Annotated in this window: 113 protein-coding genes, 2 tRNA genes and 5 pseudogenes (1 of these 120 cut by a window edge); 65 read left to right on the top strand and 55 right to left on the bottom strand. The window is 41.9% G+C overall.

Going from position 1 to position 115343, the window contains the following annotated elements; translation table 11 throughout:
• The first annotated feature begins 233 nt into the window (after positions 1-233).
• From IPP77_07055 to IPP77_07035, 5 genes and pseudogenes are all read left to right on the top strand, one after another.
• Entirely contained in the window at positions 234-1043 is an 810-nt protein-coding gene (locus IPP77_07055) for a MotA/TolQ/ExbB proton channel family protein (protein ID MBL0309422.1), read from the top strand.
• 26 nt (positions 1044-1069) lie between these two features.
• The gene (locus tag IPP77_07050; GenBank protein MBL0309421.1) at positions 1070-1726 is read left to right on the top strand and encodes a biopolymer transporter ExbD; all 657 of its coding nucleotides are present in this window, start codon (positions 1070-1072) and stop codon (positions 1724-1726) included.
• 32 nt (positions 1727-1758) lie between these two features.
• Positions 1759-2334 carry a biopolymer transporter ExbD gene (locus IPP77_07045; GenBank protein MBL0309420.1) on the top strand — a complete coding sequence of 192 codons (576 nt, stop codon included), beginning with the start codon at positions 1759-1761 and terminating at the stop codon, positions 2332-2334.
• Between the two features lie 51 nt (positions 2335-2385).
• Complete coding sequence (locus IPP77_07040) at positions 2386-3180, top strand: energy transducer TonB (protein ID MBL0309419.1); 795 nt, start codon at positions 2386-2388, stop codon at positions 3178-3180.
• Between the two features lie 421 nt (positions 3181-3601).
• Positions 3602-5526 (top strand): annotated as a pseudogene (locus IPP77_07035) (NAD-dependent epimerase/dehydratase family protein).
• A gap of 12 nt (positions 5527-5538) precedes the next feature.
• Here IPP77_07035 and IPP77_07030 read toward each other — a convergent pair.
• The 3 genes from IPP77_07030 to pyrF are packed head-to-tail and all read right to left on the bottom strand — an operon-like array spanning position 5539 to position 7929.
• Complete coding sequence (locus tag IPP77_07030; GenBank protein ID MBL0309418.1) at positions 5539-6261, bottom strand: class I SAM-dependent methyltransferase; 723 nt, start codon at positions 6259-6261, stop codon at positions 5539-5541.
• Positions 6262-6315: 54 nt separating this feature from the next.
• Entirely contained in the window at positions 6316-7062 is a 747-nt protein-coding gene (locus IPP77_07025) for a hypothetical protein (GenBank protein MBL0309417.1), read from the bottom strand.
• A gap of 42 nt (positions 7063-7104) precedes the next feature.
• Positions 7105-7929: an orotidine-5'-phosphate decarboxylase gene (gene pyrF / locus IPP77_07020; GenBank protein MBL0309416.1), complete on the bottom strand. Its 825-nt coding sequence runs from the start codon at positions 7927-7929 to the stop codon at positions 7105-7107.
• Between the two features lie 125 nt (positions 7930-8054).
• On the opposite strand from pyrF, the gene IPP77_07015 reads away from it, so the two are divergent.
• The gene (locus tag IPP77_07015; protein ID MBL0309415.1) at positions 8055-10463 is read left to right on the top strand and encodes a choice-of-anchor B family protein; all 2409 of its coding nucleotides are present in this window, start codon (positions 8055-8057) and stop codon (positions 10461-10463) included.
• Between the two features lie 77 nt (positions 10464-10540).
• Complete coding sequence (locus tag IPP77_07010; GenBank protein ID MBL0309414.1) at positions 10541-11242, top strand: hypothetical protein; 702 nt, start codon at positions 10541-10543, stop codon at positions 11240-11242.
• A 122-nt stretch (positions 11243-11364) separates the two neighbouring features.
• Here the strand turns inward: IPP77_07010 and IPP77_07005 are convergent, their stop codons facing one another.
• The 3 genes from IPP77_07005 to IPP77_06995 all read right to left on the bottom strand — a co-directional run bounded on the left by IPP77_07005 (position 11365) and on the right by IPP77_06995 (position 13680).
• Complete coding sequence (locus tag IPP77_07005; protein MBL0309413.1) at positions 11365-12450, bottom strand: T9SS type A sorting domain-containing protein; 1086 nt, start codon at positions 12448-12450, stop codon at positions 11365-11367.
• 43 nt (positions 12451-12493) lie between these two features.
• Positions 12494-12961, bottom strand: a complete 468-nt coding sequence (locus IPP77_07000; protein ID MBL0309412.1) for a hypothetical protein — start codon at positions 12959-12961, stop codon at positions 12494-12496.
• Between the two features lie 65 nt (positions 12962-13026).
• Positions 13027-13680 (bottom strand): ABC transporter ATP-binding protein, encoded by a 654-nt coding sequence (locus IPP77_06995; GenBank protein MBL0309411.1) that lies wholly within the window; start codon positions 13678-13680, stop codon positions 13027-13029.
• A gap of 159 nt (positions 13681-13839) precedes the next feature.
• Between IPP77_06995 and IPP77_06990 the strand changes: the two genes are divergently transcribed.
• Positions 13840-14478 carry a hypothetical protein gene (locus IPP77_06990; protein ID MBL0309410.1) on the top strand — a complete coding sequence of 213 codons (639 nt, stop codon included), beginning with the start codon at positions 13840-13842 and terminating at the stop codon, positions 14476-14478.
• A gap of 6 nt (positions 14479-14484) precedes the next feature.
• Here the strand turns inward: IPP77_06990 and kdsB are convergent, their stop codons facing one another.
• The gene (kdsB, locus tag IPP77_06985) at positions 14485-15279 is read right to left on the bottom strand and encodes a 3-deoxy-manno-octulosonate cytidylyltransferase (protein ID MBL0309409.1); all 795 of its coding nucleotides are present in this window, start codon (positions 15277-15279) and stop codon (positions 14485-14487) included.
• 10 nt (positions 15280-15289) lie between these two features.
• Positions 15290-16588 (bottom strand): nodulation protein NfeD, encoded by a 1299-nt coding sequence (locus tag IPP77_06980; GenBank protein MBL0309408.1) that lies wholly within the window; start codon positions 16586-16588, stop codon positions 15290-15292.
• 93 nt (positions 16589-16681) lie between these two features.
• Between IPP77_06980 and IPP77_06975 the strand changes: the two genes are divergently transcribed.
• Together IPP77_06975 and sppA are read left to right on the top strand one after the other, a co-directional pair.
• On the top strand, positions 16682-17368 hold the full coding sequence (locus IPP77_06975) for a LysM peptidoglycan-binding domain-containing protein (protein MBL0309407.1): 687 nt from the start codon (positions 16682-16684) through the stop codon (positions 17366-17368).
• Positions 17369-17486: 118 nt separating this feature from the next.
• Positions 17487-19235, top strand: a complete 1749-nt coding sequence (gene sppA / locus IPP77_06970; protein ID MBL0309406.1) for a signal peptide peptidase SppA — start codon at positions 17487-17489, stop codon at positions 19233-19235.
• Positions 19236-19736: 501 nt separating this feature from the next.
• On the opposite strand, the gene IPP77_06965 is transcribed toward sppA, so the two are convergent.
• Complete coding sequence (locus tag IPP77_06965; protein MBL0309405.1) at positions 19737-20402, bottom strand: YggS family pyridoxal phosphate-dependent enzyme; 666 nt, start codon at positions 20400-20402, stop codon at positions 19737-19739.
• Positions 20403-20436: 34 nt separating this feature from the next.
• On the opposite strand from IPP77_06965, the gene IPP77_06960 reads away from it, so the two are divergent.
• The 8 genes from IPP77_06960 to IPP77_06925 all read left to right on the top strand — a co-directional run bounded on the left by IPP77_06960 (position 20437) and on the right by IPP77_06925 (position 27119).
• Positions 20437-20778: a DUF4296 domain-containing protein gene (locus IPP77_06960; protein MBL0309404.1), complete on the top strand. Its 342-nt coding sequence runs from the start codon at positions 20437-20439 to the stop codon at positions 20776-20778.
• Between the two features lie 52 nt (positions 20779-20830).
• Positions 20831-21529, top strand: coding sequence for a CoA transferase subunit A (locus IPP77_06955; GenBank protein ID MBL0309403.1), 699 nt, complete (start codon positions 20831-20833; stop codon positions 21527-21529).
• 24 nt (positions 21530-21553) lie between these two features.
• Complete coding sequence (locus tag IPP77_06950) at positions 21554-22210, top strand: CoA transferase subunit B (GenBank protein ID MBL0309402.1); 657 nt, start codon at positions 21554-21556, stop codon at positions 22208-22210.
• A 32-nt stretch (positions 22211-22242) separates the two neighbouring features.
• Positions 22243-23790, top strand: a complete 1548-nt coding sequence (locus IPP77_06945; GenBank protein MBL0309401.1) for a hypothetical protein — start codon at positions 22243-22245, stop codon at positions 23788-23790.
• Positions 23771-24598, top strand: coding sequence for an aminotransferase class IV (locus IPP77_06940; protein MBL0309400.1), 828 nt, complete (start codon positions 23771-23773; stop codon positions 24596-24598). Before IPP77_06945 ends, IPP77_06940 begins: the two co-directional genes overlap by 20 nt.
• A gap of 234 nt (positions 24599-24832) precedes the next feature.
• On the top strand, positions 24833-25951 hold the full coding sequence (locus IPP77_06935; protein MBL0309399.1) for a PorP/SprF family type IX secretion system membrane protein: 1119 nt from the start codon (positions 24833-24835) through the stop codon (positions 25949-25951).
• Between the two features lie 128 nt (positions 25952-26079).
• Positions 26080-26220 carry a hypothetical protein gene (locus IPP77_06930; protein MBL0309398.1) on the top strand — a complete coding sequence of 47 codons (141 nt, stop codon included), beginning with the start codon at positions 26080-26082 and terminating at the stop codon, positions 26218-26220.
• A 326-nt stretch (positions 26221-26546) separates the two neighbouring features.
• Entirely contained in the window at positions 26547-27119 is a 573-nt protein-coding gene (locus IPP77_06925) for a DUF4294 domain-containing protein (GenBank protein ID MBL0309397.1), read from the top strand.
• Positions 27120-27145: 26 nt separating this feature from the next.
• Here IPP77_06925 and IPP77_06920 read toward each other — a convergent pair whose 3' ends face one another.
• Positions 27146-27457 carry a hypothetical protein gene (locus IPP77_06920; GenBank protein ID MBL0309396.1) on the bottom strand — a complete coding sequence of 104 codons (312 nt, stop codon included), beginning with the start codon at positions 27455-27457 and terminating at the stop codon, positions 27146-27148.
• A 172-nt stretch (positions 27458-27629) separates the two neighbouring features.
• Here IPP77_06920 and IPP77_06915 point away from each other — a divergent pair, with 172 nt between their 5' ends.
• The 4 genes from IPP77_06915 to IPP77_06900 all read left to right on the top strand — a co-directional run bounded on the left by IPP77_06915 (position 27630) and on the right by IPP77_06900 (position 30052).
• A complete protein-coding gene (locus IPP77_06915) occupies positions 27630-28793 on the top strand; it encodes a cysteine desulfurase (protein ID MBL0309395.1) in 1164 nt (387 codons plus the stop codon).
• Between the two features lie 39 nt (positions 28794-28832).
• Positions 28833-29261, top strand: coding sequence for a mechanosensitive ion channel family protein (locus tag IPP77_06910; GenBank protein MBL0309394.1), 429 nt, complete (start codon positions 28833-28835; stop codon positions 29259-29261).
• The gene (locus IPP77_06905; GenBank protein ID MBL0309393.1) at positions 29243-29686 is read left to right on the top strand and encodes a mechanosensitive ion channel family protein; all 444 of its coding nucleotides are present in this window, start codon (positions 29243-29245) and stop codon (positions 29684-29686) included. Before IPP77_06910 ends, IPP77_06905 begins: the two co-directional genes overlap by 19 nt.
• Before the next feature lie 174 nt (positions 29687-29860).
• Positions 29861-30052 carry a cold shock domain-containing protein gene (locus IPP77_06900; protein ID MBL0309392.1) on the top strand — a complete coding sequence of 64 codons (192 nt, stop codon included), beginning with the start codon at positions 29861-29863 and terminating at the stop codon, positions 30050-30052.
• 560 nt (positions 30053-30612) lie between these two features.
• Here IPP77_06900 and IPP77_06895 read toward each other — a convergent pair.
• Entirely contained in the window at positions 30613-31077 is a 465-nt protein-coding gene (locus tag IPP77_06895; GenBank protein ID MBL0309391.1) for a hypothetical protein, read from the bottom strand.
• Positions 31078-31393: 316 nt separating this feature from the next.
• On the opposite strand from IPP77_06895, the gene IPP77_06890 reads away from it, so the two are divergent.
• Positions 31394-32950: a PglZ domain-containing protein gene (locus IPP77_06890; protein MBL0309390.1), complete on the top strand. Its 1557-nt coding sequence runs from the start codon at positions 31394-31396 to the stop codon at positions 32948-32950.
• A gap of 188 nt (positions 32951-33138) precedes the next feature.
• Here the strand turns inward: IPP77_06890 and IPP77_06885 are convergent, their stop codons facing one another.
• Entirely contained in the window at positions 33139-34758 is a 1620-nt protein-coding gene (locus IPP77_06885; protein ID MBL0309389.1) for a PAS domain-containing protein, read from the bottom strand.
• Positions 34759-35389: 631 nt separating this feature from the next.
• Here IPP77_06885 and rpmI point away from each other — a divergent pair.
• Both rpmI and rplT read left to right on the top strand, forming a co-directional pair.
• On the top strand, positions 35390-35587 hold the full coding sequence (rpmI, locus tag IPP77_06880) for a 50S ribosomal protein L35 (protein ID MBL0309388.1): 198 nt from the start codon (positions 35390-35392) through the stop codon (positions 35585-35587).
• A gap of 40 nt (positions 35588-35627) precedes the next feature.
• Positions 35628-35972 carry a 50S ribosomal protein L20 gene (gene rplT, locus IPP77_06875; protein ID MBL0309387.1) on the top strand — a complete coding sequence of 115 codons (345 nt, stop codon included), beginning with the start codon at positions 35628-35630 and terminating at the stop codon, positions 35970-35972.
• Between the two features lie 63 nt (positions 35973-36035).
• On the opposite strand, the gene IPP77_06870 is transcribed toward rplT, so the two are convergent.
• The 5 genes from IPP77_06870 to IPP77_06850 form a co-directional block, all read right to left on the bottom strand.
• Positions 36036-36791: a response regulator gene (locus IPP77_06870; GenBank protein MBL0309386.1), complete on the bottom strand. Its 756-nt coding sequence runs from the start codon at positions 36789-36791 to the stop codon at positions 36036-36038.
• 15 nt (positions 36792-36806) lie between these two features.
• On the bottom strand, positions 36807-37256 hold the full coding sequence (locus IPP77_06865) for a response regulator (protein ID MBL0309385.1): 450 nt from the start codon (positions 37254-37256) through the stop codon (positions 36807-36809).
• Between the two features lie 8 nt (positions 37257-37264).
• Positions 37265-38299 (bottom strand): GHKL domain-containing protein, encoded by a 1035-nt coding sequence (locus IPP77_06860; GenBank protein MBL0309384.1) that lies wholly within the window; start codon positions 38297-38299, stop codon positions 37265-37267.
• A gap of 127 nt (positions 38300-38426) precedes the next feature.
• On the bottom strand, positions 38427-39620 hold the full coding sequence (locus tag IPP77_06855; protein MBL0309383.1) for a hypothetical protein: 1194 nt from the start codon (positions 39618-39620) through the stop codon (positions 38427-38429).
• A gap of 199 nt (positions 39621-39819) precedes the next feature.
• Positions 39820-41124: a PCMD domain-containing protein gene (locus IPP77_06850; GenBank protein ID MBL0309382.1), complete on the bottom strand. Its 1305-nt coding sequence runs from the start codon at positions 41122-41124 to the stop codon at positions 39820-39822.
• Between the two features lie 350 nt (positions 41125-41474).
• On the opposite strand from IPP77_06850, the gene proC reads away from it, so the two are divergent.
• Positions 41475-42275: a pyrroline-5-carboxylate reductase gene (proC, locus tag IPP77_06845; protein ID MBL0309381.1), complete on the top strand. Its 801-nt coding sequence runs from the start codon at positions 41475-41477 to the stop codon at positions 42273-42275.
• Positions 42276-42709: 434 nt separating this feature from the next.
• Positions 42710-42928 carry a hypothetical protein gene (locus IPP77_06840; GenBank protein MBL0309380.1) on the top strand — a complete coding sequence of 73 codons (219 nt, stop codon included), beginning with the start codon at positions 42710-42712 and terminating at the stop codon, positions 42926-42928.
• On the opposite strand, the gene IPP77_06835 is transcribed toward IPP77_06840, so the two are convergent.
• The 6 genes from IPP77_06835 to IPP77_06810 form a co-directional block, all read right to left on the bottom strand.
• Positions 42920-43240, bottom strand: a complete 321-nt coding sequence (locus tag IPP77_06835) for a hypothetical protein (GenBank protein MBL0309379.1) — start codon at positions 43238-43240, stop codon at positions 42920-42922. The genes IPP77_06840 and IPP77_06835 overlap by 9 nt on opposite strands.
• 550 nt (positions 43241-43790) lie before the next feature.
• Positions 43791-45434, bottom strand: coding sequence for a glycosyltransferase family 39 protein (locus tag IPP77_06830; protein MBL0309378.1), 1644 nt, complete (start codon positions 45432-45434; stop codon positions 43791-43793).
• On the bottom strand, positions 45431-46036 hold the full coding sequence (locus IPP77_06825; GenBank protein ID MBL0309377.1) for a phosphatase PAP2 family protein: 606 nt from the start codon (positions 46034-46036) through the stop codon (positions 45431-45433). The genes IPP77_06830 and IPP77_06825 overlap by 4 nt, the downstream gene beginning before the upstream one ends.
• A 53-nt stretch (positions 46037-46089) precedes the next feature.
• Positions 46090-46665 (bottom strand): LptF/LptG family permease, encoded by a 576-nt coding sequence (locus IPP77_06820; GenBank protein MBL0309376.1) that lies wholly within the window; start codon positions 46663-46665, stop codon positions 46090-46092.
• Between the two features lie 9 nt (positions 46666-46674).
• Positions 46675-47526, bottom strand: coding sequence for an LptF/LptG family permease (locus tag IPP77_06815; protein MBL0309375.1), 852 nt, complete (start codon positions 47524-47526; stop codon positions 46675-46677).
• A 95-nt stretch (positions 47527-47621) separates the two neighbouring features.
• Positions 47622-48002, bottom strand: coding sequence for an ATPase (locus tag IPP77_06810; protein MBL0309374.1), 381 nt, complete (start codon positions 48000-48002; stop codon positions 47622-47624).
• Between the two features lie 172 nt (positions 48003-48174).
• Here IPP77_06810 and lgt point away from each other — a divergent pair, with 172 nt between their 5' ends.
• The 4 genes and pseudogenes from lgt to IPP77_06790 all read left to right on the top strand — a co-directional run bounded on the left by lgt (position 48175) and on the right by IPP77_06790 (position 53012).
• Positions 48175-48972 carry a prolipoprotein diacylglyceryl transferase gene (gene lgt / locus IPP77_06805; protein MBL0309373.1) on the top strand — a complete coding sequence of 266 codons (798 nt, stop codon included), beginning with the start codon at positions 48175-48177 and terminating at the stop codon, positions 48970-48972.
• A gap of 35 nt (positions 48973-49007) precedes the next feature.
• Positions 49008-49727 carry a TerB family tellurite resistance protein gene (locus IPP77_06800; protein MBL0309372.1) on the top strand — a complete coding sequence of 240 codons (720 nt, stop codon included), beginning with the start codon at positions 49008-49010 and terminating at the stop codon, positions 49725-49727.
• A 197-nt stretch (positions 49728-49924) separates the two neighbouring features.
• Positions 49925-52514 (top strand): annotated as a pseudogene (locus tag IPP77_06795) (AAA family ATPase).
• A 24-nt stretch (positions 52515-52538) separates the two neighbouring features.
• Positions 52539-53012: an NUDIX hydrolase gene (locus IPP77_06790; GenBank protein MBL0309371.1), complete on the top strand. Its 474-nt coding sequence runs from the start codon at positions 52539-52541 to the stop codon at positions 53010-53012.
• Between the two features lie 122 nt (positions 53013-53134).
• On the opposite strand, the gene IPP77_06785 is transcribed toward IPP77_06790, so the two are convergent.
• From IPP77_06785 to IPP77_06775, 3 genes are all read right to left on the bottom strand, one after another.
• Positions 53135-53344: a DNA-binding protein gene (locus IPP77_06785; GenBank protein MBL0309370.1), complete on the bottom strand. Its 210-nt coding sequence runs from the start codon at positions 53342-53344 to the stop codon at positions 53135-53137.
• 62 nt (positions 53345-53406) lie between these two features.
• Complete coding sequence (locus IPP77_06780) at positions 53407-53745, bottom strand: PLDc N-terminal domain-containing protein (protein MBL0309369.1); 339 nt, start codon at positions 53743-53745, stop codon at positions 53407-53409.
• A 111-nt stretch (positions 53746-53856) separates the two neighbouring features.
• Positions 53857-54492 carry a fibronectin type III domain-containing protein gene (locus IPP77_06775; protein MBL0309368.1) on the bottom strand — a complete coding sequence of 212 codons (636 nt, stop codon included), beginning with the start codon at positions 54490-54492 and terminating at the stop codon, positions 53857-53859.
• 697 nt (positions 54493-55189) lie between these two features.
• Between IPP77_06775 and IPP77_06770 the strand changes: the two genes are divergently transcribed.
• From IPP77_06770 to IPP77_06755, 4 genes are all read left to right on the top strand, one after another.
• Positions 55190-55456, top strand: coding sequence for a hypothetical protein (locus IPP77_06770; protein ID MBL0309367.1), 267 nt, complete (start codon positions 55190-55192; stop codon positions 55454-55456).
• Positions 55398-55952 carry a hypothetical protein gene (locus IPP77_06765; GenBank protein ID MBL0309366.1) on the top strand — a complete coding sequence of 185 codons (555 nt, stop codon included), beginning with the start codon at positions 55398-55400 and terminating at the stop codon, positions 55950-55952. Before IPP77_06770 ends, IPP77_06765 begins: the two co-directional genes overlap by 59 nt.
• A gap of 35 nt (positions 55953-55987) precedes the next feature.
• On the top strand, positions 55988-56155 hold the full coding sequence (locus tag IPP77_06760; protein ID MBL0309365.1) for a hypothetical protein: 168 nt from the start codon (positions 55988-55990) through the stop codon (positions 56153-56155).
• 229 nt (positions 56156-56384) lie between these two features.
• A complete protein-coding gene (locus tag IPP77_06755; GenBank protein ID MBL0309364.1) occupies positions 56385-56852 on the top strand; it encodes a toxin-antitoxin system YwqK family antitoxin in 468 nt (155 codons plus the stop codon).
• A 122-nt stretch (positions 56853-56974) separates the two neighbouring features.
• Here the strand turns inward: IPP77_06755 and IPP77_06750 are convergent, their stop codons facing one another.
• The 13 genes and pseudogenes from IPP77_06750 to IPP77_06690 form a co-directional block, all read right to left on the bottom strand.
• The gene (locus tag IPP77_06750) at positions 56975-57445 is read right to left on the bottom strand and encodes a hypothetical protein (protein MBL0309363.1); all 471 of its coding nucleotides are present in this window, start codon (positions 57443-57445) and stop codon (positions 56975-56977) included.
• A gap of 21 nt (positions 57446-57466) precedes the next feature.
• Positions 57467-58441 carry a GTP 3',8-cyclase MoaA gene (gene moaA / locus IPP77_06745; GenBank protein MBL0309362.1) on the bottom strand — a complete coding sequence of 325 codons (975 nt, stop codon included), beginning with the start codon at positions 58439-58441 and terminating at the stop codon, positions 57467-57469.
• A gap of 27 nt (positions 58442-58468) precedes the next feature.
• A complete protein-coding gene (locus IPP77_06740; protein MBL0309361.1) occupies positions 58469-59137 on the bottom strand; it encodes a hemerythrin domain-containing protein in 669 nt (222 codons plus the stop codon).
• A 97-nt stretch (positions 59138-59234) separates the two neighbouring features.
• Positions 59235-60329, bottom strand: coding sequence for a tellurite resistance/C4-dicarboxylate transporter family protein (locus IPP77_06735; protein ID MBL0309360.1), 1095 nt, complete (start codon positions 60327-60329; stop codon positions 59235-59237).
• A gap of 31 nt (positions 60330-60360) precedes the next feature.
• On the bottom strand, positions 60361-61872 hold the full coding sequence (locus IPP77_06730; GenBank protein ID MBL0309359.1) for a NarK/NasA family nitrate transporter: 1512 nt from the start codon (positions 61870-61872) through the stop codon (positions 60361-60363).
• An 11-nt stretch (positions 61873-61883) separates the two neighbouring features.
• Positions 61884-62516: a carbonic anhydrase gene (locus tag IPP77_06725; GenBank protein ID MBL0309358.1), complete on the bottom strand. Its 633-nt coding sequence runs from the start codon at positions 62514-62516 to the stop codon at positions 61884-61886.
• A 182-nt stretch (positions 62517-62698) separates the two neighbouring features.
• Positions 62699-63031, bottom strand: coding sequence for a hypothetical protein (locus IPP77_06720; GenBank protein MBL0309357.1), 333 nt, complete (start codon positions 63029-63031; stop codon positions 62699-62701).
• A 24-nt stretch (positions 63032-63055) separates the two neighbouring features.
• Positions 63056-63778, bottom strand: a complete 723-nt coding sequence (narI, locus tag IPP77_06715; protein MBL0309356.1) for a respiratory nitrate reductase subunit gamma — start codon at positions 63776-63778, stop codon at positions 63056-63058.
• A 2-nt stretch (positions 63779-63780) separates the two neighbouring features.
• A complete protein-coding gene (locus IPP77_06710) occupies positions 63781-64509 on the bottom strand; it encodes a hypothetical protein (protein ID MBL0309355.1) in 729 nt (242 codons plus the stop codon).
• Positions 64503-65999, bottom strand: coding sequence for a nitrate reductase subunit beta (gene narH, locus IPP77_06705; GenBank protein MBL0309354.1), 1497 nt, complete (start codon positions 65997-65999; stop codon positions 64503-64505). The genes IPP77_06710 and narH overlap by 7 nt, the downstream gene beginning before the upstream one ends.
• Before the next feature lie 26 nt (positions 66000-66025).
• Positions 66026-69648, bottom strand: a pseudogene (locus IPP77_06700) (nitrate reductase subunit alpha).
• Positions 69649-69690: 42 nt separating this feature from the next.
• Positions 69691-70644 (bottom strand): c-type cytochrome, encoded by a 954-nt coding sequence (locus IPP77_06695; protein MBL0309353.1) that lies wholly within the window; start codon positions 70642-70644, stop codon positions 69691-69693.
• 611 nt (positions 70645-71255) lie between these two features.
• Positions 71256-71480, bottom strand: a complete 225-nt coding sequence (locus IPP77_06690; GenBank protein ID MBL0309352.1) for a hypothetical protein — start codon at positions 71478-71480, stop codon at positions 71256-71258.
• A gap of 340 nt (positions 71481-71820) precedes the next feature.
• Between IPP77_06690 and IPP77_06685 the strand changes: the two genes are divergently transcribed.
• Positions 71821-72234 carry a DoxX family protein gene (locus IPP77_06685; GenBank protein ID MBL0309351.1) on the top strand — a complete coding sequence of 138 codons (414 nt, stop codon included), beginning with the start codon at positions 71821-71823 and terminating at the stop codon, positions 72232-72234.
• Positions 72235-72378: 144 nt separating this feature from the next.
• On the opposite strand, the gene queD is transcribed toward IPP77_06685, so the two are convergent.
• The 3 genes from queD to IPP77_06670 form a co-directional block, all read right to left on the bottom strand.
• Positions 72379-72735, bottom strand: a complete 357-nt coding sequence (gene queD / locus IPP77_06680; protein MBL0309350.1) for a 6-carboxytetrahydropterin synthase QueD — start codon at positions 72733-72735, stop codon at positions 72379-72381.
• Positions 72735-73430 (bottom strand): Crp/Fnr family transcriptional regulator, encoded by a 696-nt coding sequence (locus tag IPP77_06675; GenBank protein MBL0309349.1) that lies wholly within the window; start codon positions 73428-73430, stop codon positions 72735-72737. Before IPP77_06675 ends, queD begins: the two co-directional genes overlap by 1 nt.
• Positions 73431-73625: 195 nt before the next feature.
• Positions 73626-74210 (bottom strand): hemerythrin domain-containing protein, encoded by a 585-nt coding sequence (locus tag IPP77_06670; protein ID MBL0309348.1) that lies wholly within the window; start codon positions 74208-74210, stop codon positions 73626-73628.
• A 464-nt stretch (positions 74211-74674) separates the two neighbouring features.
• On the opposite strand from IPP77_06670, the gene IPP77_06665 reads away from it, so the two are divergent.
• Positions 74675-75103 (top strand): transposase, encoded by a 429-nt coding sequence (locus IPP77_06665; protein ID MBL0309347.1) that lies wholly within the window; start codon positions 74675-74677, stop codon positions 75101-75103.
• Positions 75104-75280: a hypothetical protein gene (locus tag IPP77_06660; GenBank protein MBL0309346.1), complete on the top strand. Its 177-nt coding sequence runs from the start codon at positions 75104-75106 to the stop codon at positions 75278-75280.
• A gap of 494 nt (positions 75281-75774) precedes the next feature.
• On the opposite strand, the gene IPP77_06655 is transcribed toward IPP77_06660, so the two are convergent.
• Positions 75775-75846 (bottom strand) — tRNA-Met (locus IPP77_06655).
• Positions 75847-75918: 72 nt separating this feature from the next.
• Between IPP77_06655 and era the strand changes: the two are divergent.
• The 3 genes and pseudogenes from era (at position 75919) to IPP77_06640 (ending at position 78417) form a co-directional block, all read left to right on the top strand.
• A pseudogene (gene era / locus IPP77_06650) lies at positions 75919-76807 on the top strand (GTPase Era).
• A gap of 29 nt (positions 76808-76836) precedes the next feature.
• Positions 76837-78138, top strand: a complete 1302-nt coding sequence (gene der / locus IPP77_06645; protein ID MBL0309345.1) for a ribosome biogenesis GTPase Der — start codon at positions 76837-76839, stop codon at positions 78136-78138.
• A gap of 84 nt (positions 78139-78222) precedes the next feature.
• Positions 78223-78417 carry a hypothetical protein gene (locus IPP77_06640; protein MBL0309344.1) on the top strand — a complete coding sequence of 65 codons (195 nt, stop codon included), beginning with the start codon at positions 78223-78225 and terminating at the stop codon, positions 78415-78417.
• A gap of 75 nt (positions 78418-78492) precedes the next feature.
• Here the strand turns inward: IPP77_06640 and IPP77_06635 are convergent, their stop codons facing one another.
• Positions 78493-80124: a S41 family peptidase gene (locus IPP77_06635; protein MBL0309343.1), complete on the bottom strand. Its 1632-nt coding sequence runs from the start codon at positions 80122-80124 to the stop codon at positions 78493-78495.
• A gap of 159 nt (positions 80125-80283) precedes the next feature.
• Positions 80284-80790: a hypothetical protein gene (locus IPP77_06630; GenBank protein MBL0309342.1), complete on the bottom strand. Its 507-nt coding sequence runs from the start codon at positions 80788-80790 to the stop codon at positions 80284-80286.
• 177 nt (positions 80791-80967) lie between these two features.
• Here IPP77_06630 and IPP77_06625 point away from each other — a divergent pair, with 177 nt between their 5' ends.
• Positions 80968-82611, top strand: coding sequence for a hypothetical protein (locus tag IPP77_06625; protein MBL0309341.1), 1644 nt, complete (start codon positions 80968-80970; stop codon positions 82609-82611).
• A gap of 228 nt (positions 82612-82839) precedes the next feature.
• On the opposite strand, the gene IPP77_06620 is transcribed toward IPP77_06625, so the two are convergent.
• The 3 genes from IPP77_06620 to IPP77_06610 form a co-directional block, all read right to left on the bottom strand.
• Positions 82840-82995 carry a hypothetical protein gene (locus tag IPP77_06620; protein MBL0309340.1) on the bottom strand — a complete coding sequence of 52 codons (156 nt, stop codon included), beginning with the start codon at positions 82993-82995 and terminating at the stop codon, positions 82840-82842.
• Positions 82996-83163: 168 nt separating this feature from the next.
• Entirely contained in the window at positions 83164-83319 is a 156-nt protein-coding gene (locus IPP77_06615) for a hypothetical protein (GenBank protein ID MBL0309339.1), read from the bottom strand.
• Positions 83320-83463: 144 nt separating this feature from the next.
• Positions 83464-83643: a hypothetical protein gene (locus tag IPP77_06610; protein MBL0309338.1), complete on the bottom strand. Its 180-nt coding sequence runs from the start codon at positions 83641-83643 to the stop codon at positions 83464-83466.
• 474 nt (positions 83644-84117) lie between these two features.
• On the opposite strand from IPP77_06610, the gene IPP77_06605 reads away from it, so the two are divergent.
• The 3 genes from IPP77_06605 (at position 84118) to IPP77_06595 (ending at position 87256) form a co-directional block, all read left to right on the top strand.
• Complete coding sequence (locus tag IPP77_06605; GenBank protein ID MBL0309337.1) at positions 84118-85062, top strand: carboxypeptidase regulatory-like domain-containing protein; 945 nt, start codon at positions 84118-84120, stop codon at positions 85060-85062.
• Positions 85063-85435: 373 nt separating this feature from the next.
• Positions 85436-87037: a transglycosylase SLT domain-containing protein gene (locus tag IPP77_06600; protein ID MBL0309336.1), complete on the top strand. Its 1602-nt coding sequence runs from the start codon at positions 85436-85438 to the stop codon at positions 87035-87037.
• A gap of 146 nt (positions 87038-87183) precedes the next feature.
• Positions 87184-87256: transfer RNA gene (locus tag IPP77_06595), tRNA-Lys, on the top strand.
• Positions 87257-87434: 178 nt separating this feature from the next.
• Here IPP77_06595 and IPP77_06590 read toward each other — a convergent pair.
• The gene (locus IPP77_06590; protein ID MBL0309335.1) at positions 87435-92102 is read right to left on the bottom strand and encodes a PKD domain-containing protein; all 4668 of its coding nucleotides are present in this window, start codon (positions 92100-92102) and stop codon (positions 87435-87437) included.
• 422 nt (positions 92103-92524) lie between these two features.
• Positions 92525-92893 carry a winged helix-turn-helix transcriptional regulator gene (locus tag IPP77_06585; GenBank protein ID MBL0309334.1) on the bottom strand — a complete coding sequence of 123 codons (369 nt, stop codon included), beginning with the start codon at positions 92891-92893 and terminating at the stop codon, positions 92525-92527.
• 889 nt (positions 92894-93782) lie between these two features.
• Between IPP77_06585 and IPP77_06580 the strand changes: the two genes are divergently transcribed.
• The 4 genes and pseudogenes from IPP77_06580 (at position 93783) to IPP77_06565 (ending at position 97843) form a co-directional block, all read left to right on the top strand.
• Positions 93783-94874, top strand: a complete 1092-nt coding sequence (locus IPP77_06580) for a hypothetical protein (protein ID MBL0309333.1) — start codon at positions 93783-93785, stop codon at positions 94872-94874.
• The gene (locus tag IPP77_06575) at positions 94871-95086 is read left to right on the top strand and encodes a hypothetical protein (GenBank protein ID MBL0309332.1); all 216 of its coding nucleotides are present in this window, start codon (positions 94871-94873) and stop codon (positions 95084-95086) included. Before IPP77_06580 ends, IPP77_06575 begins: the two co-directional genes overlap by 4 nt.
• 82 nt (positions 95087-95168) lie before the next feature.
• A pseudogene (locus tag IPP77_06570) lies at positions 95169-96606 on the top strand (Glu/Leu/Phe/Val dehydrogenase).
• Positions 96607-96691: 85 nt separating this feature from the next.
• Positions 96692-97843, top strand: a complete 1152-nt coding sequence (locus tag IPP77_06565) for an acyl-CoA dehydrogenase family protein (protein MBL0309331.1) — start codon at positions 96692-96694, stop codon at positions 97841-97843.
• Between the two features lie 91 nt (positions 97844-97934).
• Here IPP77_06565 and IPP77_06560 read toward each other — a convergent pair whose 3' ends face one another.
• Positions 97935-98144, bottom strand: a complete 210-nt coding sequence (locus tag IPP77_06560; GenBank protein MBL0309330.1) for a hypothetical protein — start codon at positions 98142-98144, stop codon at positions 97935-97937.
• 132 nt (positions 98145-98276) lie between these two features.
• Positions 98277-98714 (bottom strand): GNAT family N-acetyltransferase, encoded by a 438-nt coding sequence (locus IPP77_06555; protein ID MBL0309329.1) that lies wholly within the window; start codon positions 98712-98714, stop codon positions 98277-98279.
• A gap of 85 nt (positions 98715-98799) precedes the next feature.
• Between IPP77_06555 and IPP77_06550 the strand changes: the two genes are divergently transcribed.
• Both IPP77_06550 and IPP77_06545 read left to right on the top strand, forming a co-directional pair.
• Entirely contained in the window at positions 98800-99012 is a 213-nt protein-coding gene (locus IPP77_06550) for a hypothetical protein (protein ID MBL0309328.1), read from the top strand.
• On the top strand, positions 99009-99146 hold the full coding sequence (locus tag IPP77_06545; protein MBL0309327.1) for a hypothetical protein: 138 nt from the start codon (positions 99009-99011) through the stop codon (positions 99144-99146). Before IPP77_06550 ends, IPP77_06545 begins: the two co-directional genes overlap by 4 nt.
• Positions 99147-99313: 167 nt before the next feature.
• On the opposite strand, the gene IPP77_06540 is transcribed toward IPP77_06545, so the two are convergent.
• Together IPP77_06540 and IPP77_06535 are read right to left on the bottom strand one after the other, a co-directional pair.
• Positions 99314-100351 (bottom strand): o-succinylbenzoate synthase, encoded by a 1038-nt coding sequence (locus IPP77_06540; GenBank protein ID MBL0309326.1) that lies wholly within the window; start codon positions 100349-100351, stop codon positions 99314-99316.
• Between the two features lie 97 nt (positions 100352-100448).
• A complete protein-coding gene (locus IPP77_06535) occupies positions 100449-101219 on the bottom strand; it encodes a C40 family peptidase (protein ID MBL0309325.1) in 771 nt (256 codons plus the stop codon).
• Between the two features lie 331 nt (positions 101220-101550).
• On the opposite strand from IPP77_06535, the gene IPP77_06530 reads away from it, so the two are divergent.
• Together IPP77_06530 and IPP77_06525 are read left to right on the top strand one after the other, a co-directional pair.
• Positions 101551-102606 (top strand): PorP/SprF family type IX secretion system membrane protein, encoded by a 1056-nt coding sequence (locus IPP77_06530; GenBank protein ID MBL0309324.1) that lies wholly within the window; start codon positions 101551-101553, stop codon positions 102604-102606.
• Between the two features lie 163 nt (positions 102607-102769).
• Complete coding sequence (locus tag IPP77_06525) at positions 102770-103342, top strand: uracil-DNA glycosylase family protein (GenBank protein MBL0309323.1); 573 nt, start codon at positions 102770-102772, stop codon at positions 103340-103342.
• Positions 103343-103425: 83 nt separating this feature from the next.
• On the opposite strand, the gene IPP77_06520 is transcribed toward IPP77_06525, so the two are convergent.
• Positions 103426-104436, bottom strand: a complete 1011-nt coding sequence (locus IPP77_06520; GenBank protein ID MBL0309322.1) for a hypothetical protein — start codon at positions 104434-104436, stop codon at positions 103426-103428.
• Positions 104437-105246: 810 nt separating this feature from the next.
• On the opposite strand from IPP77_06520, the gene IPP77_06515 reads away from it, so the two are divergent.
• The 12 genes from IPP77_06515 to IPP77_06460 all read left to right on the top strand — a co-directional run.
• Positions 105247-106539, top strand: coding sequence for a hypothetical protein (locus tag IPP77_06515; protein ID MBL0309321.1), 1293 nt, complete (start codon positions 105247-105249; stop codon positions 106537-106539).
• 43 nt (positions 106540-106582) lie between these two features.
• Complete coding sequence (locus IPP77_06510) at positions 106583-107767, top strand: molybdopterin molybdotransferase MoeA (GenBank protein ID MBL0309320.1); 1185 nt, start codon at positions 106583-106585, stop codon at positions 107765-107767.
• An 18-nt stretch (positions 107768-107785) separates the two neighbouring features.
• The gene (locus IPP77_06505) at positions 107786-108169 is read left to right on the top strand and encodes a LysR family transcriptional regulator (GenBank protein ID MBL0309319.1); all 384 of its coding nucleotides are present in this window, start codon (positions 107786-107788) and stop codon (positions 108167-108169) included.
• Positions 108170-108229: 60 nt separating this feature from the next.
• The gene (locus tag IPP77_06500; GenBank protein MBL0309318.1) at positions 108230-108979 is read left to right on the top strand and encodes a sulfite exporter TauE/SafE family protein; all 750 of its coding nucleotides are present in this window, start codon (positions 108230-108232) and stop codon (positions 108977-108979) included.
• 47 nt (positions 108980-109026) lie between these two features.
• Positions 109027-109566: a molybdenum cofactor guanylyltransferase gene (locus IPP77_06495; protein MBL0309317.1), complete on the top strand. Its 540-nt coding sequence runs from the start codon at positions 109027-109029 to the stop codon at positions 109564-109566.
• Entirely contained in the window at positions 109550-109783 is a 234-nt protein-coding gene (locus tag IPP77_06490; GenBank protein MBL0309316.1) for a MoaD/ThiS family protein, read from the top strand. The genes IPP77_06495 and IPP77_06490 overlap by 17 nt, the downstream gene beginning before the upstream one ends.
• Before the next feature lie 3 nt (positions 109784-109786).
• On the top strand, positions 109787-110923 hold the full coding sequence (gene moeB, locus IPP77_06485; protein MBL0309315.1) for a molybdopterin-synthase adenylyltransferase MoeB: 1137 nt from the start codon (positions 109787-109789) through the stop codon (positions 110921-110923).
• A complete protein-coding gene (locus tag IPP77_06480; GenBank protein ID MBL0309314.1) occupies positions 110920-111366 on the top strand; it encodes a molybdenum cofactor biosynthesis protein MoaE in 447 nt (148 codons plus the stop codon). The genes moeB and IPP77_06480 overlap by 4 nt, the downstream gene beginning before the upstream one ends.
• A 3-nt stretch (positions 111367-111369) precedes the next feature.
• Positions 111370-112281, top strand: coding sequence for a bifunctional molybdenum cofactor biosynthesis protein MoaC/MoaB (locus IPP77_06475; GenBank protein ID MBL0309313.1), 912 nt, complete (start codon positions 111370-111372; stop codon positions 112279-112281).
• A gap of 18 nt (positions 112282-112299) precedes the next feature.
• Positions 112300-112686 carry a hypothetical protein gene (locus IPP77_06470; protein ID MBL0309312.1) on the top strand — a complete coding sequence of 129 codons (387 nt, stop codon included), beginning with the start codon at positions 112300-112302 and terminating at the stop codon, positions 112684-112686.
• A gap of 236 nt (positions 112687-112922) precedes the next feature.
• The gene (locus IPP77_06465) at positions 112923-113423 is read left to right on the top strand and encodes a hypothetical protein (GenBank protein ID MBL0309311.1); all 501 of its coding nucleotides are present in this window, start codon (positions 112923-112925) and stop codon (positions 113421-113423) included.
• A 512-nt stretch (positions 113424-113935) separates the two neighbouring features.
• On the top strand, positions 113936-115343 hold the 5' portion of the coding sequence (locus IPP77_06460; GenBank protein MBL0309310.1) for a T9SS type A sorting domain-containing protein. It continues 1100 nt past the right edge of the window; 1408 of the gene's 2508 nt are visible here — the first part of the coding sequence; the start codon lies at positions 113936-113938; the stop codon falls past the right edge of the window.

The following is a 115343-nucleotide window of genomic DNA, read 5'->3' as shown; positions in this document are numbered from 1 at the left end:
TCAAATAACAGAAACCGGCAAATTAAATTGATAGTAAAAGACCGTCAGGCAGTATTCTTGCTTCCTATAGACTGTAATATTCTAAGACAATCACCGTTTATTTACCACATTCATAGAGAATAAGAAGGAGTGTTAATATATTTCTCCATTTTGTAAAGACGAAAAAGAAGATATTTTTACCGCCTCTTTTGAAAATTATTAACCAAAAATTTAATCATAAAAACAAGAACAACATGAGTCAGGCAAAAGCAACAACTCAGAAAAAAACAGGATTCGACTGGACCATTTTGGTTATACCAGTAGCATTGGTTGTTTCTGAACTAATCTTCCATTTAGTATTTGGCGATCGGAAACATTTTATTGATGACATGAAAAAAGAACCGATTCCGGGTGATTTTTTTGGTATTATATATAAAGGGGGATTCATCGTTCCTTTTCTAATGACTATGTTTATTACTGTTGCGGCTTTCTCTATAGAAAGATTCATGACCATTCGCAAAGCCAAAGGCAATGGCTCTTTGCAAACTTTCCTTCAAAAAATAAAATCCTTATTGCACGGCAATGATATCCAAGGCGCTATCGCAGAGTGCAATCGCCAAAAGGGGTCTGTTGCTAATGTGGTGGTTCAAGGATTGCATAAATATCAGGAAATGGATAAAGACAATTCTTTCACCACCGAGCAAAAGGTGTCTAATATTCAACAAGAAATCGAGGAGTCCACTTCTTTGGAGTTGCCGAGTTTGGAAGAAAACCTTCCAATCATAGCGACCATCGCTTCGGTGGCTACATTGGTAGCTCTCTTGGGAACTGTTATCGGGATGATTAAGGCCTTCGCGGCCTTGGCTACTTCCGGAAGCCCTGACCCTGCCGCTCTTTCTGCGGGTATTTCCGAGGCATTGATCAATACAGCGATTGGAATCGGAACTTCTGCTTTGGCTATCATTATGTACAACATCTTTACCGGAATGATTGATAAATTGACTTACGGTATTGATGAAATCGGATACTCCATTGCGCAAACTTTCTCTGCTACCCGCAAATAATTTAAGCAATCTTTAAAGCTGCATAAATGCCAAAAGTCAAGGTACCTAGAAAAAGCACTATAGTGGATATGACCGCCATGTGTGACGTGTCATTTTTGCTGCTTACTTTCTTTATTCTTACGGCAAAGTTTAAACCTCAGTCACTGGTAGCAGTGGATGTGCCTGTTGCGCGATCCACCAAAACATTTTCAGAAGCCGTAACCATCACAATCAGCAAAGAAGGGAAGACATACGTTGGGGTGAAAGAAACCGTTACACGCTATTCCATGCTGGAACAAATGATTGAAAAGTTTGGCGATAAATACCCAGCCCTTAAAACCCTGACTGAAAATCAAAAGAGATTTTTTTCATTGGTAGATATGTGGGGTACACCTATAGCCGATATGCCACGGGTATTAAGTATGGATGGCTCGGCTTTTAAACATTATCAAGAAAAAGAAATGCCCGGCGTTCCTAAAGATTCATTAGACAATCAGTTGGTAGATTGGGTTCAAGCAGCGCGTTATGCCACCGATGGAAATATAAAAATCGCAATAAAAAGTGATAAAAACACTTCCGTTGGTCCAGTGAAAGAAGTAATTAAGGGACTAACCTCCAGAGATATTCATCGGTTTTTATTGGTGACTACTTTGTCTGGTGATGAGGCTGCTGCCCCAGAAGAAGATTTAGATAAAGTTCAGTAATTATTTGTTGCTCAAATAAAGAATAAGCAGTTATGGCACAAATGGAAACCGGCGGAGGAGGCGGTAAGCACAAAGACGGAGTTCGATCCAAGAAAATGTCCACTCGGGTAGATTTGACCCCGATGGTGGATTTGGCGTTTCTTTTGATCACCTTCTTTATGCTGACTACTACCTTGAATAAACCCAAGGCGATGCAACTGAATATGCCGAAGAAGACTGATATTGAAGACAAAACAGAGGTCGGCGATTGTCAGGTAATGAATGTTATTCTTGATACTTTGGATAGGGTTTGGTATTATGAAGGATTACAGGTTGCCGGTTTGAAACAAACCACTTTTTCAGGTGACGATGGAATCAGGAAGGAAATCATTAAAATGCTGAAGAAAGTTCCTGCCGAATGTCCGCTTACCAGTAAAGGAAATAAGCGCGATGCTATCATCTTGATTAAAATGATGCAAGGTGCCCGGTATAAAAACATGGTGGACATTTTGGATGAGATGGATATTACGGATTGTAAAATATACGCCATTCAGGAACCGGATCCGATAGAAATTGAAGCCGTGGAAAACGGAGGTACTGTTAAGGATTTTGCCAAAGAGGCACAATAGTTTTATGAAAAATAATTTTTCCTGCATCATAATAGTACAAAGAAGAAGAGCATGGAAGGCATAAAGAATTATCTGCAATGGACGATGGACGACATCGTCTTCGACAACCGCAATAAAGATTACGGGGCTTATCAGCTCAGACAATTAACCAAAAAGAATATTCGCATTGGCTTGATTGTGGCTGTGATTGGATTTGTTTTGTTTATCCTACTTTCTCAAATGGACTGGGGGTTTCTAATTCCTGAAAAAAAGGAAGTTTTGGTTGAAACATCGGTCAGCCTTGCTGAGCCGCCATCTTTAGATAAAACTCCTCCACCTCCTCCCCCACCGCCGCCGCCGCCGCCTACACGCCCTACGATTAAATTCGTAGAAATGGTAGTTAAAAAGCAGGAAGACGTTCATGAGGAAGACGAGCCGGTAAAGATTGAAGAGATTAAAGAACAGGTCATTGCCGAGAAAACACAGGAAGGCGATATCAATGCTAAAAATGTGATTGAAGAACCTGCGATTGATGCAGCGCCGGCAGCTCCTCAAATCTTTACGTTCGTTGAACAAAATCCTGAATTCCCTGGTGGAGATGCCGAGTTGATTCGGTTCCTTCAAAAGAATATTCAATATCCGCAAATGGAGCGCGATAATGATATTCAAGGCAAGGTGCTGCTGCGCTTTGTGGTGATGGAAGATGGTTCAGTGTCTGATGTAAATGTATTGCGCGGCGTTAGCCCCGGATTAGATAAGGAAGCTACCCGTGTAGTGAAACTCTTACCGAAATTTAAACCCGGAAAACAACAAGGAAAAGCGGTGAGAGTTTATTTCAACCTGCCGGTGGTATTCAAATTGCAATAAGAGAATCCAAAGCATAAATTTTAAAAATCCTAAGCGCAATGCTTGGGATTTTTTGTTTGTAATGGTTTGAATGAATTAGCAAAACCAATTTCCCGAAGCAATACAGCAGGAATAATGGCTTACAGACGTACTCCCCAAAATCTCTAAGAGGCTATTTGGATTTCTGTGTAAAAAAATGTGTATCGCACAGAGTCACGGAGCATCACGGAGAAAATACCTCTGTGTTCTCCGTGCCTCCGTGCGACATATCAAATTCATAACAAATTCGGTTGTTCAAATCCAAACAGCTTCTAACAGCTCCTTCAAAGTTACGGCATGTTCCCCAAATCTCTGAAGGCTCTGGAGCAATACCACCAAAAACCTCATCCTGAAAAGATAAGGTCTTTTGTTCTCACCGGTTTTTATCCATATTTACGGCATCATGTTATTAGCGGAGAAAATACAGGAAGAAGTTCTGAAATTGGAAGGCCCCATCGTCATTTTTGTGCCGCTGGTTTTATGGGAGCAAATCTTATCCGCACTATTCTTCCCTACCGGCAAGATGTGTATGCAGTAACGAGTAAACCATTTGTCCCTTGGCGCTTGGATGATGTTGAGTATCGCAACATTCTGCATTGCAATATCATCAAGAAAGATCAAGTTGAAAATCTGTTTAAAGAATATCATTTCAAAACCATCTTTGATTTGGCGGCTTATGGAGCTTATAGCAAACAAGACGAAGTAGATTTGATTTATGAAACCAATTTCATAGGGCTACTTAACCTGTTGGAAATTTCTTCGCAGTTCAGCATTAAGGCGTTTGTTCATGCCGGTAGTTCTTCTGAATATGGGTTGAATGCTGCTGCGCCAAAAGAAGAAGCGGCGCAACCCAATTCCCACTATGCAGTGACCAAAGCGGGAGCGGCGCACATGATTAAGTTTTATGGCACCATCAAAGAAATGCCGGTGGCAAATCTTCGATACTATTCCATTTATGGTCCTTATGAAGAACCGGACCGTTTGGTGCCTACGCTGATTAATAAAGCGATGAAGGGAGGATATCCGCCCTTGGTGCAGCCCGATATTTCGCGCGACTTTGTGTTTATAGACGATGCGCTTTATGCTACCCTTCGTTCTGCCAATAAAATCAATAAAATTCAAGGGGCTTCACTCAATATTGCCAGCGGAAGGAAAACAACTATTCGAGATATATCTGCCACCATCAAAGAGCTATTTCAACTGCCCGGCGAACCGGAATGGGGCGATATGCCGAACCGTAAATGGGATTTGAAAGAATGGTTTGGTGATGCTTCCTTAGCCAGGGAACTCATAGGATGGGAAAATGAAACGCCACTGAAAGAAGGCTTACAGAAAACGTATGAATGGCAGAAGGATTACTCCAAGCCCTTGTATGAAAAGAAGCTGCATCAGGATCAAATCCGGCACAAACTCTCAGCAGTGATTGCTTGTTATAAGGATGTACAGGCCATTCCATTCATGTACGAACGGTTGACCAAGACTTTTCAGAAAATGGCCGTAGATTATGAAATCATTTTTGTGAATGATGCCTCACCGGATAATACCAACGATGTATTGCAAGCGTTGGTGGAAAAAGATGATCATGTCATCGCGATTGAACATTCGAGGAACTTTGGTTCACAGTCTGCTTTTCTTTCCGGCATGGAAATATCTACCGGCGACGGAGTGATTCTGTTGGATGGAGATCTTCAAGACCCACCGGAATTGATCGAGCAGTTTTATCAAGAGTGGAAAAATGGTTTTGATGTGGTCTATGGCAGAAGGGTAGCCCGTGAAGGCGATCAAGTGCTGGCCTCTTTCTATAAAATGTTCTATCGTCTGTTTCGCAGCGTCAGCTATATTCCGATGCCGGTAGATGCCGGTGATTTTAGTTTGATGGATAGAAAGGTGGTGGATGAATTAGTCAAGCTGCCTGAAACTGACCAGTTTCTGCGTGGTCTGCGCGCTTGGGTGGGCTTCAGACAGACCGGTATTGATTATGTCAGACCCGAAAGAATGTTTGGCGTAACGACCAACAACATGAGAAAGAACATAGCATGGGCTAGGAAGGCGATATTCAGCTTTAGTTTTGTTCCGCTCGAACTGCTTACCTATCTGGGTTGGACACTAACGGTGGTTTCTTTCTTTGCCATTATTCTACAAATAGCACTTTATTTCATACTCCCAGATACGCCACATGGAGTTACTACGATTATCGTTCTTGTTCTCTTTTTTGGTGGATTAAATATGCTTGCCATTTCTATTTTAGGCGAATATCAATCCAAAATTCTGGAGGAAAGCAAACGCAGGCCGAAGTTTATCCGGCGCAATGTGTTCAGGAAGCGGTAGAGATAAGGAAAGCTATTTCTCTCCCAGAATTATAGTCTGGGCACCAAAGTATTTCCCCAACAAAGGAATTTTTTCCAAAAGAGGCTGAAAGAAGTGAATCACTTTGGCTGGAAAAGTAGGGAAGAAGAAAGGTACAAAGCCAATGTAGGAAAGGTGCTTTACCTTAAAGCCGTTTTCTGTACATATCTTTTTCAGAAAAGTGGAAGAGAAAGATTGCTCTTCGTGTTGAATGTGATATTCACTATTTTTCTCAATCCACTTCAGAATGGGATTGTTGCCATTCGGCTCGATGATTAAAACCCGGTTGCTCATCATGCCTGCGTACTTAATTGAATCTGATTGAGTAGGTAAGTGATGAATTACTCCTCTGAAAATAGCTAAGTCAAATTTCTTGTCTGGAAATGTACTGGGGTCGAGGATATTGCCGACAAAAAATTTGCAGGAGGGGAAACGATCTTCAGCCGCTTTAATCGCTACGGATGCCGGATCGAAACCCGTAAACTCGATATCCGGCATTCGCTCTTTTAGTTCCGCAGTGTAAGTGCCATCCCCGCTGCCTATGTCCAAAACGGTTTTGATGTTACCAATCTTACGAATTATTTCTTCGGTTATATCGGTTTGCCTGAGGTTGGCTACAAAAGAAGAATACTTAGCGTTATGGGTATAACGATAGCCGCCGTTGTCTAATACATCTTTATTAAACTCATCAACATTTTGTTTTACTGTCTGGCTCATTTTCAGTTGATCTTATGAAAATTGAAGAGATTGTTGGTTGGTTGTATTATCCTTTTACCGGGGAGGATTAGGGCCGGTATTAAGGGGGCTGGCAGGAGCAGCTTGCGAATTGTCGTGCTTATCCAAACTCTCTAAGTTCCCTTTTGCCAATGCAAATTCAGGATATATTTCAAGTGCCTTAATAAAATTGGATTTAGCAGCATCCGGCTGGTTTAACTCCATAGCACAAATGCCACGGATGTTCAGTGCAGCAGCGTTCATAGGTACCTCTTGTGCGCCCGACTGAGTTCGAATGGTTACCTTCTGTTTTGTTGTTTCGGGGCTTGACAATATTTGTTCCAATGAGGCAACACATTCTCCGAAACGCTTCAATTGGTACTGCAAGGTAGCAGCCTGATAAAGAAAGAACAAAGATTTGGTGTCTTTATACAGCTTTTCGTATTCAGCAAGTGATTCCTTCAGCATACCTAAATTTTGCTTGGAAGAGGCCACTAACTCACGAATTCCGGTTTTTTCAGGATTTGTTTTCAAAATTTCCTCACCCAAAAGATAAGACTGGGGGTATCTCTCCTGACCAAAGTAAAGCAACGCTAAAGAGTCATTCAATTCCAACTGAGTTGGCTTGAGAGCGATCATATTATACATAGCTACCGTAGCGGTCTGTAGGTCATACCGTTTCATTGCCTGATGATAGATTTTTTGTTGTGTCTCAAATGCATCACTAGAAGAGTTTTTCTGAGCAAATGCTATTTGTAAAGAGCAAGCAATAAAACCAACTAGAAGAAAGTATGTTTTTTTCACTGTGTATGTTTTTTTGAAGGTGCCAAAAGTAGCAGAATTTCTCTATGCCTTTAGTCTGCGTATATAGCCAGACATTTCGTCTTTAATCGCCAGCGAAGCCTTTCTGGCTGCAGAAGCAAAATCATTTTCTCTGGAAGCATAAATGATATTGCGCGAAGAGTTGATTAACAGCCCACAAGTTGGATTCATTCCGTTCCGGCAAATGGCATCTAAGTCACCTCCTTGTGCGCCCACCCCGGGAACGAGAAAGAAATTTTGCGGGGCCAAACTTCGGATATGTTTTAACTCTTCCGGATGCGTAGCACCCACCACAAACATAAGTTGTTCCGGATTAGCCCAGCTCTGTGCCTTTGTAATAACCTGCTCATAGAGTTTTGCGCCATTGGTATCCAAGAATTGGAAGTCGCGGCTTCCTTTATTAGATGTTAGCCCTAAAAGTATAACCCACTTATCTTTATACTCCAAAAACGGAGTGACTGAATCTTCGCCCATGTAGGGAGCCACAGTTACGGAATCAAACTGTAGCCATTCAAAAAAAGTCTTGGCATACATTTTTGAAGTATTACCTATATCGCCTCGCTTTGCATCGGCAATGGTGAACACTTCATTTTTGAAGCCCGAAAGGTATTCCATTGTTTTCTCCAAACTCTCCCAGCCTTTCAGTCCCATACTTTCATAAAAAGCAAGATTAGGCTTGTAGGCAACCGCAATATCATGAGTTGCATCAATGATGGCTTTGTTGAACTCGAAAACAGGATCAGCGTATGAGCGAAGGTGCTGTGGAATTAGATTTATGTCCGTATCCAGACCTACACAGAGGAATGATTCTTTTTTCAAAATTAGATTATAAAGTTCTTGGCGGGTCATCGGCGCGAATGTAAGGAAAGCATAGTGTATTCATGATTGGTTAAATGGATCAGGGAGGTGAATGTTTATTGCTTTAACCAGCTAACCAGCCAATTTCCCTATTTTTATGCTTACAATTTCTCTGAATGACCAGAACAAAACTGCGACACTTTGCCTTTGCCACCTCACTTCTAGTATTAACAAGCCTTTCTTTATTGGCACAAAAAAATCTCTCGCTACTTGGGCATCTTACCTACTCGACCGGTGTAAAATGCAGCAACCTGACGAGCTATGTAGATTCAGGTGGAAGAGAGTATGCCCTTGTCGGAAACACGGAGGGGCTATCTATTGTACGTATTGACACTCCTACAAACCCAAAACAGATATTCCTGATTCCGGGGGCAACAGGAACTAACGCTATGTGGCGGGAGGTTCGAGAGTATAAAGGGTATGCTTATGTTACAACGGAACAAGCGAGTGGCCTGATGGTTGTAGATCTTCGATATCTTCCGGATAGCGTTCGGTATCATACCGTCAAGCCGGGGAATATGACCACATCACATAGTATATTTATTGATGAGAAGGGAATTGCTTATATCAATGGAACTGATAAAGGGCAACTTTTTCTCAAATTAGATTCCAATTTATGGAGTCCTCCTTTGATTGGTTCCTTTCAGAATAATTACGTTCATGATAATTATGCAAGAAATGATACCATGTGGAATGCCTGCGTCAATAACGGGTTTATTAAAGTAGTGGATGTAAGAAATAAAAGCACCAGTAACCAAGCAGCAAATACTCTTGCCGTATGGAATACACCACAAAATTTTGCGCATAATTGTTGGCTGAGTGATGACAGCAAGTATCTCTTTACAACAGATGAAAAGCCTTCGTCTTATCTGACTTGTTATGATGTTTCAAATTTAGGTAGCGTGAGAGAAACGGCTCGTTCTAAATCTGTTGATGCCGGAACAGCTATAATGCACAATACTTACTTCAAGAATAATTATGCTGTATCTTCTTATTACACCTACGGCATCGCCATATTCGACGTATTGCGAAAGAACAATTTGGTCGAGGTCGCCCATTATGATACTTCGCCTACTACCGGTAGCAGTTTTAACGGTGCTTGGGGCGTTTGGCCATTTCTCCCTTCCGGCAATATCATTGTTTCAGATATTGAAAACGGCTTATGGATACTCAAGCCAGAATATAAAAGAGCTTGTTATGTTGAAGGAATTGTAAAAGACTCTTTGTGCGGCACCTTGTTGAATGATGTAACCGTCGAAATTGTTGGGACGAGTGCCAGCGTTAAATCTAATTTGCAAGGAATATTCGCTATGGGAACTCCAGATACTGGAACTTATACCATTCGCTTTTCCAAGTCTGGCTACCAAACCAGGGACTCCTCAAATGTGGCGTTGCGCAACGGAAGCCTTAAGGTTATCAATATAAATTTGATTCCAATCAACACTTCGCGCCTAACGGTCCTTACAACAGATTCAGCAACTTCCGATTCACTTCCGTTTGTTCGGGTATTGATTCAGGATACATTAGGCGCCACTTATCAAGAGGTGGCAACCAATAATTTCGCTCAATATAATTTCTGTGATTTTTTACAAGGCAAGTATAATTTCTATGCCGGAAGGTGGGGCAGGCAGACGGTATATGTCCAGGCAGTAGATTCTACTTCTATAGATACCGTTTTGCTGCCTACTTCCAAAGGGTATTATGATGATTTCATCATGGATTACGGTTGGACTACTCAAACCACCGCATCATCAGGTGCTTGGAAAAGAGGAAAGCCAATTGGCACGACCTATTTTCTTAATACCGCTAATCCGGGGGCTGACGTATCAGGTGATTTTGGAAACCAATGCTATGTAACCGGTAATAACGGGGGTGATTCTGGTGATGATGATGTGGATGACGGATATACCATACTTCGTTCTCCACTTTTTGCCATACGAGATTATGATGATCCGCACATAACCTATTCCAGATGGTTTTATAACGATGGCGGTTCTACCACCCCAAACGACTCTTTGGTCATTACGCTGACCAACGGTATTGATTCTGTTACCTTAGATGTAGAGACTACGTCTAGAAGCCAGTGGGTGGATAAAGACTTTCGGGTCAAGGATTATCTGGCTCCGACATCCAACATGCGCATTGCGTTTAAAGCAGAAGACAGGAGTCCGGGACACTTGGTAGAAGCGGGACTTGATGTCTTTTCAGTTTATGATATAGTAGATACCACTAAAGGCGACACTGCGACTGTATCTGTTTCATCTACGTCTGGAGACAAAGTACTGCTTCACGTATATCCAAACCCCTTCCAAGACAAAGTGAATATCTCGATTACCGACTTCCCCTTTGAAAATGGGACTCTAGAAATAGAAGACGCACTAGGTCGGAGGATTCACCAATCTTTAATTCAAGCAAAAAATTCACTTGTACGATTAGATATCCGCCTCGCTTCCGGGATTTATTTAGTTAAATTATTAAAACAGGGACAATTGATCCAATCACAGAAGATTGTTCGTACCGAATAGCTAGATAACTCTTTTTATAATCAGCCATTATCATTTTATTAATTTTTTGTGGAAATTTGCGTCCGAAATTTTCAACGTTGAAAAAAACAATTCACTCTTTTACCTCTGTATGGAAGGAACATCTGGCAGGAACTCTGTTTTCCTTCTTTTTTGTCCTGTCCTTCATAGAGCTATTGATAGCTTCCAAATATTGCAAACACTATATTGGAGTCTTTGCCAGTCGGGGCGGATTGTCATTGGCTGATCCGCTATTGGCACTTTTTGCACCTCGTGATTTCTCACTCATTATTTTCATACTTTTCCATGGGATACTGATTACGGCCATCATTGCACTTCTGAATAAACCCAAAGATTTGGCTGTTGCTTTTCAGGCTTATGCTATGCTCATGATTTTCAGGACCATTACTATTTACCTTATTCCGCTACAAGCACCCGCCGATATGATTTTTCTTTCAGACCCACTGGCGAACCTCTATATGCACAACGATGGCAATGGAGCAGTGGTCAACGATCTATTCTTCTCCGGTCATGTTTCTTCCAGTTTTCTTTTTTTCATGGTGACTAAAAACAAACTGCTCAAACGAATGATACTGATGTGTACGATTATTATTGCCATTCTTATTATCTGGCAGAAGGTACATTACACGGTAGATGTCGTTTTTGCTCCCCTCTTTTCTATCATGGCACTTTACCTAAGCAACCTGTTCGCCCAAAAGGTTTTTTCCTTTTCCCCATTTCCTATGGAGTGGAGTATAAGGAGAGAAAGAATAGAACCTTGAACATACAGAGTTTCTGCACCTTTCTAAAGTCTATTTACACTAAAAATTCATTATCTCCCTATAAATTAAAAAGGCCGCGCATTTCAAACGCGGCCTTTTTAATTCAATGATATTTCAGAATCTTATTCCTTGATAAACTGCCGAACGGCGTTATTAAGTTTCACCACATATAGTCCTTTAGCAAGATGGGACACATCTATGTCAGACTTCTTAGTATGGACAAGAGACTGATGAACTAGACGACCTGTAGCATCAAATACTTGCAATTCACAACCTAAGCATTCCTTCCCAATTACCACCTGCAACTTTCCTTCAGAAACCGGGTTAGGATACAATTCAAAATGAATATCATTTGCTAAATCATGAATCGCCGTGGCGATAGGTGTCGAGGTGGCTTTGCATCCGTATATATCGGTAATTTCCACGGTATAGGAACCCGGTTGAGAGGCAATTAATAATTGTGAGGTACCTCCCGGAGTAATCGCCACATTATTTCTATACCACTGGTAGCTGACCGCATTAAATACTACCAAAGTGTCACCGGTTCTGGTGATAGAAACAGATGGCTGAGGACGAACAGTGACCGGAAGGTTACTTGATTGAGCTGTACAGCCGTTATTATCCGTTACCTGAACGTTATAGTTACCGGCATTTCTAGCAAACACACACTGCGTGGTAGCATTATTTCCGTTCGCGTTCCACAGATAAGAAGCGTAAGTAGATGTCACGCAAATCTGTGTTGAATCACTAGCGCAAATAGTATCTTTAGAAGTGGTGATGACCGGAGTAGCTGCACTACCTGTTGGAGTAAGAGTAATAGTAGCCACCACAGAATCTGTACCTACGCCAACTCCCGGAATTGAGTCACGAAGAATGACGTTGTTTATAGCTACAGATGGATCTGAACCTGCTCCGTCATCATCGTTAGTCCAATTGAAGCGAACTCTAAAGTTTGAAAGGCTCAAGCAATTTGCCGGAAGTACATAACTACGACGAGCCCATATCGCTGCACCGCTGCCACCGCAAGAACTAGGCGACTTGAGAGAAGCATCCAACTGCGTATAATTAGTTCCTCCATCTATGCTGTAGAATGCAGAAGCATTATCCGACAAACCACTACCCATACTCATAAAATCAAAAGATAATACCAAATTATGGCTACCTGAACTGACAGGAGTCGTGTTTATATTTGCCGACTGTGAAGCCATATTCGTTTGAGGACAATACAAAAAACCACATAAGCCTCCTGCATCATAAGCAGCCCCCCCCTACAAACTGAGCCACGCTGGTGACAAACATTGTCTTGTCTGAACCATTTTTTGTTCCACAACTTCCGGGAGCAGTTCCGTTTTCAGCTCCTGAAATAACCCAATAATTATAGTCTGCCCCGTTACTTCCGGTGGAGGTGTTAAGTGTCCAAGTTTGAGCACCATCAAAGGTTTCCTTATACAAAGTATCGCTTTTTGCAGTACCTCCTCCTCCAGATGAATAGACAGTAACTGTATAAGTCCCCGCCGCCAGGTTGGAAATAGAGGAAGTGATAGCGCCAGTACTCCATTTGTAAGTATAGTTACTTCCCCCGGTTGGAGCCACCGCTGCTGTCCCATCGCTGGAAGAACAAGTCGGATCCGTTTTGGTTGGGTTAGCTGCAAGTTGGGCAGAAATATTTCCAATAGACATAAAAGAAACTAAAGCTGTGAGAAGTAAAATCTTCTTCATTTTAATTTTGTTTTGGTTAAAAATATCGAGTGGCAAATCTATTCAAATAATCCTACCGCCCCACTCTACCGGACAATCATACCGTCCTTCATAGTAATTGTCCTATCAGCCATTCGAGCCAATTCTTCGTTATGGGTAACGATGATGAACGTTTGATTCAATTTATCTCTGAGCTCAAAAAATAGGCGATGAAGTTCGCCGGCATGTTGCGTGTCCAGATTTCCCGATGGTTCATCTGCCATTACCAATACAGGGTCATTAATAAGTGAGCGTGCCACCGCCACTCGTTGTTGCTCTCCTCCCGATAATTCGCCAGGCTTATGATGTAATCTATTTGAAAGATTAAGCAGAGAGAGCAATTCCTTAGCCTTTTTTTCGGCGATATTTCTTGCTGTTCCACCGATGAAAGCCGGAATACAAACATTCTCTAAAGCCGTAAACTCAGGTAAAAGATGATGGAATTGAAAAATAAACCCGATGGATTTGTTCCGGAAGGATGAAATAGATTTTTCGTTTAGAGACACTACATCCTTTCCTTCAATTTCCACGTTCCCTTTATCCGGTTTGTCCAAGGTACCGATTATATGGAGCAGCGTGGACTTGCCAGCGCCTGAAGGCCCAACCAGAGAAACAATCTCGCCTTTTTGAACGGAAATAGATACCCCCCGAAGAACTTCAAGAGACCCATATTGCTTGTAAATATCTTTTGCCTCCAGAATCATTGGGCGAAAGTAAAATTGAATTCCAATATCCTAAAACACACCCTCAAATAAGATGTTTTCAAACTAATTTTGAATATTCCAGCTTTATTTTTATATCTTTGCATCCGTTTCTCTCTGGATACATATCCGGTATTTGTACACAAAAAACACAGATTTATGAGTACTTCGTTTGGAATTCTTCCTATTAAAATGGACAAACACCTCACCTTCGGAAATGTTGTGGAGGCCGCAGAAAAGACAATGAATGATTTCCTGCAATCTTATGAAATAACTACCAAAGTTACTTTTTCAATTGAGCTTCGTGACAATGATGAGAACTATGAAAACAAAGTAAGTCCAGACGATAAATTCATTTGGAAAGACACGGAACATGCTTGGTTTACAATTGATCAGGTAAAAACAGGGGGCATTGAAGCCTATTGCAACCAATTAAGTGAAACACTAGATTACTGGCCCGAGTATGTAGAAGAAAAATGTGGTGAGTTGATTGATGAAAAACTGGCTGAGACCATCAAAAAATATAACATCAAATATTACGTGAATCGCTCTCCAGGTCAAACTCCCTTAATCCAGATTGGTTATGGACATATTGCCGCAGCAATTGCTAAGATGTCCGAAGGGATTATTTATTCGGTCAATGGATGGGATCCCTCTATGATGCCTACGGATGCCGATAAATTTGCCGGCTTTTATTTCCGTCCGGAAAAGACGGAGCATGAGCCAAGCAGGATTTGGTCAGAAAAGTGTTTGAACAAAATTCGTCCTCCTAAGAAAAGGATGCAACTTCAGTTCTAATCTTTGTTACCTCCTGAAACTCTTCAGGCTTTGTAAATCTTCGGGAGTATCAATACTTAAAGCATCATGGGTGGTGAGTGCGCATTGAATATGGTAGCCGTTCTCTATCCAGCGCAACTGCTCTAAGGACTCTGCCTTTTCCAGATAAGATTCAGACAGTTTCACAATTTCAAGCAGAATATCTCTGCGGTAGCCGTAAATACCGATATGCTTGTAAAATGTACTGGTAGCTTCTCCACTTTCTTCTGCGCCCTGAAAGTTCAATTTGGAATGGAATCCTTGAACGGTAAAATGAGGATGATTCCGGATAAAAGGTATAACACTCCGGCTAAAATATATACCCTCCATTTGCTTATTTAATACCACCTTAACTCTGGATGGATTTTGCAACTCTTCATTTAGAGGTTGGGTTTTAATCAGCGTACCGATTTGAGGCATGCCATCAGTATCGGCATCTGTGAATAAGCCTGCTACTAAATCAATCTGTTCAGGATGAATGAAAGGTTCATCGCCCTGAATATTGATAACAACATCTGCCTCAGATTCCGCAGCGATTTCAGCACAACGTTCGGTGCCGTTCCTGTGATCCGGTGAAGTCATCATCACTTTCCCTCCAAAACGCTCGACCTCCATCTTTATTCTCTCATCGTCTGTCGCTACAATCAGTTCAGATAAGGAAGTCGCCAATTTTGCCTGTTCATACACCCTTCGTATCATAGACTTGCCTTCAATGTCCGTCAGCGGCTTGCCTGGAAAACGGGTAGAGGCAAATCGAGCCGGAATGATACCAATTATCTTCATACTAGAACCTTTATGCATGGTCAACTATCAAATAGCTAGCTTGCACACGAATTACCTTAATGCCTGTACCCTTAGCAATGAAATCACCATCAGAGATAGAATCGTAACGTTCGCCGTCTATCTCAATCTTTCCCGCAGGACGAAGGTCGGTAACAGAAACACCTCTATTCCCCACTAACTTTTGTAGCGCATTATCTTTTATTGAATAACCATCTGCTGTTTTCATCTCAGCAACATCCGCCATCCGTCGAAAGAGACCGGAATTAAAAATCTGATGACCAAATAGAAGCAATAATACAAGCGGCGCCGCCATTGCCAAAGTAACGGTCAGAAATGCAGTGGCCAAAGAAGCACCCGGAACCAATGAAAAATCGAAATCAATATTCCGAACCATGGCCAATGTTAAGGCCGCTACGGTCAATAAGATTCCTGAAATACCCGCCACACCAAAGCCCGGCAATACAAATATTTCAACAATAATCAACGCCACACCGGCAACAAAAACAATGATTTCCCAATTTGCCGCCAGCCCTTCCAAATAGAGGGGAGCGAAATATAGCATAGCCCCCATCGCGGATACTGCAATAGGGATGAAAGTGCCCGGTGCTTTAAATTCAAAATATATTCCCCCAAAAATAATAAGCAGCAATACACCGGAAACCGCCGGATTCACCAGCCACAGTATAATACTTTCGGCCATTGAGCTTTCGTGTTTCTCTATTATATATGGTCCTCCTTTCAGTTTAGAAATAATCTGCTCAGGGTCTGAAACTTCCCCATTACAATATCCATAACGCATAGCTTCTTTCACACTCAACGTGATGATCTTCCCTTTCTCTTTTATTGAATCAATCACCAGATTCTCATCACTCATCCCTTCAGCTATCAATGGATTCCTACCAGTCTCTTCGGCGGTGGCGCGCATCTTTTTACGCATATAGCTTTGATACTTTTCCGGCATCAACTCTCCCGCTTGATTCACTACCGAAGCGGCTCCAATGGTAGAACCCGGACTCATATATATTGAATCGCAGGCTATCGAAATTAAGGCTCCAGCCGATGCCGCATTATTGCGGACAAACACAATGGTTGGGATTTTTGTCTTCAACAACATAGTTCTGATTTCATCCGCAGCATCCACTAGTCCGCCATAGGTATCCATGTCAATCAATAGATAAGCCGCATTTCTCTTTTCAGCCTCTTCAATGGCCGACTTGGTCAATCGGCTGACGGACGGTGTGATTTCCTGATGTATTTCGTAACTATAGATGATTTTATTCTGCCCATAAGTGTTTAATATACTGCACAAGCAGAGGGCAATTATTGTTAAGACAGGAAGGGTTCGATACATGTTTCTAAAGTATGGAAGTAAATTTGCGCCTTAAAAGTAAGTATTTTAATAGTGAAGCAGTTTTTATTCATCCTTTTACTGGCGGTTATTTCGGTCGTGTCTGTTGCGCAGCCATGCGAGCAGCGCCATAAGGTGAAGCGAGGAGAGACTCTATACTCCATCAGCAAAGAATATGGGTTAAAGCCAGAGGATTTGGTCAAAGTCAATCCCTCCATCGAAAAGAAAATGAAGGTTCGGTTGGGACAAAAAATCACCATCCCTTGCCCTCCAAAGGTATTGGCTCCGGTTGTCTTTAAAAGGGACACTATGCCAATCATCGAAAAGGTAACCGTCAATCCATCTGATGCCACAACTCACACCGGAAGTGTCACTCCTAAAGCAGCTACTTCGATAAAACTAAAAACCGCTTCAGGAAATTCTCTGGAGTATCCTTCCATTTACGGCCAATATGCTTCGGGAGGATTTAAGCTAAAGAAAAACCGGGGCGCTGCTAATTTTATTGATGACTACACTTCCGGCAATCCCTATTTGGCCTTTTATAATGATGCAGAAACCGGTTCTATTGTACGGGTGGTGAACCCCATGAACAAGAAAACAACTTATGTAAAGGTAGTTGGCAAACTTCCTATTTCTGACACCAGTCGGGAAATCATCATCAAGCTAAGTAACAAAGCAGCAAACGATCTCGGAGCGGTGGATAATAAATTTCTAGTTGAAGTCTTCGGCTATCAGCAATAATGATTTTTATTACTCGCAGGGTGAATCGTTCTTATTCCGCAAAATTCCTACAGTTCCTGTATTATTGCAGCCTTAAAATTTACTTCAGGTCATTTCGTCAAACAACTAAATATATTTTATGAAACAGTTCTTCAAATTCGTTTTTGCCACCATCACCGGTTTGATTTTGTTCTTCGTTTTGAGTGTGTTTCTGCTCTTGGGACTTGCTGCCGCTGCCGGCAAGGAGAAAACAGCCAAAGTCAAATCCAACTCAATTATTAAACTGGATTTGGGATACTCCATTCCCGAACAAACTAGCGAAGACCCCTTTGCCTCTTTTGATTTCACTACCATGAAATCAAAAAAGGCGTTGGGCTTGACCGATATCCGTGAGTCTATTAAGAAAGCGGAAACCGATGAAAACATCAAAGGCATTTATCTTGAAATGGGCGTTACCGATAATGGCTTGGCTACATTGGAAGCCATTCGCCAATCGCTGTTGGAATTCAGGAAGAGCGGAAAATTTGTTTATGCCTATGGCGATATGGTTTCGCAGAAATCATATTATCTGGCATCTGCCGCCGATAAAGTATATCTCAATCCAAACGGTCTGATTGAGTTGAAAGGATTCGGTAGGGAGATTATGTATTACAAAGGGATGTTTGACAAACTGGGGGTAGAAGTTCAGGACTTTCACTGCGGAGCATTTAAAAGCGCCATTGAACCTTATGTGCGCACCAACATGAGTGAACCCAACCGGCAACAACTTTCCATAATTTATCAAGATGTGTATGACTATTTTCTAAAAAACATTGCTCGCGAAAGAAAGATAGATACCGCTGAATTGAACAACATCATCAACAACATTTTGGCAGAAACTCCTGAAAAGGATATAGAATTTAAGCTGATTGACGATGCACTCTACTACGATCAGGTAGAGGATAAAATTCGCGAGAAACTGGGCACCGACAAAAAGAAGGATGTTGAATTTATCGAAATAGGAAAATATGCTTCTACGCTTGAAAAAGATTTTAAATCCTCCAACAAAATTGCTGTGGTATATGCCGAAGGCACTATTGTAGATGGCGAAGGGCAAACCGGTGAAGTAGGCGGCGATAAATTTGCCAAACTCATTTCAAAACTTCGCAAGGATGAAAAAGTAAAGGCCATTGTTTTGCGCGTCAATTCACCGGGAGGCAGTGCTTTGGCCAGCGATATTATGTGGAGAGAATTGGTTCTGGCTAAAAAAGAAAAGCCTTTGGTGGTGTCTTATGGCGATGTCGCGGCCTCCGGCGGATATTATATTTCCTGCATGGGCGATCGTATTTTTGCACAGCCAAATACTATTACCGGTTCGATTGGGGTTTTTGGATTGATTCCAAATGCAAAGAAGTTTTTCAATGATAAATTGGGAATTACGTTTGATGAAGTAAAGGTGACTAAACACGGGGTACTGGGCGGTATCACTAAACCTGTTGATGCTGAAGAAGGGGCATTTCTGCAAAGAAACGTGGAGAAAACCTATCGCGAATTTAAAGAGCGCGTAGCCGAAGGAAGAAAGAAAGACACTGCCTATATCGAAAGTATTGCTCAGGGCAGAGTTTGGACCGGACAGCAGGGCATCGCCAACGGACTGGTAGATGAAATTGGTGGTTTGGACGAAGCCATTGCTTATGCTGCCAAACAAGCCAACTTGAAAGATTACCGCACCAAAGCCTATCCAGAAGAAAAGACCTTGGCCGAAAAACTGGCCGAAGGATTTTCGGAAATGAAAACCAACGCCATCCGCGAACAGTTGGGCGAGCAATATGCCGTTTATCAAACGATGGAAATGTTGAAGAAAACCCGCGGCATTCAGGCGCGTATGGTTTATGACTTGGGTTTATAAAAAGTCGTAACTGCTTTTGGGGGAGGAATTGTTTTGAAAAAGACAGTTCCTCCCCTTTCTGTTTTATAAAATGGCCCAAACGGGCTTTTTACAGCTATTTTTCAAGAATATCAAGCTATTCCGGCACTTTGCAGGAGCGCCTTAATAGATATATGTACGCGCTATAACTCTGATAGCCTACCTTAATAGATATATGAGAGTGGGGGGGACTTCCCCAAGCACCTTAATAGATATTCACAAACGCCGGCAATTTCCCCAGCCACCTTAATAGATATTTATGAACGTCGGGAAAGTCCCGGAGGCAATAATGATATACAGATTAGCATCGGGGATATTCCCAATTGTTAAAATTGATATGGATTTGAAGCTGGAAACAAATTGGGGATATTGTCAAAAAAGAAGGAGGGTATCTTTTTAGCCAGAAAACAACAAAAGAAGTGCTGCTGGCGAAAGGGTCTCTATATATAGGTCAAATCATTTTTTGACAAAAAAAGCAGTTGTTCAGTTCCTTTCTCCAAAAATCAAACTCCCTACGCGAACCAGCGTAGCACCATGCTTGAGCGCCAAGGGGTAATCAGAGGTCATGCCCATAGAGAGTTCTTTGAAACTGACAGAGGTAGGGAAATATCTTTCGCGCACCTGTTCGAAGATGTTTTTCAGGGAGGCAAATTCCTGCTCTATCTTGTCCGCAACATCCGTATTCGTGGCCATGCCCATAAAACCACAAATGCGGATATGATCCATCTTCTTAAACTCGTCGGAATCGAGCAGTTGATATAGAACTTCTTCACTCAAACCGAATTTTGTTTCTTCATCCGAAATCGAAATCTGCAACAGGCAGTCTATCACCCGTCCGCACCTTTCAGCCTGCCGGTCTATTTCTGCCAAGAGTTTCAGACTATCCACTGAATGGATGAGCGAAACGAAGGAGGCTATATATTTTACCTTATTGGTTTGCAGATGGCCGATGAGGTGCCATCCAATGTCTTTGGGCAGGACTTCGTATTTACTGGCCATTTCTTGCACTTTGTTTTCGCCAAACATTCTTTGTCCTGCTTGATAGAGCGTTTGTATATCTTCAACCGGTTTGGTTTTTGATACAGCAATCAGTCGGGCACCAGATGCCCGGACTTCTTTTGTTAACTGATGGAAATTGTCGAGGTTCATTAGGAGAGTAATTATATTTTTGAAGCAAATCTATATGAACCGTCTGATTCTTTTCGCTTTTATTTGGATGATGGGTTGTCGGTCAGAAATGCCCACCATACCAGCGACGGTAATACCGATGGATCAAATGGTTCAAATTATGTCTGATATTCACATCGTGGATGCCGTAGCAGCCGAGAAAGCTCAGGGCGGAATGAATGAAGAGAACTTGACGAAACAATATATGGTACAGATATTTAAAAACCGAGGCGTGACGGCAGAAAAATTTTTAAGCAGTTTTCGGTTTTATGAAAACCATCCGGCGCTGTTTGACAAAATCTATGGAGAGGCGTTGGAAGAAATGAGTCGTCGCGAAGCAAAATTGAGTAAAGAATAATTATGGTCAGACGACATCGGTCGTCTAACCGCTTATAAAGAAAACAATAAAAATCATGAATAAAATAGTTGCAAACGCCGATGAGGCAGTGAAAGACATACCGGATAACGCGGTGCTGATGCTGGGTGGTTTTGGATTGAGCGGAATACCGGAGAACTGCATTTTGGCACTGGTTCGCAAGGGGGTGAAGGGGCTTACTTTTATTTCAAACAACGCCGGAGTAGATGATTTCGGTATCGGTCTGATGTTGAAGACTCGGCAGGTAAAGAAAATGATTTCGTCTTATGTAGGCGAGAACGCCGAATTTGAACGACAGTTACTTTCCGGCGAGTTGGAAGTAGAACTCGTTCCTCAGGGAACGCTTGCTACCCGTTGCATGATGGCGGGTTATGGCATACCGGCTTTTTTTACTCCGGCTGGTGTAGGCACGGAGGTCGCGGAAGGAAAAGAAACACGAATGTTTGATGGAAAAGAATATTTGATGGAACATGCTTTTAAATCAGACTTCGCGATTGTAAAGGCATGGAAGGGCGACGCTACCGGCAATCTGATTTATCGCGGTACCTCGCGCAACTTCAATCCATTGATGGCGATGGCGGGAAAGATTACTATTGCCGAAGTAGAAGAAATGGTACCGGTAGGCACCCTGAACCCCAACGAAATTCATACACCGGGTATATATGTGCAGCGTATTTTTCAGGGACAGAACTATGAAAAGCGAATTGAACAGCGAACGATTACAAAATCCTGATTATAAAAGATAAACGAATAAGAAATGGCATTAGATAAATATCAGATTGCACAACGCATAGCAAGAGAATTGGAGGATGGCTATTATGTGAACCTCGGCATCGGCATTCCAACGCTGGTGGCAAATTATATTCCCAAGGGACTGAACGTAACGCTTCAATCAGAAAACGGATTACTCGGTATGGGGCCGTTTCCAACCGATGATAAAGTAGATGCAGATTTCATTAATGCCGGAAAGCAAACAATTACGACGCTACCCGGTTCTGCTCTATTTGATTCGGCCATGAGTTTTGGAATGATCCGTTCTCAGCGAATTGATTTGACGGTGTTGGGAGCAATGGAAGTTTCGGAGAACGGTGATATTGCGAATTGGAAGATTCCCGGAAAAATGGTGAAAGGCATGGGTGGCGCAATGGACTTAGTGGCTTCGGCTAAAAATATTATTGTGGCGATGATGCAGACCAATCCGAAGGGAGAGTCGAAATTACTGAAGGAATGTACCTTACCGCTCACCGGCAGACGGTGCATCAAAAAGGTGATTACCGATTTAGGTTATTATGAAATTAAAGACGGGGCATTTCACCTTATGGAAATTGCACCGGGCATCACTACAGATGAAATCAAAGCAAAAACCTCTGGCAAACTGATTATCAGCCCCGCTTTGAAAGAGATGATCGTTTAAAAATATAATCAGTTGACGGAGATACAGATAAGATGATTGCCAATCTTCGACTCAATTCCAATGCAACTTTAAAGATTCTTTTTGCGCTTTTAGTCTGGAGCTTACTCATCCTTCGCTTTGGTTATCGCTTCGGCACCGGAGATCAGGTAGAAGTGCTGCCATACACCCTTTGGCTTCAAGATTCCTCGCTCTATCCTCATGATTTTGTCATTCAAGCCTTAGCTTCTTCTGTTCCGAATGAACGAACGGCCATCGCTTACCTCCTATTGCCCTTTGTCAATCATCTGGAAGTAGCTTGTTTAATTTTTCATTGTCTTTTCACGGTGATACTGATACTTGGCTTAATGAAGCTGGCTGAAATGTTTATTCAAAACAAATACTTTGCTTGGCTATCCATTCCGGCTGCTTTGATTGTTTTCAACGACTTCGCTCTGGGAAATTTGGAGTTATATAACCACTGTCTGCAAGCGAGCTTGATTGCCGTGGCCATTATTGGTTGGGCTATTCTCTATTTTTTTCAAGGTAAGTACCTACACTTCATCAGCCTCATGTCTATTGCTTCTATTATGCACGGTTTAGAAGGATTGGATGTCATGTTAGTATTGGGAATCATACTGCTGATTCTAATTTACCAGAAAAAGATTTCACTATCTAAATTCTTCCTTCTCTGTGGCATATATTTAGGAACAGCGGGTATTTATCTGTTGGCTCTCTTTTTCGCAAAGCAAGGAAATACGGATATTAGTAATACAGAATTGTTTGAAATCCTTTTCAGGTTTCGACATCCGCACCATTTTATATTCTTGTCATTCCCAAAATTTAAAATGGTGGTTTTTTTCTTACTAACACTCTTTTCGATGTGGTATTTCCGAAATCGTTCGCCAATATTATTTCGGTTTATGCTAATCGGCTTCATAGGGATACTCCTATATGCTATTTCAGTTGATGGATTTCAGAATATATTTATTGCCAATTTTCAATTATATCGGATCACCACCTGGATGAAGTTCTTTGGAGTAGTGGCAGTCGTGGCTTGGATAGAAAGGTTTGTTAGTTTCGTTTCTCTTTCTCATCTGTTTGTTTCATTTGGAAAATCATTTCTTCTTATCAGTATAACCGATTGTTGGATAGTGATACTTAGCTTCAATCAAATGCTTCCTTATAAAGTACCGTTTGAATTATTCAGCCTCAAAGAGAACAATGAAATGATTTCTATTTGTCAGGAGATAAAGAATGTCACACCCAAAGACGCCCTATTTATTCAACCGTTTGACAACTCAGAACTGAAATATTATGCGGAGCGTTCCAGCTACGTAGAGTTCAAGGCGAATGTTCATGACAAGAAATACGTTCGTGAGTGGTATAAACGTATTCAATTAGTTTATGGTCTTGATATAGAAGATTCTCAAAAGGGGTTTGGGCTAAAGAAAATTGCAGATGATAATTTTGCTTTGGATAGCGACCGCCTTAAAGCACTAAAATTGGAAGGTGTCACCCACATGCTTGTTGAGAAAGGCTATCACCCCCCTATTGGAGAATTAATTGTATCTAATAATTCCTATGCAGTATATCAATTATAACGGAAACATCCACCCAGAAAGCGAACACCTTCTACCGGTTACGAATCGGGCATTCAGATATGGCGATGGCTTTTTTGAAAGTATGGCCATGTTTAATAAGAAAATCCCCTTGCTTGATTACCATTGGAGTAGAATAGATTTCACTGCTGAGGTGTTTTTTGCTTTATTGCCTTTTCGTTTAACCGTAGAAAAGTTTTCTGGACATCTACTCGATTTATGTTCCGTAAATGAAGTTTCGTCCAATGCTCGTATTCGCTTGCAATTCTATCGCAAAGGCACCGGGATGTATATTTCTGATCAGGATGAATTGGGGTATGTCATCTCGATGGATCCTATGGATAATTCACAATTTCAAGTCGGATCCGGGCTGAAAGCCGGCATCCGAGAAGACTGTTATAAGGCGGTTTCGATGATTAGTGATTTGAAAAATTCCAGCGCCCTGATGTATTTATTGGCCGCGCAATTGACGAAAAAAGAAGGTTGGGAGGAGTGTATTTTAACCAATCAATATGGTCAGGTATGCGAAGCCCTCCATTCAAATATATTTCTGGTAAAAGGAGAAAAAATGTTTACTCCTGATTTGGACGCTGGTTGTGTGAACGGGGTATTGAGAACTTACCTGATTTCTATTCTGGAGGATACGGTAGAAGAACGGGCGATAGATGTAGAGGAACTGTTTACCGCAGATGAAATCCTATTAACAAATGCTGTCCGAGGGGTGCAATGGGTGAAAGAGTTTAACGGTAAAGTTTATAAGAATAAGAAGGCACTAGAACTGACGACATTATTGAATAAGAATCTTCTATAGGATTAAAAAGGGCTTTTTCATGTTTCTGAGTATAGCATTCATGAAACTGCATAAGAGCGTATCATGCCAAAATCAGACGTAGGTAACGGAAAGAATATAATAAGCATAACTTTTTTTACCGAGAACCGTATAACCACTGAGGAACCCGTAATCAGCTAATTGGAACCATTAACCTTTCATTTTGCTGAAGGCAAAATGTTTTCTTAATTTCCTTTTTGAAATAGTTACTTTGAGATGAACCGATACTTGCGAATTCTTTTTTTAACCATGCCGCTTTCGTTGCTGACATTGTTTGTGGTAGCGCAAGACCCTACCTTTTCGCAGTTTGACCCCAATCAAATTTATTACAATCCGGCCTACTCAGGATATAAGAAACAAACACGCTTTGCCGTTACTTATCGAAATCTTTGGCCAAATGTCCCCGGCAAACGATTTCCTGGACCGCTTTCTACTTACTCCATTACAGGTGATTCATACTTTTCAATACGCAATAAATTTAATGCCGGTGCCGGGGCTTTTGTAATGCAGGATGTTGAAGGGCAAGGATTCCTGACAACCACATCTGTCGGTGTTATCTATGCACAACACTTGCCTAATATTCGCGCTCGTAAGGATGAAATGGACCGATTTAATATCTATTTAGGATTTAAGGCTTATTACAACCATATCCGAGTAGATTGGAGTCATTTTGTTTTCTCCGACCAACTCAGCCCGGATTATGGCATCACCGGACCATCATCCTTCACCCAAGATGGTATCTCATCAAGAAATTATTTTGATTTGGATGCGGGATTATTGATTCGAAATAATTTTCAAGCCAAAGGAATATGGTACAACGAATTAGGTTTCGCAATGTCTCATATTTTAGCTCCTTCTATTTCTATTACCGGTGCAAATAATGACGGAGCGCGACTACCGAGAAAATATATCGCAACCTACCGCAGTAGTATTGCAATAAAGGAGAAACAATTCTTTATCGGGCCTTCTGTATTGTTTGAAAACCAAGGGAAGTTTTACGCGATGAATGTCGGTATTGATTTCTCCTTGAAACTCAAAAAGAATCAAGAGATAATGCCAATTGGTGTGGGAATTTATAACAGGTTTTCGGTCATTACGGTGAATACCGAAACGAATAAACAAAAAGTAAATACAAGCGCTATTATCGTAAGCCTTACACACCGGGGCACTTTTGCCCAGGGGGAAAATCCGGTTGGCTATTTCGCCGGGTTCTCTGTTGATTTGCCTTATATGGGATTAGGAATGCAAACCGCAGGGGCCTATGAACTCACTCTTGGGATTTCAATACCCAATCGGAAGGCAGATATTATGAAGTGCGCTTTTGAAACCTACTGATCTTAAATAATGCCAGTGAGCGGCAGTTTTTTAACTTTCAACCAGTTGACTCTAAAAAAAATAACAGCGAATATTTGGTTTGTATAATTATTTTACTTTATTTTGAAAAGTCATCAAAAAAAAACTCTATGGCAAAAGCAAAATTTACAACGCACAAGCAAGCAGTCTATTTAAACAAGGAAACCGGACGCTTTGCTTCAGCAAGGTATGCTAAGCAGTATCCCAAAAAAGTAACGAAGAAATTCGTTACGATAAAGCACAAGGTTTAATTGTCTCCAGCAGACAGTTTCCTGTCTTTATCGCTCTATCCTATTCAGTTCTAACCGAAGCACGGTTTAGTCGTGCCTATTGGGTTCGAATAGGGTTTGTTGCCTCATTAAAGCTAATCGCTTATTTTTTGAGCCCGCCATATTTAAAATACATGGCGGGCTTTTAGTTGTTTAGTGTTGCGTTGTCCCAAATTATGTAAAGATTATTATTCGGAACGTATGATTGAAAACAATTTGGTAATTTTGGATAAGGCATTAAAGGTTCGTTTGCTTTGAGCAGGGTTATGAGCGTCTATAGGTATAATATTACTTCCTTCCTTTTGTTAGTGTCTCTATTTTATTTCCAAGATAGTAATGCTCAAACCAGTTTAACTTTCGCCAATAAGGATTCATCCGGCTCGTACATATACGACTCTGGCTATTTCACCTCAGATTCTACCCCTGTTGTCAATCTGCAAGAAGTCAATATTGTATCCTTCAAAACCGCCGAAGAATGGTCGCAGTACTACAAGTATAAAAGCCGCATATTGAAAGTGCTTCCTTATATTAAAATCGCAAAACAGCTTTATTCGGAAATGAAAGAAGAAAAGCAGGATATGAAGCATCGCCAGTATCGGCATTACAAAAGAGATCTAGAAAAGGAAATGCGAGGTAAATTTGAAAATGAACTTAAAGACCTGACTATTGGCCAGGGCGAAATGCTTTTCAAACTTCTTAATCGCGAAACCGGAAACAATTCATTTGTCATTATTAAAGAATTGAAAGGGCCGTTGAACGCTTGGTTCTATCAAATAGTGGCCAAGCACTGGGGCTATAACCTGAAAGATAAATATGACCCTCAAAAAGAAAAGATGATAGAACTGATCATCAGAGAGCTTGGGGTAGCTTACAATGTCTGATTACTCCTGACAATATTCAAATTTATTTATTTCAGCACACAGGGCGCTCTTCCGCCATGATCAAAATAGTCCGGATAAGCTTTTTTGCCTGAATTATCAATGCAAAAATTGAAGGTATAAGTTGGGGAGCGGCTTGCACATGTAGCACCAATAGAAACTTCATAATCAATCGCTGCCAAATAATCTTCGCGAGTTGGGTTCGTATAATCGTCGGTGCAATGAATGTTGGTGATGGTGTTTACAAGGGTAGTATCGTATGTCCGAATCACATTATTCGTAGTATCTGACAGGGTGACTAATGTGGAATCAAGCCGCGAACATTCTGTACATTCATTCATACACGTAAAACATTTTCTACAGGAAGAAAAGGTAATCAATACAAGCAACGTGGAGAACAGTATTAGAGAAGTTTTCATCAGATGGATAATTATCTTGTAAATATAGAAAGGTGTTTCATGCAAACAAGAGGCGAAAATCCTCAAATCGCTTAGATTTGTGCAAAATTCCAGAATGAAAGTTTACTTAGATAATGCGGCCACTACGCCTATGGACAAAGATGTATTAGAAGAGATGTTGCCCTACATGACCGATTTTTTTGGCAATCCATCTTCTATCCATGCATACGGTCGAAAAACCAAAGCAGCCATAGAAAAATCGAGAAAAATTATCGCGAAGTATTTAAATGCATCTACCGCCGAGGTATTCTTTACGGGCAGCGGGACAGAAAGCTGTAATATGATTATTAAATGTGCCGTACGCGATTTGGGGGTTCAGCGAGTTATTTCATCCAAAATCGAACATCATTGTGTACTTCATTCGGTTGAGGCCGTAGGGAGAGAGGGGGTGGAAATAGTTTACGTAAAACTTGATGGGCAAGGAAGAGTTGATTATAAAAATCTGGACGTCCTACTTGCAGCCTCCGGAGACAAAAAGACACTGGTCAGCCTAATGCATGCAAACAATGAAATAGGAACGCTGCTTGACCTTCTAAAAGTATCAGAACTCTGTCAACAGCACAACGCTTTCTTTCATTCCGACACGGTGCAGACCATAGGTTATAACCCCTTCGATTTACAACAACTCAAGATTCATTTTCTAACCGGTTCCGCACATAAATTTCACGGCCCCAAGGGGGGTTTTGTTTACATCAATAATGGAGTAAACATGCATCCCTTCATGGATGGTGGTTCACAAGAACGCAATATGCGTGCCGGCACAGAAAATGTATATGGAATTGTTGGCCTAGGCAAAGCATTGGAAATATGTATAAACCAAATGGAAAATTATCGTTCTCACATACAAGGTTTGAAAGAATATATGAAAACGAACCTGATGAATGCCATTCCAAACATCGGTTTTAATGGCGATACCAGCGAGGAAGGGAGCAATTATAAGGTACTAAATGTTTCGCTTCCGGTTTCCGGAAAATCAGAACTGATGCTTTTCAACCTAGATATGTCGGGAATAGCCGCCAGCGGAGGCAGTGCCTGTTCCTCCGGTTCAGAAAAGTCTTCTCATGTGTTAGAAGCTATTGGGGCCGATCCGCAACGAAAATCTATCCGTTTTTCATTCAGCAAATACAATACGAAAGAAGAAATTGATTACACCGTTCAGATGTTGAAAAAACTGATGCAAACCGAAAAGGCACAGACCACCCATTCAACGGCTCCATGATTTATTGTTCGCTAATCAATTCCTACTGATATTTTCTCCATGCTTTTGTCTTTCAAAATTGATTTCAGCAAAATAGAATCCTTCATCGGCCCTATATTGGTAATTGCTATTGCCTTCCTTCTTGGGCGGGTGCTGGACATTTTAATTCGTCGCTATATCCGACGCAGTGCCAAGATCATGAAGGTGGATCCCACCAACTATTCATTTTTACAGAATGCGGTTAGCATGATTGTATTGGTTGGTGCCGTCTTCTTTATATTCTGGAATATACCTGCCCTACACACCGTTGGAAAAACACTATTCGCCAGTGCGGGTATCTTGGCTGCCATCCTTGGCTTTGCCGCACAGGAGGCCGTGAGCAACATCATCAGTGGAATCTTTTTGGTTATTTATAAACCATTCAGCGTAGGAGATAATATCAAATTGCTTTCAAACGATCAAGTGGGGTGGTGGAGGACATTACCCTGAGACATACTATCCTGAAGAGTATTGAAAACCGCAGAATTGTTATTCCCAACTCCGTTATCAGCCGAGAACAAATTCTCAATTCAAGTATCAAAGATGAACGAATACAATTTCATCTGGAAGTAGTCATTACCTATCAAAGCGACCATAATCTTGCAATGGCCATTATGCGGGAAGAAGCAATGAAGCATCCCTTATTTATAGACGGCAGGAATATCCGCTTGAAAATGGAGAAGGCCGAAATATTACCCGTAAAGGTGGTAGGCTTGGAATCTTATGGCATTCGTTTGAGAGCTTGGGTTTGGGCCAAAAACAATAACGACGCCTTCGATGCTAAGTGCGACTTGATGAAAACATTGAAAGAACGTTTTCGCGAAACCCGCATCGAGTTTGCTACAGATATAGCTGCCTTGCGGCGAACTCCATAGGGGCTAAATATGTTGAACCCTTGCGGAAACCCTGCTACCTGTCCTTTATAATGGAGCGACGTTCAGAAAAAAATATCCCTTTCTTATATATATAGTTACCTTTGCGGCGCAATTGCACGTTTGTTGTTGGTGTCGTTGCATATTCATTATAACAGCGCTAAAACAATTTTTTTTATGAATCAAGGAACAGTAAAGTTTTTTAACAACGACAAAGGATTCGGTTTCATTAAAGATGACAATTCATCTACCGAGTATTTTGTACACAGCTCAGGTTTGATTAATCAAGTCTCTGAAGGCGACAAAGTCACTTTCGAGTTGCAACAAGGAAAAAAAGGATTAAATGCCGTGAACGTGAAGTTCGCATAATCACCCTTTCATTCAAAATTTAAAGAACCCTTTCGCCTGGCGGAGGGGTTCTTTTTTTTTGAGAAAAGTTGAAATAGCTACGAACCTATTAAGTCACGAGCTACGAGCCTTGAGCCGCGAGAAAAAAGCCCCGTCGATACTATCGGAACGGGGCTTTTGAGTTTAATAAACTACAAAAGTCTTAAAGACTTTTGTAGTTTGGAACTCCTACTCCTTCACAAACTTCTTGTTATTGACAAAGTACATGCCGCTGGGCAGGTGTAGCGTGTTGGTATCGTTCACTTTTCAATTATTTTGGAGAACTCAAACACCAACACGGGCGAAGAGCATACAAACGAAAAGCCCCGCCCCACTTTTTGGCAGGACAGGGCTTTTGATTTTATGTAGCCACAGGCTACATTCTTGATAGGTCGTAGGCAAATAGCCTACGCCCAGTTAGGGTCGAAACCCAAGGCCGCGCCATGAACGCCCAAGCCATCGGCAAACTGGCGTAGTTGGTTGGAAAATTCCCATTTTTCTTGTTTAACATAATCATCTTTCATAGGTTTGGTTTTTTTGGTTTAAATAATTGAAATTAAGGAGAGACTGGAGGAAGAAAATTGCCCAATGACCCCTGTTTGGGTATGGTTTTTAATTAAAAGCGGGCCAAACGACAAAAAAGGGCGACGGTTTTTCCATTTATCCGCACGGTTGGATGTATTAACCGTACAGTTTATTGAATTATCCGTACGGTTAAATGAGTTATCCGCACGGCTGGATGTATTATCCGTACGGTTTATTGAATTATCCGCATGGATAAATGAGTAAAGCTTGCGGTTAGATGATTTATCCGCACCAGTAAATGATTTATCCGTACGGTTTTTTGAATAAACCGCAGACTTACACATTGTGATTTCGTACAGGTAGTTAAGCGTTAAACTACTTAAACCAGCACCAGCCGTTACCGGTGTTTCGGAGGGAGAGAAAGAATGTTTGTTTGTCGAAAAAAGCATCTGTGCAAATGAATTTTCTATGGAACTATACATCGAATATAGCGGCAGTTTTCAATCGAACAAATGATTTCAAAGAAATTTTGAGGCTTTTGTATTTGGTACAATAATTATTGGGCGATGGTATGGCTGATGACTGAACGGTTTTCAAAATTAAGTAAACAGATCTAATGCTGTTATCTAACACCAAATTCAGCTTTATCATTCATTAACAAGCCCTTCATGCAATATTTACTGCCATTTAGCTTTATCATTGTCAGCGGGTTCGCTTTGGCAGTTGACGGTTGGTTTAAAACCTTTTCTGATAAGAACATGACTCACTATAAATCATAAACTAAAAAAAGAAAAAAGAATGGCAGCGATAACAATACTATGGGCAGATGATGAAATTGATTTGTTGAAACCCAGCATCATGTTTCTGGAAGGAAAGGGTTACAGCGTGGTGCCGGTAACCAATGGGCAGGATGCCATAGACCGGGTGAGCAAACGCGGCATTGATGTGGTGTTTCTGGACGAGAGTATGCCGGGGCTAACCGGGCTGGAGACCCTTCAACGAATCAAGGCCATTGATAATCATGTGCCGGTGGTGATGATTACCAAGAACGAGGAAGATAATCTGATGGAAGAAGCGATTGGTTCGCAGATAGCCGACTATCTTATCAAGCCGGTGAAGCCGCAACAAATTCTTTCCTCCCTCAAAAAAATCATTGACAATTCCAGATTGATTTCTGAAAAAACCACCTCCTCCTATCAACAGGAGTTTCAGAAATTATTTATGGCCATGCAGGAAAAAATGGATGTGCATCAATGGGCAGAATTATACCGCAAATTGATTTACTGGGAAATAGAGTTGAATAAATCTGACTCGAGTATGGTGGAAGTGTTCAACGCACAAAAGCAGGAAGCGAACCATGAGTTCACGAAGTTTGTCACTACTAACTATAAAACATGGGTGAATGGAACGCCGGGCGCCACCGTACCAGTAATGTCGCACACGTTGCTGTCGCAAAAGCTTCTGCCCATGTTGAAGGAAGATAAACCCACTTTTATTATTCTGATTGACAACCTGCGTTTTGACCAATGGAAGTCTATTCAACCACTGGTGATGGAATATTTTAAGGTGGAAGAAGAAGATTCGTTTTATTCAATCCTGCCGACTGCAACACAATACAGCCGCAACTCTATTTTTTCGGGCATGTTGCCTTTGCAGATTCAGGAAAAATATCCCGATCTATGGAAATATGATGATGAGGAAGGAAGTAAGAACCAAAATGAGGGCAAGTTTTTGGAAGATTATTTGAAAAGAACTTTTCATGAACCGATAAAGAGCCAGTATGTAAAAATCACCAATCACCGCGACGGAGAATTACTGGAAAGTAACATCACCAATTATCTGAACAACAAGCTAACTGCCATCGTCTATAATTTTGTGGATATGCTTAGCCATGCGCGCACGGAAATGGAGGTATTAAAAGAGTTGGCCAGCGATGAAGCGGCCTATCGTTCGCTTTCGGTTTCGTGGTTTGATCATTCGCCCTTGCTAAACGCGATGAAGAAACTGGCAGAAAAAGACGTGAATATTTTGTTGACTACCGATCATGGAACGGTGCGCGTACAAGATCCTTCAAAGTGTATCGGCGACCGGGAAACGACGGCAAACATTCGATACAAGACCGGCAAGAACCTGAATTATGACGAACGAGATGTTTTCGTGGTGAAGAAACCCGCAGAGATGGGCTTGCCCCAATCTAATCTCAGTTCATCCTATATTTTTGCCAAGGAGAATAAGTATCTCATATACCCTAACAACTACAATCACTTTGCAAATTATTATAAAAACACTTTTCAGCACGGCGGAATTTCTTTAGAAGAAATTATTATTCCGGTCATAAAGCTGCGGTCTAAGTAAAGCAGAACGGATGAATGGTTATCCGGTAGCCGCTATCGGGAAATCCTTAAAGGGGTCAATGTAGTATGATTCGGAGACACCAACACTCACTGCGGATTTAGCAAGGCTGAAGAAGAAAGTGGAGCCTTGTCGGCTTCGCTTTCCCCAGATTCTTCCGCCATAGCTTTCTACAATCTTTTTACAGATGGCTAACCTACCCCGGTTCCTTCATAGGTATCCGAGTTGTGCAAGCGGCGGAAAATTTCAAAGACCTGCTTTTTATAAGCCTCGGGAATTCCAATGCCATTGTCTTTCACACTGACAATATATTCCTGATCGGTTGTTTCACAAGCAATAGTTACTTCTGGCGCTTCGGATTCATTGTATTTGATGGCGTTCTCAATCAGGTTAGCAAATAACATTCCCGCATGAGACGGTGCCAGTTTTAGGGTAGGCAACTGCTTGAGCTGTACCACCGCATTTTTTTGTCGCACGACCGCTCCTATTTGATTGATTGTATCATTGGCTAACTTCATCAAGTCGGTTACTTCTACCGGCTTCTCCGTACTATCGGCCACGGAGTATTGATAAATATCGCTGATCAACTGGTTCAGTTGCTTCACTGACTTGATAGTACTGGCAATCATAGATAAGGAATCCTCATCCAGTTTACCCTTATTTTTTCTCTCCAGTAATTGCAAATAGGACGCTACTACTCTCAACGGAGTTTTTAAATCATGCGAAGTAGCATTGACAAAATGCTGTAGGTCCGAATTTTTTCTTTCTAACTCAACCGCATAGTCAGCAATTTTTCTCTCTGCCTCCTTTATGTTGGATATGTCCAGTGAGTATCCAATCAAACAGAGCAATTCTTTGTTATCGTCGCTATAGATTGGAGCAGTGCCCTTAAGTGAATGTCTTACTTTCCCAGAACGATCCAGAACTGTTTCCTCTAATTGTATCTCACATTCTTTTTCCAGCGCTTCATGAAGAACGCGAGTTCTTTCTTCTGCTGCTCTTATATCCAGATTATATTCTTTAAAATAATCCATGTCTGTTTTACCCATCATCCATTTTCTCAATGACATATCCTTTACGGCTGAACTATTGAGGTAAGTATATTTTAGTTCTTTATCAAAGGAGGCAATGGCAATAGGAATTTGTTCCAACATACATTCATACAGCCTTTTTTGACCGATAAGTTCCCGCTCTTTGTGTTTTACTTCCTCTTCGTAATCAGCATTTTTATTATAAATAAGATATAGGAGCGTCACTAATGACAACAATTTGATGGGCGAAGTAACCTTGTAAATAGCTATCTGTTCTTCATAGGAAAGTGCATACGATTCAAAGCCAGGAATAAACAAATGATACAAACCAAATGGAGCTACGCTTAGAAACATGCCCCAAAAGATCAACTTCTTATTGTTGGTTTCAAACAAATACAGAGGCATCATTGCTGATAGCAGCAAGAAGTCAATCAACTGAGTCTGGCTGCCAAGAAAAACACCCATTAGCACCATGCTATAATTAATTACCAAGATGGCAGTCATTTTCCCTGCATTCAATTTACCCATACGGATAATTAAATGCACCCCAATAAGTCCAAGAATTAAAATAAAAGTGAGCCAGGCTGAACGTTCCAGTCCATTAGCGATATGAGAGGTAACACTAATGAGTTGTACAAACATCAAAATCAACCATGCCCGATTGATATGGATGATATTCTTTCGCTCCCAATCTGTCTTGGCAGCAAAGATTCCAGCGTAAGATATATTATCCCAAAACCTCTTGATTAGTGCCATAATCCTTATGTATACGTTATACATAGGTGTTAGTTACAGCAAAAACTCTGAAGAAAAATCCAGATACATTCAGATTAATGCACATCAGATATTGCCAATGGCGAAAAATAGAATCAAAATATTCTATTTTTCGCCCCGGTTTCAACGAAAACAACAACTAGATATATGAAATTGACGAAAATTTTACTTTGGGCTTCCTTGTTTTTTATACTTTCTTCTTGTACAAAAAAAATATACTGATCCAGAAGATTACGTAGGAAGCTGGACTAATAACCTTTCAGAAATAACACTGAATAGCGATAGCACCTATATCCTAAAGAACCTTGGAATCTCAGAAACCTCTGGCACATTTCATACAGGGACAAATTCTCTTATTTTTTCGGACCAATCAGGTGCGTGTTCTGATTCTGCAATTGGAAGCTATGACTGGCGGTATTCCGTAGAGAGCATCACCGGAACATTTTATCCTACACTTTCTCTAACATTGCTGGAAGATACCTGCGGGTCACGTGCTGCACTGGTGCCTGGCAAATACCAGAAACAATAACCATTAGGAATTGGGTGATTATCCCATAGTCAAACTTTCTAAAACTTCTTTTGGTTATCTTGAAAGTATCAATATATTTGCCGTCCCAAAAAATAAGATAAAAAGGTTATGCCTAAACAAAAAACAAACTCCGGAGCCAAGAAAAGGTTCAAGGTAACTGGATCAGGGAAGATTAAGCGTTCGAAGGCATTTAAGCGCCATCTGCTGGGTAGCAAGAGTAAGAAAAGAAAAGAAGAACTTGCTAAATCTGCCATCGTTCATAAAAGCGATATGCCTAGAGTGAAGTTGATGCTTGGTTTATCCTAATTTTTACTCCAAAATTTGCAAATAACAAAATAGAAAGAAGATGCCACGTTCAACCAATGCCGTCGCTTCGCGGAAAAGAAGAAAGAAGATACTCGATAAGGCTAAAGGATATTTCCTCAGCCGTAGTAAGGTTTATACCGTTGCCAAAAACGCGGTAGAAAAAGCGGGTGTTTACTCTTATGTAGGTCGCAAACTCAAGAAGAGGGACTATCGCGGAATTTGGATTACCCGTATCAATGCTGCCGTTCGAGAAGAGGGTTTGACTTACTCTCGTTTCATTAACAAACTGGCTTCAGCCAACATTGAATTGAATCGTAAAGTCCTTGCGGATTTGGCTCTGAATAATCCAGAAGCCTTCAAAGCAATTGTTGCCCAGGTAAAATAAGCCTAGCTTTTTAGTCCTTTCATAAAACAAAGTCGGTCGTCCCTAAGGGCGACCGACTTTGTTTTATTTACTCTCCTGCAAAATGCAGCAAATTTTTTCATTTCTGTATTCATAAAGCACCCGATAGATTTTCCCATTTTTTGAATGTCGGAAAATCTCTTCTCCAGAGGTTTTTGATACCATTACTTCAGCAAGTTTGGCCATTATCCTATTTAGGTCATCTGGGTGAATATTCTCACCGAAATCTTCCATTTTCCCATTTTGCTTTTTGGGATTATAATCCATCATTTCAATAGTAAAACGCGACCGATAAATAGTTTGAGTACGCGGATCTATTTCACTATAACCAACTTTTAGCAGGCGCTGAATAGAATCCAGCCGCCAATTTTCAGCATCTAGTTCTTTAGATACATGATCAATTTCCTTGTTCAACTTAAACCGCTCAAACGCGAAGAGAATGGATGACACCAGCACCTTCCCATCAAACTTACCCTTCACTAAAAAATCCTGTGCCCCGAATCGAACGGTTTGAAGACCCACATACTCATCCGTAAGGCCAGTGAGCACAATAATCAGATTGCCCGGATATTTGGAAAGCATGGTTTTAATTGTATCCATTCCAAAACTGTCCGGTAGATTCATATCACTTAGAATCAAATCAAATTTCTCCTTAGATAAAAAATCTAGCGCCCCTTGAAGGTTTGTGGCATGAGAAACTTTAAAGCTCGGAGTAGTGGATTCCTCTAAATAAAATTTTATTAAGAAGGCATCGCCTTCGTTGTCTTCAAGAAGCAATACTTTAAGTTCTTCTGTAGTCATAGTTAAGGGTATTATTTAAGCTGCGGGAAGTTTAGCGGCACGAAACCAGAATGCCTCTATCAGTTGAATGACCTTTGAAAATTCATCGAAATCTATAGGCTTGATAATGTAACAATTTGCATATAACTGGTAAGCACGGGTAATATCATGTTTTGCATCAGATGTTGTCAGTACAATTACGGGTATTTCTTTCAGTGACTCATCAGCCTTTATTTCTTTCAATACCTCCAGCCCGTTCTTTTTGGGCAGATTCAAATCAAGCAGTATGATAAGGGGTGTTGTAGCATCACTATAACCCTTTCTCTTTAAAAGAAAATCAAGTGCCGCTTCTCCATCCATCACCACATCCAGAGTGATTTCTAAACTACTTTCTTTCAAAGCCTCCTTAGTCAGTCTAATATCTGCCGGATTATCTTCCACCAACAAGATGTGGTATTTGTTCTTTCTGCTTTGTAAAAATTCCATTGGGTAGATTATTTATTCAAAGTAAAATTAAAAACACTCCCTTTCCCAACCTCAGATTCCACCCAGATTTCACCGCCATGTCTTTCCAATATTCTTTTCCCCACCGCTAGGCCAATTCCGGTTCCTTCATAGTCTCCCTTCTGGTGAAGCCTTTGGAAAATAACAAAAATTCGACTGTAAAACTTTTCTTCTATCCCGATACCATTATCACCCAATGAAATTAGGTAATCAGTCTCTCTTTCTTTTACAGATATGTTGATTTCAGGCTTCCGATCGCTAGGTACAAATTTCAGTGCATTGTCCAAAAGCTCCTGAAAAAGTCGGGTTAGTTGTGCTGTATCTCCTTTTACTTTGGGAAGCTGCTGCGAAGTAATCACAGCGCCCTTCTCCTCTATCTTTTTCATCAAATGTATCTGAGCAGATTGCAGCACCTGATTCAAATCTGTTTCAACAAAAGGTTGCCCCTTTGTGGTGATCCGTGAAAACTCCAATAAATCCTGTATCAATGATTGCATGGTGGCGACTCCCTCCAAAACAAACTTCATAAACTCGCCAACCGCTTGGGTATCTCCCTTTTTAATACTTTTCTCCATCAGTTGTATAAAACTTCCTGTAGAGCGAAGCGGTGCTTGTAAATCATGAGAAACAACATAAAGAATTTGCTCCAGTTCCTCTTTTGCGCGGGTAGTTTCCTTAGTTTTTTTATCCAACTCTTGCTTCAGATCGCTTTCTTCGATAACTTCTGACAGAACAAATACATAACCCAGCATTTCGTTTTTCAATTGAATTTTGGTGCGTGAAACAACCAGATTATACAATTGCGGATTCCGCATACTCACCCGAACATTTTCTTCCTTTTCAATCATTGAAGCAAGAACTTCGTGTACTATGCTCGCTGCGTTTGCTCCACTCATCTGCACAAAGGCCGGATTAGAATAAATCAGTTGCTGTTGAGAATCTGTAATAAATATAGCCTCAGAATAATTTTGAAAAAATTCAGGGTAAGGCAGTTCGTCTAAATGGTTCAAAGTTGGTGTACTCACAGGGGATGAAAATAGAAAATAGATGGCAAAACAAAAGACAAGAAATAAAGCCGCTCCTGCTTATAAAAAAAGAAAAGTCCGGGCTAGGAAGCCCAGACTTATAAAAGTAACGAACAAGCTATGAAGGTTACTTCATCGGAGAGACCTTTTCAATCATGATTCCGTTGGCAGAAACCGCCAGAGACGGGTTGCTTTGGCCAGGCAGTTGATTGAACATATCTTTATAAGTATTACCAAGAATAGTATAGCCACCGGTGTTAAGGTCATACATCAAATCATTCATCATATTCACATTGTTCCCGGAGCCTACATTTTTGTAGTATGCCTGATTCTCTTGCACCTTTCCGTTTATAGTCAATTTCACACGGTTGAAGTTAATGATTTGATTATCCGTGTTGCCTGATAAATGGATGCCATACGCTTCTCCATTACCACCCACCGCTATAGAGTTGTTGCTAATTTGAGCAGGGTGAGTAGCCTGGGCTTGGCAGTTGTGCATAGCTAATCCATAAGTTCCGTTGGCAGCGTTAATGATATTGTTACTCAGTATCACATTGTTATTCACGTTGTCGAGATTAATTGCTTTAAAGCCAACATAGCTGGAAAGTGTACTGAAAACATTGTTAGTGATGACAGGAGCATCTTCATTGGTCAAAGCCAAACCACTTTCAAATTGATTAAAAAACAGGGTGCCAGTAATACGCGTTTTGCTATCCTGCATCTCTTCATTCACCCCTCCTTTATAGATACCGCAACTTCCGTTATTGATTTCGCAATCTTCAAAGGCGATATCTGTCTTTGGTGAGTTGGCAGCAAAATATACGGTGGCGTTATTGGCACCCGGACGAGCTACCTCCACTCCTTCAAAAATCACGTTCTTAAAGCGAAGGTTCGAGGCGTTCCCATCAACGCGAACACAATTTCCATACACCGCAGCTTTGTGGTCTATGGTCAGGTTCTCAAATGAAAGAAAAGAACTGCCGTTCAAATTCACAGTAGCATCTCCGGTTGAATAATCAATTACTACATCGGTATTATTTCCTGAGCGCGATTCAAAGGTGATTGGGTTTGATGCAGAGGCTCCGGGTATAGAAGAAATCAAAACCCGCTCTTTATAGATACCCTTCTCAATACTGAAAGATACCGGTCCTGAAACCCCACCGCACTTCAATGCTTCCGCAGCCTCTTTGATCGAACTGTAATCAGCCGATTCGCTGCCGCCAATAGTAAACTTCCCATAAAGTGATGGACAGTCGCCAGCCGAAGAAAGAAGTCCGCTTGTCAAGAAGATGCTTAGTGTAAGAATGTTTAACTTTTTCATAATGCTCTTATTTTTTTCGTTTTGTATGCAGTCAATATATGTTTGGTTCAAGGCTTTGTCAAGAAGATTTGATTAAAAAAGTCGCTGTTTCATGCCTAAAGTCTTTGTTTCCAACAAACGGCATATTGTATTTGACCTTAAACCATAAAAAAAGCACCGGAGAGGTTCCGATGCTTCATTATGAACTGAAAAAAGATTGCTACCTATTCACTGCAAACCTGCCTCGGGAGATTATCTGATTAGAGGCATTCGTGATTTGAAAGAGATACATACCAGTAAAAAAACCAGCAGTTGAAACCCTCGTATTATTCTGATCTAAAGAATAAACTCCGATGCTTTTACCCAATGCATCAAATATCTCTGCCTGCATACCCGGCTTCGATTCCAGTTGAATATTCAGATATTGATTCACCGGATTGGGAAACAGTTTGACCGCAACCTGGTTTGCTTCGCTGATACCTACAGGCGCTTTAACATTAATCCAAACATAAGCAGCAGCGTTATTTGTGCCGTCGCTTGCCTGATAATAGATCGTATCATAACCCACAAAATTTGCAGCCGGGGTGTAAAGTATCTGGTTAGCCTGAACCGTTGCTGTTCCATTCTTGGCATTGGCAAGAATCGTAACTGTTAAACTCGGATCATCGCAATCTTCGTCATTTGCAAGAACATTAATTGTCTTAGCAGTGTTTTTAATAGTGGTGTCTCGGTCATTGCGTGCCAAGGGGGTGAACTGGTACCCAGACCCTATCACATCATAATAGATGCTATCTACTATCAATTCACTTCCCCGAACCAAATCAGAAACACCGCTCAGCAATCCCGCTGTTTTAGGGATGCTCGATGAAAGCAAAATCACCAAGGTATCCGGTTGTTCGCAATTATGATATTCAAAAGGAATGTCAAATGCTGCGTACTGCCCATTCGTAGAAATCGTGCTTTTATAAATAGCATCCGCCACGGCTGTGGTTCCTTTTCGCAGCGTCGCCCAAATCATGCAGGTATCGTTTGCGCTAGTGTTTGGGTTCAAAATAGGCGCATACTTATAATATCCTTTCAAGCTGGTCAGCCTCTGGGTGAATGGTTGACCGGCACCGGCTATAGACATCGGCGTAATATTCAATCCGCCAATGAGCGAAGATAACTCAACCGTAAAGTAACCGTTGATAGCAAAACCCGGAACCGTTAGTTGACTACTGAATACACGGGCGATGGTGTCCGTAATAATTTTTATTGCACTGCTACCGTGGTAGGCATCCGAAGACTGCGTAACAAACAAATGGCCGCCCAAAGCAGACATACCGGTGATGGAGTTGGAGGTAGTCCATTCAGAGGGGTCGTTATAGCTGAACGTTTCAGCAGGCAGATAGGGAGCAATACCCGCAAAGTGTATCGTGTCTGTCGCCCAATTCTCGAAACTGTTGTTCACCACTTGAGCAGAACTTGTCCATGAGTGCAGTGCTAACACAGCTACTACGGTTAATTGTAAAAATCTTTTCATCATCGCATATATTTTTTAGTGGGGACGAATTTAGGGAAAACAGGCAAAGAGGAAAATCCCTACATCCTAAAAAAAGAAAAACCCTCCGCAAAGGGCGAAGGGCTTTTCTATAACCCTAAAACTAAACTACCATTAAGACCGAACAACCGCAATAAAGGTTGCACCCCCTTGCACCATACAATTTCCCGAAGATTCATTTGTGCTATTATTGCCCGTTAAATCTTCTTTCAACAGAAAAACAAATAGAATCTTTACCCCTTGTCAAAAAAATCATCACCCTTCTTTTCTAAAATCCAAAAGTTGAACCATCCCTTGATATTCAGCACTCAGCATTCTAAATTCAGCATTGCATTATGAAAGTTCTCATCGCCGGTGCCGGAAATATGGGCACTACATACGCCCGCAGTTTTCTTGCTTCCCGCTTTATTGTTCCCGAAGACCTTTTCTTGCTCGATCGAATGGTCGGCGGCGAAGCACAAGTGAAAGAAGTGCCGCGCACCAATATTTTTTCCGCCGCCGGAGCGTATATTTCGCAAGCAGACATCATAATCTTGGCAGTGAAACCACAAGATTTTCCGGGGCTTGCAGCACAACTCAAACCATTTATTCAAGCAGACCAATTGATTCTTTCCATCATGGCAGGCATCCAGATGGCGCAAGTGATGCAGGCGCTGGGTGCTACCAAAGTAGTGCGCTCTATGCCCAACCTGCCCGCGCAAATCGGCATGGGCATGACGGTCTTCACCTCCTCTCCTGCTATGGATAAAAAAGAACTCTTCATCATTCAAAACCTCATCAACACCACCGGTAAGTCGGTGTATGTAGAAGATGAAAACATGCTCGATGCCGCCACGGCAGTCTCCGGCAGCGGACCGGCCTACGTCTATTACTTTATGCAAGCCATGATTAACGCCGCTGCCCAAATGGGCTTCTCTCCTTCTCAGGCCGAACTACTGGTGAACCAAACTTTTATGGGTGCCGTTCATCTTCATAACCAAAGCCAATTGACCTGTAATGAATGGATTAAACGCGTGGCCTCTAAAGGCGGAACCACCGAAGCCGCTCTGCACGTGTTGGGGAATAACGAAGTGAATACTAAAATCGAACTGGCGCTGCAAGCCGCTTTGCAAAGAGCAGGAGATTTGGGGAAATAAAATAAGCCTTGAGCTACTAGCCTTGAGCCTTGAGAAAAAAAAGCCCCGCGCCGCTTCTTTGCAGGACAGGGCTTGGGGCTGCCTTTTAGCTTTGACAACTTTAAAAAAGCTGTCAAAGCTGTTCCGTTTAAAAACGCCGCAAACGAACTATCCGGTATCGTCACCCACTGTGCCTTCACCCCCATCATCCCCAATACCAAACAAAAAGCGAGTAAGCCTTTTTTCATGTCGTTTTGGTTTTTGTTAATGTTTATATAAAAATTAAAAACTCCCGAAGCCTTTCAACCCGGGAGCCTGATTTTGTTTTCAGTTTTGTTTAGGTGTGCGGAGCAATCACAATGGTAGCCACTTCGCTCCAGGGGCCGTCGCCGGTGGCGTTCACGGCGCGCACTTCTATCCATACCCGCACATTTTCCTGAGTGCCGACAAAAGTGATGCTTTCGATTTACGAGTGGTTTTGTCATACGTCAGCCAAGAAGAAGGAACGGCATCGCCAATGGCATAGCGAATCTGAAACTCTGGATGTTATAGAGTTTAGAAATGCGATGCCAGTGAATATCAATTTCAAACTGATTATCACCTTGAGTAAGCCCAACATCCATACTCTTGGAGCAGCGGGCTGGCATTGCCCTGTTCCTTGGTTTTTAGGTTGAGGCTTTCGATGATAGTTTTGTCGCCTCCGCTGGTGGTTTCAATATAATTTCCCAGGCGGGTAACAATCTCCACCAGTGCTTTTTCGCGGAGGTCTTGCACCTCCACTGCCGCTGTATAGGCCCCTTTTTTTTCGCCACATCTAATAAAGCCTGATGGGCGGCATCCACCGCCGTTGTTACATCGGCCAATGTAGGGTCGGGATTCGTGAATCGGACATCGCCCACGAGTTTTTGAACCAATTCTTCGGTAAAGTCAACTTTTTTGTCTAGAGTTTTGTTCCAGAGGTCTAAAACGAGTTGTGTAGGTAGCATTTTGTTTGATTTTGAGGTTAAAAAATGGATTTATGATAGAGCCTTGAAGGCGGGGTTTTCGGCGGTTTTAACATAAAAATGAACAGAATTTTGTCCGAGCGTCTCTTTTTTTGAAAAACAGAGACCTGTTTTGCAAAATCAGACCTCTGACCTGAGGAGGCAGACCTCCAACCTGAGGGGATAGACCTCTGACCTGACGAGGCAGACCTCCAACCTGATAGGATAGACCTCTGACCTGATGGGTTAGACCTCCAAGTTGACGAGGCAGACCTCTGATCTGACGAGTTAGACCTCCAACCTGATAGGGTAGACCTCCAAGCTGACGAGTTAGACCTCCGACCTGATGAGGTAGAGGTCTTGGTGGATGAAAAATACTTGCCCTCCCGATGCTGCAAAAGCAGACCGGTGGTGGGAGGTTTTCCAAATATTTATTTAAAATAAAACCACCTCCTCCGCCGGAGGACAAACAGCCGTGTAACTATTATCGAGTAAGCGTTATAAACGTCGGGGACGGAGGTGGCATTTCTAAACCAAGCCTTGAAACAAAATCCTATTCCCCCACAAAAAACACCCAGCCGTTTTTGCGGTAGAGTTCGTGCGCTGCGGGATGGGTTTGCAATACCTCCGGCACGGTATTCACTTTGGTGATGAAATAATTTTTCTTAGAAGAAACTTGCTTTTCCGGTGCCGGCTTCAGGGCATAGAACAAATGGGCGTATGTTTTGAAGCCCACCGGCTCGATGGTGCAGGCTTCGTTTTGTTTTGTTTGGATAAATTCAATCAAAGCAGCTTGGGTATATTTTTCTACCCTCGGCACAATGAATATCATCACGGTATTGATAAACAGACCGCTGCTGATCAGCAGCAGATAGGCACCCCACCGAACATTCTTGCTTTGCATCAGCAGGATGGAAACGACGAGGCAAAACAGATAAATCAAACCGAAGCGGATGTCCCAGTCGCTCCAATAGACGGGGGTTTTCAAGGCTTCTTTCGCAAAATCATCTTGAATATAGGGCAGAAAAGGTTCCGGCGATTTGATGATGAAAATAGCGGCGGTCAAGGCCCCTACAATCAAGATGCCGATGCCCATCAACGGAACGGTTTGTTTCCAACGCCAAGTGGCTTTTCCATCAAAAAGAAGGTTGAGATAGTAAGCAGCCAGAAAGGTGATGGAGAAATAGCACACCGAGGAATAGTGGACGATTCGGGCGGGGGTCAGCGAGCAAAGAATCAGCACGACAATCAAAAAATAGATCATCCACTTGCGGAAGATATGTTCCGATAGGTCGTCATACACATTCCGAGTAAAGGTGCTGAAGATGAGCGCCGAGGCCGGGAAAACGCCGATAAGCAATAAGGGGATATGGTAGAAAAAAGGGCCTCCCTCCCCCGCCTCGCCGGTGCTGAACCAACGGACCTGATAACGGAGAAATTGCATCACGAAGGCGAAGCCGTTCATGCTGGTGTCGAGCAGCAGCCAAGCGATACCGATAATCGAAATGAGGATGCCCCAAAAGAATAATTCGGTCAATTCAATCTTCATTTTTCCGCGATTGGCAAAGATGTAGGCAGAGGCGGTGAGCAAACAAATCAGAATGGCTACCGGCCCTTTGGTGAGCGTAGCAAGGCCGATGAAGAGGGCGGAGAAAAGCAAATTGCGCCGACGGTTTTTCTTCCGGGTTTTCCGGTCTTCAAACTCGTTGATGATGTTGAGTTTGTACATGAAAAAGATGCCGAGAAAAGTAAAGAGATTGAAGGCAGGGTCAATAATCCCGCTTTTGAATTGCACTTGCGGCAAAATGGAGCAGGCAAAGAAAAGCGCCCACAATACGCCCAAGCGCGAGTTGAACACGTAGCGGCCAATATTGAACACCACGAGCATGGTGGCAATTCCTACGATGGCATTGGGCAGGCGAGCGGCAAATTCGTTCACCCCGAAATAGTGCATGGAAAGCGCCTGGAGCCAAATGAATAAAGGCGGTTTTCCGAAGTAGGGAATAAAATCGAACTGGATCACGTGAAAGTTTCGGGAGGCCAACATTTCGCGGGCGCTTTCTGCAAAGCTGATTTCATCTAAACCAAACAGATGGACCTTTCCCAAAAATGGAAGGAACAGAATAGCGCCAATGACCACCAATATCAGTTGGGTGGGAAATTGCCGGATTCTTTTTTCAACCAGTTCAAGCATCATAAAAGGGACTTATCTTTCCACCGCAAGTTTTGATAGAAAGAGGACTGCGCTAAGGTGAGATAAAAAACAATGGAGACCAACACCCCAATTATAGAGCCGACATATACGTCGCGAAAAAAGTGTTGAAGTAAATAGAGCCGCGATATGCCAATCATCAGAGCGAGCAAGAAAAACAGAATGCTCCAGCTCTTTTTCTCAATCAGAAAAGCGAGCATCGCAAACAGCGCGAAGGCAGCGGCAGTATGTCCTGACGGGAAGCTGTGATGATAGGCGACATGAAGCCCGTCGGCAAAGTTTAATTTGATCTTGTCCTGAAAAAACAAAGCCGGACGCACTTGGCTTTCAAAAACTATCTTTTTCAAAAACTGGATGACTACAAAGACTATGGAACAATTGAATAACAATATCAGCCCTTTGCCATAGCTGAACCGGATGGCAACCACCAGAATAAAGATAAAGAGGGGGATCTCAGCCAAACGAGATATCCAGATAAATGTTTGATCTAAGAAAGGGGTATGTAAACTATTAAAGAAGAGTGTTTCTTGTCCTTTTTCCATATTCAGAAGCAAGATTCCTCCCAGAATCAGGAATAGTGAATACAACAGGAGGAAAATTTTGTTCTTATTAAGAAAGTCTTTCAAGGCAATCATTTTTTTTATCGGGTAAAAAGTTTTCGGAATAAATGAGCATAATACTCAGTGCTGTATAATCTGGAGTCGTTCGTTGCCTTCATGGTCAGGAACAGGCCAACAGGGGTCAGCACAAAAGTAGATAGCCACATACCGCCAAATGGAGTGAATATATTGTTCTCGGCCATTTTTTCACCAATGATGGAGGTGGCATGATAGAGGATAAAGAACAGTACGCAATAGAACATAGGCCAGCCCAATCCTCCGCGGCGAATAATAGAGCCTAAGGGCGCGCCTATTAAAAACAGTACCAGACAAGCCACAGACAGCGTGAACTTTCGATAGATTTCTATCAAATAGCTGGTTCTGTTTTTCTCTTTATAATCCATTTGTTTAGAGATCACATCTGCATAGTTTTTCACGTTGCGAGCTTTGTTCATGGCTATTTCCATGGTTTGGATTTTTTGCTCGGGGCTATAATCATTCAATAATTCAGTCGCTTCTTTAAAGGAGGCGGGCTGGGCATTATATTTGGAAGCAGAATCTAGGTCGAACTTCCGAAAGTTAAGATAGGGCTTATTGTAAGTTGAATAGTCGCGCAACACCGCGTCCTATTCCATTTGAACGGTATCCATAGCTCCCTTCAACTGCTTCAAGTCCAGCATTTGTTTCAAGTTCTTGAAAAAAGTTTCGTCCGTACGGCTCAATTTGAATTGGGAAAGGTCAAAGCGCTTCTCCCAAGACTGAAAGGAAGTGCTGACCATGGTGTATTCATTTTCATTCTGTCCCGGGTCTTTGGGGTCAATTTCTCGGTATTGTCGCCCATTCTTTAATTTCAGAAGCAAAGTCATTTCATTATCATTCTGAATCATCTGTCCTTTAGCAGCCGTGATAACGTGGTCATCGCCATGGCCGCTGGTATGGTCAAAAACGATGATGCTCGAAAGCTCATCGGTGGCATCATCCTTTCCTTCGGCTTTGATAAAAAAACCATCCAGCCCGCTATAAAAGATTCCCGGTTTCAACGCAACCGATGGCTTTTGGTTCCGAATGTCGTATAGCAAAGCACTGAATTTCAGGTTCGCCATGGGTAATAGGTTATTTGAAAAGTAGAAAGCGAATATGCTGATGAAGGTGACAGTTACAAAAAGCGGTAACATAAAGCGAAGGAGCGATATGCCAGCCGATTTGGCAGCGGTCAATTCAAAATGCTCGCCAAAGGAACCATAAACCATGATGGAGGCCAACAAGACCGATAGCGGCAGCGCCAATGGCACCAAGCGGGCCGAAGCAAATAATAGCAATTGAATCAATACCCAGAAATCCAGTCCTTTACCAACTAAGTCATCTACATATTTCCATAAAAACTGCATGACCAGTACGAACTGTGCAATAAAAAAGGTAAGGATAAAAGGCCCGATAAACGTCTTGACAACCAGCCAATCTAATTTCTTAATTAGCATATCAAGAGGTAAAGTTATGAAAGGCGAATGGTGATTGGGGAATGGGGTGTTAAGAATTATAAAGCTCGACGACGAACGAAGATAACCCAGCTAAACTAAGCACCCAAGGCATGTTTGAGATCCTCTACCTGCTTGTCCCAAAGAAAGGGCTGCTCTTTAACTTCCTTGGCGTCGGCAAAATCAGTTATCTCCAGAATGGTGTCATTCGCGATTTCCGATTTGTAGACCTTGAATGCAAAGTACTCGTCTTTATTACCGTGTTCCCAATGGTATCTCACAGATTCCTCATCCATTACATCTACTTGGCGTGCGCGCTGAAAATCGGAACCGCCCCATCCAAAGATGAAGATGTCCTCCTGAGAATCACAATAATCAGAAAACCATTGAGACAGATTGGTAGGTTGTGTCAAAAATTCAAAAAGGATAGACGGTGAAGACCGTATGATATATTCGAGTGTAAATTTCTTTTTCGCCATTTCTGTTGTTTACTTAGTTAGGATACCGATGTTATTATCAATTGTGCAAGAATATAAAATAATACCATCCTACAAAATGATTTATGAAAAAGTAGGTTTTATCGGTTCCCCCCCGCTTATCAACGCCATTCGGTTTACCTGCAATCTTTAAATGGATTTCTATTTTCGCCCTATGTCTTCACTCATGCTTTTTATTCAATGGAACCCCAATCCCGACTTTGTTAGTTTTGGCATATATGCTATTAAATGGTACGGGGTCCTTTGGGGACTATCGCTAATATGGACTTTTTGGGCACAGCAGTTTATATGGAAACAGATAGGCTGGAATGATGAAAAAGTCACTTTAGCTATTCAATATGTATTTATTGGGGGATTGATTGGGGCTCGTTTGGGGCATATTGTATTTTATGATTTGGAATATTATCTGAGCCATCCTTTAGATATTCTCGCTGTTTGGAAAGGTGGCTTAGCGAGTCATGGTGGCTTGGCGGGAGGCATTCTGGGTTTGTATCTCTTTTCTCGGAATCACCGCGAGTTTCCTTTTGTGCCGCTCTTTAACTATTGCGCAATTTCAGTTCCCTTGCTGGCATCGCTCATCCGAATTGGTAATTTGATGAATTCTGAGCTGGTAGGAACGCCTACTCATGTTCCCTGGGCTTTTGTTTTTAAACAGGTGGACGATATTCCCCGGCATCCGGTGGTTCTATATGAGAGTCTGGCCTATTTTCTATTACAGATCATCATGTTGCTTGTCTTCATGAAATACAAGCAATCAAAAACCAGATTGTATCCGGCAATCCTTTTCATCGGGTTGTTTGGTGCAAGATTTGTTCTTGAGTTCTTCAAAGTACCGGACGGCGGCCTGCTTTTTGGTTTGGTTAGCAAAACCCAAATGCTCAATATCCCATTCATCCTCCTCGGTATTTGGTTACTTACTAAATTAACCGAACCCGTTATTCGCCCCCGATAAATCATCATTCATTATTACTTATTCCGCGCGATATAATGTCCTATTATGAGAAATGGTTAGGTGCTGGAATTGGTTGGGTGTTGACCGGCAATCCCATAGGTGGTGTATTGGGTTTTATTGCCGGAACCATGATGGGAAAGGACAAGAACCATCCAGAAGTTGGCAAAACAAAAGGCATCACTGAGTTTGAGGCCAATTTAATCGTGCTAGCATCTCATTTAATCAAGGTGGACAGCAAGGTCTCCTTAACCGAAATTTCTTTTGTCAATGATTTTCTGAACAAGCACTTCGATGAAAAATATTCTAATGAACGCTCACAAGTTCTTAATCATTGCCTGAATAAAGAGTATGACCTAAACACAGCTTGCGATCAAATACGTATGTACACTGACCACGGCACCCATGTTCAGGTGGTTCATTTTCTTTTTGACCTTGCCCTATGCGACGGAGACCTTAGCGAACGGGAGAACTACTTTATATTTCGCATATCCGGCTTTCTGAATGTCCATGATGTGGATTTCAGAAAGATGAAGACGGTACACACCGAAAGAGAATTTTCGGACTTTGAAATCTTAGGAGTTAAAAGAGAAGATTCCATTATAGTCATCAGGAATTCCTATCGAAAACTCATCCTTAAATATCACCCCGATAGAAATCAAGACATAGATGCGATAGCAAAAAAGAAGTTAGAGCAAAAAATTCAGCGGATTCATGATGCATACAACCGCATCAAAGCGGCAAGGAAAGTGAGTTGAATGGTAGCTATATTGTCAAAAAATGGAAATTTTGAAGAATAGAATAGACGTTTTTTCAAATTATACGTCTAATAGACATAGAGGTGTGCATATTTAGCCTCCTTCACGGGTTGTTAGATTTTTACTTTGCGCAGGTCATGGAAACGAAGTTTTAATTTTTCTATTCTCTAATATTCCCAATCGAACAATTCTGAATTATGGCATACAAGAACTATAAATTCAAAACACTTCGAGTGTTTGCCTCGGACGAATGGCTGGCCAATCGCAGCCGTGAATACCGCACGGTCTTTGACCGCACCGAGACTACTTATATATCTGCAGAAATAGCCTTCTACAATAAGCTCTTCGACGATCAGGATTGGGAGACTACGGTCACGCTGAAAGCTTTCTCACATATTGAAGGCAAGAAAAAGGAGCTCTGTTCGCAGGATGAAAAGCGGAAAATTCGTCTGGATGAAAACGTGGTGTACATTAATAAAGGATGGGGCATGGCCTCAGCCGGAGCATTTTGGAATGAAGGAGAATATAGTTGGGAAGCCTTTATTGATGGCGAACTAGTAGGCACTAAACGCTTTTTTGTAGAAGATGTAGGAAGGGTTACCGCAGAGTCGAATCCCTATTTCGATATTGAATCCGTGCGTTTTTATACCGGTGATTACAATGCCGTGAACGATGAAACCAAGTTATATCTGCGAAGCATAAACCGGAATGATACCCAGTACCTGTACATTGAGTTCAAGTTTAAGAACAAAGTCCCCACCGAGTGGAACTGTGAAATATTCTTCAACTGGTACAATGCCTCCGGTTTATTAAAAGCTCGCATAGAGCGCTCGCGAAAAATAGAGGCAGAAAAAGAAGGAGAAACATTTGTTTTTAACGAAGGCTGGGGAAACGACATTCCCGGCACATGGAAAGACAACAACTACCGTTTAGAGATTGTTTTCATGGATACCGTTATTGGTGTGTTGCGGCTAGAAACCGGTGATGAAGACATCGAAGGGAACCCTGAACATGGCAATGTGAGCGGCAACGTGCGGTCCGCACTGCAAACACTCCCTGCTTCTCCCGATGAATCGCTAGAGGCCAATGTAGCTAAATTGGAAAGCCTGATTGGATTGGAGGAATTGAAATTGGAAGTGAAGAATCATATAGATTATATCAACTTCCTAAAACTCCGTCAGGAAAAGGGCTTTCAGGATTCTGAAAAAATAAATCTTCACTCCGTCTTCACCGGAAACCCCGGCACGGGGAAAACCACCGTGGTAAAACTCCTCGGCATGATTTATAAGTCTATGGGCTTATTAAGCAAGGGCCACGTGAAAGAAGTGGACCGGTCTACGCTGATTGGTGAATACATCGGGCAGACGGCACCCAAAGTGAAGAAGGCTATAGAAGAAGCGAAAGGCGGCATCTTATTTATAGATGAGGCTTATGCCTTGGCGCGCGAGGCTGATGACTCCAAAGACTTTGGCAAGGAAGCGATTGAAGTCCTGATTAAAGAGATGAGTGATGGCACAGGCGACATAGCCATCATGGCAGCCGGCTATCCACACGAAATGGAAATCTTTTTGAAATCAAACCCCGGTTTGCGTTCTCGTTTTGCCAACTATTTTCATTTTGAAGATTATCTGCCCGACGAATTGCAAGCCATTGCCCTAAGCTATGCGCAGCAGAAAAACATTCACATGACGGACGATGCCTTATCGTATCTCTACGATCAACTGGTGGAGGCCTTCCGGAATCGTGATAAATCATTTGGCAATGCGCGCTATGCGCTATCGGTGATTGACGAAGCCAAAATGAATTTGGGTTTGCGCCTGATGAAACGCGAAGATCTCCGCGAGCTGGATAAACACGTACTTTCCTCTGTAGAAAAAGATGACTTGGAAATGGTTTTCAAACAGCGAAGCAAACGCAAGTTTAATATACACGTGAACGAACGCCTGTTGCAAAGTGCGCTGGAAGAATTGAACGCCCTGATCGGTATTGATAATATTAAAATCGAGGTAACCGAGTTGATTAAACTCGTTCGATTCTATCATGATATCGGAAAAGATGTGCTGAATAAATTTTCGCTCCACACGGTGTTTGTCGGCAATCCGGGAACGGGAAAGACGACCGTAGCGCGTATCATGGGGAAAATATACAAAGCCCTTGGATTGATTGAGCGTGGACATCTCGTCGAATTAGATCGTCAGGGTTTGGTGGCAGGGTTTGTGGGCCAAACCGCTCTGAAAACCGATGAACGAATCAAAGAAGCCACCGGAGGGGTGCTGTTTATTGACGAGGCGTATGCCTTGGGCGAAGGAGGAGACTTTGGTCGCGAAGCCATTGAAACGCTTTTTAAAAAGAATGGAAGACAGCCGGGGCGAATTTGCTGTGATGGCAGCGGGCTATATCGAACCCATGAACCGCTTCTTGGAATCAAACCCCGGACTTCGCTCGCGCTTTGACCGCACCTTTACCTTTAATGATTATTCTGCCGACGAATTGTTCCGTATTGCTTTGTCCCTTATGAAGTTGGAAAACATCAAGTTAGATAACGAAGCATACGACTACATGCAGCGATACATCGAATCCATCCATCTATACCGCGATAAATTCTTTGGCAATGCTCGCGAAATCAGAAAGCTGATTAGCGAAGCGGTGCAACAACAGAACCTTCGCTTGGCATCGGTGCCGAAAGAAGAACGGACGAAGGAAATGTTGGAGACGATGACGGTGGAAGACCTCAAGGAATTTAAAATTCAAGAAGGCCGACGCAGCAACCTCGGTTTCAAGTATTGATTATTCAACGCTGCTCCCAGTAACATGCACCCCATCCTCCGGTTCAATATCCGGGTATATGGAATTCTTTTCAACGAAAAGCAACAGGTATTGTTGGCCGATGAAGTATTTAAAAGCGGCATCCGCGCCACCAAGTTTCCGGGTGGCGGTTTAGAACTGGGTGAAGGAATCGCCGATTGCCTGATTCGCGAATTCAAAGAAGAAGCCGGTATCCACATATCGCTCAAAGAACATTTTTACACCAACGATTTCTTCGTCCCTTCTTTCTTCGATTCCGAAAGCCAGATCATCAGCATTTACTATATCGTTCATTCAAATGAGCATCATCTCATTCGCACCGCTACTCAAAAATTCAATTTCGAAACCGTCCCCGGTCAAGAAGCAGAATCCTTTCGTTGGGTTTCTATCCATGACTTAGTTCAGGAAGATCATATCACACTTCCTATTGATAAAGTGGTGGTGAAGAAATTGCTGGAAAGCATGAAGAGGGCAGATTGATTGTATAGAATACAAACTGTAATTTCTTACGCTGCCTTTTCTGCCAGAGTAGAAAAAGACGAGAGGGAATGGAAGAAACTCCACGTCTCGATTACCAGAGAAGATCTAAGAAGAGATGCGTTTCAATCTATAAACCAATGGATGTAATCGCACTCGGAACACACAAAACACTTGGCTCCGCGATTAGCCCATGCCATCCCTAAAAATTCGGCACCGGAGGTGTTTAACAATGCCGAACGCATAAAGAAAAGTTCATTCTTGCAATAAACACAAGCCATCGGTTTATCTTTTACGGTATAGCCCTTTGGCTCCTCTTTTGAAAATAGTCCCATGTTAGATTGAATTTTATCGGTTAAATAATTCTTTAGAAAGCTGCAATTGTTTTGTCTGCCACCTATACCTCGGAAGAAGTTCCTGCCTGATTTTCCTTCGCCGTTTTATCACCAAAAATCAAATAGAGAATCAACCCGCCGATTAGTACTAAAAGAACGATAAGCATCCAAAGCAGTTTATGGGTGGTCGTCATTTTTGGGTTGATACCAATTTCATATAAAGCTAACATCACGGCCAGCTCGTAAAGCACGATTTGAATCAAAGCAGAGCACAGTAATCCGTAGATCATATTCAATCCTATTGGCTCCAGCCCCTCTTTACACAGTATGGCCGATAGACCAACAAAACCAATGTTGACGAGCACAATACCGAGAAGTATAATGATGATTATACGAATCATGTTTGTATTGTTTTTGTTTACCCAAAGATAATAATTAGGCATAAAAAACCTTCCAAGTCTTCGAGACTTGGAAGGTTTAAACAAAATTCACACTGTGTGGAATCAAAGTATTTACGGCGCTACTATTCCCATTACATCGCTCCAAGGGCCGACATCGGTGTTGTTCACGGCGCGAACTTCTATCCAAATTCTTTGACCCGGTTGAGGGGACATAAATTTCATCTTCGATTTTGAAGTCAACTTATCATACATTATCCATTCCATCTTTTCCTGAAACACAAAAGCATAGCGCACCTGATAGCCGCGCAGATTGAAACTTCGGGGCAGCGAATGCCAACTCAATAATATCTCCCCACTTTTATTGCCCGGCATGGCACTCACCCCTTCGACCTTTGGCGGATGATGGCTCCGCACATTTTTCTTGCGTGATTTCAAACTCGAACTTTCAATTTTGAGTGCATCGCCGCCACTGGCCATCTCAATATATGACGCTTCCTGCTGCAACATTTTTACCAATGTTTTTTCCGCTGCATTTTGCTCGTTCACTGCCGAGCGCAAGGCAGTTTTGGCAACTCTCACGGCCAGCCGCTTGGCGCTTAATGTATCTGCCGCGCTTTTCAAATCCAACAAAGTTGGGTTGGGATCAGGGAAGTTTACATTACCCGCCATTTCTTTGGCCATTTTCAGTGCCAGGCTTTCTTTCTTTTGAGGGCTGGCGTTGCGAAGTTCTAAAACTACTTTACTCATAAGGTTTCCATTTTTGTGTGGAATGAATACTACCTATTCGACTTGATTTATCTTTCTATAAATAGGATCTGCTTTCTCTGCAAATATATTTACTAATTTCAAATTAGCAAATACTATTTATAATAATGTAGATACTTTTTATAAAATAGTATTAGCTAAATTAGGGTTATTAATAACTATTTTATGTTTATAAATAACTAACCAGTAAATAGCCAATTCTAAATTAGATAAAGTATATACTAATTACAAATTAGAATATACTATTTCTAATTTAGCAAATACTTTCTATCAAAAAAGACCTCTATTCTGGTGATTATGATATGTTTTTGGGCGAAAAATATCTATTTCTTACCTAAACAGCAGTGATTCCTTACTGAAAACTATTCCGAAATCATTTTGGAGAGAGGAACCAAAGTGAAAAAGCAATAAGAAATTGTTTTAGGAAAATACATTTCGCACGGAGCCACAGAGTAAACAGCCAAGAGAAAGTCTCTCCCCAATTCTCCATGCCTCCGTGCGACATTTTTTCGCAGGGAATAACAACCCTTTTGAGGCTGTTTGGATGAACAACCGAATTTGTATGAATCGTATGCCCGGCGGAGAACACAGAGGTTCCTGGCCCGCTGTGCGATACACTTTTTTTATACAGAAATCCAAACAGCCTTTTAGTGAATACCATTTCTAATTTTTACATTGCGTGATGAAGTATCTGCTGCTTTTACTTTTCCCCTTACAAACATTTGCTCAGCAATGGGTCTTTCCGGGATCGCAATGGACTTACCATGTATATGGATGGACCGGTGAAAGTCTTTTGTATTTGAATTATGAGAAAGACACCGTTTTGTCAGCCCAGTCCTGCGCCAAGCTACGTGCCACTCTGATAAAGGCAACCCATATAGGCCCGGATGTTTATCAAATTGATACCATCTATCCGGAATCCATCTATACCTATTCTCAAAAATGATACTGTCTTTTTCTGGCGCGCTACCTCCTTCTTCCCTGCCTACTTTTTCAATCTGAATACCGGTGATACCCTGTCTTATTTTCACGTGTATAATAGTACCTGCTCGCCGGACGATTCGATTGTCAAAATCAGAATAGATACTGCCGGAACATTCCAACACGATGGATATTCATTGCGCTATTATGTTGGCAAACCGATCGGGGATGTAGCCACCACCTGGGGGCAATCATCTATTAAAGTTCTGGAGCGGATTGGCGTGCTGGAGTATTTCATAGACCCTTATTTTTTATGCCTCACTGATTATGATACTTATAGTCTGAGATGTTATAAGGATGATGCATTCGGTACTTATCAAAATACAGCAACGGATTGCGATTATTTGGTTTCAATAAAAAATGAACCGGATGATTTGCCAGTCAGGATATTCCCCAACCCCGCCTCCACCGATGTGATGATTGATTATGGTTTTACGGATTGGAGTAAAGCAGCCCACTAACCTCCGGAGGGGGGATAAATCCAAGCGAGGTGAGCATGGAAATAGTGAATGAGTTGGGGCAGGTGGTACATCAACAAATCCTGCCGCGCTACAGCAGCTTTCAAAAAATAAATGTTTCGGGTTTCGCCTCTGGCGGCTATCATGTCTTCATCCGTTGCGGCACTAGGACGGTGGCGGTGGGGAGGTTTGTGAAGGAGCTGTGAGAAAGAAACGACTGTATTTTTTCATAGCTCTAAGCTCGTAGCTCGCGGCTTAAATAAGGCTCGCGGCTTATTTCTCTATTTCCGCTTGCTCATGGTTTTACGGACTTTAGTAACGACCGGAGGAAGAGTGTAGCGCTGATGAAAAGAAATAGAAAATATCTTTGCAACAGCAGAACTCTTACCTTAGCATCGCAAATTGTAACCAAAGAATTATTGCTCCCTTTTCAATATGGCAGACCGGTCAACATTCAAAGAAAACCTGAAATATCATAAGATAGTGTTGGTGTGTATTGTGCTCATTTCTATATGGGTGACTTACGAATATAAGAGCGGCGACACGGGCCCGAGTTATGAAAACGGGCAATCAAAAATAGTTGGAGGAAAGGTGAATGGCAGGGATGAAGGCCTGTGGACCTGGTATTATGAAAACGGTAAAAAGCAAATGGAGGGAACGTTTGTGAAGGGCAAGCGGGAAGGAATTTGGAGTATTTGGGGCAGTAGTGGAAATAAGGTGAGTGAGAGTTTATATAAGAATGATAAGCTCAATGGGCCATTTGTTCATTGGCATGCTAACGGTCAAAAGGAAAGTGAAGGAGTTTATGTAAATGATAAATTAGAAGGGGCGGTCACGTATTATTATAATAACGGCACGTCGAAAGAGGTGAAGAATTATCGAAATGGTGAGGTGGTGAATTAAGTTCCTTGCCTAAAATAAATATCCACCATTACATCGGGATAGAGAGGAAAGGTTACTCTTTTGTTAGGGTTGGTGCTACTGCAAAAGATACAGTAGCACCCTGTCGGGGGACAGATTTTAATTTATTCGGGCAATTCAAATTCGGTTTCCCATTCTCTTCCAGAATCCATCGCTTTAAACTTTACCTTCAAAAAGGATTGGTCGCCACGTTTCAAGTGCGTGCGATCCACCACCATACTATTCTCCTTATGCTCATCCGTTTCTTTCGGTTCTATTACGTCTCCCATGCGGGGCATAAACGGATAGAGAATCGTTAGCCGTTCGTCTTGAGTCTTTACCAATTCGGCAGCCGTTTCAAACAGAATCTCCTCAAATTTCTCGGCCACAATTTCATCGTTGATTTCCTTTTTTGCCCGATCAGAAATTTTGTTCGTCCAATCGAAAAATTTATCCAAGGTCTTCGATTGTAAGTCTCCTTTTATATAATGTGGGAAAGGTGAACGGATATGCTCCTGGCCATTAAACCAGAAATTAAAGGCAGCCTCAATCATTTCATTCTTCACTACAGTCTCTTCCTTCTTATCTTTCGTCATACCGTTTCTTTATTTGTTGAATTACCCTCCGATGGCCACCATCGTCCTGTTCTTCTGTTTTGCAAAATCATCTAAGGTTTCGATTCCTCCACGCAGTGCCTTCTTCCCCCAAATGGATTTCAAAATCAGTGGCTCAATATCTTCACCGGCTCTCATGGCAGAAAGCAAATCGGTCTCGGACGAGGAGAATAAACAGTTTTTCATTTTGCCATCAGCCGTGAGGCGAATCCGGTTACAGGTATCGCAAAAAGGATTGGTTACTGAACTGATAATAGCAAAGGTTCCCAGATGATCTGCAATCGCATAATTCTTAGCAGTATCGTTTTTGCCGTCATCCAATTTGATGATGTTGTTTCCAAATCGCGTTTCGATTATAGACATCATTTCCTTAAATGAAACTCCCTTACTCCAGTCCCATTTGTTTCCCTGAAAAGGCATAAACTCGATAAACCGAACATGAACATTCCTATTGCGTGTCCATGAAACGAAATCGCAGACTTCATCATCGTTCACTCCTTTTATTACCACCGCATTCACCTTTACATGAAATTTCTTGTCAAGCAGTGATTCAATGTTGGCTGTTACTCTACTAAAATAATCTCTGCGCGTAATGGAATTGAACTTTTCTTCTTTGAGTGAATCTAAGCTGACGTTGATAGATTTAATTCCACACGATTGAAAAGTATCCATGTAATCATCTACTAAAATTCCATTGGTAGTGATAGCGAGTTCGACCGGAAGTTCTGAAAGTGCTTTGAAAATTTCCTTTGCATCCTTTCTAATTAAAGGCTCTCCTCCGGTTAACCTGATTTTCTTAACACCCAACGAAACAAAAGTCTTGGCCATCGCCACAACTTCCTCAAACGACATGAAATCATTTCGCGGGCGAAGAAGAATTCCTTCTTCAGGCATACAATAAAAGCAACGAAGATTGCAACGCTCTGTCAGCGAAATACGCAGGTAATCGTGAACGCGGCTATGTTGATCAACTATCATTGCTTATAATTTAAATCGCCTGGTGATTTAGAATTGATCCATTTGTTTTTGAATGGCAGCAAATTCTTCTTTAGAAATAAATTTTTGTGCCAGAGGAAACAGCGTAATATCCTCACGATAGATATGCAGCTTGAGCAACTCTATTAGTTCGCGAGAAGTTTCATAAGCAGTATCGAGCACAAATATTTTTGAGCGTTCGTCTGCAATCCGGCTTGATAAACCCAAGAGATTAAATGCCAATGCACCGAGTTGGATAAATTTCACGTGGTCATCCTCCATCACATCAATAGCTGTAACCATTTTAGGACCCTTACTATGCTCGCCTGCCACTATCAACTTTTGATTGAGCACTGGAAATAGGATTTTCTCTTCCTTCCGGTTGTGAGGAAGCAAATCATCATCAAGGCATTTGAAAAAGTTTCCAAATGATTCATTAATCTCTTTATTGAGTTTGTAGCCGTTGGATTTGTATTCAACAATCCCCTTTTCGAATGCTGCAACCACTTTCAAAACTCCTTCGTGGTCGTGCATGAAGGCTTGCAACGAATCGCACATATCTTCTTTCTTCATTTCTACTTTCCCAGGCTCTTCGTAAGCAGCCGGTGGATCCATCGGAGAATCCTCTTGTTGGTCTAAGCCCTTCTCCTGTTGTTTTGTTACAGGATCTTTTTTCTTTAGTTCTCTAACTGTTATCATAACGTTATGTTTAGTTACAAATGACGGGAATATGCCTCTAACGGAAAAATGATTTTCGTCATTACAATGCTCGTGTATCTATTTCCCTTTTTGAGTTTCAGTTTCTGTGTAATAATTTCCTCACTAAGTTGCTGACAAAACCAATGAATGTAGCAGTCCACGCGAATAGGGCTATGTAGATGAAGTATTTCGGAACTGGATATAAAAATTCCAACTCCATAGATTCCGCTAACATATAAGTGCAAACCGTGTACATGCCCAAAGGGAATACCGCCCCCCAATACAGCGGGTCATAAGTTAAAGGAAACCGCTTATAAACATGTCGCCAAAAAGCTAGAATGATGAGCATAGGTATCCACCAGGTACCAGTTGCCCAGTAAAAAATAGTAAATCCTTTGAGGAAGGCAAGTGTAGAAAGTAAAAATGGAGCATGTGGCGTGTTCTTAATAAGCAACGTACCGGCCAGAGTAGAAATGGCCATAGCACCCATATTGATCCAGTAAGGCGGAGAAAGATCATTCGGAGAAAACTTGAAGAATGTGTAGCGATAGAAAATCAGAGAAATCATCCAGATATACTGCATGCCGCCCCATAGCCACATAGAAAATGCAAAGAAATTGATGACCAGTTTATGAGCTTCAAAGTGCATAGACAACCTTGCACTTAATACCGCTAGTGCTTGTGTAGATACTACCGCCAGCAGCCACGCGCCATTAATTCCTTCTTGTAGCGGTGGTTTATTTTCCTTTATCGTGAACGTGGTGAAGATGGTATAAGTAATCACCAGCCAAAGAATAATTCCGAGGAACCATAACACTACAGCAATGTTATAGTTATCCCATAAGAGAATAAACTGCGCTCCCAACAAGCAAGTAGCAGCTACTGTTGTAAAAAACCCGGGGCCACGGGCATGGTCAAATAAATCATTGAGAAATTCATCTCTAAAGAAAACAAACCGAAGAGAAAAGGCAACACATAAAGTCAAATAGGCAAACACGTTTAACCAAAATAGGCTCATAGCAATCAGAGGCATTCTGAATAAATCAGCAGCGATGGAAACAATACCCGTTGCCATAACCATAGCAAAATAGGAAGGAGATAAATTCTTTACTATCCCACGCAAATTGACTATTAGGTTGTTTCTTCCCCAATTGGACGAGTTGCCATTAGTTTCTGATGAAGTTGAATTCATAAAATCCTATAGGGTTGCTGTGGCTTATGCATTATTGCAGTTTATCATCAATAGCTTTTCTCTGAGCCTCAGACAATTTCGCAGATTTAATAGCAAAGCTTTGGAAAACAATACAAATGGCTGCAACTACCGCAAGAAACATCCAGCAAGTAGTCCATACACCCGTTCCCTTTAGCAGATAACCGAAAAGAATAGGATTTAAAAATCCGCCGAGTCCGCCAATTACTCCCACAATACCTCCTACCGTGCCTATACTATTAGGATAGTAGTCTGAAATATGTTTATAAACGGCTGCGGTTCCGACTCCCATCATAATACCCAGAATAAAAATCAACGTAAAGAATATCCATTTATTAGCCTGAAAATAAATATGCGTGAATCCTTTGGCAAGTAGTTGCCCCTTAGTTACTGTTTCACCCACTTTCACCTGTGGTTCTTGCCAGAAAGATGAAGTCGGAAGAGCGGTAAAATCCTCATCTGCATTATGGAATATCCCCAAGCGAATTTCCGATTGCGATGAACCACTGCTTTTGGGTTGAAGCATATATCTTGCTTCATCAATTACAATCTCAGAATCAGAAACGGCTGTTACGCTACCGGGTTTGCTGGCCATAATTCCCTGTCCCGGCGCTCTGATTTCCATGCGTGGTGGAAAGAGAAAAAACAGACATACTATGCTGACGCCAAATACCCAGAGAAGAACCGTTCGCGCGCCAACTTTATCAGAAAGCCATCCTCCTGCTGCTCGAATTAAACCGGCGGGCAAACTAAAAGCGGAAACCATCACCCCGGCAGTAACGATAGATACTGAGTACATGTTTACATAGTACGGAAGTAGCCATTGAGCCAGTGTTACAATACCTCCGAATACAAAAAAGTAATAAAGTCCGAAACGCCAAACTCTCATTTCCTTTAAAGGAGCTAATCGCTGCCCCATTGTTTTTATTTCGGCTGGCTTTTTGTTTTCAGTAGTTAAAAGAAAAATAATTGCCATCACCACCAGCATAGCTGCATAAAGTTGCGGCAAAGTGCGCCATCCTTCCGGCTGAGTTCCGTTTTGGGTGAGGTGATTAAGAATAGTGGGGGCAAATAAAGTGGTCAATGCTGCTCCGGCATTTCCTACGCCAAAAATACCTAATGCAGTACCTTGCTTTTCCTTCGGAAACCATAATGAAGTATAAGCCACACCTGCAGCAAAAATACTACCCGCCATTCCAAAACCAAAGCTCAATAAAAGAAACGATGAGAAACTATTGGCCTGTGATAAAAAGAACATGGGTACTGCGCAGAAGAATAAAAGCACGCCCATTACCCACTTGCCACCAAATTTGTCGGTTAATATTCCAATCGGCAAACGAAATATAGAACCAACCAGTACCGGAACACCCAACAGCCAACCGATTTGAACAGGATTCCATTTGAAGATACCATTATTCACCAGATAGGTAACCAACACTCCGTTCAGCATCCACGCAGCAAAGCAAACCGTGAACGCGAGCGTGTTCAGGAATAACATCCGATAAGATTTACTGCTCGTTTCCATTCTTTATTTTTTTATAGGTCATATCTGAAAATATCTTCCATATCCTGATGCCCGCTCTTTTTGTAGTTCAAGTCTGTTATCTGTCCGTTGTTACCGTCGTACACCCATCCATGGATTTGTAGTGTGCTATTTTTCCAAGCGCGCTGAACAATACGTGTTTTTGCCAAATTATTAACCTGTTCAATCACATTCAATTCTACCAACCTATTTTCGCGTTTCTCGATATTTCGGATAGTGAGCAACTCTGTTTTATGCTTGGCATAGACTTCTTTAATGCTCCGAAGCCAGTTATTTACAAAACCGAAATCCTTATTCTGCATAGCGGCACAAACCCCACCGCAATCATAGTGGCCGCAAACAATCACGTGCTTCACCTTTAAAATATCTACGGCATAGTAAAGTACGCTTAGCAGGTTCATATCGGTTTGAATCACCACATTGGCAATGTTGCGATGAACAAACAATTCTCCGGGTTTAGTTCCGGTAACATCGTTGGCAGGAACCCGGCTATCAGAGCAGCCTATCCATAGATATTCCGGATTTTGTCCTGCTTTTAGTTTCTTAAAAAAAGATGCGTCCTCTGCAATATGTCTTTTAGCCCAAACCCTATTATTCTTAAGCAGTTTTTGGTAACTATGTTCCATTCTATTGTTGAGTAGTGTTTATTGCTATGTTAATTAATAAACACCTTCAGCTAAGGTTAGGTGCGATAAAAGATTCGGAGAAAGGATATTGGCTTCATCATTTGTGTCTGCCTATATCAAAATTCAAAGTCACACATTTTGAAGTCCTTCCTTTAGTGGCTTAGCAACGGTTCCGATCACAATCATCCCATGCTATAAGTAACCACTAAGTACATTCCGATTAATACAATAAGTATCATAATGATGGCAACCGTTTTGCCCTCTCCCGCCATTTTTTTAAATATTGGAAAATCGAAATCAAATAATGATTGACCGTTTTCGTCTAAAACCAAGGCTGCCTTTTGCATAACAAAAAGCAATGCCACTAATACCATAATTGTGGCCCCTCCAATTATATAACACCACACATCACTACTCATTGTTGCGCCACTTGCATTTTGAGCCATTGCACTAATCCCAAATAAGGAACAGATTAACAGAGCAACCCATTTAAAAGAAGAAGAGGAAGTTTTCATAAACGATTAGATTAAGATGCTTACTTAGTTATTCATTGATTTATGTCCTTCGCGGTGTGCTCTTGAAACGCGAATATGTTTCCGATTCCAATTCCAATAGACCTGCTGGTAACTTCTCCAAGTATAATCAATTGGATAAACCAAAAAGTGCATAAAGCGAGTGAAAGGAATAATGCCGATCAAACTGAATGCCGAAATGACGTGGATCTTTAACGATAAAGAGTTCACACTGGAAATCGCATCAATTTGCGGATTGAAAACAAAAATAGAACGAAGATATGGAGTAAGGAATGAAGCAAACCATGCTGACCCCCAACGGTTCGTATAAGCCACCAATAAACCCGAGATGATTTGAACCAACAGTACAATAAATACCACAAAATCCATTTTGCTTGTGACCATCTGAACACGTCTGTCGGTCAGTCGTCTGTAAACAAGGAGTATTACTCCAAAAAATGCAGACAAGCCAAAAACAAAAGCTGTAATTTCGAGTATCAACAACCGAACCGGCTGCCCATTCCACAGCATCACGCTTCTTGGGAACAGAAAGCCAATCAAGTGTCCGAAGAACAAAACTAACAGTCCCCAGTGAAACAACTGACTGGCTAGGAAGAGTTTTTTACCCTCCAAAAATTGGGATGATAAGGATGAAACAGAAAAGGCCTTGTTAGTATAGCGGTATATAGAACCAATAAGAAATATAGCCAAACAAGTGTAAGGAAATACAACGAATAATAGATAGTTCATAGTTAATCTAGATTTTGTAAAGACGCATACTCCTGCGCCTCTGAGTTTTGAATATTAATAGTTGCTATAGCCTTTTGTTTATTAAAAAATGATTGATGATGTGTAGAGGTAAGCACAGTATCCTCAGCGGTAGTAAATTCCTTCTCTCCAAAATCCTTCACTAAAACCTGCAATAAAGCAGTAAAGCAATTTTTGTAAACATTTCCATGATTCAGTTCTTCCTGGATAATGGCGCGGTGCATTTTTCGCAGCACCTTCATCTTCAAATCCACTCTGGCCATCGCAAATTCCGAAATCATCTTTTTTACACTAGGGATGGTAATGCGCCAAGTTAAATCTTCTATAAAGTCCTTATCGTTAGAAATCGTCATCAACGTAAGCACGTTGCAGAGATTATCGGGCAAGTCTGTTCCACAATTATTGCCAATCTTAATTTGTTCGGTTTGCATGCATAATAAAAAAGCACCCCGCTTATAATCTTCACCAAACATGACATATCCTAAGTCGAGGTAACAAATAGGCTGCACATCAAATGTTTTGGTAAACAGTTCTTGTTGCTCATCTAAGGTGCAATGATCCATGTATTCATAAAAAATCTGCAACTCATTTGCGGCTTCAGGATAGTCGCTTTTTAAAAACGCAATGCTCTCCCTCACATCTTGAATAAATCTTCCGGTAGGATAGTTGAAGAGTTTTGCCAAAAGCGTATAGTGTTCTCTATTGTTTACCATCCTCTTTCAGGTTTTTCTTTAAATCCAAATCCAGTATTTCCTTTTACATCCGCTGTGTTCTCCAGCATTTCAATAGATTCTTCGCGGTGTGCAGGTGGAATTACAAAGCGCTCATCAAACGTAGCTAAGGCTGTTAATCTAAAAATAGCATCAGCAGTTTCGGCACCTAGGCTTACTTCCTGCATAGCGTGGTCAACAATCTCTTGTTTTACATCGCCTACTGTTACTTGGCGTCTGTGCCATCTCACCGCCATCAGGCGTTTCATGACTTCTACAATTTTATTCTGATTGCCTGCAGTGAAGAGATTCGAAAGATATTTAATTGGTAAGCGGTTCGTTTCAATCCCACCCCACAAAAATTGCTTATTAGTTTCTTTATAAATACCGTCCTGCACCGATGCCATACCGGGCATAAGTGCCGGCACATAAAATAAATTTGGCAAGGTTCTGAACTCCGGGTGAAGCGGAAGAGCAAGTTTCCATACTTTCACAAATTTGTAAACCGGTGATTTCTGTGCGGCTTCAATCGTTGACATGGCAATGCCGTTTTTCTGCGCTTCGCGAATAACTTCCGGGTCAAACGGATCAAGATAAATTTCCAATTGTGCATCTACCAAATCCGCATCATTTTTTGTAGAAGCTACCTCCTGAATTCTATCAGCATCATAAAGCATTACTCCCAGATAGCGAATTCTGCCTACACATTGGTGCATACAAGCAGGTGCTTGTCCTGACTCCAGACGTGGATAACATAGAATACATTTTTCTGATTTACCGGTATGCCAGTTGTAATACGATTTCTTGTAAGGGCAAGCAGTCACACACATTCTCCATGCACGGCAAACTTGCTGATTAATCAATACCACACCGTCCTCTCCTCTTTTGTAGATAGCGCCTGACGGACAAGCAGCCACACATGCCGGATTCAAACAGTGATTACAAATTCTAGGCAAGTAGAAGAAAGTCATTCGCTCCAACTGAAACATCACTTCTTGCTCCGCTTGGCTTAGATCTTTAAAGTTTACGTCCTGACGTGCATAATCCTGAGACCCCCCCAAATCATCATCCCAGTTTGGGCCTGATTTAACGTCCATGTGCTCGCCAGTAACTAACGAAACCGGTCGGGCTGTTGGCTGGTCATCGCCTTCAGGGGCTGTAAATAAGTCCTGATATTTGTATGTCCAAGGCTCATAGTAATCATCGAGCACAGGAAGATGCGGATTATGAAATATATTTTTCAATCCTTTCAACTTTCCGGCTCCTTTTAGCGAAACTGAGTCACCATTCTTTTCCCATCCTCCTTTGTAAATGTCCTGATCTTCCCACTTTGTGGGGTAGCCGGTTCCGGGTTTTGTTTCCACGTTATTCCACCACATATACTCTGCGCCTTTTCTATCCGTCCAAACGTTTTTGCAGGCAATAGAACAAGTGTGGCACCCGATACATTTGTCGAGGTGAAAAACCATTGATACTTGCGATCTTATGTCCATATTATTGAGCTGTTTTTATTGTTCTTTTAAAATTCTACTTTATCCATTTTTCTCACCAAAACGTGTGTGTCTCGGTTTGAACCCACCGGTCCCCAATAATTAAAGTGATATGAAAACTGTCCGTAACCACCCACCATTAAACTTGGTTTTAGGTGCACACGAGTGAAACTATTGTGGCCTCCTGCCCTGCGTCCATTTCTCGTTTCCGATTTTGGAACAGAATAAGTTCTTTCAGGCGAGTGATACACAATACAAACACCATTAGGAATCCGTGCGCTTACGCAAGCACGAGTGCAATACACACCGTGGTCATTATACACTTCTACCCAATCGTTGTCTTTCACACCAATGGCGGCTGCGTCTCCTTCGCTCATCCAACATGGCTCCATACCCCTTGAAAGAGTGAGCATTCTCAGCGTATCGCCATAAGTAGAGTGAATGTGCCATTTACCGTGAGGAGTTAAGCAGTTCAGCATTTTCGCTTTACCATCATTTATAGTTTTACGTATGTCACCATAGGCCTCCGGTGTTGGAGATGGTTTGAAAGTTGGGAGATGTTCGCCAAAGGCAATGTAACCATCGTGGTCAAGATAAATATGCTGACGGCCGGTAAGTGTTCTCCAAGGTACCAAGCACTCCACATTATAACTGTATGCTGCGTAGGCACGGCCATTATCCATTAACCCCGACCAGAGTGGAGAATTGTTATACCTGCGAGGTTGGGATTGTAAGTCTTTATAATCAATTCTCACATCCTTACTGCCAATACCGTGTTGTAGCAAAGGCATACCGGTTTTCTTCTCCATGTTTTCGTAAGCCCTTACGGTCATTTTACCGTTGGTCAAAGAAGATAATCTTAATACCGCATTTACCGCTTCCACATCTTCCTTCAAAGAAGGATATTCCACACCATTTATTTTTTGAACGTGGCGCTTGTCATTTTTCATTTCCGCATACACATCGTTTGCCATGAAACTCACTCCATGCGCTCCAATCGGGTTTGTCTCCATGTTTGCACCAAGAGAAATATACTTGTTATAAATCTGGGTGTAATCGCGCTCTACAATTGAGATTTTGTGCATCGTTTTCCCGGGAATAGGTTCACACTCCCCTTTATACCAATCCAACAATCTAGGTTGACTGATTTCGTCAATCGAATCGTGCGACAATGGAGTGTTAACTACGTCCTTAATCGGATGTGGCAAATAAGTCTTTGCCATCTCACTAACTTTCTTTGCAAGCAACTGGAATATTTGCCAATCGCTCTTGGCCTCCCAAACCGGAGCAATAGCTTGCCCTAGCGGGTGAATAAAGGAGTGCATATCTGTAGAGTTGATATCCGCCTTTTCGTACCATGAAGCGGCAGGAAGAACTATATCAGAATAAAGCGCAGAAGTATCCATGCGGAAATTAAGATCTACGATTAAATCCATTTTCCCTTTCGGAGCCTCTCTCCATATTAATTCTGAAACATGGTCTTTGGCAACTTCATCGGCAATCTTATTAGTGTGCGTTCCCAAATAGTGATCGAGCATATACTCATGCCCTTTGGCACTAGCCATCAGCGCATTCCCCCGCCAGATGAACCAGTTGCGCGGAAAATTTATTTCTGCATCCGGATCAGAAATGGAATAGAGCAATTCCTTAGACTTCAATTTGCCTACTACATAATCTTTTATTTCATCGTCTGTTTTTGCACCAGCAGACTCTGCATCCGTTACAATTTCGAAGTTGCTCTTGTTGTATTGTGGATAAAATGGCATCCATCCGTTGCGAACTGCCATTGCCGCAAAATCGGCGGAGTGCATGTTTCCTAATTTACTTCCGGTAGGTATATTGTTATACTGCGCCTGATTGCCATCATATCTCCATTGGTCAGAATTGATGTAATGCCAGATTGGAGCTTGTTGCAAGCGGTTCGCACTTTGCCAGTCTTTAGCGGCCATGATAGTTCCCCAAGAATCTACGGGAGCCAATTTCTCCTGACCCACATAGTGATTCATTCCTCCGCCATTCACTCCGTTACAACCAGTAAGCATCTGTGTCATAATTGCAGAGCGATACATCAGATTGTTATGAAACCAGTGACAAATAGCAGCACCAACAATTACCATGCATTTCCCTTTGGTTGTTTCGGCTGTGCTGCCCCACTCACGTGCAATTTGCAACACCACTTCACGACCAATTCCTGTAAATATTTCCTGCCAAGCTGGAGTATATGCCTGGTCTTTGTCGTTATAGTCTGCAGGATAATCTCCCGGCAAACCACGCGACACACCATATTGACCAAAGGTTAAATCATAGATAGTTACGGCTGCAATTTTTTGTCCATCAACCGTGTCAATATATTTCACAGGACTGACCGTAGCACCTTTTTATTCAATCCATATTCAACGAATTCAACTTTCAGTACATCATCACTTTTGTTTAGGATAGTTAATACGGGATCAAACTCGGAATTATCTTCTCCGTCCTCAAATTTCAAATTCCAATTACCAATCTTACCCTTATCCCAACGCTGTCCCATGCTGCCTTTAGGCATCACTAATTTCCCAGATTGAGAATCAATATTTAAGAACTTCCAATCTCCATTCTCAACGTCCTTATATTTTGCTATTCGGTTGGCACGAACTAATCTTCCGGGTGTATAATGATCTCCCTCCTTTTGCAATTCAACTAGGAATGGAGAATCTGTATATCGTTTCACATAATCAATGAAATAAGGCACTTGTCTATCCGCATGAAATTCCTTCAGAATCACATGTGTAACTGCCATCCAAAATGCTCCATCGGAGCCGGCATGAACCGGAATCCACTGGTCGGCATGTTTTGCCACCATCGAAAAGTCGGGCGACATCACAACTGTTTTTGTTCCGTTATGTTTTGATTCGGAGAAGAAGTGAATGTCTGGAGTGCGGGTCATTCCTAAGTTAGCTCCCATTGAAATACAGTACTTAGAATTATACCAGTCGGCACTTTCGCACACATCGGTTTGCTCGCCCCAGACCTCAGGGAATGCTGTTGGCAAATCGCAATACCAATCGTAGAAGCTCAAGTTAACAGCACCTAACAATTGCAAATAGCGAGCGCCGGATGCATAACTTAACATAGACATCGCTGGAATAGGTGAAAAACCAATTACGCGATCTGGTCCATATTTTTTAATAGTATAGAGATTGGCGGCTGCAATTAACTCAACCACTTCCTCCCAATTTGCTCTTCTGAAACCGCCCTTTCCTCTGGCTCTTTGGTAGCGCGCTCTGTTTACCGAGTTGCTTTGAAGATTTTCCCATGCCTTAATAGGGTCTCCACCAGCAGCTTTCTTAGCTTCCAGAAACAAATCCATTAATGCTCCCCGCATCAATGGATATTTCACTCGAATAGGGCTATAAAGATACCATGAATAAGAAATACCTCTTTGGCATCCGCGTGGCTCGTATGGCGGCAAACTTTCTTCCAACAAAGGATAGTCCAATGCCTGAGTTTCCCAGACTACAATTCCATCTTTCACATGTATATTCCAAGAGCATCCTCCCGTGCAGTTTACACCATGTGTGCTTCGCACCACCTTATCATACTGCCAACGATTACGATAGAACTCTTCCCATTTGCGTGTTTTCGGAGAAATGATGTCTTCAATCCAACTCATAGTTATACTGTTTTAGAATTCGTTTTTAAAGATTTGTTCTGCTTATTTTGTTTTCACTTGACGGTCATAAATTCTCTGCTTCACCATGCCCCACTTCTTTTTGTACCACAAAAGCAGTACAATACCTATCCAAATCGCGAAGCCTAAAAATCCCCATTTCAACAAGGGACTAACAGCCGCTTTTTGAGTAGCACTTTCTTTATCGGCTACATTAAGGAATGCAGTAAGGTCGGCAATTTCAGTTTCTGTGATTGGTCTGCCGTTGTAGGCTTCGGTCATAGCAGGGAATGGCGGAGCATTTAAAATTCCCATAATTCCAGCATCACCGCCCAAGCGGCTATGCACATTCGTTAAATCTTTAGCAAGTAAACCCCCAGGAATAATTTTGTTGTTCGTTACATTGTGACAGGAAATACAGGCAGGACCCCCATTAATTAGTCTTTTCCCGCCTTCAAAGATATGTTGACCGGCAGTTATTTGCGCCGCGGTTGCATTGTCAGATTCATTGCTAGCCGGACCTGAGGCTACTTCCGAGGCTGCCGGCGTCTGTGCGCTCTTATCTTTTATATAAGCAAGAATCCCCTTTATATCCGCCTCCGGAAGGTTTTGATCCGGCATCGGAATTTTGTTGAATTCTTCAAAGATGGCCTTTGCATCCGGATCGCCTGAATTAACCAACGCCTGTGATCCCTTTATCCATTTTAGAAGCCATTGCTCATTACGAAGTTCAGTTACCCCATGTAAATCCGGGCCCACCAATTTCCCCTTGCCAATGGAATGGCAGGCAGCGCAATTTTGCTTATAAAGAGTTTCGCCATTCTGTGCAAACCCACACAACTGGAATAAAATGATCACCACAAATAATGTGGCTGATTTAATACTAGTTAAGTTTACAAATTGATTTGAACCGTTATTGGCAAGCATTGATTTCATACTCAATATCATTTTTGTTAAAAATTGATGTTCCGAAAATTGCATTTTGACCAAGTTTGCCATAAGGTAATTTGATGTGCTGGTTTTGAATGAATGTTTGTTTGATGCGGCTATCATTCTATGTTTCTATCTAGGTACTTTCGTCTTATTGACGGAGCAAAAGAGCAACCAGAATACACTATATAATATGACCTCACTCAAACCGAAAAATGTTTTTTCATATTTTTCTGGCTGATTAAAGTATTAACCGTAGGTGTCAAAAGTCATCGTAAGTGTTCATAGCACCACAGTGGTCCTCTACTGTTATACCCATAAAACGATCACTACTTTAGAAATATAGCACCAAATTGTAAAAGATGCTTACTAAATAAGGTATAGAGTTAATCAGTATAATTCTATAATAATCCAGAGAAAAATTATTACTGAAACCTTCTCTGGTTTTTAAACCAGTCCTACAAACTGACCCTTTCGTCCTTTCCCTCAAAAATCTTCCTTTTTACGCCACTTCGTTTCCATCAAATACTACTTTGAAATAAATACGATGCGTATAGGATATAGAGCGTCCTACTTAAATTTATACCCCTCCTATGAAACTTCATCTGAAACCTTCCAAACCATTATGTTTACTGACTTTTCAAATAACCCTCCTTCAGAAACCTTTATGAATAGTTACTTTATCCAATAAATAGGAAAAAAACGGGGTCAGTCTGTTTTAACAATATACTGATCAATAAAACAGTAATATCAATTGATAAAACTGCTTTATTGATCAGTATACCAGCATTATCAATCAATATTGCGGTATTATCAACCAATACTGTAACGTTATCAATCTGACTAATCTTAATATCAATCAATACAGGAGCAGTATTACCTAAGACCGGTACATTTGCAACCATTCTTCGAGAATTTTAGGTAGCCCAATTATATTTTTAGCGAGGAAAGTGCTCGTTTTATGAGAGACATTTGGGCTACTTCGTAATGCCGTTTATTAGAGGCATGAACCTAATATAAACATCACGAAGTCTGGTTAGAAAGGAAACTCAAAATCTCATATAAAATGCCAAATGATATTTTTTTGCCTGATGATGGTCATTTTTCACATATTTTATCCTGCTCTATTTTGTAATACCTTGATACGGATAGAAAGGGGGTAGCAGTTCTAGTTCTTTTTTTGTCATCAAATTTTAACTGAAGTTTGGCTTTAAACATAATTGTTCATCTTAAAAACCACTTGTTATGATTTCACCATTATGGATCCTTATCTTTTTATTGGCGCTTATGTTTTTTGTTTCAGGCATAGTAAAAATTATGCATTCAAAAAAGTCAGAGCCATCCGCTTCGTGGAACTGGGCAGAAGATTTTTCAACCGGCCAAGTAAAATTGATTGGTGTTGTAGAAGTTGTTTGTGCATTAGGAATTGTTGTTCCTAAATTACTGGGCCATGGTCATTATTTAACCTCCGCATCCGCATTGGGACTAACACTCTTAATGGGTGGTGCTTGCTTTACACATTTACGCAGACATGAGTATGATTTGTTAGCCATATCTTTAGTCTGCGCCATACTTTCGGTTGTCATTGTCTTCTTAACCTCACCTATATTAACTACAGCTTCCAACCCATCGGTATTTATGGCTTGGCTAAATAGGTAAATGTTTGCGTTTCTATCCTGTAAAAATCTGTTTGTAACTGTAGGAAAATAATATCTGATAAAGTACAAACCCCAATTCCTGATTAGATATCAGCACAACTTTCCGGTTAAAAAATTAGGGAAGAGAGAAATACACCTCCTATAACTATTTCCCTTCGTAAATACAACCAGAGGTGCTGGTTTCCTGAATGACAATTTTCGATAACAAGGGAAGAGAAGGAAATAGTCTTTCCCAAATCCAAACTGTGAGACACTCTACAGTAGGATTTTCCAAACCTTCCACATTATTTAGCACCGTATGATCTATTTGGCTAAGTATGGGTTGAAAAGCTCGGTTTAGGTCGGCAAAATCCATTACCCACCCAGTAAGCAGATCTATGGGGCCATTGATATAGACAATAACCTTGTAAGAATGCCCATGCATCTTTTTGCACTTATGATCATCAGCAACCTTAGGCAAAAAGTGAGCGGCTTCAAAACTAAATTCTTTGTATAACTCCATCACAAACCCACAATATCCTGCAACTTTTTATAATCGTTAATTTGAAGCGTTTTACCCTTTACGGAAATCACCTTTTCGTGTTTCAAATCAGCCAAATTTTTTGACACCTGTTCTTTTGTAATGCCGATCAAATCACCAATATCTTGTCTACTTAAATTTACTTCGAAGGGCTCCGTAGATTGTTCTAAAAGGTATGCGCTAGCAATATGCAGTAAAGCTTCAGAAGTCTTTTCTCTAACATTTAACTGAGCCAAGTGCACCATGCGGGCATGCATTTGATTTAATTCCCTTTGGTAAACCTTGGTCAAATCTTCGCGTACACCAGAACTTTCTTTACATATAGACTCGTAATCTTTGCTTTCAATAAAACATACTGACGTTTCCTCCACCGTAGTAACTGAAATTTGCTGTTTGCCCAATTCATCAGTTGTATGATCCAAAACCGAACCGGCCCTAGCAAGTCCAACTATTAATGGCCTACCCCTGTATCCGCTCACAAACACTTTTGCAACCCCCGATGAAATAAAATAAACTCCATCTATCTGTGATCCTTGTCGAATGACGATTTGTCCTTTACCATAAGTCATACAAAATTTACTCTTGTCAATGAGTTCAAGAAACTTGCGCTCGCAGTTTTTAAGAATCGAGCAATACCTTATGTTGCATTCAAAACAGCTAATATCCTGCTTTTTCATAGCCACTATTATAATGCAAATTAAGGAAAGGAGAAAAATCTTTTTAATTGACTTTAATCATATGCTATTCAAATATCTCTTTTATACTCCGAGTCTGTTTGAATTTGATATTTGTTAATGATTATAACCACCAACTATTCTGAATACGCAAAATCAAAAAACTATAGTAAAAATAGATGGTCAGACCTTGGGCAATTATTTCGATTTGCTCCAATCTTCTATTCTAATAGCTTTAGGAAATAGAATATCGTTCTCTAAATGGACATGCTTATGCAAGTCTATTTCAAACTCATGAAGCATTGCGTATAGCATCTTATAAGCCATAGAAGCCCGGATCGGTGGGGTAAAATCCGAGGTTAACATTCTTATCCTTCCCATCCACTTATTAATCAACTCATGTTCTTCTTCCATCATTTGCACTGGGTCCCTCACAGAACGAAGTTGAGTTGTCGACAAAACTTTCAACTCCCCGTTTGAAAAGCGATCTAAATTCTTAAGATAAGGAAATAACAATAGTTCCTCCTGTTTTATATGGTACGATAGCTCTTGGAATATTTTCTTCCAAAGTGACTGGATATCAATCGTTTCCGGATTGGTTTCCCCATGCAATTTGGCCACTTTGTCAGCCAACTCAGAAATCAAACTCAGGTTTTCATTAACATAATGGTGATGCGAAAGAACTATATGATCTACCAACGCGGTTAATGTCCAACTTGTGCAAGGAGGTGTTACATCCTCCTCCTTTGCTTCAATTTGATTCAATTCTTTTGCCAAAGCCACTTGGTTATTATTTTTCTCTATACAAACTTTAGCAATAGCCTCCTTCTCTCCTCGAATAAAATCAATTCCATGTTTTTAAGAACTTCTACAGCATAGTCATCGAACACCACCATTTCAATTAAGGGTTTTCTAATAATGTTATCCAGCGATTTCATGCTATACGAGCAACGAAAATATGCGCATACCATGTAGTAACTTCTGACTTTGGTCACCTAGCTTGAAAACATTTCATACCTGAAATAGCAATCCTCTTTTAGCTTTCTATAGTAGAGAGGTTTGAAAAACAGATGCACAATTGGGTGTAAACAAGACAGGTTGTGTAGTTGATAGTTAGTGGGATATTTGTGCTATGGATACAAAACAACTGAGTCTTATGGATAACATTTGGTCATTTTCAAAACGGAATAAACAATCAAAGCAGTGATAATGTTGCTAAGATAGATGCTGTAGTAAACTGGCAGGCCTTGGTCGCCTTGGTGCAGGTAATAGACAAGAGTAACACTGGTAAGGGGGACGCAAACCCTCCGTTTGAATGGAAAGTAAAAATGTTGTTCCTGCAATATGCTTTCAATTTAAGCGATGAAGAACTAGAAGATCAGTTGATAGACCGATTGAGTTTTCAAAAATTTGAATCAGTTTTGCCCAAGAGATACCGGACTTCACCACCCTGTGGCACTTTAAGAGGCCTTAGTGAAGCATCAACTGATGGACCGCATATTCTCCGGCATCAACCATCAGTTGGAACTACATGGTTTGATGTTAAAAAAAGGAACGATAGCGGATGCCACCATCCTAGAGTCAGCCAACAGGCCATTGAGCAAAAAAGCGCGGATTGGCCGTCAAGCCCGTGTTCAAATAGATACAGATGCCCAAGCACCGAAAAGACGGCATAATTGGATACAAAGGACATAGGAGTGGATGTAGGCGGCAAACTGATACGCAAACGGAAGTTCACCTCCGCAATGTGCACTGACAGCCGAGCAGAAGATTTGTTAAGCGGAGATGAAAAAAAAGTATTTGGGCAGATAAAGCCTATCCTAAAAACCAACACAAAACTGCCCGAAAATTAGGCATCTACTATGGTATTTTGATAAGAAGAAACGGGGTGGCAAATTATCGAACAAACAGGAGAAAGAAAACAAACAGAAGTCAAGCGTAAGAGCAGCGGTAGAGCACCCCTTTGCCTTTCTCAAACCACATAAAAACACTATTCAGCAGTGGTGATGACATCCCAATCCACAAAAAAACCTTTAGCGAATAACAAGTTCATCAATAAATGGGTTTTTCAAAGAACTCTAGTATCCTGTAGTTCTAAAATTAGTTTTAAGATTCCATTCGAAAATATTCTTTGCTTCATTTTTTTTAATTCTATGCTTTGAAGTTAATTCCGCACTTAAAATGGTTTCTGCACTTATAAATTAATCGGAGTAAACCTGTAGAAATCCCATATCTGTTATTCCTGCAACAGCACTACAAGCCATCGAGCCACCCGTGTGTTGGTGGATAATTGTTATGTAAAAAAATAAGCCCTTGAAATTCAGTAATTTCAAGGGCTTATTTTTGTTGCGGGGGGCAGGACTCGAACCTGCGACCTTTGGGTTATGAGCCCAACGAGCTACCAACTGCTCCACCCCGCGATTTAGGGCGGCAAATATATTCCTTATTAACTGTAATGCAAGGCGCTTTCCTATTTTTGCGGTTCTTAATTATGAATCATCACGCAGGTTTTGTAAATATTATCGGATTACCCAACGTGGGTAAGTCCACTTTGATGAATGCCCTGTTGGGAGAGAAACTATCCATCATTTCTCCCAAAGCACAAACTACACGTCACCGCATTCTAGGAATTATTAATGAACCGGAATTCCAAATCGTATTTTCAGATACGCCTGGATATATCAATCAACCGGCTTATAAGTTGCAAAACACTATGAATGATTTAGTAGATGAATCATTTGAGGATGCCGACATATTGCTTTTTGTCACCGATAAAAATCAAAAAGGACGAAGAGCAATCCCATTTGATAGAACTTATCCGACAGACCAAATTACCTTCCTTGGTCATCATCAACAAAATGGATTTATGTCAAAAGGGGGAGGTAGAGAAATTGATAGAAGACTGGAAAGCAAAATTACCTGATTCAGAAATACTTGCTTTGTCGGCTGCGTCAGGCATTAACAGCTCCAAGCTCATCAAGAAAATCGCTTCACTGCTTCCCGAATCTCCTCCGTTTTACGATAAAGAACAGTTAAGCGACCGAAACGTTCGCTTCTTTGTAACCGAATTAATACGTGAAAAGATATTTCTGCATTATAGTGCTGAGATTCCATACTCTTGTCAGGTAGAGGTGGAAACCTATGAGGAAAGTGAAGAAATAGATCGTATTCGCTGCATCATATACGTAGAAAGAGAATCGCAAAAAGCCATTCTTATTGGTAAAAAGGGAGAGGCCTTGCGACAGGTAGGAACAGAGGCGCGATTAGACATTGAAAAATTTCTTGGTAAAAAAGTATTTCTCGATTTGTTTATCAAGGTGAAAGACAAATGGAGAAATAATGCTTTGGCTTTAAAGCAATTCGGATATACAAATAAATAGAGAACCTTCGGGATTCATAAAAATATGGGATTTACAGTAGCAATAGTAGGCGGCCAAACGTTGGCAAATCAACACTCTTTAACCGGTTAGTAGGAGAAAAGAAAGCAATCGTTGACGACTTAAGCGGTGTAACCCGTGACCGTATTTATGGAGAATGCGATTGGAACGGCAAAGTCTTCAATGTGATAGATACCGGAGGGTTTGTACCCGATTCTAAAGATGTGTTTGAAAAGCATATCCGTGAACAAGTACTTATCGCCATCAACGAAGCATCACTACTCCTGTTCATTGTAGATGCCTCCACCGGCATTACGGCGTTGGACGCTGAATTCGCACAAATTCTCCGGAAGCATCAAAAGAACGTCATGCTGGTTGTGAACAAGGTAGATAATATACAGCGTCGTAATGATGCCAATGAATTTTACAGCTTGGGAATGGAAAATATCTTCTTCATTGCTTCCATGACTGGTTCCGGCTCAGGCGAACTGCTGGATGAAGTGGTGAAAAGAATACCCGAAGAACCAGAGGAAAAGGCAGATGAAAACATTCCGAAGGTATGTATTATCGGACAACCGAACGTAGGGAAATCATCTCTGGTCAATACTATGCTGGGTGAGGAAAGAAACATTGTTACCGATATAGCAGGAACCACCCGCGACTCGGTCCACACACGCTTCAACAAATTTGGCAAAGAGTTTATCTTGATTGATACCGCGGGAATACGCAGTAAATCAAAAGTGCAAGAGAATCTGGAGTTTTACTCTGTTATCCGGGCAATCAAGGCCCTGGATGAATCAGACGTAGCCATCATTGTTCTGGATGCCGTGAAAGGAATCACTCATCAGGATTTGAGTATCTATAAGATGGCAGTTAAAAAACATCGGGCTATTATAGTGGCGGTTAATAAGTGGGATTTGATGGAAAAAGAGACCAATACCGCCAAGAATTATGAAGATACTCTCCGTGAAAAACTAGCTCCGTTCAACGATGTGCCTATCCTATTCATTTCGGCTTTAGAAAAACAAAGAGTCTTTAAATTAATTGAGCTCATCGAAAAAGTCTATGTCAATATCAAAAGAAAAATACCGACTTCAAAATTGAACGAAGTGATGCTTAAAGTAATTGAGCAGCACACTCCCCCTGCCACGGACGGCAGGCTTGTTTCTATAAAATATGTCACCCAGTTACCCACACCCACTCCGTCATTTGCCTTTTTCAGTAACCATCCCAAATATATCCGGGAGCCATACCGCAACTATCTGGAGAAACAACTGCGCAAAAACTTCGATTTCAACGGGGTGCCTGTTAATATCTTCTTTAGGGAGAAATAATATATTCAGGCAAAAGTTTGGAATTAATAAAAAAGGAAATCTATATTTGCGCCGTCAATTAATTAACCTAAAATCAAAAACAAAATGAAAAAAGTATTCTTCGCTTTTGTTGCAACTAGCGTCATGGCGCTTGCAGCTTGCAACAACAAACCTGCTGAGGAAGCCACAGAAGCTGCTGCTACTGAAACTACAGAAGCAGTCTCAAACGCTGTGGAAACTACTGCTGCGGCAGTTGACACAGCAGTTGCGGCCATTACTGATACGACTACAAAAAAGTAATCGTCAGTTTAAAAGCTAAACAAAAAAGTCCCGCTTAGGCGGGACTTTTTTGTTTTTATCCACTCATCCAACAATTTACTGCATCACCTCAATAGCCTTGCTGATTACTTTATCATCCTCATTCATTATATAATAGTATCCATCCATTCTCCAAGCCTGCTTTGCCAAAAAGGCCTTCAATATTTTCTTGATCTTATCATCAATCAGCTTTATTTTTTTACTGTCCTCCTTTAAACCGTTGGCAGCAGCATGTCGGTAAAAAGCGTTCAGCAATTCCTCATTCACCTGAAAGTCCTTCTGGAAATCAGCCGGTGATTTGAATTTGTCCAAAAGGCCTGAATTCTCAGACGTATATTTATAAACGAATTCAGGGACAAAAGACCGAACCATATAATAATACTCATTGTCTGCCGACGTATCTACCGGAACAAAAACATCAGGACGTATGCCGCCGCCGCCAAATACCCTTCTCCCCTTTCCGGTTCGGTACACTACTGTATCCTGAATTTTCACCGTATCCTCATGCACAAATTCACCGCGCATATAACGTTCGTAAATTTCATTGTAGTACTGCTCATTGCCATTGGCATAAGAACGCTGAATACTTCTACCCGATGGCGTATAATATCTCGCCACCGTTAAACGAAGCGCCGAACCGTCTTTCAAGGCATATTGTTCCTGCACCAATCCCTTTCCAAAAGACGTTCTGCCGATGATGGTTCCTCGATCCCAGTCCTGTACGGCCCCTGAAAGAATCTCACTGGCCGAAGCGGAACCTTGGTCAATCAAAATGCTCAACGCGCCCTCTTCAAATATTCCGATTTTATTCGCGTGATATTCCTGTCTTTCATAAGCCTTTCCTTCGGTATAGACCAATAGCTTATCTCCACTAATCAATTCATCCGCGATAGCGGTAGCGGCCTGCAAATAGCCGCCTGGATTTCCACGAAGGTCTATGATCATTTTCTTCATACCCTCTGCTTTCATCTTTTCTACTCGCTCCATAAATTCTTCATGAGTGGTAGCACTGAAACTACCAATGCGGATATAACCCGTTTGTTTGTTGATCATGTACGAAGCATCTATGCTATAGAGCGGAATTTTGTCGCGCACAATCTCATAGTTTAACAGGTTCTTCATGCCGCTGCGTAATACTGTCACCTTTACCGTAGTTCCTTTGTGTCCTCGCAGGCGCTGTTTCACACCCGTCTCACTGATTTTAATACCCGCTACAATACTGTCATTAATCTTCAAAATCCGGTCACCGGCTTTCAATCCGATAGATTCAGACGGGCCGCCGGAGATAGCGGATACTACCGTAATCGTATCCTGAACAATAAAGAATTCAATACCTATCCCTTCAAAATTCCCTTCCAGCGGTTCATTCATTTCATCCACACTTTTCGCTGTGATATATACAGAGTGAGGATCGAGATTAGATAGCATTTTATCTATGGTCTTGTCCACCAATTGCTCCCGGTTCACGGTGTCTACATACTTTATGTTGATATAGTTGATGATATCATCTATCTTATCATAGCCGCGCGAAAAGATTTCTCTTTTTCCGCTGGTAGCGTTGTTAATCACAAAACCTATCAAGACACCTACTGATAAAATTAGTGCATATATCAGTGGACGGTAAGGGCTGGTTCTCATTCTGCCATTCGGATTATAATAGTGTATCGGGTTCTCTTCTTCGCTTTTCATTTAAATTTATCTGGCGGGCAAAAATATAATTTACAAGATAGGACAAAGCCCAAGCCTTCTATGTTTTAACGGATTATAACCTCCCAATGGATTTGAAACAAAAAAAATCCCTGCCTTCCAACATGGAAACAGGGATACTTCCTGATGAATCATCCTTCTTTAAAAATCATTCACGCTGGTGTTCTTTTTATAGTCTTCGCTGGCTTTCCAACTGCTTTCAATCGTCAATTCAAAACGTGATTTGGCCACTTCTTTCAGTGTAAAAGTTACATCGCGGATCAACCACTGCATGATGTGACTGTCGTCCACATAGCTTTCGTTTCGGAAGTCACCGAATTTGTAAGTCAGGATAAATCTCATCTCTTCTGCCTCCTCAATGTTGCCTTGAAGGAATACTTTATAGAATCGTCCTTGGTCATTGAATAAATAGAGCACGCGGTCCAATTTCACCGCCCCGATCATTGGGTCATCGCCAGGCAGAAAATAAGCGTCCTTCAACAACGCGTTGCGGTCTTTCTGAAATTCTAGTTTCTTTCCGTCTCTCCACACCGAATCCATCTTGGTTCCCCAATAGATGTTACGGAAATGAAGTACTGATTCAGACTCTGCGCTGAAACCAGACAAAGCAAATGCACAGAGGGTAAAGGCAAGCAATAGTTTTTTCATGATTTATATTTCTTGTTTTATGAAGGCGCGAATATGCAATTTTTTGGTTTTGGCACATTATAGGTTTTCCCCACAGCTATCGTTTATAAAACGCAAGAAGGCGAATCTTAGTCTATCACCTGCTACCGACCACCCCGACGGAAATAAAAATTGGATATTTTTAGCACAAAGCAAAACATGACTCACAGGATTAGCACCGAAGCCCTTGCCCGCCTTAGCAGCATCCGCCATCAATATGGCACTGAATTTCAGTCGTTGAAAAAGAAACTACTCCAGCGCATTAAGCCCTCACACCTTCACCGAACAGATGAAATAGGTCAGTTTTATCACGACCTCCAGTTCCTGATGGCCTATCCGGATGACAAAGAAATCTTTACGTTGGCCAAAAATGCCTTGAATCAATTAGTTCAAACCATAGAGGAAGATGAAAACCGGCAATATCAATTAGGCAATAGCGGCTTGAATGGCACGACGATGTGCGCTGCCTTTGGCTTCGAAGTCTGCCGATGGTTACAGGCGCGCTTTCCCCATCTGGTTTCCTTGAATTCTATAGATGCCGATGAAGGGCAGATTAGTGCTGTGCTTTCGGTAGTGCTTCCCAAAGTAGAATCTGAAATTCTGCAAGATGAAAACGACGATTGGAAATCATGGCTACAGAAAATGACACCGGAGGGTGGAAATATGCTCGATACGCTCCTCCGCGTTTTCGATCAGGCAGATATGAGGCCGGAGGTGCGCGACGAACTCTGGAACTCGCTCCTGATTTATACCAACACCCGTCTATCCCTACCGGTAGGTTTGCCCGATACTTTGTATCAACCTTTTTATCACCGCTCGCTGGTGCGCAAAGCCGAGTTGAAAGACCATGCGCAGGAAAAACCAAAACTCCTCCATTTGCGGGCGGATGAAGCACAACAGATTATTGATTGCAGCCGCATGGTTTTGTTGCGCCACATCCGCGAGATAGACCCCATCACTTTTACCCAACCTGATCTGGTTTCCTATTACCAATTGTCTCGTGGACTTACGGTGGCGCTGTTTGGCATGGCACCTGCGCGGCGACACCCGATTGACAACTACATGGGTTATGTTGCCTTCAAAAACGGCATGCCAATAGCCTATGCCGGTTCATGGTTGTTGTTTGACAGCGGGCGGATTGGCTTGAATGTTTTTCCCGCCTATCGCGGTGGCGAGTCGCAATATCTTTTCGGGCAGATACTAGAACTGCACCGACAGGTTTATCAGCTCAAGCGATTCAGCGTGGACCCTTACCAGATTGGAAAACACAATAAAGACGGCATAGATTCTGGTGCGTTTTGGCTCTATCATTCTTTGGGCTTTGAACCCATAAAGAGCCAACAGAAAATGCTGGCACAGGAAGAAAATGCAAAACGGATTGCTCACCCAAAATACCGCAGCCCGGCACCGGTGCTCAAAAAGCTAGCCGACTCGCGCATGGAACTCCTCCTCGAGGGAAAGCCTGCAAAGTTTGATGCCACCGACCTGAGCATTGTTTATGCGCGATTGATTAAAGACCAGTATAATGGCGACCGCAAAGCCGCCGATGAACAATGCTTTGAGCGCCTCATCAAATTACTCCATCTCAAAAAGGCTTACCAAGACAAGAACCTCGCTTTTGTACTGAAGAACTGGGCGGTTCTTTTGATGGCGAATGAAAAAGCACTTCGCGCCGACAAAGCGCTGCAACGCTCCCTTCGCCAAATGTTTGAATGGAAAGCAAGCGGCAGCGAGGAAGATTATCTGAGGATGATGAGGAAGGAGAAAGTGCTGCGAAAATGGCTGGAGGAAATGGCGATGTGAGGATATAAGCGATTCCATTCCTCTAAGGGATGGAATCGCTGCCGCATTCTATGATATCCCCATCGCTCATCCCTACGAGATTAGAAAAATGGATGTTCGTTTTTCTACCAAAGGCATCAATCCTACAGATTGAAAACCACCGCCGCCACAAGCCCCGGGCTATGAACCCACTCAGCCCCTCGCCCCCCCCCCCCCAAAGGCCCCCTACGGGATTAGAAAAATGGATGTTCATTTTTCTACCAAAGGCATCAATCCTACGGATTGAAAACCACCGCAAACAAACATTCGTGAATAGCTGCCATCAAGTTCCGTAGGAACTATCTTTTGGTAGAAGTAAATAGTCTCCACTGTGTAAGCTCCATCGGAGCGACCGAATGAATACATTTCACGCGGAGAGCGCAGAGATGCAGAGCCTCGAATCTCTTAACTGTATTTTCTCTGTGTTCCCAGCTCCTCTGCGCCCTCTGCGCGAAATAAAGTCAAAAACAAAAGTCTCAAAGACTTTTGTAGTTTCAATATCGCTCATCCCTACGGGATTAGAAAAATGGATGTTCATTTTTCTACCAAAGGCATCAATCCTACGGATTGAAAACCACCATAAACAAACATTCGTGAATAGCATCCATCAAGTTCCGTAGGAACTATCTTTTGGTAGAAATAAATAGTCTCCACTGTGTAAGCTCCATCGGAGCCACCGAATGAATACATTTCACGCGGAGGGCGCAGAGATGCAGAGCCTCGAATCTCTTAACTGTATTTTCTCTGTGTTCCCAGCTACTCTGCGCCCTCTGCGCGAAATAAAGTCAAAAACAAAAGTCTCAAAGACTTTTGTAGTTTCAATATCGCTCATCCCTACAGGATTAGATAGATGGATATTCGCTTTTCTACCAAAGGCATCAATCCTACGGATTGAAAACCACCATAAGCAAACATTCGTGAATAGCTGCCATCAAGTTCCGTAGGAACTATCTTTTGGTAGAAGTAAATAACCCACTCTATACAAGCTCCATCGGAGCGACCGAATGAATACATTTCACGCGGAGAGCGCAGAGATGCAGAGCCTCAAATCTTTTTACTGAATCTTCTCTGTGTTCCCAGCTACTCTGCGCCCTCTGCGCGAAATAAAGTCAAAAACAAAAGTCTCAAAGACTGTATAAACTACAAAAGTCTTTAAGACTTTTGTAGTTTCAATATGCTTATTTTAGAAAAATACTACCAATTTGACAAAATGGCCACTCAATTTAATGAACAATATACACCCTTTGTCCGAATTGATAAAGAAAGTAAGACAAATGGTGTAGATTCTTCGATAAATTGCCTAGCTTTTTAATTAAATGTAGCTCTATGTTCAATATATTGTGTCCATACTTCATTATAGATGGTCATCAAATTTACATATTGCCTACATATTTTATTAAATTGTCAATAAAATTTGAAAATAACCTAAGTAATCAATGAAACCTTCCTTATATTTGCTTCGTATTAATAGAGATAAACGAACAAAACATGGGAACGACACAGGTAAATAGGCTTTATGGCGGCATCAAAGACTCGCGGATGGTGGAAGAGGCGCAAGTGATGCACGAATTATTTGTTGATGACACGGCAGATTTTATCGGCTTCGATGCCGATTTTGGCGGCAGTTTTGAAACAGATTTTCAGGCCAAACTTACGGCGGCGATGAACATCGAAACCGACGAAACGGTGCAAGACCAGATTCAACAGTTGACCGAAGAAATGCAAACCCGATGGGATGAATGCAAGGCGCAATATCAAAACGTAAAATATTTTATCGAAAAGGCTTTCCCGAATAAAAAATCGGTGTGGAACGAGTTCGGAAATGATGATTATAAAATCATGGATACACAGCAGAGCAAGGTCAATGAATTTATGACTGCCTTTATCGCCGCGCTCGGAAAATACAGTGTGGAGTTGGCGGCGGTCAATATTCCGGCTGGTGTCGTGTCCGATGCGACCTTGTCGCTCACCGCCTTTAATGTGGCCAACACGGCGCAGAACAAAGCCATCAAAGAGCGGCCTACAAAAACGCAGTCGCGCATTGGTGTTTATAATGATTTATGGATGGTGTTGCAGGTCATCAGCCGCGCCAGCAAAACACTTTATAAAGACGACTATGCCAAGCGGCACGAGTATTTATTGCCCGGTCCGTACAACAATATTCAAGAGGGCGATGAATTTAAGATAACCGGTGTGGTGAAGAATCTGGTGACCGGTGTGCCGGAAGAAGGTGTAGAGGTGAAACTGGCCAATGTAGATTTAGTAAGCGTTACAGACAGCACCGGTACCTTCGTCTTTGTGGACGGGGTGCCTACCGGTAACGATTCGCTGATTGCCACGAAGGAACATCATAAAACTGCTACGAAAAATATTGTCATCGAGGCACACAAGAAATTGGTGACCAACATAGATATAGAACCGGATAATACGTAGAGACGCAATATTTTGCGTCTGGGCCACGATAGACGTAATATATTATGTCTGTATTTTGCATTCGTGTAGAGACGCAAAATATTGCGTCTCTACACTGCGGCAGGGATAGAGCCAGCATCCTTTTTCTTTCCAAAATAATTTTAGAGTTAAGAAAAAGATATAGGCGAAAGCCCGGCTGCCGCCATCATCATTTTCCGGCCGATTTATTCGACTGTCGCTTATAGTTTACAGTGAAAATAAGTAAGCGTTCATAAAACTTTAACGATTAAAACGTAACCTTTTACCTTCGCGGACGGTTAAATAATATTAAGAGGCCGGGTTATGCAATAATCCGGACCTTGTTTTCGTTAAGTTTGTAGATAAATTATAGCTGATGATGAAACGTACATCTTTCAAGGGACTTTTGGCAATATTTTTGGGGCTGGCTTTTGTTCCAGCTTTTGGTAATAATGAGGGGTCGAAAGCCTCTTGCGCCACCGACCCGGTGATTATGATGCTGGACAGTATGTCCTATTCGCTTTTTACGCGCGATAAGTTTTTTGTGACGGACGAGCAGTTGGTGGCGAGTATTGATATGCCTCAAAGTGCTATTCCGCGGTTTACCGATAAGCAGATTGAGGAAAAGATGAGGCTGATTCCGTCTATGGTGCCGCTCCAATATAACAGCACGGTGAAGCAGTTTATAGATTTCTTTGCCTATAAGCGTCGTGGTTTGATGGCGCGTTGTCTGGCCAATTCGCAGATTTATTTTCCGATTTTTGAAGAGATATTGGATAGAAAAGGGATTCCGATTGAGTTTAAATATTTGCCGATTGTTGAGTCGGCTTTCAATCCGGTAGCGGTTTCGCGGGCGGGTGCTACTGGCTTGTGGCAGATTATGTATGGCACGGGCACGATGTTGGGGTTGAAGACCAATTCATACATTGACGAGCGCCGCGACCCGATAAAGGCGACGGAGGCAGCAGCAGATTATTTGTTGAAGTTGTATGAAATGTATGGCGACTGGCACCTAGTGTTGGCGGCGTATAATTCGGGGCCGGGGAATGTGAACAAAGCTATTGCCCGTTCGGGAGGTATCAAGAATTTCTGGGCGATTATGAATTATCTGCCGGCTGAAACGCGCAGTTATGTGCCTACATACATCGCGGCGGTGTATGTGATGAATAATTATGCAGATTATAAATTGGTTTCTGCCGAGCCGAGAAGAGAATTGTATATCGTGGATACGGTAGTGATTTCTGCCAAGGTGCGGTTGGAGCATATTTCTAACACGCTGAATATTCCTTTGGATGAATTGCAGTTTCTAAATCCGAGCGTTCGCGCAGGCATTGTTCCCTATACGCAAAATGGTTTTCCACTCAACCTTCCGGTCAAATACTTCACTTTATTTGAAGCAAAGGAAACTGAGATTATGGTGGACTCGGCTTTGATTATCAAAGAAATTCAACCGGTGTTCAGCATGGGTCGCACAGTGTATCACAAGGTGAAAAGCGGCGAAAGTTTAGGAAAGATTGCGGCTAAGTATGGAGTATCGGCCAGCACCATTAAAAGAGATAATCGTTTAAAAAGTTCGGCCGTATATAACGGACAAAAATTAAAGATTGTGATTCAGGCTGCAGTTACCGAATCGCCAAACTATGCACGGGCTTTTGCACCGAAGGTCATTGAACGGCCTTCAGAAATTCTGATGAGTGATTCAATTCAGGCGGCGATCATGACTGCGGACAGTATAGATCATGCGACTTCAGAAAAAGTGGAAGACACGGTTGAAACGGTTCAGGTGACTCAAAGCGCTCCGGCAATCACGATGGATAAAAGTTGCCATTGCGTGAAACACGTGGTGCAACCGGGCGATACGCTTTGGAGCATCGCCAATCGTTACGACGGCGTGAGCGTTGATAAACTCAAAGCAGATAACAGCAACGTTCTCAGCCGCCCGATCAGGGTAGGTGATGTGTTGAAGATTTTCATGTAGTCTTTGTTGGATATTTCAATCTCTGCGGTCCCCCATTTACCGGTGACCGTGGTTTTGTTTCTATTATCTGAAAAAAAATCATTTCTCTCTCTTATTTTTCATCAAAGAATCTATATTTGCGCCTCTTTTAAAAAGAAAAAAGGTTCGATTCTGTAGCTCAGCTGGTAGAGCAATACACTTTTAATGTATGGGTCTCGGGTTCGAATCCCGACAGAATCACTTGGAGTATTCAAAACCCTCTGAAATCAGAGGGTTTATCATTTGCAAACGGCAAACATGAATAAAGCCAGATTGCTTGACATCAACGCTATAAAGGTAACCCAGAATCCAGGGCATAGCTATATCTGAATGATGAATGACGTGTAGTTTATCTCTGAAAGATAAAAGAGCAAATGGTTTATCGAATCAGGGTGACGTTTCCTTGTTTCTCTATTAGCTGGCCGTTGGTGCATATTGCCTGAAGGGTATAGACAAAGGTGGCAGTGTTGCCGATTGTTCCACGAATGGAGCCGTCCCATCCCTGTCCGATGTCGGATGTTTCCCAAACGAGTTGTCCCCAGCGGTCAAAGATGCGGAAGAAGTTGAGTTGACTGATTCCGACGCCGCGCACGTAAAGCACGTCGTTGCGGTTGTCGCTATTTGGAGTAAAGGTATTGGGCACAAATACAGCGCTGTCATTGCAAGCCACGACATTAATATAAACCGAATCGCGTGCGACGCAGCCGTACTTGTTAGTTACATCTACATATACGTACTGCGAAACCCTAGGCGCAAACGATGGCCTGCGACAAAGAGTGCAAGAAAGAGAATCTATGCTAGGCGTCCAGGTATAAACCACATTGGAGCCGGAGGATGCCCAGAGATTAACAGTAGTCCCTTCGGTGACGGTCACGTTATCGCCCGCCTGAAGATCCGGGTAGGGAGAAATCAGAACATGGACGCTGTCCTTGTATGGTGTGCAGCCAGCACTGCTGATGCTGACAAAATAGGTGTAGTTGCCCGCCGGAGCCCGCATGATAGGATCAAAAATACCGGTAGCGTTGAGATATTTGGAAGGTGACCAAACAATAGAGGTATCGTTGATGGAAGCATTGAGCACCTGTGCGCGGAAACCGACGGCTTCACCTTCACAGACTAGCGTGTCGCGCGGCGACACAGTACCCGTTACGTTTTGGATGGGATAAACATTGACAACTTTGGAAATAGAACATCCAGTTTTGTTGAAAGCCGTTACGCGGTATTGCATAGTATCTGAAGGCCAAACTTTAGGATTGACCTTGTTTGAATCCTCCATGAACAATGGTGGACTCCAAACGGCAGTAGCCACACCGTTACCGGCGTTCAATTGCAGGGTGTCGCCCGGACAAATACGGAAGTCAATACCGGGAGAGAGGGACGGCAGCGGATCCACATTAATAGTTATGGTATCGCGAGCCACACAGCCGACACCGGAGGTGACGGTCACATAATAAGTGACGGTGTCGGGCGAAGAGCTAATGGGGTCAGCACAATCAATGCAACTGAGGTAATGAGGCGTTGGTTTCGATCTCCATAAATATCGGTCACCAGGGGTTAAATTAAACTGTACATAATTTCCCTCGCAGACCGTTGTATCGCTTTCTAAATTTGGATAGGGAAAGCTGCCTACGGTGATGGTATCTACCGGGTAAGCAACTGTGCAATTCAAGCTGTCGCGAAGAATATAGGTGGGGAAAAAAGTCCCGGAACTGTCATAAGTATAGCACACATTGGGAGCGACTTGGTGTCCAGTTAAATTGTCATAAGGTAAAACTACCCCGTTGCCCATATCTACAACAAGTGAGAATGTATTTTGCAGATTGCCACTGATACATACCGTGAGCGGGGTACAGCCGCTGTCGGTGCTGGCAGTAAAGTTTCCAATCGGTCCCCGGATTTTGATCCGGTCTTCATAGGTTCGGGTAACGGTGCAACCTCCGATTGAATCGGTCAAAGTAAGGCTCACATCGTAGTCCCCAGGATAAAAGAAAACATGGATAGGGTCAAAGGTGATGCTGTCAATTGGGTTCGGCTGATCATGGAAATCCCAAATAAACTTATAACCCGGACGCAGGGCAGAAGTATTGAAGAACCGAACCGGAAACGGCGGACAGGGGGCAAAGCCGGAGGTGTCGTAAAAATTCACATAAGGCTGCGAAACATTAATATTTCGACGTATAGTATCTGAGCAGCCAAAGGTATCGTTGACGGCAATCAAGGTTATAGTGTATATACCCATGTTAGTGAACACATGGGTGGGATCTATATCTGTAGAGAGATTACTCGAAGAGCTTGGATCGCCAAAGTTCCAGTACGAAACGTTTGAGTTAGTAGATAGATTAGTGAACGTCACCAAGTCGCCGGGACAAACAGCAGTATCGGAAGAAAAATCGGCATTTGTCTTTGCTGCGTGGACTGGACGGGTAACAGTTGCCGAACATCCTCTGGTATCAGTAGCGCGTAAGCGCGCTGTGTAATCGCCTAGATTATTGTAAGTATGGTTCGGGTTCTGAACTATTGAGGTATCAAAGGAACCTGTAGTAGGGTCGCCAAAAGTCCATAACCAGGAGTTGATGGTACCCATATAGGAGGCGCTTGTATCTCTGAATGTCGGGTTAAGCGGAACACAGCCGAAAGCGGGAATGGCCTCAAAGCCAACCGTAATTCCATATACCGTGATATAAGCCACCTTGCGCAGGGTATCCGGGCAATCGCCTCCTGGATTTATGACCAGCGTAACAGTATAACTGCCCGAACGGGTGAATATATGCGTAGGATTTTTTGACGAGGAGGTATTTGTACTGCTTGCGGTATCGCCAAAATTCCATCGCCAGGTATTAGAGTAAACCGAAGTATCGCGAAAGTGCACCGTGAGGGAACGACAGCCGGATAAAGTATCTGCTGTGAAGCCAATGGTTGAGACACCTACGTTAACCGTTTTGCGGAGGGAATCAACACAACCGGTAGCATTATTCTTAACGATGTGCAATACCGAATAAGTCCCCGCGGGAGAAAATTGGTGAATGTGAATGGAATCTGAAGGGCTGAAGGGACTAGGGCCGCTACCGAAATCCCAACTATATAAATCGGCTCCTTGTGATTTACTCTTAAATGTATCAATTAATGCATTTCCACAATTCGCCACAAAGTCAAAGTCAGCCTTGGGTAAAACAATGCAGACATATTGAGTCAGCGTGGTATCTGCTATACAGCCTTGACTAGTAATCCTAAGTCTAATATCATAGCAACCAGTATCTGAATAAGTTTTAGTCTTGGTTGGTGTAAATGGACCAGGAGGCCCAGCAGCGGCATTACTTTTTGGCAAATCAAAGAACCAGGTAAAAAGAGGTGGAGGATTGATGCCTGCTACATTGGTGGTATTAGTGAAAATAACCGGTTGGTCAATACATTGAATCAACGGATTGGCGGTAAACGAAGGCCTGATAGGTGACCCTACCTTAATAATTCTTGGAAACACAAAAGTATCCTTGCAACCCGAGCCATTGGTAACAATCAATATCGGTTTGTAATTTCCTGTTATACTGAATACATGGGTGGGACTTGCTACATTATCGTTAGCACCGTCACCAAATATCCAGTAATAACTTAGTGGAGCCTGTCCAATACTCGTATTGGTAAAACGCACGGAAAGAGGAGTGCAACCCGAATCAATACTTGTAGTAAAACGGGCGGTTACATCTTTAATCTTAATATAGTTCGTTAGGGTTTTCGTTACCGAGCAGCCCTGATTACTGGTAGCAGTAACTTTAACCGTAAAACTAGTGGCTGTAGTATAGGTATGAGATGAAGTAGGTCCGGTTGTGTTAACTGTCGGGGAACCATCTCCAAAATCCCAGGCGTAATTCGTAATAATCCCACTGCTGGGTACGGCAGTGAAGTTTACATTGAACGGAGCGGTGCAATTATATGTTTGGTTGGCACTAAATGTAAAATTAGGAGGAGGGAAAATGCATATAACATTAATTTTGGTAATAGTATCTCTACAAGTGTTATAGCGAATGATAAGCGTTACATCATAACACCCGGGAGTAGCATAACTTTTATTCGGACACTTGACGGTTGAGTGTGCTGAGCCATCACCCCAATCCCAATCCCAACTAGAGGCGAAATTTGATGTATCACAAAATTGTATCGGCACGCCCACACATCCACTGTCGTTTGCAGGTCTAAAACCAGCCACCAAGTCGGTGATTTCAATGCGAAAAAAGGAAGTGTCTTTGCAACCGTTGGCATCTTCTACCTCCACATAAGCGTTATAAATACCGTTGGGGTAAATATTGCTTATAGTAGCACTAGTAGCCGAAGTAGGCCCGACGACTCTCGGTGTGCCGGTCCCCAACACAAAAAATTTATACGTATAATCAGGAGTAGTTGGAGATGTAATAGTGGCAGTTAATACAACATTCCATGGTGCATTACATGAAAAAGCAGGGTTGGCTGTTAAAGTGACCCGAGGTCTTGGCCGGACAGCTATATAATTATCCTTAACGATTTTGGATTCACAACCATTTATGTCCCTAACAAATAAAGACACCCTATAAGAACCCGGATTATTATAACAGTGCGAGCCATTATAATTTGTGGTTGGGGAGGGATCCTGATAATCCCAAACCACTTGGCTTATGGCACTTTCACCGACAATAGTTTGGTTAGTGAAGGTGGCGCAGTGGGGTGAGCAGCCCGAGAGGTCGAAAGATACAAACTCTGCCTGCGGACCTCGATAAACGCGGATAAGAATAGACTCAGTACTAGTGTTCGTGCCGTCTGAAACTGAATGCACAACATTGTAAACACCAGGTGCAGTATAGGTATGAGTCAGGGTTCCACAGTTTTGTATTGGAGAAGTCCCATCGCCAAAATCCCACGAACATGACGTTGGGTTGCCGGTAGATACATCCTGAAAAGTTACCGTAAGCTTTCCACAACTTACAAGCGAATCGGCAATAGACAAAGCTTGTACCTGTGCCAAGACTCTGCCCTGAAACAAAATACCTCCAAAGAATAAGATGGTTAAAATTCTTTTCAATCGCTTTGTTTTATTCAATCTCGTTAATAATAGATGCTAATCAAACTGTATCCTGTTGCATCTGCTATCACTTTAGTTTTTCTCTTCAATATCTCAGAACAAAACCACGCAAAAATAACTGACCTTTATACGTACGGCAACCTCCCTGCAAAGTTACACGATGAAAATACAAAAAAGAATCCGTTTCAGAAAACTGTCGAAGATATTTATTCACATTTCAAATTCCGAATCGGACACACCAAAAAGCATCATTAATAATCGTTGCAATGATTTCAGGTGAAATGCCCACAAACACAAGAAAAATCACTCCTTTCTTGGCATTGATTAATGCAATTTCAGAATAATTATTATATCTGGTTGATTCAAAGAAAAACGCCGTGTTTGTGCGACACGGCGTTCAGCATTTTTGGAAAACCAATCTTTTACTTCACGGTTCTTTGAGCCAACGATTTTGCTAAATCATAGATTTCACCAATTCTTTTAGGATTCACAGAATAGAAAATCTGCTTTCCATTACGGCGCGTAGTGACTACTTCTGCTCTTCTTAAAATAGCCAGATGCTGAGAGCAAACGGATTGCTCTATCTTCATCTTCTTATATATATCAGTTACGATAGATTCACCGTTATCCTGAATGAGCTCCAATATCGTTTTTCTTAATGGATGATATAATGCCCTTAATGTTAATGCAGCACGTTTTATCGTACTTAATTCAACCGAAATTTTATCCGAACCTTTATCGGAGTTAATAACCAGTACCTGTTGCGGTAGTTTTGCTTTTTCATTTTTCATGTCTTATCAATTTTATTGATACAAAAATATAAATAAAATCGGGATGATTGTATAGAATTATCCTTTTCAATTCATTTAACAAATTAAACCGTAAAAAGATAGTAAGGGTTCATAATTCCTTCTAAGTTTCAATTTTGTAACGCACTCAACCAAAACGTATTTGTAAGAATTTAGCCATAATCATTGTACAGACTCCACAACTTTAGCTAACAAGCACCCATCTCTGGCTAACAGGGACCGAGTAGTAGCTAACAGGTACCGAATTGCCGATTACAAGGACCTATCTCTTGCTAACAGGGACCAAGTAGCTGCGAACAGGGACCAGTCTTTAGCTAACAGGGAGCGAATAGCAACGAACAGGCACCTATCTTTGGCTAACAGGGACTGAGTAGCTACGAACAGGTACCTGTCTCTTACTAAACGGTACCGAATAGTTAGAGATGGGTACCGAATAGACATAAGTCGGTCAAAAATGGAAAGAGAAGATGACAATTTGGCAAAGAACCGGATGAAACCGCAAAGTCTGAGACCTACTTATAGCTGCTCTTTTTATAACACATACTTTCAGACAATGATTATTTCCAAATTCACTAATATAGAAAGGCAGATACCAAGACGATAAAAATCAAGATTGTCCATGCCATAAGTTTCGCTTAAACCTAATGAACAAGCATTTTCGCTCTATCAAATACAACTCTACTAATGGCTATTATTTATTAGCGATTAAAGATTGTAAAATATATTGGAAACAATTTGTTACGGCACCTTACCATTTGAATATATTTGCCCCGTAAATTAATGCGGACGATACATGATTCGTAGGCGGAAAACATGGAATGATATACGTTCGATGAAAATCAGATCGCCAAAATAAAAGACTAATCAATAGATGAACTGGATTTATCAAAGGTGGTGGAAGTGGCTTTGTGCGGCACTGTTAGTATATGTATTAATAGGAAGTTTTTTTATCCCGCTAGGCCCGGGGATTACAAAAGTCCATCCGTCTATCATATATGCCGATACCTCTTATGTAATCCGAATCACCGGCTTTAATACACATTTCACCTCACACAAAGTGGGCAAACTGCAATTGTGGTTCAAAAATAAGAGCCGTTTTTATTCCCCCATCTCACTTCAGGTTCTCGACAACAAGACACTTTCCGCAACATTTGGTTTAAGTCAATTCCAAGCAAAAGATCTGGGCTCTTCAAACTTTGACGTCGTGATAAATGATGATGTGGATGGAACCTTTTCGTTACGCGATGCTTTAGTCTTAGTTAAAACAACTCGGGAAGATAGTTCATTCAAAAGTGGTGCTACGTTGTCAATACCGGAAGTAAACAACAACAAACATAATTTGACATGCTTCCCCTATCGAGAAATTTTATACGAAACAATCCGCAATACTTTCTTTCATGTTCCTATGTGGTTTGTAATGACCATGCTGGTATTTGCTTCATTCATCTGGAGTATTCTTTTCCTTATTAAAGGAGACCCAAAGTGGGATATGTATGCACATCAAAGCGTAATTGTAGCGTTGGTATTCAGTGCCTGTGGATACTTCACGGGCTTGGTCTGGGCAAAATACACTTGGTACATTGGGGTTGACTGGTTAGATGTTATTATGAAATTATTGCTGGAAGACATCAAAATGGCAGCGGCATTGGTAGCTATTATTTTCTACGTTGCATACATGGTCATTCGAAATTCATTTGCCGATAAGAAGAAAATCACTCGAATCGCCGCTATGTTTAACGTTGTAGCTTTTGTGGTATTTATCTTTTGTGTATTTGTACTTCCTCGATTGACAGATTCAATGCACCCCGGTAACGGAGGCAATCCAGCTTTCAGCAAGTATGATTTGGACAGCACTCTTCGGATGTTCTTCTACCCTGCTGTCATTGGTTGGATTCTTCTGGGCTTCTGGTTCTTATCTATTCTTATTCGAATGCAACTTATTCATCAAAAACAAATAAAATGAAACGATATATCCCTAGCCTCGCTTTAATCCTATGTCTATTCTTTGCTCATGCACAGGGCGATGCCGAATCCAACAGAGAACAATTTATTACTTGGGACTTGAAAATTTATGTGGTTTTGGCAGTACTTTTTATCATCCTTACCTTTCTTATAGTCTTTCTTTTCAACATAGAAAGAAGGTTGAAAACAATGGAACAAAAACAAAAGAGTTAATTAGTTAGAAATCATTTGGAAATTCGGAGGAAAAAGGCATCAATTTGCGTTCTCTTTTTTTTATAATAAAAACCTACAACTTATGGCTGAAAAAAGCAAAAAGATAAATTTGGAGAAACTAAGTTTCTCTGAAAGTGTATCCTATTATTTTGATAATGCGGCACCTTTTACCGGTGCCCCTAAAGGGCTGTTGGATCAAATCAAAGCATGTAATAGCATTTATAAAATGAATTTCCCGGTCAAATGGGGGAAAGAAGTTCGAGTGATAGAAGCGTATCGTGTGCAGCATTCTCATCACCGTACTCCGACCAAAGGAGGTATTCGCTATTCCATGCGTGTAGATCAGGATGAGGTGATGGCTTTGGCGGCGCTCATGACTTATAAATGTGCCTTAGTTGATGTGCCTTTCGGAGGTGCAAAAGGGGGAATAAAAATTGCACCAAGAGATACTTCACCTGAAATTTTAGAAAATATTACCCGTCGTTATACTGCAGAATTGGTAAAGAAAAATTTTATCGGCCCCGGTATAGATGTGCCCGCACCAGATTATGGAACGGGTGAAAGAGAAATGGCTTGGATTCTTGATACCTACATGACTTTGCGTCCTGGCGAACTGGATGGCTATGGTTGTGTCACCGGCAAGCCTGTTTCTCTGAACGGCATTAAAGGAAGAACCGAAGCGACCGGCAGAGGTGTGGTATATGCCCTGAACGAAGTCTGCTCATATAAAGAGGATATGGAGAAACTAGGTCTTGGTATCGGTTTGGAAGGGAAGCGCGTTATTATGCAGGGGTTAGGTAACGTGGGTTATCATGCAGCCAAATTCATTGTAGAGTATGGGGCAAAAATCATTGCTATTGCTGAAAGAGAAGGCGCGGTTATTAATGAACAGGGGATTGACCCTGATGAGGGTTTTAAACTACCGGAACTTAAAAGGAACAATAGAAGGATTTCCGAATGCAAAGTTTATCCCAGATAGCCTTCATGCTCTTGAACTCGAGTGCGACATTCTGATACCTGCAGCTTTAGAAAAACAGATTACCGAAGAAAATGCCCCTCGGATAAAAGCAAAAATTATTGCTGAAGCAGCCAACGGACCGGTTACTCCTGTGGCAGAAGCAATCCTTGATCAAAAGGGAGTGATGATTATCCCCGATATCTATACCAATGCAGGAGGTGTCACGGTTTCTTATTTCGAATGGCTCAAAAATCTTTCACACGTTCGTTTTGGCAGAATGCAAAAGCGATATGAAGAAAAACATCAGAAAAATTTTATCACACTGGTTGAGGAGTTGACAGGAACAAAAGTAGATGCTAAAAGAATTGAAAAATTGATTCACGGTGCCGATGAAATTGATTTAGTAAATTCAGGTTTGGAAGACACCATGATTGTGGCCTATCGCGCTATCCGCGATTTCAAGATCAATAATAAGGATGTCAAAACCCTGCGGACAGCTGCCTTTGCTGTAGCAATCAATAAAATTCGCGATAGTTATTACGCAATGGGTATTTTCCCTTAAACAATTATATACACAGCACATTTGAAAAGCCGTTAACTAATCGTTAACGGCTTTTCTTTTATCATTGCCGCTCTAATTCAAAATAATGATTGAAAGAAATGTTTACACCGATGAGCACATCATGTTTGCTCAATCTGTTCGCGATTTTGTAGCAAAGGAAGTGCTGCCATACAATGCTGAATGGGAAAAAAACAAAATGGTTTCTCGCGAAAGTTGGCTAAAATTTGGGGAGGCAGGATTTCTTTGTCCGCAGGTGGACGAGCAATACGGCGGATTAGGCATTAAAGACTTCCGATACAACGCACTCATCTTGGAAGAACTTGCCCGAACCGGAAGCGCTGGCCCGGCAGTAGGTTATCCTTTGCACAATGATATTGTTTGTCCCTACATCGAGAAATATGGGAATGAAGCCACCAAAAAGAAATATTTACCAAAAATGGTTTCTGGTCAAATGATTTCGGCCATCGCCATGACGGAGCCAGGAGCGGGTAGTGATTTACAGAATATCAAAACTGTCGCAGTGGACAAAGGTGACCATTACCTCGTTACTGGTTCGAAAACTTTTATCACCAACGGGTATCTATGCGATCTGGCTGTAGTAGCGATCAAGACAGACCCAACCAAAGGAGCCAAGGGGATTTCATTGTTTCTAATGGAAGCAGCTTGGAAAGGATTCACCAAAGGGAAGCCTTTGGAAAAAATAGGTCTTCATGCACAAGACACCTGCGAACTATTTTTTGAAAATGTAAAAGTCCCTAAAGAAAATTTGCTCGGAAAAGTAGGTGAGGGCTTCGCTTATATGATGACTGAGCTAGCGCAGGAGCGCTTGATTGTAGGTTTAATGGCAATTGCCGCTGCAGAGGGCGTTTTAGAAAGCACCATTCAATACACCAAAGACCGCAAAGCTTTCGGGAAATCAGTTTCGGATTTTCAAAACACCCGTTTCAAACTGGCGGAACTGAGTACTGAAATAAGTATCGGCCGCGTTTTTGCGGACCGTTGCCTCGAGCTGCATAATCAAAAGAAATTAGATGCGGCAGCTGCCTCCATGTGCAAATACTGGCTCACCGATTTGCAAGGGAAGGTGGCCGATGAATGTTTGCAGCTTCACGGAGGCTATGGTTATATCCTGGAGTATCCCGTGGCTCGCGCTTGGGCAGATGCCCGCGTACAGCGCATCTATGCCGGCACCAATGAAATCATGAAAGAGCTGATTGCGAGAAATGTATTGAAATAGATACCTTCCTTAAAATTCAAAAACCCCACCGTTACCGATGGGGTTTTCTTTTTCTGTTCTTCAGCCTGCCTCGCGGCGGTCCAATAATTTTCTAAGCAGCAATCTCAATCACTACAGGCGGTTCATACGCTTTGCATTCTCGCTCGTCATGATAGCCCTTGATGTAGGATTTATTGCAAAGAATTTCAAACTCATCCAGTTCCAACAACATAGGATTTGGAAAGGGTTGATCATAAAATCCATTCGTAAAATCCAGACGACCTTTGTCGTAATAATAATCTTTAGCCTCTGTTGATGCCATAATTCCGATTGTTTTTTTAGTTCCTAAATAATAGCTTGTTCTGGCCTGCATGATCAAACCATACGGGTTGCTATATTTTACGCAACCAAGTCAAAATTGTTTCAGTCTGCCATGAAAAAGATGGAAAGGAATTCAAGACAAACCCTTTTCCATGATATAATGCGAGAGACCAATCTCCAAAAATTCATCGCTCACCAATTGGTATCCCATACTTAGATAAAATGGTACTGCTTCCTTCCGGGCATGACAATACATCGTGTGGCATTCATTTTCAACGGCATACTTTTCAGCCGCATTTGACAAGTGCATTCCTAGCCCTATTCTCTGATGAGCTTCACTCACCGCAACCTGTCTCATTTTCATCCTTCCTCCTCCTGATTCAGAAAGAATCAAACAAGCAACTATTTCACCATCGGCAAACAATCCAAAATGAATATCTGGCTTATCCTTCTCCAATTCATCTCGTGTAAACTTCAACCCCAAAGGCTTTCGCAAAACCTCATCGCGCAAAGCCAGAGCATGTAGATATTCCGGTGCATTGAAAAAAAACATTCTTATCTCTATATCCATATCATACAACAAAACAAGATTTTCTTTTTACGTTTACGCCGAAATCATCCTACTTATTTTATTTTCGAATTAAAATGAAACAAAAATGAAACAATACCTTTCACTCGCTCTTATCCTGATCTTTACCGTAGCCAATTCTTTCTCACAAACCAAAGACAACTCCCCTGAAGCTCAGGCAAAAGCGATGGTGAGCAAAGTACACAAAGCTATTTTCTACAAGGTGACGAATGGACGAATGTCAACAACGCCTTCACTACCTACTACAAAGAAATCGAATCTATCAAAAATCAAAAAGTGATTGAAGCCACTAGTGCTCAAGTCAAAATCAATACCTTAAGAACCGAACTAAACGAAAAGCTTACCGCTGCTCTCAGCGCCGAACGCATGAGAATATGGACTGCCTATAAGGAAAAAGAAAAGATAGAAGAATAGTATTTCTTTCCATACAAAAGAAAGCCGGGGTAATTTTCTCTCTGGCTTTCTTAGTTTATCGAGGTGCTTGCACTACCAAAAGAACAAACTCTCCAAGTCTCCAAACCAATTTCATCAAACATTATATAAGCAATGAAGCATCTTATGGTGCTTCGTCATATTCCTATTTACAACTCCAACTTCCCCCAAACCTTCGTAGGATTATAGCCCAAACATCCATTCTCGATAAATAAAGGAGAAGCAACATTCTTCGTATAAAGACCGCCGGTTCCGAGACCTTGTGCGAGAGGATTATTATATCCAAAAACCCATTGGGCAATGGCATTAAGACCGATATTGGATTCCAAAGCGCTGGTGGCCCACCAGCCTATGTTTTGCTCCTTGGCTAACTCAATCCAATGATTACATCTCTCAAAACCTCCCAGCAAGCTCGGTTTCAGGATGATGTATGAAGGATTGATTTCGCAGAGCAAATCTTTCATTTCGCTATCAGCAATACCAATCAATTCTTCATCCAAAGCAATGAGGATCGGTGAGTTTTTACAGACCTCTTGCATTAGCTTTATCTGCCCTTGTTTCACGGGCTGTTCTATGGAATGAATATCAAAATGCGCAAGTCTTTCTAATTTTTTGAAAACATCTTTTTGGTTGAAAGACCCGTTGGCATCGAGGCGGATTTCAATCAAATCGGACGGGAATTTACTGCGGATAAAATCCAGCAGCATGATTTCCTCCTCAAAATTAATCGCCCCGACTTTTATCTTGATACACCTAAAGCCTGCTTCCAGCTTCTCTCCTATTTGCCGAAGCATAAAATCCCTTTTCCCCATCCATACCAATCCATTGATGGGAATTTGTTTTGCGCCTTTGGTAAAATCACCTTCAAACAATACCATCTTCCCTCCCTGGCTCAAATCGAGCAGGGCTGTTTCGTATCCAAACCGGATAGAAGGGAAATGCTCTAAGTCAGGCATCTGGGACTTGTCACCTGTTGCGCAGTAATTACATACCTCTTGAAGCATGTTTTCATAAGGAGATAAATCATCTATGCTCAATCCCTCTATAAAGCTGCATTCGCCCACACCGGTTTGTTTTCCATCGCTGAGGAACAGGTAATAACCATTCTTCACCTTCATGACACCGCGAGAAGTCAGCACCGGCAACTTAAACGTCTGTTGATATTTCTTAAAAGAAGATTTAAGCATGAGCAAGCAATTCTTTCACCAAAGAGCCTCGAAAAGTATTTATCCCACTTTCGGCGCAGATACCCACACCGGCCAGCACCGCGAATCTCTTCTTCATCTAGAAAAACCTTTTGATAAGTTTCAGCTGATGCGAATACTTTTTGCTTTCGCTGTTGTGAATGCCAAAGTGGTCTATCTTATCTACGCGAACCTTGCCGGAAGCGTGTATGATGGTTCTATCTTTCAAAATCATTCCGGTGTGAATTATTTTTCCATCTTCATTATGAAAAAAAGCAAAGTCGCCAGGGCGAGATTCTTCAATGAAATTAACGACCGAGCCCTGTTCAGCCTGCTGCCAGGCGTCGCGAGGCAATTTGATTCCCATAAACTTAAATATCACCTGCGTGAATCCAGAGCAATCTATCCCAAAGGGCGAGCGCCCGCCCCATAGATATGGCGCATTGAGATAGCGCATGGCTATCCGTTCAAACAAGGCGGAATTCTGGGCATCTGGTTGAATGGCCTGTCCATTGTAAATAAATTTTCCCTTACCCATTTTAAAATTCATACCATCAAAAAGGGGAAGACTGCTCCCGGAAAGTATCGGAATAGACTGATGACTTGACGAAGCATTGCACACCATATCCAATGCCACGCCTGATTCCCCCCTTAAAAGATTATTGAAATCTTTTTCACTCAACTCGCGATGTTGGTTTTCATCTATCCAACCTTCATAACCGTCGTAAATACAAGCAATGCGCAACCAGTTTTCCTTCTTTTCCAGAACCTTATATGATTCTCCAAAAAGCAATTGTGACACCAACTCGCTTCTATGAGCAGCCTCGCGCCGAAGGGGAATGATACTTAAATGGGTCAATCCATATTTCATAAAGTCGAATATAGCCTTCTATACGGGTTTTTTGAAAGAGAATGTGTTCAGGTTTCCACATCTTTCAATCTCGTTAGATATTTGGCATACATCTTTACCGAAAAAAACAGCATCTTTATACACGAAGAGGAGGTTGGGTGTGTGGACGTAAGGTTGGTTAAAGAATATTTTTAGGTTTGGACTTTAATCGGACTCCATTTCCTTTCTTTTTAAACAATACAGCATTTGTAAGAAACTTATTTCTGTTTCATTCGTATATACAGAGAAACGGTTCTCTTTAAACAAGAATGAGTCAAGAATAATCGGATCTGAAATTAGTGTGATGAAAAATATGTCGGTAAATTTTTACAAAACAGTTTGTATAACAGCGGGAATGCTTTTTGCGTTTATCGCTGGTGCTCAAGACATTCACTTTTCTCAATACAATGCCTCACCGATGGCGCTCAATCCAGCTATGGCTGGGATGAACAGTTGCGATTACCGCGTTTACGGCAATTTTCGCTCGCAGTGGCTCACTATAAATAGCGGTGGAACCTACCGGACTTTTGCCGGCGGCGCGGATATGTCTATAGGAAAGATTACGAAGTACAACAGTTTTGCTGGACTCGGTGTTTCTTTCTTTTCAGACCAGGCGGGCGACCTGAAACTGGGTACCAATCGAGTAGATGTTTCCTTTGCTTATCACGTTATGCTGAACCGAAAAGGTACGATGCAACTTTCGGCTGGTTTACAAGGCGCTTTCAATTATCGCTCTATTGATCCTTCTAAAGCTACTTATGATGACCAGTATGATCCTTCTACCGGTGGGGCAAATCCTGCCATTCCTGGAGAAAGTTTTGGAAGAACCCGAGTGATGTATGGAGATGCAGGGTTTGGATTTTTATACAGCGCCATGTTCAAAGAAACGACCAATTTCTATTTTGGTTTTGCTGCCAGCCATCTCAATCAGCCTAAAATTTCGTTTTTCCCCAGCGGACAGGATGCCAGCAAGTCAGGCAACGAGCGTTTGAATCTTAAACTTACTTGGCATGGAGGAATGTCGCTACCAATTGGCAAAAAATTATCGGTGATGCCCAACTTTCTTATTTTATGGCAAGGCCCTTCATACGAATTTAATGTAGGGTGTAATTTCAAAACGATTATCGGCAACCCTACTCTTAGCAAAACAGCAGTGGCTTTCGGAGTACAATACCGCGGATTGTATGATGCAGTCATCCTGAACACCCGAGTTGACTATAAAGGAATTGGGCTTGGACTGAGTTATGATATAAATATTTCTAAGTTGCTCCCGGCCTCCAATTCCATAGGAGCACCAGAAATTTCCCTGACTTACCAAGGTTGTTTCCGCAAGAAACCAAAGCCGGGGCACTGTCCGTATTTTATCTAAGCTCTGCTTTTCCAAGCAAGTCTTTTCTGAAGTAAAAAGTATTACCTCGCGAAGTATGCTTTATTGAAAACATGTTGGCTGCAATACTCCGGATATTTATAAAGCGATAAATTTATCTTAACTATGCGTGATGACTATAACTAGCTCTGCATCACACTATCCGATGAATAAATTAATCAAAGAGGTTCTGGCTTGTACCATCTGTAAATCCTATTTACCCTTTCCGCCGAAACCTATTCTCTCTGTCAGCGCCGATGCCAGAATCGTTATCATCGGACAAGCACCCGGAATAAAAGTTCATCAAAGCGGCATCCCGTGGATGGATCGGAGCGGCAATGAATTAAGGCGCTGGCTAGGGGTTACCGAAGATCAATTCTACAACAACAAACTGTTCGCACTGATGCCCATGGGCTTCTGCTATCCGGGCAGAGGCACTTCGGGTGATTTGCCGCCTCGGCCTGAATGTGCCCCTGCCTGGCATGCTCTTCTATTGAAAAAAATGAAGCATTTAGAACTGACCATCTTAATTGGACAGTATTCCCAAAAATATTACTTGGGAAAGCGTTTGAAACCAACACTTACCGAAACAGTAAAATCCTTTCACGAGTATCTGCCCGAATATTTACCGCTGGTTCACCCCTCACCCAGAAATCAAATATGGCAAAAGAAAAACCCTTGGTTTGAAAAGGATATTGTTCCCTATCTGCAAAAGACCATTGCTTTAATGTTGAAATAAGCACAAGGCGCGTCACCCATCCCAAAAAATTAAAGAAGGATAGAATCTTCAGCCAATAAAATACTTGGAGATACAACTAAGCCCTACCGATGCATCATCCAGCAAGTCGAATCTTGCTGCTTGGCAAGGACAAGCACTTCCTCTGCACGAAAACGGTCGGTGCCAGCAAAGTAGCCCACTTTAGTAAGCCCATTATTTCTAAGCACAAGAATTTCAGACTCTTTGAAATCTTTTCGCAAATTTCTCTTTGCCGCTTCTACATTATTCGGTTGACGGAAAGCTCCGACAATGACATAATAACCACCGACGACAGACGAAGAAACTACACTTGTCTTCCCTTCCGTTCTAATCGAGTGGCTTGATATAGACTCATCATTAATTGCAGTTTCAGATTCCAGACTATTATCTGTTTCAGCCAAAGAAACTTCATCCATTTCAACCGGTAAAGGGTTGAGTGGTTTATTATCAACATAAAAAATCTGGTTCACAAAATTCATAACCCCCGCCTCATCCAATTTCAAAGGCTTAATCTCCACCCCTACCGACATCATACGAAATAGCACACTTATACCCCCCACGAGAAGAACGGCGGCGGCTATTTTCCATCCTTTAGCTACACTCTTGTCCGTGCTCTTTTCCACTAGCTTTCTCCCAATGGTCACCAGGTTCTTTTCTCGCAACACCGGTTCAGCCACAAAACTTTTTAAGCCAAAAGAAGTTTTCAGATAGTTCAGCGATTCATCGGGCGCAAACTGAATATTGCCCTCAATGTCGGCAGAAAGAGTGCCAATATTTCTCAGCCTCACCTCCTCACTGCCTCTAATCAAGGCATTTGAAGACTCCACCCATTTCTGGATGCCTTCCATCGCTTCAGAAAACAGCAGGTGTTTCTTACCACAGATATAGTTGACCAATAGCCCATCATTCTTTTGAAGATTCTTATTGAACGAAATAGCTTTTGAAGGCGGGCTTACCCGATGAGTAACAGCCTCGATGGCTGCGGGTTTATAATTGCAAATCAATCCGCCAAAACCGGGGATGATTACACAATCATGATCCCATAATAACTCGCTGATGTAAACTGAAATATCCATAAACTTAGTCTAAAGACTTACTGTGAATCCGAACGCAAAGTAAAAAACCTTTTGCAAAACCGGCGAAGGGATGCCCATTTTTTCTTTACCGATAGAAATAAATTTCATAAACTACAAAAGCAGTAGATACTTCATGATACGGTATTAAGATGGATTGGAAGAACGTTGAGTTTCTAAATAGTGAATCATCCATAACAAGAGCCGCTACCCTCTTTCAAACGGCCTGCACCCGCTTCTGAACTGCCTATACCCGGTTTGAAACTGCCTACACCCCCTCGACATACTGCCTATAGCCCCTGATGAACGGCCTTTAGCTAGTTCTAACCTGCCTACAGCCCGTCGCATGACACCCTATAGGCAGGTTAGAACTGCCCAGAGGCCGTTCGGAACTGCCTACACCCCGTCCACATACCCCCCACCCCCCGTCGGCATACCCCCCCTAACCCGTCTATGCCCCCCCCTGAACATGGTCAAAAAAGGTCTTTTTCTTAAAAAAAACGGCATATCGGTTCAAATTGGTTTCTATCTACGCAGTTTGATGCAGAGCGCTGCCCTGCGGGGCGCAAGATATGCTCCCGACACCAATCCAGATTCTTTCAAAATATTTTTAGCGGAATCGAGATTGGGGAGCTGCCCGCCTTTGAATTTCCAACTGTATATTTACATTTTAGATATACCGAAATACAATTAGCCTATTGACATCATTCATGTCTGCCACCCACTAAAGTCATTAATAATCAGCTCGCATTACCACACATTTGGCGGATTTTTAAACTAAAATCATTAACCGTAAAAACAAAGTCATTCACTATGAACAGTTTTAAGTCATTAATACTGGCCTTTATATCTTCTTTCGGACTTATCTGTTCCCATGCCCAAACATCGTTTGATATTGCCATGCAATTTCGTCCCAGATTTGAGCAACGGTTAGGATACGGCACTCTACCTTCTGCCGGTTCTAAATCTGCCTTTTTTATTTCCGAACGCGCCCGGCTAAATGTAGGCTTCAAGTCCAAATATGTAAAGATGTATATGAGCTTGCAGGATGTGCGGACATGGGGCTCTGAAACGCAAACACAAAATATCGCCAGTTTTGCTTTGCACGAAGGATGGGCGGAAGTATTTGTAAAGGATAATATCTCCTTCAAACTAAGGCGGCAGGAGTTAGTGTACGACGATTCACGTCTTTTTGGAAATGCCGATTGGGGGCAACAGGCCCGGGCACACGATGCCGCGGTTTTCAAATTTCAACAAAAAGGTACCACACTGCATGTTGGTGGCGCCTTCAATCAGGCATCGGAGGGTTTTTTCGGTACTTATTACGGGCTTAATAATTACAAAGCCTTGGCCTTTCTATGGTTTAATCAAAAATTTGTGGCGGACAAACTCAAACTATCTTTCTATGCCGTTACGGATGGTTTTAGTGCAGATACTTCTCTACATCAAAACAAAGTGTATTTCCGTGGAACCGTTGGCCCCATGCTCCACGTTAACACTAAAGGAGTTAAAGCCAATGTTACCTTCTTTACTCAATTTGGAAAAGATACTTATCAAAAGGACATTCTTGCATTTTTTGCCTCGGCTTATGTAGAATATACGGTTAAGAAAATAGTGTCATTAGGAGTGGGTTATGATTTCATTTCTGGCAATGATGCTTCTGATATTTCTAACAAGCGCAACAATAAATTCAACACGCTCTACGCCACCAACCATAAATTTTACGGGCACATGGACTACTTTCAGAACCTGCCAAAAGACACCAAAGGAGGTGGCTTGCACGATGCCTACTTTAAATTCAAAGCAATGCCTAACGCTAAAGGATCTGTGGGTTTCGATGCCCATTATTTTCTGCTCGCCAATAAAGTCAAGAATCTAGCTGTGCCCGGTCAGTATTTAAAACTCCCACTCGGTTTTGAGCTAGATGTCTATGGCTCGTATAAGCCGATAGAGTATATTGAGTTAACTGCAGGTTACTCCACTTTGTTTGCAGCTGCGTCTATGGAAGCCCTCAAAGGCGGCAGCCGAAAACAGTTTGCCGGTTGGGGGTTTGTTATGTTGAACGTGAATCCTACTATCTTCAAATGGGAAAAAGAAAAAAAATGATGCCAACTACTTTAAAATATTCAATGACTCAAAAATAATTAGGATGATTTCAGTAGAAGAAGCAAAAAAAGCAGTAGTAGAGGCAAGCGTTCCGCTTTCGCCTATTCAACATCCTGCCGCCAAAGCATTGCATTTTGTGTTGGCCGAAGATGCGCTGTCGCCTACTTCATATCCTCCTTTTCATCAATCAGCCATGGATGGTTTTGCATTTGTATATGCTGACTATGCCGAAAAGAAACCTATTGAAATTATAGGCGAAGCCCCTGCGGGAATCCCATTTAAAGAAAAAGTTTTGACCGGAACCGCGGTTCGTGTATTTACCGGTGCAAAAATTCCGGAGGGAACCGATACCGTGGTGATGCAGGAAAAAGTTTCTGTTGAGAACGGCCAACTGATTATTCAGGATGCCGCCCTAAAGCAAGGGGTTAATGTTCGGCAAGAAGGCCTACAAATCAAAAAAGGAGAAGTTGCTTTAGAGAAGGGAATCGTTCTCAATGCCGGAGCAATTGGCTACCTCACTAGTCTGGGGATTACCTCCGTGAATGTCTATCCAAAACCCAGAGTGTCCATCATCGTTACCGGTAGCGAATTGCAGAAACAAGGCAGACCGCTGGAAGATGGGCAAGTGTATGAGTCCAATTCATTCTCTCTCATTGCAGCTTTAGCATCCATTCATATTACTCCCACCGAGGTAATTACTATTGGTGATGAGGAAAAACAAACCACAGACACCCTTCGCTCCGCTATCGCAAACTCAGATATTGTTTTAGTGTCTGGGGGAATCTCCGTAGGCAAATATGATTTTGTAGGGAAGTGTTTGGAAGAACTGAACGTTGAAAATATCTTCTATAAAATATATCAGCGACCGGGCAAGCCATTATTCTTCGGTAAACAAAATAACTGCTTAATCTTTGCCCTGCCCGGAAATCCCGCTTCTGTGTTGAGTTGCTTTTATGAGTATGTTTTGCCTTCCTTAAAAATAATGCAGGGGTTCACCGAAGTATTTTTGAAGAAATTAAATCTTCCCCTTTCGGCTGATTTTAATAAAAAGGAAGGGCTTGGCTTTTTCTTAAAAGCAAAAATTATTAATGGCAAAGCCGCCGTTCTTTCCGGTCAGGAATCTAACAACATAGGAGCCTTTGCATTTGCCGATTGTATAATTTATCTGCCAGCTTCTAAAGGAAATGTAAAAGCAGAAGAATTGGTGGAAGTACACTTGTTGCCGTAATAAATAACATTTAAAAACATGACCGATATCATTTTTGAGGAACAGCGATGCTCGCATATTTGGTATCGCATGTTTAAAGTGAGAGGCAACATTTGGATAGAAAGTGAGAATGGCGCTTTAATTGGCGTTGGTCGAATGAAATTGCTCGAACAGATAGATGAGCTAGGTTCCATTACTGCTGCAGCAAGGGCCATGAAAATGTCCTATCGGCAGGCATGGGAGTTAGTAGATTCTATGAATACGCAAGCAAAGCAAGCATTAGTAGAAACCTCTACCGGGGGAGTCGGCGGCGGTGGAACAACAGTTACCCATGAAGGGAAAAAAGCAATTAAGCAATACAAGAAATTACTCGAAAGTTTTGACGAATTTCAAAATAAGGAAACGGGTAGATTAAAATTTTAACCAGTATTTTTTTAGGTATCGCTGTATTAAAAAGTGAATAGCGAAAAATATGAATTACCAATGATAGAGTCAACCTCCATACTATTTCTTTCTATGCTATTTGTAGTGGCCTTTCTATATTCTTCGGTGGGGCACGGCGGAGCCAGCGGCTATCTGGCACTCATGGCTTTGTTTGGCATTGCACCTGCCAGTATGAAATCGTCCGCGCTCATCATGAACATCTTTGTATCGTTCACCGCATTTTACGCCTACTACAAAAGCGGCTATTTCAAATGGAAATTATTTCTGCCCTTTGCCATTGCATCCATACCCGCATCGTTCATCGTAGCGTATCTCACGGTAGATGCGCTGCTGTATAAAAGAATATTGGGCCTTATTCTCATTTTCCCCATCCTCAGATTAGCCGGCCTTTTGGGTAAAGAGCCAATAGTCGAAAAAGAAATTAACCGATATGCCGCCTTTGCCATTGGTGCTGCCATTGGTTTGCTATCGGGAATGATTGGCATAGGGGGTGGAATAATTCTTTCACCGGTCATTCTGTTGTTACACTGGGGAAAGATGAAAGAGACAGCCTGCGTATCGGCACTTTTCATTTTCGTGAATTCAATTTCAGGACTAATTGGTTTGCTCAGCAAAGGAGTTACTATTGACCCTTCCGTATATATATGGGTGGGCATTGCTTTGGCCGGTGGATTCGCAGGAGCATATTTTGGGAGTAAAAAGTTCAGCAATCCTTTTCTCAAAAAAATTCTTGCCTTCGTGCTCGTAATTGCGAGCATTAAACTTCTAACAGTATCAGAACATAAATGAAAACAAAGGTGACAGGCGTAATTTTGGCCGGAGGGAAAAATAGTCGCATGGGAACCGACAAAGGTTTGTTGGTCGTGGATGGAAAAAGAATAGTGGAAAGGATAGCGGAGACGCTGAAGCCTCTCGTTGATGAAATTATCATCATTACCAACGGAAATAATTATGATTATCTCGGCTATCAAACTCACAACGACCTTATAAAAGACTGCGGTCCAATGGGAGGGATATACACAGCACTATCTTTCAGCAAGACAGAAAAAAATTTTGTGGTGAGTTGTGATATGCCTTTCATCACAAAAGAACTTGTTCAATTAATTATTGAAAATTCCGGTGATAGTGATATTGCCATTCCGATGCACCATGAAAAGTTAGAGCCACTTTGTGCAGTTTACGATAAACGTTGCCAGCCAAAATTGGGTGAGTTATTAAGAGATAAAGAATGGAAGTTGCAGGAGGCGTTGAAGCATTTCAAAGTCAAACAAATTCTAGTTCCTGAAACAGTCTTAAAGACAAATTGCTTTGCTAACATCAACACGCCCTCTGAATTTGAAGCATTAAAATCAAGCAAAAATGAGTATTCAAATTAAATTATTCGGTCAACTTGTTGAAATAGTCGGGAGCAATGAATTGGAATTGCAAGGGGTGAGCGATACTGATTTAGTTCGGCAAAGATTGATTGCTGATTTCCCAAAACTCAGGAACTATCCCTTTGTAATTGCGGTGAATAAAAAGATTGCTAATCAGAACCAAAAAATAAATACAGACGACGTGGTGGCACTTTTGCCACCATTTGCCGGAGGATAGAGTATGTTGTCAAAACAAGAAATATCGAGATACAGCAGGCATCTCTTGCTTCCCGAAATTGGCATGATCGGTCAGGAGAAGTTGAAGAATTCGCGTGTGCTGGTGATTGGCGCAGGCGGGCTAGGTTGCCCTGTCTTGCTTTACCTTACAGCAGCAGGTGTCGGCAACATAGGTATTATTGATTTTGATTTAATAGACGAAACCAATTTACATCGCCAAATTTTATTTGACAGTTCGGATATTGGAAAACCGAAGGCAGAAGTTGCAAAAGCAAAGCTTCAAAAACAAAATCCATTGGTTGATATAGTGGTTCTCAATACAAAACTCTCTACCCAAAATGCGTTGGAGATATTTTCCACTTACGACATCATCGTGGACGGCACCGACAATTTCGCTACACGTTATCTTGTGAACGATGCCTGCTTTATACTTAAAAAGATATTGGTCTCCGGTTCTATTTTCAGGTTTGAAGGGCAGGTCGCTGTCTTTGATTTCAGAAAAGATAATGTCCCTACCTATCGGTGTTTATTTCCCTCTCCCCCTTCTCCCGACTTGGCCCCAAGTTGCTCTGAAGCGGGTGTCATCGGAGTTCTTCCAGGCATCATTGGTACACTGATGGCTAACGAAACGATTAAGGTGATTACCGGTATCGGAGAAATCCTTTCAGGGAAATTATTGGTCATGAATGTCCTGAATATGAATTTTCAAACCCTTGAATTTGAAAGAGATTCAGAAGCTATAAACACTATTCCGAAAACGGAAATAGAATTCAAAAAGATGGATTACGAATATTTCTGTGGCAGGCGAAAACAAGATAGTTCTGTTCACAATATTTCTGTTGATGAACTGATGGAGTTGATCTTATCCAAAGAAAAGATTCAGATTGTGGATGTTCGCGAAATCAATGAATCACCGATTATCACGCTGCTCAATGATTTGAAAATTCCACTGGGAGAAATTGAGGAACGTGCTCATGAAATTTCGAGAGATAGAAAGGTGATTGTTATTTGCCAAAGCGGCATAAGAAGTGCACAAGCAATTGAAATTTTACAAAACCAATTTGCTTTCAAGAATTTATTCAACCTAAAAGGTGGTGTGATGGAATGGGTGATGAACGTCAACAAAACAGAAAAAGTATGAGCGAGAAAAAGAAACATAAGGTATTGATAAGCGGAGCGGTCACTCCTGATTTTATTGCAAGTTCTATTGCTAAACACAGCACCAAAACAGATATAGGCGCTCACGATATTTTCCTTGGCCAAGTTCGCAACGATGTGATTGACGGAAAAACGGTTCAGGCAATTGACTACACGGCTTATGAAGAAATGGCTGAAGAAAAGTTTCACGAAATACGCGAAGCAGCTTTTGCGAAGTTCAGTCTTACCTGCATGCACCTCTATCACAGCTTGGGCAAAGTGAAAGCCGGAGAAATTTCCCTTTTTGTTTTTGTATCATCGTCCCATCGTGCTGATGCTTTTGATGCCTGCCGCTTTATCGTAGAAGAAATAAAAGCAAATGTGCCTATCTGGGGCAAAGAAATATTTGAAGACGAAACTCATTCATGGAAGGTAAACACCAACTAAATTATGGTAGATATAACATTTAAAGCCTCTACACTTCGCGAAGCCGTTGCAACGGCCATTGTGAAAGTGAGCAAGAAAGAAACGCTCGAAGCAGTTAAAAACAAAACGGTTCCCAAGGGGGATGTGTTGGAATGTGCGCGCACCGCTGGGCTTTTTGCGGTACAGCGCACCAGTGATATGATTCCCGATTGCCATCCTATGCCGGTAGAGTTCACTCAAATTCGTTATGAGATTTCTGAAATGGAAATTGAAATCGAAGTAGAAGTACACACCGTTTATAAAACCGGTGTAGAAGTAGAAGCCATGCACGGAGCATCGGTGGTGGCGCTCACCATATACGATATGCTGAAGCCGATTGATAAGGGCATCGAAATTTCTACCATCAAGTTGAAGGAGAAAAAAGGTGGCAAGTCCGACTTTATTGACCGGTTCAGGAAAGATTTGAAAGCGGCGGTGATCGTTTGCTCCGACAGTATTTCGGCAGGCAAAAAGGAAGACAAAGCCGGCAAAGCCATTATAAAGAAATTAGAAAGTTGTAGTGTAAATATTTCCGACTATTCCGTCATTCCCGATGAAATAGAAGTGATACGAAATAAAGTAGAGGAACTTTACGTAGAAAAAAATGATCTCATTATTCTCACCGGCGGCACCGGTCTTTCTCCAAGAGATTCCACACCGGAAGCTATTCGTCCTTTGCTCGATCGCGAGATTCCTGGCATTATGGAAGCCGCCAGAAATTATGGACAAGATAGAACGCCTTACTCCATGCTATCGCGCGGAGTGGCCGGTATGAAAGGAAATTGTTTAATCCTCGCTTTGCCCGGCTCTACCAAGGGGGCAAAGGAAACGATGGATGCACTTTTCCCTTCGGTGCTTCACATTTTTAGAATAATAGAAGGAGCAAGGCATAATTAAAAACCAAATAAATAAACAATGATAGCTACAGATTTCAACGAAAAGTATTTTATGTACGAAAACATGGCGATATGGGAAATCAACTCGATGGAGGATTTTTTCAAGAGCCATAATATGATGAAGGAAATATTTAAAAATGAATATGGCGTTCCCTATTCGGAAGAAACTTCAAAAGGCATTAACTTGATGGATGCAGGCTTTGCCATTGTCGAAAAACTATTGGATTGTTTCCGAGATAAACATTTTGTTGTTTTTTCTATGAACGACGAGAACCATAATATTCTCAAAGGATTGCAGGATAAGAAGGTCATCAACTTTGGAATGGACATTCATGTTCTGAACCCGCGAAATATTTATGTTTTAGAAATGGATAAAACTAAAGACCTCCAGAAATACGACTCATAGTATCCAATGAAAAAGAGAAGCTGCTATTACAACAAAAATAAACTGTCCAAGCCTTTAATATCTGGACGGCCTCACAAAACTGGTCGCAGTTTTCCATAGATTTAGCGCCTTTTCCACAGGAATGATTGTGCAAAAGTTTTCGGCACCAACATTTATTTTTTAGCCAAAAGCGTTTTAAACTTGCATCGTAATTATCGCCTTCATATTTTTTAACCAAAACAAAAAAAACAAAACAGATGGCCTTAGATAATTTAATTTCCATCCAGTTCGATGCTTCAGAAATTGCAACCATCGAATCAGCACTTTCCAGCATTGAAGCCACCATCGCCGCTAAGATGGTGAACCTGACACCCGAGCAAAGCCAGCAGTATGGCAAAATCGGAAACGAAACCGAGTTTTTCATCACCAAAACTCGTACTTACATGGGCTCCTTGCCTGTCATTATTCCTTCTTTTCTGAATGTAACAGAAATGGATAATGACTTGGCCGCCCGCGATGCGATGAAGCCTTTGCTTCAGCGTATGAATTCTATCACCGAAAGCATGAGCGATACCAGCCGCCTCTTGGGCGCTGATATTTTTCACGCTGCAATTGCTGTTTACAGAAACACAAAATTTCTGAGCGGCCAAAATGTTCCCGGAACCACTTCTATCTATAATGATTTAAAAGCCCAGTTTCCGGGCGGGGGTTCTGGCCCTAACCCGCCGGACGACCCGGCAGGTGGAGGTACTCCTTGATTTCAAGATGAATTTTAACAGAAAGGCTGCTTTTTCCGAAAAGCGGCCTTTTTTTATGTTTTTTGACCTGTTTTGACCCTGTTCAGGGGGTACATAGACGGGTTAGGGGGGGTATGCCGACGGGGTATAGGGGGTAGGTGGACGGGGTGCAGGCAGTTCCGAACGGGCTGAGGGCAGTTCAAAACTGCCTATAGGGTGTCATGCAACGGGCTGCGGGCAGTTTCAAACCGGGTGCAGGCAGTTCGGAACGGGCTAAAGGCCGTTCATCAGGGGCTGTAGGCCGTACATATAGGGGGTGCAGGCAGTTAAAAACTGGGTGCAGGCAGTTTGGAAGGGGGTGCTGGTACTTTTGGGAAGGAGAAATGAAAGAGCCGTGAGAGAATACGTAGAGACGCAATATTTTGCGTCTTCGCATTTCAGCCAAATATTAGACGCAAAATATTGCGTCTCTACTCATAGCTCACAGCTTATTCTTCCCTTAATCCCCTATATTCACACAAAAATCTAAGCCAATGAAAAAACTATTACTCTCTTTTGTTTACATCCTGATTGTATTTAGTGTTTCTGCTCAATCAGATATTGTGGATGAAACCGTGCAGTATATGTGCGCGCAGGGTTATCATCCTTCGGCCAACCGCGATGCCGGTGCCACGATTCAGCGCAGCGACACAATTGACCTATTGCATTTTGATATTACGCTCGATGTAACAGACTTTGCCGGACAAACCATTGCCGGTGCTTGTCGCGTAGCGTTCAAATCAAAAATGGATGGAGTGAATAAGATAGTGCTGGACTTGCTGAAGTTCAATATTGATTCCGTAACACAGAACGAGCAGTTGGTGACCTTTGGTTACAGCGATTCGGCGAGCCTGAGTATAGACTTAGTGAGTACGCTGAATACAGACGACAGCGCTGCGGTAACGGTTTATTATCATGGACATCCTCAGTCCGATCCGTTGTTTGGCGGCTTTCTTTTTCAATCAAACTTTGCATATAACATTGGTGTAGGACCGGGTTTTCTTCCCCACATGGCCGGTAGAACTTGGTTTCCCTGCTTCGATAATTTTGTAGAGCGTGCGAACGTTGATTTTCATGTAACCACTACGAGCAACAAGATGGCTCTGTGCAACGGAGCGATGACCGACTCGACCGACCACGGCGACGGAACAACTACTTGGGATTGGAGTATTGCTGAAACCCTCCCCTCCTATCTCATCAACGTGATGGTTGGACCTTATGCCATCGTAAGCAGAACTTATGACGGCTTGAACGGACCGGTGCCGGTACAGTTGGCTGCTGCGGCCACCGATACCGCCAAACTGAAAAGTTCCTTTATCAATTTGTTGGGATGCTTCAATTCTTTTGAAGAACATTACGGGGCTTATCCTTGGAACAAAATTGGATTTGGCACCGTTCCGTTCAGCAGTGCAGCGATGGAACATGCCACAAACATCACTTTTCCGATGAATCTGGTGCCGGGCAATACGAACTATGAGAATTATATGGCGCATGAATTGGCACACCATTGGTGGGGCGATTTAGTGACGCCGCGCACCGTGGAAGATTATTGGCTGAAAGAAGGCTTTGCAGTTTATTCGGAGAAAATATTTTTTGAGGATGTTTATAATAAGGAGCGATTCAAACAAGAAATGGCCGATCTCTTAGAGCCGACTTTGCGAGTGGCTCATATATTTGATGCAGGCTTCCGTGCCGTTTCACCCATGCCCGAACAATATACGTATGGCAAGACGGTCTATAACAAAGGCGGGATTGTGGCTCATTCGCTACGCGCATATATGGGCGATTCGCTCTATTTCCATTGTTTGAAATCTTATTTATCGGATAATGCATTCACTGCTCAAAGCAGTACCACGCTGCGCGATTATCTGGCGGGATGTTCGGGAATTGATCTGGATGATT

The organism is Bacteroidota bacterium, assembly GCA_016722375.1.
Taxonomy (GTDB): domain Bacteria; phylum Bacteroidota; class Bacteroidia; order Chitinophagales; family LD1; genus Bog-950.
Note: the sequence above shows the minus strand (reverse complement) of the source record. Positions and strands in the feature narration are given on the sequence as shown.

Coding starts and splice junctions, on each gene's coding strand:
- IPP77_07050 (MBL0309421.1), top strand. CDS start 1,070: ATGCCAAAAGTCAAGGTACCTAGAAAAAGCACTATAGTGGATATGACC.
- IPP77_06580 (MBL0309333.1), top strand. CDS start 93,783: ATGAACTGGATTTATCAAAGGTGGTGGAAGTGGCTTTGTGCGGCACTG.
- IPP77_06785 (MBL0309370.1), bottom strand. CDS start 53,344: ATGGGACTATTTTCAAAAGAGGAGCCAAAGGGCTATACCGTAAAAGAT.
- moeB (MBL0309315.1), top strand. CDS start 109,787: ATGTTGTCAAAACAAGAAATATCGAGATACAGCAGGCATCTCTTGCTT.
- IPP77_06530 (MBL0309324.1), top strand. CDS start 101,551: ATGTCGGTAAATTTTTACAAAACAGTTTGTATAACAGCGGGAATGCTT.
- IPP77_06940 (MBL0309400.1), top strand. CDS start 23,771: ATGCAGTATATCAATTATAACGGAAACATCCACCCAGAAAGCGAACAC.
- IPP77_06695 (MBL0309353.1), bottom strand. CDS start 70,644: ATGGCAAACTTGGTCAAAATGCAATTTTCGGAACATCAATTTTTAACA.
- IPP77_07045 (MBL0309420.1), top strand. CDS start 1,759: ATGGCACAAATGGAAACCGGCGGAGGAGGCGGTAAGCACAAAGACGGA.
- queD (MBL0309350.1), bottom strand. CDS start 72,735: ATGGAGTTATACAAAGAATTTAGTTTTGAAGCCGCTCACTTTTTGCCT.
- IPP77_06585 (MBL0309334.1), bottom strand. CDS start 92,893: ATGAAAAATGAAAAAGCAAAACTACCGCAACAGGTACTGGTTATTAAC.
- IPP77_07055 (MBL0309422.1), top strand. CDS start 234: ATGAGTCAGGCAAAAGCAACAACTCAGAAAAAAACAGGATTCGACTGG.
- IPP77_06605 (MBL0309337.1), top strand. CDS start 84,118: ATGGGAACGACACAGGTAAATAGGCTTTATGGCGGCATCAAAGACTCG.
- IPP77_06630 (MBL0309342.1), bottom strand. CDS start 80,790: ATGAAAAAACTATTGCTTGCCTTTACCCTCTGTGCATTTGCTTTGTCT.
- IPP77_06635 (MBL0309343.1), bottom strand. CDS start 80,124: ATGAAAAGCGAAGAAGAGAACCCGATACACTATTATAATCCGAATGGC.
- IPP77_06915 (MBL0309395.1), top strand. CDS start 27,630: ATGAAAGTTTACTTAGATAATGCGGCCACTACGCCTATGGACAAAGAT.
- IPP77_06575 (MBL0309332.1), top strand. CDS start 94,871: ATGAAACGATATATCCCTAGCCTCGCTTTAATCCTATGTCTATTCTTT.
- IPP77_07030 (MBL0309418.1), bottom strand. CDS start 6,261: ATGAGCCAGACAGTAAAACAAAATGTTGATGAGTTTAATAAAGATGTA.
- IPP77_06735 (MBL0309360.1), bottom strand. CDS start 60,329: ATGAATTCAACTTCATCAGAAACTAATGGCAACTCGTCCAATTGGGGA.
- IPP77_06540 (MBL0309326.1), bottom strand. CDS start 100,351: ATGCTTAAATCTTCTTTTAAGAAATATCAACAGACGTTTAAGTTGCCG.
- IPP77_07005 (MBL0309413.1), bottom strand. CDS start 12,450: ATGGCTTCACAGTCGGCAAATATAAACACGACTCCTGTCAGTTCAGGT.
- IPP77_06950 (MBL0309402.1), top strand. CDS start 21,554: ATGGCATTAGATAAATATCAGATTGCACAACGCATAGCAAGAGAATTG.
- IPP77_06465 (MBL0309311.1), top strand. CDS start 112,923: ATGGCCTTAGATAATTTAATTTCCATCCAGTTCGATGCTTCAGAAATT.
- IPP77_06525 (MBL0309323.1), top strand. CDS start 102,770: ATGAATAAATTAATCAAAGAGGTTCTGGCTTGTACCATCTGTAAATCC.
- IPP77_06870 (MBL0309386.1), bottom strand. CDS start 36,791: ATGACTACAGAAGAACTTAAAGTATTGCTTCTTGAAGACAACGAAGGC.
- IPP77_06560 (MBL0309330.1), bottom strand. CDS start 98,144: ATGGCATCAACAGAGGCTAAAGATTATTATTACGACAAAGGTCGTCTG.
- narH (MBL0309354.1), bottom strand. CDS start 65,999: ATGGACATAAGATCGCAAGTATCAATGGTTTTTCACCTCGACAAATGT.
- IPP77_06755 (MBL0309364.1), top strand. CDS start 56,385: ATGGCAGACCGGTCAACATTCAAAGAAAACCTGAAATATCATAAGATA.
- IPP77_06740 (MBL0309361.1), bottom strand. CDS start 59,137: ATGATAACAGTTAGAGAACTAAAGAAAAAAGATCCTGTAACAAAACAA.
- IPP77_06675 (MBL0309349.1), bottom strand. CDS start 73,430: ATGAAAAAGCAGGATATTAGCTGTTTTGAATGCAACATAAGGTATTGC.
- narI (MBL0309356.1), bottom strand. CDS start 63,778: ATGAACTATCTATTATTCGTTGTATTTCCTTACACTTGTTTGGCTATA.
- IPP77_06885 (MBL0309389.1), bottom strand. CDS start 34,758: ATGTATAACGTATACATAAGGATTATGGCACTAATCAAGAGGTTTTGG.
- IPP77_06810 (MBL0309374.1), bottom strand. CDS start 48,002: ATGGCGAAAAAGAAATTTACACTCGAATATATCATACGGTCTTCACCG.
- IPP77_06890 (MBL0309390.1), top strand. CDS start 31,394: ATGGCAGCGATAACAATACTATGGGCAGATGATGAAATTGATTTGTTG.
- IPP77_06780 (MBL0309369.1), bottom strand. CDS start 53,745: ATGATTCGTATAATCATCATTATACTTCTCGGTATTGTGCTCGTCAAC.
- IPP77_06960 (MBL0309404.1), top strand. CDS start 20,437: ATGAACCGTCTGATTCTTTTCGCTTTTATTTGGATGATGGGTTGTCGG.
- IPP77_06710 (MBL0309355.1), bottom strand. CDS start 64,509: ATGGTAAACAATAGAGAACACTATACGCTTTTGGCAAAACTCTTCAAC.
- IPP77_06505 (MBL0309319.1), top strand. CDS start 107,786: ATGACCGATATCATTTTTGAGGAACAGCGATGCTCGCATATTTGGTAT.
- IPP77_06760 (MBL0309365.1), top strand. CDS start 55,988: ATGGAAATAGTGAATGAGTTGGGGCAGGTGGTACATCAACAAATCCTG.
- IPP77_06725 (MBL0309358.1), bottom strand. CDS start 62,516: ATGGAACATAGTTACCAAAAACTGCTTAAGAATAATAGGGTTTGGGCT.
- IPP77_06565 (MBL0309331.1), top strand. CDS start 96,692: ATGATTGAAAGAAATGTTTACACCGATGAGCACATCATGTTTGCTCAA.
- IPP77_06515 (MBL0309321.1), top strand. CDS start 105,247: ATGAACAGTTTTAAGTCATTAATACTGGCCTTTATATCTTCTTTCGGA.
- IPP77_06920 (MBL0309396.1), bottom strand. CDS start 27,457: ATGAATGAATGTACAGAATGTTCGCGGCTTGATTCCACATTAGTCACC.
- IPP77_06600 (MBL0309336.1), top strand. CDS start 85,436: ATGATGAAACGTACATCTTTCAAGGGACTTTTGGCAATATTTTTGGGG.
- IPP77_06855 (MBL0309383.1), bottom strand. CDS start 39,620: ATGAAAAAGTTAAACATTCTTACACTAAGCATCTTCTTGACAAGCGGA.
- IPP77_06550 (MBL0309328.1), top strand. CDS start 98,800: ATGAAACAATACCTTTCACTCGCTCTTATCCTGATCTTTACCGTAGCC.
- IPP77_06470 (MBL0309312.1), top strand. CDS start 112,300: ATGATAGCTACAGATTTCAACGAAAAGTATTTTATGTACGAAAACATG.
- IPP77_06910 (MBL0309394.1), top strand. CDS start 28,833: ATGCTTTTGTCTTTCAAAATTGATTTCAGCAAAATAGAATCCTTCATC.
- IPP77_07015 (MBL0309415.1), top strand. CDS start 8,055: ATGACCAGAACAAAACTGCGACACTTTGCCTTTGCCACCTCACTTCTA.
- IPP77_06690 (MBL0309352.1), bottom strand. CDS start 71,480: ATGGTTGCAAATGTACCGGTCTTAGGTAATACTGCTCCTGTATTGATT.
- IPP77_06930 (MBL0309398.1), top strand. CDS start 26,080: ATGGCAAAAGCAAAATTTACAACGCACAAGCAAGCAGTCTATTTAAAC.
- pyrF (MBL0309416.1), bottom strand. CDS start 7,929: ATGACCCGCCAAGAACTTTATAATCTAATTTTGAAAAAAGAATCATTC.
- kdsB (MBL0309409.1), bottom strand. CDS start 15,279: ATGAAGATAATTGGTATCATTCCGGCTCGATTTGCCTCTACCCGTTTT.
- IPP77_06895 (MBL0309391.1), bottom strand. CDS start 31,077: ATGTATAGTTCCATAGAAAATTCATTTGCACAGATGCTTTTTTCGACA.
- IPP77_06495 (MBL0309317.1), top strand. CDS start 109,027: ATGGGAACCGACAAAGGTTTGTTGGTCGTGGATGGAAAAAGAATAGTG.
- IPP77_06790 (MBL0309371.1), top strand. CDS start 52,539: ATGCACCCCATCCTCCGGTTCAATATCCGGGTATATGGAATTCTTTTC.
- IPP77_06965 (MBL0309405.1), bottom strand. CDS start 20,402: ATGAACCTCGACAATTTCCATCAGTTAACAAAAGAAGTCCGGGCATCT.
- sppA (MBL0309406.1), top strand. CDS start 17,487: ATGAAACAGTTCTTCAAATTCGTTTTTGCCACCATCACCGGTTTGATT.
- IPP77_07040 (MBL0309419.1), top strand. CDS start 2,386: ATGGAAGGCATAAAGAATTATCTGCAATGGACGATGGACGACATCGTC.
- IPP77_06830 (MBL0309378.1), bottom strand. CDS start 45,434: ATGATGCTTGAACTGGTTGAAAAAAGAATCCGGCAATTTCCCACCCAA.
- IPP77_06685 (MBL0309351.1), top strand. CDS start 71,821: ATGATTTCACCATTATGGATCCTTATCTTTTTATTGGCGCTTATGTTT.
- IPP77_06615 (MBL0309339.1), bottom strand. CDS start 83,319: ATGTATTCATTCGGTGGCTCCGATGGAGCTTACACAGTGGAGACTATT.
- rpmI (MBL0309388.1), top strand. CDS start 35,390: ATGCCTAAACAAAAAACAAACTCCGGAGCCAAGAAAAGGTTCAAGGTA.
- IPP77_06510 (MBL0309320.1), top strand. CDS start 106,583: ATGATTTCAGTAGAAGAAGCAAAAAAAGCAGTAGTAGAGGCAAGCGTT.
- IPP77_06730 (MBL0309359.1), bottom strand. CDS start 61,872: ATGGAAACGAGCAGTAAATCTTATCGGATGTTATTCCTGAACACGCTC.
- IPP77_06475 (MBL0309313.1), top strand. CDS start 111,370: ATGGTAGATATAACATTTAAAGCCTCTACACTTCGCGAAGCCGTTGCA.
- IPP77_06765 (MBL0309366.1), top strand. CDS start 55,398: ATGTTTATCAAATTGATACCATCTATCCGGAATCCATCTATACCTATT.
- IPP77_06625 (MBL0309341.1), top strand. CDS start 80,968: ATGACTCACAGGATTAGCACCGAAGCCCTTGCCCGCCTTAGCAGCATC.
- IPP77_06480 (MBL0309314.1), top strand. CDS start 110,920: ATGAGCGAGAAAAAGAAACATAAGGTATTGATAAGCGGAGCGGTCACT.
- IPP77_06555 (MBL0309329.1), bottom strand. CDS start 98,714: ATGGATATAGAGATAAGAATGTTTTTTTTCAATGCACCGGAATATCTA.
- rplT (MBL0309387.1), top strand. CDS start 35,628: ATGCCACGTTCAACCAATGCCGTCGCTTCGCGGAAAAGAAGAAAGAAG.
- IPP77_06840 (MBL0309380.1), top strand. CDS start 42,710: ATGCTTTCGATTTACGAGTGGTTTTGTCATACGTCAGCCAAGAAGAAG.
- IPP77_06720 (MBL0309357.1), bottom strand. CDS start 63,031: ATGAAAACTTCCTCTTCTTCTTTTAAATGGGTTGCTCTGTTAATCTGT.
- IPP77_06520 (MBL0309322.1), bottom strand. CDS start 104,436: ATGGATATTTCAGTTTACATCAGCGAGTTATTATGGGATCATGATTGT.
- IPP77_06935 (MBL0309399.1), top strand. CDS start 24,833: ATGAACCGATACTTGCGAATTCTTTTTTTAACCATGCCGCTTTCGTTG.
- IPP77_06640 (MBL0309344.1), top strand. CDS start 78,223: ATGAAAAAAGTATTCTTCGCTTTTGTTGCAACTAGCGTCATGGCGCTT.
- lgt (MBL0309373.1), top strand. CDS start 48,175: ATGTCTTCACTCATGCTTTTTATTCAATGGAACCCCAATCCCGACTTT.
- IPP77_06945 (MBL0309401.1), top strand. CDS start 22,243: ATGATTGCCAATCTTCGACTCAATTCCAATGCAACTTTAAAGATTCTT.
- IPP77_06775 (MBL0309368.1), bottom strand. CDS start 54,492: ATGAGTAAAGTAGTTTTAGAACTTCGCAACGCCAGCCCTCAAAAGAAA.
- IPP77_06835 (MBL0309379.1), bottom strand. CDS start 43,240: ATGCTACCTACACAACTCGTTTTAGACCTCTGGAACAAAACTCTAGAC.
- proC (MBL0309381.1), top strand. CDS start 41,475: ATGAAAGTTCTCATCGCCGGTGCCGGAAATATGGGCACTACATACGCC.
- IPP77_06490 (MBL0309316.1), top strand. CDS start 109,550: ATGAGTATTCAAATTAAATTATTCGGTCAACTTGTTGAAATAGTCGGG.
- IPP77_06850 (MBL0309382.1), bottom strand. CDS start 41,124: ATGATGAAAAGATTTTTACAATTAACCGTAGTAGCTGTGTTAGCACTG.
- IPP77_06500 (MBL0309318.1), top strand. CDS start 108,230: ATGATAGAGTCAACCTCCATACTATTTCTTTCTATGCTATTTGTAGTG.
- IPP77_06865 (MBL0309385.1), bottom strand. CDS start 37,256: ATGGAATTTTTACAAAGCAGAAAGAACAAATACCACATCTTGTTGGTG.
- IPP77_06900 (MBL0309392.1), top strand. CDS start 29,861: ATGAATCAAGGAACAGTAAAGTTTTTTAACAACGACAAAGGATTCGGT.
- moaA (MBL0309362.1), bottom strand. CDS start 58,441: ATGATAGTTGATCAACATAGCCGCGTTCACGATTACCTGCGTATTTCG.
- IPP77_06750 (MBL0309363.1), bottom strand. CDS start 57,445: ATGACGAAAGATAAGAAGGAAGAGACTGTAGTGAAGAATGAAATGATT.
- IPP77_07000 (MBL0309412.1), bottom strand. CDS start 12,961: ATGAAGAAGATTTTACTTCTCACAGCTTTAGTTTCTTTTATGTCTATT.
- IPP77_06535 (MBL0309325.1), bottom strand. CDS start 101,219: ATGAAATATGGATTGACCCATTTAAGTATCATTCCCCTTCGGCGCGAG.
- IPP77_06620 (MBL0309340.1), bottom strand. CDS start 82,995: ATGTATTCATTCGGTCGCTCCGATGGAGCTTACACAGTGGAGACTATT.
- IPP77_06815 (MBL0309375.1), bottom strand. CDS start 47,526: ATGCTAATTAAGAAATTAGATTGGCTGGTTGTCAAGACGTTTATCGGG.
- IPP77_06800 (MBL0309372.1), top strand. CDS start 49,008: ATGTCCTATTATGAGAAATGGTTAGGTGCTGGAATTGGTTGGGTGTTG.
- IPP77_06990 (MBL0309410.1), top strand. CDS start 13,840: ATGAGTACTTCGTTTGGAATTCTTCCTATTAAAATGGACAAACACCTC.
- IPP77_06610 (MBL0309338.1), bottom strand. CDS start 83,643: ATGTATTCATTCGGTCGCTCCGATGGAGCTTGTATAGAGTGGGTTATT.